Annotated in this window: 98 protein-coding genes, 2 pseudogenes and 1 other annotated feature (1 of these 101 cut by a window edge); of the genes and pseudogenes, 35 read left to right on the forward strand and 65 right to left on the reverse strand. The window is 32.3% G+C overall.

The features are described 5' to 3' along the window. The 3 genes in view from ACW5YJ_RS00730 to ACW5YJ_RS00740 are tightly spaced (at most 11 nt apart) and all read right to left on the reverse strand, a layout consistent with a single transcriptional unit that may run on beyond the window. A protein-coding gene (locus tag ACW5YJ_RS00730) for a gluconate:proton symporter (protein ID WP_107552320.1) crosses the window boundary here: on the reverse strand, positions 1-457 show its 5' portion. The gene continues 818 nt to the left of window position 1, outside the view; the window shows 457 of its 1275 coding nt (coding positions 1-457); it begins with the start codon at positions 455-457; the stop codon falls past the left edge of the window. A gap of 11 nt (positions 458-468) precedes the next feature. Next, a complete protein-coding gene (locus ACW5YJ_RS00735) occupies positions 469-714 on the reverse strand; it encodes a hypothetical protein (RefSeq protein WP_107545135.1) in 246 nt (81 codons plus the stop codon). Further along, the gene (locus ACW5YJ_RS00740; protein WP_135092560.1) at positions 704-1453 is read right to left on the reverse strand and encodes a sugar phosphate isomerase/epimerase family protein; all 750 of its coding nucleotides are present in this window, start codon (positions 1451-1453) and stop codon (positions 704-706) included. The genes ACW5YJ_RS00735 and ACW5YJ_RS00740 overlap by 11 nt, the downstream gene beginning before the upstream one ends. 165 nt (positions 1454-1618) lie before the next feature. Here ACW5YJ_RS00740 and ACW5YJ_RS00745 point away from each other — a divergent pair, with 165 nt between their 5' ends. Then, positions 1619-2614 carry a LacI family DNA-binding transcriptional regulator gene (locus ACW5YJ_RS00745; RefSeq protein ID WP_171915374.1) on the forward strand — a complete coding sequence of 332 codons (996 nt, stop codon included), beginning with the start codon at positions 1619-1621 and terminating at the stop codon, positions 2612-2614. 340 nt (positions 2615-2954) lie between these two features. Continuing rightward, positions 2955-3200 (forward strand): annotated as a pseudogene (locus ACW5YJ_RS00750) (recombinase family protein); the annotation flags it as partial. A gap of 130 nt (positions 3201-3330) precedes the next feature. Here ACW5YJ_RS00750 and ACW5YJ_RS00755 read toward each other — a convergent pair. Then, the gene (locus ACW5YJ_RS00755) at positions 3331-3900 is read right to left on the reverse strand and encodes a LysE family translocator (RefSeq protein ID WP_171915372.1); all 570 of its coding nucleotides are present in this window, start codon (positions 3898-3900) and stop codon (positions 3331-3333) included. Positions 3901-4007: 107 nt separating this feature from the next. Between ACW5YJ_RS00755 and ACW5YJ_RS00760 the strand changes: the two genes are divergently transcribed. Beyond that, positions 4008-4886 (forward strand): LysR family transcriptional regulator, encoded by an 879-nt coding sequence (locus tag ACW5YJ_RS00760; RefSeq protein WP_457338326.1) that lies wholly within the window; start codon positions 4008-4010, stop codon positions 4884-4886. Positions 4887-5157: 271 nt separating this feature from the next. Continuing rightward, positions 5158-5628: an SDR family NAD(P)-dependent oxidoreductase gene (locus tag ACW5YJ_RS00765; protein WP_230454286.1), complete on the forward strand. Its 471-nt coding sequence runs from the start codon at positions 5158-5160 to the stop codon at positions 5626-5628. A 285-nt stretch (positions 5629-5913) separates the two neighbouring features. Here ACW5YJ_RS00765 and ACW5YJ_RS00770 read toward each other — a convergent pair whose 3' ends face one another. The 16 genes from ACW5YJ_RS00770 to ACW5YJ_RS00845 form a co-directional block, all read right to left on the reverse strand. After that, positions 5914-6009 (reverse strand): type I toxin-antitoxin system Fst family toxin, encoded by a 96-nt coding sequence (locus ACW5YJ_RS00770; protein ID WP_171916518.1) that lies wholly within the window; start codon positions 6007-6009, stop codon positions 5914-5916. Between the two features lie 133 nt (positions 6010-6142). Then, the gene (locus ACW5YJ_RS00775) at positions 6143-7318 is read right to left on the reverse strand and encodes an ABC transporter permease (protein ID WP_135092558.1); all 1176 of its coding nucleotides are present in this window, start codon (positions 7316-7318) and stop codon (positions 6143-6145) included. Continuing rightward, a complete protein-coding gene (locus ACW5YJ_RS00780; RefSeq protein WP_017723558.1) occupies positions 7315-7995 on the reverse strand; it encodes an ABC transporter ATP-binding protein in 681 nt (226 codons plus the stop codon). Before ACW5YJ_RS00780 ends, ACW5YJ_RS00775 begins: the two co-directional genes overlap by 4 nt. Further along, on the reverse strand, positions 7992-9107 hold the full coding sequence (locus tag ACW5YJ_RS00785) for an efflux RND transporter periplasmic adaptor subunit (protein ID WP_135092557.1): 1116 nt from the start codon (positions 9105-9107) through the stop codon (positions 7992-7994). Before ACW5YJ_RS00785 ends, ACW5YJ_RS00780 begins: the two co-directional genes overlap by 4 nt. Positions 9108-9202: 95 nt before the next feature. Beyond that, the gene (locus ACW5YJ_RS00790; RefSeq protein ID WP_135092556.1) at positions 9203-9685 is read right to left on the reverse strand and encodes a QueT transporter family protein; all 483 of its coding nucleotides are present in this window, start codon (positions 9683-9685) and stop codon (positions 9203-9205) included. 20 nt (positions 9686-9705) lie between these two features. After that, on the reverse strand, positions 9706-10389 hold the full coding sequence (locus ACW5YJ_RS00795) for a 6-carboxyhexanoate--CoA ligase (protein WP_107552281.1): 684 nt from the start codon (positions 10387-10389) through the stop codon (positions 9706-9708). Beyond that, positions 10382-11515 carry an aminotransferase class I/II-fold pyridoxal phosphate-dependent enzyme gene (locus ACW5YJ_RS00800; protein ID WP_457338327.1) on the reverse strand — a complete coding sequence of 378 codons (1134 nt, stop codon included), beginning with the start codon at positions 11513-11515 and terminating at the stop codon, positions 10382-10384. Before ACW5YJ_RS00800 ends, ACW5YJ_RS00795 begins: the two co-directional genes overlap by 8 nt. Then, on the reverse strand, positions 11512-12501 hold the full coding sequence (bioB, locus tag ACW5YJ_RS00805; protein ID WP_119604195.1) for a biotin synthase BioB: 990 nt from the start codon (positions 12499-12501) through the stop codon (positions 11512-11514). The genes ACW5YJ_RS00800 and bioB overlap by 4 nt, the downstream gene beginning before the upstream one ends. 1 nt (position 12502) lies before the next feature. Next, positions 12503-13861 carry an adenosylmethionine--8-amino-7-oxononanoate transaminase gene (gene bioA / locus ACW5YJ_RS00810; protein ID WP_119604194.1) on the reverse strand — a complete coding sequence of 453 codons (1359 nt, stop codon included), beginning with the start codon at positions 13859-13861 and terminating at the stop codon, positions 12503-12505. Next, a complete protein-coding gene (gene bioD, locus ACW5YJ_RS00815; RefSeq protein WP_017723565.1) occupies positions 13854-14525 on the reverse strand; it encodes a dethiobiotin synthase in 672 nt (223 codons plus the stop codon). The genes bioA and bioD overlap by 8 nt, the downstream gene beginning before the upstream one ends. Before the next feature lie 913 nt (positions 14526-15438). Continuing rightward, on the reverse strand, positions 15439-16899 hold the full coding sequence (locus tag ACW5YJ_RS00820) for an aldehyde dehydrogenase (RefSeq protein WP_457338328.1): 1461 nt from the start codon (positions 16897-16899) through the stop codon (positions 15439-15441). A 19-nt stretch (positions 16900-16918) separates the two neighbouring features. Beyond that, positions 16919-17731: an alpha/beta fold hydrolase gene (locus ACW5YJ_RS00825; protein WP_107552285.1), complete on the reverse strand. Its 813-nt coding sequence runs from the start codon at positions 17729-17731 to the stop codon at positions 16919-16921. Beyond that, a complete protein-coding gene (locus tag ACW5YJ_RS00830) occupies positions 17732-18310 on the reverse strand; it encodes an amino acid synthesis family protein (RefSeq protein ID WP_457338329.1) in 579 nt (192 codons plus the stop codon). Between the two features lie 19 nt (positions 18311-18329). Further along, complete coding sequence (locus ACW5YJ_RS00835; protein ID WP_017723569.1) at positions 18330-19457, reverse strand: LLM class flavin-dependent oxidoreductase; 1128 nt, start codon at positions 19455-19457, stop codon at positions 18330-18332. Positions 19458-19463: 6 nt separating this feature from the next. After that, positions 19464-21080, reverse strand: a complete 1617-nt coding sequence (locus tag ACW5YJ_RS00840) for a BCCT family transporter (RefSeq protein WP_017723570.1) — start codon at positions 21078-21080, stop codon at positions 19464-19466. Then, positions 21077-21628 carry an NADPH-dependent FMN reductase gene (locus tag ACW5YJ_RS00845; protein ID WP_107552287.1) on the reverse strand — a complete coding sequence of 184 codons (552 nt, stop codon included), beginning with the start codon at positions 21626-21628 and terminating at the stop codon, positions 21077-21079. The genes ACW5YJ_RS00840 and ACW5YJ_RS00845 overlap by 4 nt, the downstream gene beginning before the upstream one ends. 555 nt (positions 21629-22183) lie before the next feature. Between ACW5YJ_RS00845 and ACW5YJ_RS00850 the strand changes: the two genes are divergently transcribed. From ACW5YJ_RS00850 to ACW5YJ_RS00860, 3 genes are all read left to right on the forward strand, one after another. After that, a complete protein-coding gene (locus tag ACW5YJ_RS00850; RefSeq protein WP_017723573.1) occupies positions 22184-22741 on the forward strand; it encodes a helix-turn-helix domain-containing protein in 558 nt (185 codons plus the stop codon). Positions 22742-22834: 93 nt separating this feature from the next. Continuing rightward, positions 22835-23101, forward strand: coding sequence for a helix-turn-helix domain-containing protein (locus tag ACW5YJ_RS00855; protein WP_119604193.1), 267 nt, complete (start codon positions 22835-22837; stop codon positions 23099-23101). A 422-nt stretch (positions 23102-23523) separates the two neighbouring features. Beyond that, the gene (locus ACW5YJ_RS00860; RefSeq protein WP_153672295.1) at positions 23524-24954 is read left to right on the forward strand and encodes a YfcC family protein; all 1431 of its coding nucleotides are present in this window, start codon (positions 23524-23526) and stop codon (positions 24952-24954) included. 177 nt (positions 24955-25131) lie between these two features. Here ACW5YJ_RS00860 and ACW5YJ_RS00865 read toward each other — a convergent pair. Then, positions 25132-25287: pseudogene (locus tag ACW5YJ_RS00865) on the reverse strand (biotin synthase BioB); the annotation flags it as partial. Between the two features lie 107 nt (positions 25288-25394). Between ACW5YJ_RS00865 and ACW5YJ_RS00870 the strand changes: the two are divergent. Then, complete coding sequence (locus ACW5YJ_RS00870) at positions 25395-26216, forward strand: MerR family transcriptional regulator (RefSeq protein WP_017723576.1); 822 nt, start codon at positions 25395-25397, stop codon at positions 26214-26216. A gap of 96 nt (positions 26217-26312) precedes the next feature. Continuing rightward, on the forward strand, positions 26313-27800 hold the full coding sequence (locus ACW5YJ_RS00875; RefSeq protein WP_119604061.1) for an MFS transporter: 1488 nt from the start codon (positions 26313-26315) through the stop codon (positions 27798-27800). A gap of 140 nt (positions 27801-27940) precedes the next feature. Here ACW5YJ_RS00875 and ACW5YJ_RS00880 read toward each other — a convergent pair whose 3' ends face one another. After that, the gene (locus ACW5YJ_RS00880; RefSeq protein ID WP_457338330.1) at positions 27941-29434 is read right to left on the reverse strand and encodes a CoA transferase; all 1494 of its coding nucleotides are present in this window, start codon (positions 29432-29434) and stop codon (positions 27941-27943) included. Between the two features lie 115 nt (positions 29435-29549). Between ACW5YJ_RS00880 and ACW5YJ_RS00885 the strand changes: the two genes are divergently transcribed. From ACW5YJ_RS00885 to ACW5YJ_RS00895, 3 genes are all read left to right on the forward strand, one after another. Continuing rightward, positions 29550-30134: a TetR/AcrR family transcriptional regulator gene (locus ACW5YJ_RS00885; protein ID WP_457338331.1), complete on the forward strand. Its 585-nt coding sequence runs from the start codon at positions 29550-29552 to the stop codon at positions 30132-30134. Positions 30135-30299: 165 nt separating this feature from the next. Beyond that, positions 30300-31727 (forward strand): aldehyde dehydrogenase family protein, encoded by a 1428-nt coding sequence (locus ACW5YJ_RS00890; protein ID WP_017723580.1) that lies wholly within the window; start codon positions 30300-30302, stop codon positions 31725-31727. 483 nt (positions 31728-32210) lie between these two features. Then, positions 32211-32822 (forward strand): YIP1 family protein, encoded by a 612-nt coding sequence (locus ACW5YJ_RS00895; protein ID WP_017723581.1) that lies wholly within the window; start codon positions 32211-32213, stop codon positions 32820-32822. 542 nt (positions 32823-33364) lie between these two features. Here the strand turns inward: ACW5YJ_RS00895 and mbcS are convergent. Then, positions 33365-34936 (reverse strand): acyl-CoA synthetase MbcS, encoded by a 1572-nt coding sequence (gene mbcS / locus ACW5YJ_RS00900; RefSeq protein WP_135092548.1) that lies wholly within the window; start codon positions 34934-34936, stop codon positions 33365-33367. Positions 34937-35463: 527 nt separating this feature from the next. Between mbcS and ACW5YJ_RS00905 the strand changes: the two genes are divergently transcribed. Then, positions 35464-36885, forward strand: coding sequence for an MDR family MFS transporter (locus ACW5YJ_RS00905; RefSeq protein ID WP_107551252.1), 1422 nt, complete (start codon positions 35464-35466; stop codon positions 36883-36885). Between the two features lie 156 nt (positions 36886-37041). Here the strand turns inward: ACW5YJ_RS00905 and ACW5YJ_RS00910 are convergent, their stop codons facing one another. Beyond that, positions 37042-38238 (reverse strand): amidohydrolase, encoded by a 1197-nt coding sequence (locus ACW5YJ_RS00910; protein ID WP_457338332.1) that lies wholly within the window; start codon positions 38236-38238, stop codon positions 37042-37044. 177 nt (positions 38239-38415) lie between these two features. Further along, entirely contained in the window at positions 38416-39597 is a 1182-nt protein-coding gene (locus ACW5YJ_RS00915; RefSeq protein WP_017723586.1) for an MFS transporter, read from the reverse strand. Positions 39598-39717: 120 nt separating this feature from the next. Here ACW5YJ_RS00915 and ACW5YJ_RS00920 point away from each other — a divergent pair, with 120 nt between their 5' ends. From ACW5YJ_RS00920 to ACW5YJ_RS00930, 3 genes are all read left to right on the forward strand, one after another. Then, positions 39718-40095, forward strand: a complete 378-nt coding sequence (locus ACW5YJ_RS00920; RefSeq protein ID WP_017723587.1) for a winged helix-turn-helix transcriptional regulator — start codon at positions 39718-39720, stop codon at positions 40093-40095. A gap of 113 nt (positions 40096-40208) precedes the next feature. Then, the gene (locus tag ACW5YJ_RS00925; RefSeq protein WP_017723588.1) at positions 40209-40634 is read left to right on the forward strand and encodes a MaoC family dehydratase; all 426 of its coding nucleotides are present in this window, start codon (positions 40209-40211) and stop codon (positions 40632-40634) included. Between the two features lie 229 nt (positions 40635-40863). Continuing rightward, a complete protein-coding gene (locus ACW5YJ_RS00930) occupies positions 40864-41223 on the forward strand; it encodes a DUF1304 domain-containing protein (RefSeq protein ID WP_017723589.1) in 360 nt (119 codons plus the stop codon). 253 nt (positions 41224-41476) lie between these two features. Here the strand turns inward: ACW5YJ_RS00930 and ACW5YJ_RS00935 are convergent, their stop codons facing one another. From ACW5YJ_RS00935 to glcP, 3 genes are all read right to left on the reverse strand, one after another. Continuing rightward, positions 41477-43066, reverse strand: coding sequence for an ABC transporter permease (locus tag ACW5YJ_RS00935; protein ID WP_457338333.1), 1590 nt, complete (start codon positions 43064-43066; stop codon positions 41477-41479). Positions 43067-43068: 2 nt separating this feature from the next. After that, positions 43069-43965 carry an ABC transporter ATP-binding protein gene (locus ACW5YJ_RS00940; RefSeq protein WP_135092545.1) on the reverse strand — a complete coding sequence of 299 codons (897 nt, stop codon included), beginning with the start codon at positions 43963-43965 and terminating at the stop codon, positions 43069-43071. A gap of 110 nt (positions 43966-44075) precedes the next feature. Further along, positions 44076-45434, reverse strand: a complete 1359-nt coding sequence (glcP, locus tag ACW5YJ_RS00945) for a glucose transporter GlcP (protein ID WP_017723592.1) — start codon at positions 45432-45434, stop codon at positions 44076-44078. A 155-nt stretch (positions 45435-45589) separates the two neighbouring features. Here glcP and ACW5YJ_RS00950 point away from each other — a divergent pair, with 155 nt between their 5' ends. Beyond that, on the forward strand, positions 45590-46375 hold the full coding sequence (locus ACW5YJ_RS00950; protein ID WP_017723593.1) for a VLRF1 family aeRF1-type release factor: 786 nt from the start codon (positions 45590-45592) through the stop codon (positions 46373-46375). Between the two features lie 140 nt (positions 46376-46515). Here the strand turns inward: ACW5YJ_RS00950 and ACW5YJ_RS00955 are convergent, their stop codons facing one another. Next, the gene (locus ACW5YJ_RS00955; RefSeq protein WP_017723594.1) at positions 46516-47097 is read right to left on the reverse strand and encodes a phosphatase PAP2 family protein; all 582 of its coding nucleotides are present in this window, start codon (positions 47095-47097) and stop codon (positions 46516-46518) included. Further along, entirely contained in the window at positions 47094-48278 is a 1185-nt protein-coding gene (locus ACW5YJ_RS00960) for an FtsW/RodA/SpoVE family cell cycle protein (RefSeq protein ID WP_107551245.1), read from the reverse strand. The genes ACW5YJ_RS00955 and ACW5YJ_RS00960 overlap by 4 nt, the downstream gene beginning before the upstream one ends. A gap of 325 nt (positions 48279-48603) precedes the next feature. On the opposite strand from ACW5YJ_RS00960, the gene ACW5YJ_RS00965 reads away from it, so the two are divergent. Further along, a complete protein-coding gene (locus tag ACW5YJ_RS00965) occupies positions 48604-49212 on the forward strand; it encodes a class I SAM-dependent methyltransferase (RefSeq protein WP_017723596.1) in 609 nt (202 codons plus the stop codon). Positions 49213-49363: 151 nt separating this feature from the next. On the opposite strand, the gene add is transcribed toward ACW5YJ_RS00965, so the two are convergent. The 13 genes from add to ACW5YJ_RS01030 form a co-directional block, all read right to left on the reverse strand. Continuing rightward, entirely contained in the window at positions 49364-50344 is a 981-nt protein-coding gene (gene add, locus ACW5YJ_RS00970) for an adenosine deaminase (RefSeq protein ID WP_457338334.1), read from the reverse strand. A gap of 321 nt (positions 50345-50665) precedes the next feature. After that, on the reverse strand, positions 50666-50866 hold the full coding sequence (locus ACW5YJ_RS00975; protein WP_107551244.1) for a hypothetical protein: 201 nt from the start codon (positions 50864-50866) through the stop codon (positions 50666-50668). A gap of 126 nt (positions 50867-50992) precedes the next feature. Then, entirely contained in the window at positions 50993-51592 is a 600-nt protein-coding gene (gene cysC / locus ACW5YJ_RS00980; RefSeq protein ID WP_457338335.1) for an adenylyl-sulfate kinase, read from the reverse strand. Between the two features lie 18 nt (positions 51593-51610). Next, positions 51611-52789, reverse strand: a complete 1179-nt coding sequence (gene sat / locus ACW5YJ_RS00985; protein WP_107551243.1) for a sulfate adenylyltransferase — start codon at positions 52787-52789, stop codon at positions 51611-51613. Positions 52790-52805: 16 nt separating this feature from the next. Continuing rightward, complete coding sequence (locus ACW5YJ_RS00990; RefSeq protein WP_017723601.1) at positions 52806-53717, reverse strand: sulfite exporter TauE/SafE family protein; 912 nt, start codon at positions 53715-53717, stop codon at positions 52806-52808. A gap of 20 nt (positions 53718-53737) precedes the next feature. Then, on the reverse strand, positions 53738-54331 hold the full coding sequence (locus ACW5YJ_RS00995; RefSeq protein WP_457338336.1) for an NAD(P)-binding protein: 594 nt from the start codon (positions 54329-54331) through the stop codon (positions 53738-53740). 44 nt (positions 54332-54375) lie between these two features. Beyond that, positions 54376-55116 carry a sirohydrochlorin chelatase gene (locus ACW5YJ_RS01000; RefSeq protein ID WP_457338337.1) on the reverse strand — a complete coding sequence of 247 codons (741 nt, stop codon included), beginning with the start codon at positions 55114-55116 and terminating at the stop codon, positions 54376-54378. Between the two features lie 44 nt (positions 55117-55160). After that, positions 55161-55934 carry a uroporphyrinogen-III C-methyltransferase gene (gene cobA, locus ACW5YJ_RS01005; protein WP_017723604.1) on the reverse strand — a complete coding sequence of 258 codons (774 nt, stop codon included), beginning with the start codon at positions 55932-55934 and terminating at the stop codon, positions 55161-55163. A 22-nt stretch (positions 55935-55956) separates the two neighbouring features. After that, positions 55957-57666 carry an NADPH-dependent assimilatory sulfite reductase hemoprotein subunit gene (locus ACW5YJ_RS01010; protein WP_017723605.1) on the reverse strand — a complete coding sequence of 570 codons (1710 nt, stop codon included), beginning with the start codon at positions 57664-57666 and terminating at the stop codon, positions 55957-55959. Between the two features lie 15 nt (positions 57667-57681). Beyond that, on the reverse strand, positions 57682-59508 hold the full coding sequence (locus ACW5YJ_RS01015; protein ID WP_017723606.1) for an assimilatory sulfite reductase (NADPH) flavoprotein subunit: 1827 nt from the start codon (positions 59506-59508) through the stop codon (positions 57682-57684). A 187-nt stretch (positions 59509-59695) separates the two neighbouring features. After that, complete coding sequence (locus ACW5YJ_RS01020; protein WP_017723607.1) at positions 59696-60424, reverse strand: phosphoadenylyl-sulfate reductase; 729 nt, start codon at positions 60422-60424, stop codon at positions 59696-59698. A 403-nt stretch (positions 60425-60827) separates the two neighbouring features. Further along, complete coding sequence (locus ACW5YJ_RS01025) at positions 60828-61973, reverse strand: globin domain-containing protein (protein ID WP_457338338.1); 1146 nt, start codon at positions 61971-61973, stop codon at positions 60828-60830. A gap of 421 nt (positions 61974-62394) precedes the next feature. Further along, the gene (locus tag ACW5YJ_RS01030) at positions 62395-63240 is read right to left on the reverse strand and encodes a ParB/RepB/Spo0J family partition protein (protein ID WP_457338339.1); all 846 of its coding nucleotides are present in this window, start codon (positions 63238-63240) and stop codon (positions 62395-62397) included. A gap of 184 nt (positions 63241-63424) precedes the next feature. Beyond that, positions 63425-63802: a binding site (T-box leader), on the forward strand. Between the two features lie 62 nt (positions 63803-63864). Here ACW5YJ_RS01030 and ACW5YJ_RS01035 point away from each other — a divergent pair. From ACW5YJ_RS01035 to ACW5YJ_RS01080, 10 genes are all read left to right on the forward strand, one after another. Continuing rightward, positions 63865-64968 carry a PLP-dependent transferase gene (locus ACW5YJ_RS01035; RefSeq protein ID WP_457338340.1) on the forward strand — a complete coding sequence of 368 codons (1104 nt, stop codon included), beginning with the start codon at positions 63865-63867 and terminating at the stop codon, positions 64966-64968. Beyond that, positions 64965-66140, forward strand: a complete 1176-nt coding sequence (metC, locus tag ACW5YJ_RS01040; RefSeq protein WP_457338341.1) for a cystathionine beta-lyase MetC — start codon at positions 64965-64967, stop codon at positions 66138-66140. The genes ACW5YJ_RS01035 and metC overlap by 4 nt, the downstream gene beginning before the upstream one ends. Then, positions 66094-67935: a bifunctional homocysteine S-methyltransferase/methylenetetrahydrofolate reductase gene (locus ACW5YJ_RS01045; RefSeq protein WP_457338342.1), complete on the forward strand. Its 1842-nt coding sequence runs from the start codon at positions 66094-66096 to the stop codon at positions 67933-67935. Before metC ends, ACW5YJ_RS01045 begins: the two co-directional genes overlap by 47 nt. Next, positions 67929-70175 carry a 5-methyltetrahydropteroyltriglutamate--homocysteine S-methyltransferase gene (metE, locus tag ACW5YJ_RS01050; protein ID WP_119603866.1) on the forward strand — a complete coding sequence of 749 codons (2247 nt, stop codon included), beginning with the start codon at positions 67929-67931 and terminating at the stop codon, positions 70173-70175. The genes ACW5YJ_RS01045 and metE overlap by 7 nt, the downstream gene beginning before the upstream one ends. A gap of 24 nt (positions 70176-70199) precedes the next feature. Further along, the gene (locus ACW5YJ_RS01055; RefSeq protein WP_017723614.1) at positions 70200-70940 is read left to right on the forward strand and encodes a cyclase family protein; all 741 of its coding nucleotides are present in this window, start codon (positions 70200-70202) and stop codon (positions 70938-70940) included. Positions 70941-71369: 429 nt separating this feature from the next. Next, positions 71370-73226, forward strand: coding sequence for an assimilatory sulfite reductase (NADPH) flavoprotein subunit (locus ACW5YJ_RS01060; protein ID WP_457338343.1), 1857 nt, complete (start codon positions 71370-71372; stop codon positions 73224-73226). Between the two features lie 133 nt (positions 73227-73359). Further along, on the forward strand, positions 73360-74427 hold the full coding sequence (locus ACW5YJ_RS01065; protein ID WP_457338344.1) for a WD40/YVTN/BNR-like repeat-containing protein: 1068 nt from the start codon (positions 73360-73362) through the stop codon (positions 74425-74427). 186 nt (positions 74428-74613) lie between these two features. Then, entirely contained in the window at positions 74614-75054 is a 441-nt protein-coding gene (locus tag ACW5YJ_RS01070) for a LytTR family DNA-binding domain-containing protein (protein ID WP_135092537.1), read from the forward strand. After that, a complete protein-coding gene (locus ACW5YJ_RS01075; protein ID WP_107551233.1) occupies positions 75051-75527 on the forward strand; it encodes a DUF3021 domain-containing protein in 477 nt (158 codons plus the stop codon). The genes ACW5YJ_RS01070 and ACW5YJ_RS01075 overlap by 4 nt, the downstream gene beginning before the upstream one ends. Continuing rightward, a complete protein-coding gene (locus tag ACW5YJ_RS01080; protein ID WP_171916412.1) occupies positions 75514-75978 on the forward strand; it encodes a DUF4188 domain-containing protein in 465 nt (154 codons plus the stop codon). The genes ACW5YJ_RS01075 and ACW5YJ_RS01080 overlap by 14 nt, the downstream gene beginning before the upstream one ends. Before the next feature lie 93 nt (positions 75979-76071). On the opposite strand, the gene ACW5YJ_RS01085 is transcribed toward ACW5YJ_RS01080, so the two are convergent. From ACW5YJ_RS01085 to fadX, 5 genes are all read right to left on the reverse strand, one after another. Beyond that, the gene (locus ACW5YJ_RS01085; RefSeq protein WP_017723620.1) at positions 76072-77256 is read right to left on the reverse strand and encodes a thiolase family protein; all 1185 of its coding nucleotides are present in this window, start codon (positions 77254-77256) and stop codon (positions 76072-76074) included. Positions 77257-77288: 32 nt separating this feature from the next. Then, the gene (gene fadB, locus ACW5YJ_RS01090; RefSeq protein WP_457338345.1) at positions 77289-79547 is read right to left on the reverse strand and encodes a 3-hydroxyacyl-CoA dehydrogenase/crotonase FadB; all 2259 of its coding nucleotides are present in this window, start codon (positions 79545-79547) and stop codon (positions 77289-77291) included. 40 nt (positions 79548-79587) lie between these two features. Next, positions 79588-80796 carry an acyl-CoA dehydrogenase FadE gene (gene fadE / locus ACW5YJ_RS01095; protein WP_017723622.1) on the reverse strand — a complete coding sequence of 403 codons (1209 nt, stop codon included), beginning with the start codon at positions 80794-80796 and terminating at the stop codon, positions 79588-79590. 62 nt (positions 80797-80858) lie between these two features. Then, positions 80859-82385 (reverse strand): long-chain-fatty-acid--CoA ligase FadD, encoded by a 1527-nt coding sequence (fadD, locus tag ACW5YJ_RS01100; protein WP_457338346.1) that lies wholly within the window; start codon positions 82383-82385, stop codon positions 80859-80861. Positions 82386-82402: 17 nt separating this feature from the next. Continuing rightward, entirely contained in the window at positions 82403-83977 is a 1575-nt protein-coding gene (fadX, locus tag ACW5YJ_RS01105; RefSeq protein WP_457338347.1) for a fatty acid degradation protein FadX, read from the reverse strand. A gap of 1006 nt (positions 83978-84983) precedes the next feature. Between fadX and mgtE the strand changes: the two genes are divergently transcribed. After that, positions 84984-86369, forward strand: coding sequence for a magnesium transporter (gene mgtE, locus ACW5YJ_RS01110; RefSeq protein WP_457338348.1), 1386 nt, complete (start codon positions 84984-84986; stop codon positions 86367-86369). Positions 86370-86810: 441 nt separating this feature from the next. Here mgtE and ACW5YJ_RS01115 read toward each other — a convergent pair whose 3' ends face one another. The 3 genes from ACW5YJ_RS01115 to ACW5YJ_RS01125 are packed head-to-tail and all read right to left on the reverse strand — an operon-like array spanning position 86811 to position 89358. Beyond that, on the reverse strand, positions 86811-87773 hold the full coding sequence (locus ACW5YJ_RS01115) for a metal ABC transporter substrate-binding protein (RefSeq protein ID WP_457338349.1): 963 nt from the start codon (positions 87771-87773) through the stop codon (positions 86811-86813). Positions 87774-87788: 15 nt separating this feature from the next. Then, on the reverse strand, positions 87789-88628 hold the full coding sequence (locus ACW5YJ_RS01120) for a metal ABC transporter permease (protein WP_135092530.1): 840 nt from the start codon (positions 88626-88628) through the stop codon (positions 87789-87791). Then, positions 88621-89358, reverse strand: coding sequence for a metal ABC transporter ATP-binding protein (locus ACW5YJ_RS01125; RefSeq protein WP_426432870.1), 738 nt, complete (start codon positions 89356-89358; stop codon positions 88621-88623). Before ACW5YJ_RS01125 ends, ACW5YJ_RS01120 begins: the two co-directional genes overlap by 8 nt. 359 nt (positions 89359-89717) lie before the next feature. Here ACW5YJ_RS01125 and ACW5YJ_RS01130 point away from each other — a divergent pair, with 359 nt between their 5' ends. Together ACW5YJ_RS01130 and ACW5YJ_RS01135 are read left to right on the forward strand one after the other, a co-directional pair. Next, positions 89718-90152, forward strand: coding sequence for a MarR family transcriptional regulator (locus tag ACW5YJ_RS01130; RefSeq protein ID WP_457338350.1), 435 nt, complete (start codon positions 89718-89720; stop codon positions 90150-90152). Between the two features lie 4 nt (positions 90153-90156). After that, a complete protein-coding gene (locus ACW5YJ_RS01135; RefSeq protein WP_017723630.1) occupies positions 90157-90555 on the forward strand; it encodes a hypothetical protein in 399 nt (132 codons plus the stop codon). Positions 90556-90883: 328 nt separating this feature from the next. Here the strand turns inward: ACW5YJ_RS01135 and ACW5YJ_RS01140 are convergent, their stop codons facing one another. The 5 genes from ACW5YJ_RS01140 to ACW5YJ_RS01160 form a co-directional block, all read right to left on the reverse strand. Continuing rightward, complete coding sequence (locus ACW5YJ_RS01140; RefSeq protein WP_426432869.1) at positions 90884-92347, reverse strand: carboxylesterase/lipase family protein; 1464 nt, start codon at positions 92345-92347, stop codon at positions 90884-90886. 361 nt (positions 92348-92708) lie between these two features. Next, a complete protein-coding gene (locus ACW5YJ_RS01145; RefSeq protein ID WP_171915339.1) occupies positions 92709-93722 on the reverse strand; it encodes an amidohydrolase family protein in 1014 nt (337 codons plus the stop codon). A 52-nt stretch (positions 93723-93774) separates the two neighbouring features. Further along, positions 93775-94620 carry an NmrA/HSCARG family protein gene (locus ACW5YJ_RS01150; RefSeq protein WP_171915337.1) on the reverse strand — a complete coding sequence of 282 codons (846 nt, stop codon included), beginning with the start codon at positions 94618-94620 and terminating at the stop codon, positions 93775-93777. 36 nt (positions 94621-94656) lie between these two features. After that, a complete protein-coding gene (locus ACW5YJ_RS01155; protein WP_135092525.1) occupies positions 94657-95490 on the reverse strand; it encodes an alpha/beta hydrolase in 834 nt (277 codons plus the stop codon). A gap of 263 nt (positions 95491-95753) precedes the next feature. Continuing rightward, positions 95754-97442, reverse strand: coding sequence for a CocE/NonD family hydrolase (locus tag ACW5YJ_RS01160; RefSeq protein WP_171915335.1), 1689 nt, complete (start codon positions 97440-97442; stop codon positions 95754-95756). Positions 97443-97607: 165 nt separating this feature from the next. On the opposite strand from ACW5YJ_RS01160, the gene ACW5YJ_RS01165 reads away from it, so the two are divergent. Next, positions 97608-98195 (forward strand): TetR/AcrR family transcriptional regulator, encoded by a 588-nt coding sequence (locus tag ACW5YJ_RS01165; RefSeq protein ID WP_171915333.1) that lies wholly within the window; start codon positions 97608-97610, stop codon positions 98193-98195. Positions 98196-98360: 165 nt separating this feature from the next. Here the strand turns inward: ACW5YJ_RS01165 and ACW5YJ_RS01170 are convergent, their stop codons facing one another. The 3 genes from ACW5YJ_RS01170 to ACW5YJ_RS01180 all read right to left on the reverse strand — a co-directional run bounded on the left by ACW5YJ_RS01170 (position 98361) and on the right by ACW5YJ_RS01180 (position 102131). After that, positions 98361-99422: an acyltransferase gene (locus ACW5YJ_RS01170; RefSeq protein ID WP_171915775.1), complete on the reverse strand. Its 1062-nt coding sequence runs from the start codon at positions 99420-99422 to the stop codon at positions 98361-98363. 363 nt (positions 99423-99785) lie between these two features. Further along, positions 99786-101165, reverse strand: coding sequence for an MFS transporter (locus ACW5YJ_RS01175; RefSeq protein WP_017723635.1), 1380 nt, complete (start codon positions 101163-101165; stop codon positions 99786-99788). A 165-nt stretch (positions 101166-101330) separates the two neighbouring features. Next, entirely contained in the window at positions 101331-102131 is an 801-nt protein-coding gene (locus tag ACW5YJ_RS01180; protein WP_457338351.1) for a Cof-type HAD-IIB family hydrolase, read from the reverse strand. A 210-nt stretch (positions 102132-102341) separates the two neighbouring features. Here ACW5YJ_RS01180 and cidR point away from each other — a divergent pair, with 210 nt between their 5' ends. The 3 genes from cidR to ACW5YJ_RS01195 all read left to right on the forward strand — a co-directional run bounded on the left by cidR (position 102342) and on the right by ACW5YJ_RS01195 (position 104249). Beyond that, positions 102342-103229, forward strand: coding sequence for a cidABC operon transcriptional activator CidR (gene cidR / locus ACW5YJ_RS01185; RefSeq protein WP_017723637.1), 888 nt, complete (start codon positions 102342-102344; stop codon positions 103227-103229). Between the two features lie 112 nt (positions 103230-103341). Beyond that, entirely contained in the window at positions 103342-103878 is a 537-nt protein-coding gene (locus tag ACW5YJ_RS01190) for an acyl-CoA thioesterase (RefSeq protein WP_017723638.1), read from the forward strand. Continuing rightward, on the forward strand, positions 103875-104249 hold the full coding sequence (locus ACW5YJ_RS01195) for a hypothetical protein (RefSeq protein WP_017723639.1): 375 nt from the start codon (positions 103875-103877) through the stop codon (positions 104247-104249). The genes ACW5YJ_RS01190 and ACW5YJ_RS01195 overlap by 4 nt, the downstream gene beginning before the upstream one ends. Positions 104250-104776: 527 nt before the next feature. On the opposite strand, the gene ACW5YJ_RS01200 is transcribed toward ACW5YJ_RS01195, so the two are convergent. The 6 genes from ACW5YJ_RS01200 to ACW5YJ_RS01225 all read right to left on the reverse strand — a co-directional run bounded on the left by ACW5YJ_RS01200 (position 104777) and on the right by ACW5YJ_RS01225 (position 115151). Next, the gene (locus ACW5YJ_RS01200; protein ID WP_171914979.1) at positions 104777-105835 is read right to left on the reverse strand and encodes an acyltransferase family protein; all 1059 of its coding nucleotides are present in this window, start codon (positions 105833-105835) and stop codon (positions 104777-104779) included. 348 nt (positions 105836-106183) lie between these two features. Then, positions 106184-111013 (reverse strand): CDP-glycerol glycerophosphotransferase family protein, encoded by a 4830-nt coding sequence (locus ACW5YJ_RS01205; protein WP_426432868.1) that lies wholly within the window; start codon positions 111011-111013, stop codon positions 106184-106186. A 337-nt stretch (positions 111014-111350) separates the two neighbouring features. Then, on the reverse strand, positions 111351-111638 hold the full coding sequence (locus ACW5YJ_RS01210) for a hypothetical protein (RefSeq protein ID WP_171917050.1): 288 nt from the start codon (positions 111636-111638) through the stop codon (positions 111351-111353). 58 nt (positions 111639-111696) lie between these two features. Beyond that, a complete protein-coding gene (gene tarL, locus ACW5YJ_RS01215) occupies positions 111697-113385 on the reverse strand; it encodes a teichoic acid ribitol-phosphate polymerase TarL (RefSeq protein WP_457338352.1) in 1689 nt (562 codons plus the stop codon). A 28-nt stretch (positions 113386-113413) separates the two neighbouring features. Next, entirely contained in the window at positions 113414-114442 is a 1029-nt protein-coding gene (locus tag ACW5YJ_RS01220; protein WP_107551445.1) for an alcohol dehydrogenase catalytic domain-containing protein, read from the reverse strand. Continuing rightward, entirely contained in the window at positions 114435-115151 is a 717-nt protein-coding gene (locus ACW5YJ_RS01225; RefSeq protein ID WP_119603768.1) for a D-ribitol-5-phosphate cytidylyltransferase, read from the reverse strand. Before ACW5YJ_RS01225 ends, ACW5YJ_RS01220 begins: the two co-directional genes overlap by 8 nt. Between the last annotated feature and the right edge of the window lie 192 nt (positions 115152-115343).

Consider the following 115343-nt stretch of genomic DNA (forward strand, 5'->3'; position numbering starts at 1 on the left):
CAATCGATAATGTAAAAACTAAAACAGCTATATGCTTAGGGACACCTATTGAATACATAATTGGGAAAATAATTACACCGATTGCAATAGCTGAACCAACTCCATAAGAGCTTGAGAAAATCAAAGCAAGTACGCATGCTATAAGAATTGTAGCTACCACAGGATATCGATTACCTACTGTTTGCGTTCGTCTACTAATACTACCAGCTATGCCGGTATCAACTAATACACGACCAAACCAAGAACCAAATATAATATTTACAATTGTACTTCCATACTGAAGTACAGGTTCTGTATATATTTCTTTAATCGCTATATCTAACGGCACCAATCCAATAATTGTCCACAGGATAGCCATTATTAGGAACCCTAAAGTTAAATTTCCACCACGCATGACGAAAATTACAAATAAAATGAACGTTAATAATAGTAATATGCCAGTGACTGCTGCACCCATATACTCACCACCTAGTATTTGTTTAACTCACTTAATATTCTTTGATATGTTGAAACGTTTTTTTTCTTCTCTTCATAAAAAAAAGAATTTTCAAGATTGTTGAAATCTAATGCAACATAATAAGCCGTTAAATAAGATGCTAATGCTTCTTTTGCTGATTTTTGTATATCTTCAGAATTGTTAATATCACGCTGTATCGATTCCATAAATTTATAAGCAAATTTTTCTGCATCTACATTTGTTTTTTTAATTTCCATAACCTAACACCTCGATAGATTGTTTATCTGTTAAAATTTCTTCTTTATCATCTGAAGGATACTCTAGTGCAATAGGAACATCTTTTGGTAAATATAAAATTGCTTTGCGCCAATCAATATCTCCCTGTTCAAGAGAAGTAGCTAATAGCGTATCTGCAGATTGTGTCACGTTTTTTAAATGAATATAACTAACGTAATCTCTTAACTTCTCTGCTCCAGTAATTTCATCCTCACCAACATATCTAAAATTTCCTAAATCGTATGTGTAACCAATATTAATTTGCTCATATTTTGCTTCAGTTAAGAATTTTAAAATATTTTGAACTGTTCCTGATTGCTTAGTCTGATCATTTTCAATCGTAAAAATAAATGGTTGGTCGTTGATTAAATTCAAATTCTGTAATTGCGCCTTATTCTGATAATTTCCAATAGTCATTTTCACATGTGTTGCCTTAAGATTGATTGCTTCTCCAAAGTAACGCTTGATTTCCGGATTAACCTCCCCATTTTCTAAGAAAATCACTTCTGGAATGCTGTATAGAATAGTTATATTTTTCTCTAAAGAAAATTGGGAAATTGATTCAATTTCTCTATCAACATCTTTAAAGTATTCTCTTCTTACTTCTATACTGTTAAATCCTAAATCAACTATATAATCGAATATTTCCAGTTGCTTTAACCCTGAATTAACCTTTGCTTGAGCAATTAACGTATTATAAACCAAATCAGTATTTCTCATATCATCAGCCTTTATTTATATTTTTATAAACCGGTTTACTAAACCTGTATTTTATAGTAAACCGGTTTACATTAAATGTCAACGCTTACATTTAGGTTTTTATAAATAACAATGTTAAACTTTGATATGACTAAAAGATATTCCATGGGAAGGATTGAACGCAAAATGGAGAAAAAAACAACAATTTCTGATGTTGCAAAATATGTTGGCGTATCGAAATCAACTGTGTCGCAGTACATTAATGGCAATCACAAAAAAATGTCTGTCGATACACGTAAGAAGATTAAAAATGCTATCGAAGAATTAAACTATAGACCAAGTAGACAAGCTCAATTTTTAACAACACGAAGAAGCAATTTAATTGGCGTTGTTGTAGCTGATATATCAAATATGTATTCTTCATTACTGCTAAAAGGTATTAGTCAATATTTCGAACATACGAATTACCAGCTAATCATTGTTGAAGCAGCTAATTCAGAAATTAAAGAACAAAAAATATTACAGAAACTTGTCGATCAAAATGTCGAAGGTATTATCATTCAACCTTCAAATGATAACTCGTCAAACTATCAATTTATCGCAAACAATCAAATACCTATGATCTTAGTAGACCGAGAAATTGAAGACAGCCCTTGGTTATCAATTACAACAGATAACGAAGCCATTGTAACAAAGGTTATGCACTCAATCGTTGAAAAGCATTACCAAAATATCATAGTCGTTTCTCAACCTATACATCGTGTGAATACAAGAGAAAAACGTTACGACACGATTGTTGATATTGGGAATTCAAACAATTTGAATGTTAAATTAATTGAGATTGATGAGGCTCATTATACAGACATTCAACAAGTTACAGAAATAGCTCAAACAGGGAAAACTGCAATATTTGCACTTAATGGTACTGTCCTTCTAGATATGATTAAATTAATGAATGATAATAAGTTAAATATACCTGAAGATATAGGCATAACAGGATTTGATGACTTTAATGTGACGGAAATTATTACGCCAGGCATTACGAGTATCAATCAACCATCTAAATTAATTGGGGAAACCGTAGCAAAATCTCTTGATCAAATTTTAAAGGGTACACCCGCTAACAAAATTGATATTCCAACTATTATTAAATCTGAAATTCACTGGAGGAACTCTTTATAAAAGTTAAAAGCAGTCCTAAATTAATCTCTAGGAAATCTACTGACATATATCATAATATAAATGATAAAATATTTAAGTTAGGGACTAAAATATAATAATTCATCTCCAATTTTAAAATGCTCGTTTTTGACACAAAACCTCTTAATATAAAATCAAGAGGTTTTTCTTAGATATTTAAGTCTATAAACTTGTACTATAATCTATGCATCATAAATATCAAAACTCATGAGTTTTAAGCGATAAGAGACGCTTTTATTTGCATCGAGAATTAGATTTCGTTCATAAGTTTTTTACCCATAAAACGATAAAAAGAGGTGGTATTCAAACAGCTAAAATTGGTGATGCACGTGTATCAACCAAAGATGCGATGGGCAAGATGTTCTTCACCATGATGAGTGCTTTTTCGGAACTCGAAGCTAACTTGTTAAGTGAACGAACTAAAAAAGATTTGGAAGCTGCAAGAGCAAGAGGTCGAAAAGGTGGAAGACCTTCACTGCCAGATCATAAGAAAAGAGAAATTAAAATTTTATATAATGAACAAAAACTTACAGGTGAAGAACTTGCTAAAAAAACTGGAGGGAGTTGATTCACTGTTTATCGTACTATTAAATAATAAGAGTGTTTAGAATAATTCTAGACACTCTTATTATTTATAGTCATTCAAGAAATTTGAATTTGTAGAGCTACCAATATATTCATCTATAAAATTAATGACATTATATGAATATACTTAAAGCTGAATATAAAAGTAACAACGACATAACTATTTTAAATATATAATTGTATTTATTAAGAAATTCTTTTAGATAATATCCTAAGACACCCCAAATAATTAAACAGGCCCAACCTATAATAACTGTTATAGTCATATATATATATGTCGCTATTTTCATATCCGCAATTGGTATTATAAAAGCTCCTAGCAAAGTTATAAAAAATAGTAAAGATTTCATATTTAATATTTGAAGTATAAAACCAGATTTAAATGATGAATATGTTTCATTGTTCACACTACTTTTAGTGGAAGTGTATGTCTTATATGCTAAATATATTAAGTATAAAAAACCAAAAATCTTTAAAAAACTTTCTATTTTCATAATTAATTCTTCAAACGTAAACAAACAAATTATAGAGATTATGGCTAAAAATAAAAAGCCTGCTAATACTCCAGTTATAAACCTTTTAGCACCAGATAGTCCATATTCCTTAGCAGAATTTAAAATAAACAAGTTACTTGGTCCTGGAGTGATTGATGTTACAAAAACATAAATTAAAAATGCTGACATATTAATCACCTCATTAAAATTTTAAGTCGATAAGACGAATAAGTAAAATTAATGTTATTATTAATGTATTAATAATATTAATAGGTGATGTGATGAACATTAAGCAATTGAAAATTTTGAAAACACTCATAAACACAGGAAGTTACACAAAAACAGCAAGTTTGTTAAACTACACGCAATCTAATATTTCACAGCAAATAAACCAACTAGAAGTAGAGTTACAAAATGAATTATTCATATACTCTAACAAGCAATTGGTTCAAACAGAATTTTTGTCTCAAATTTTACCTTTAGTAAATGATTATATTTCAACACATGATCAAATATTGAATTTTTCTAAAAACGAAAGTAATAATAGAAAGCTAAAAATAGCAGCTCCTGAATCTTTGGTCACAACGGGATTAAGCGATTTGATAAAAAATTTTTTAGAAAAATATCCAGAAACTGATATCGATTTATATAATAATACTTGCAGTTATAATCAAACTTTACTTACCAATGGAGAAGTAGATATAGCCTTTGTTGTTAACAAGGAAATCCAAAATAAATATATTAATAAACACGTATTATGCAGCGAAGAAATAGTGATTGTAGCGCATAGAGAAGCTCCTGACTCATTAGAAGGACTATTAAAAAACAAACGATATAATCATTTCGTTATTAATGAAAAAGATAGCACTTACCGTAGGATGTTCGAAGAATTTGCAAGTGAAAATAAATTAGAAATAGCAAAAAAGACTGAATTATGGAGTATAGACACAATCAAGACTTTTCTTTTAGATAATATGGGGTTCAGTGTCTTACCATTAAGAACTGTTAAAGATGAAATCAGGAGGAATAATTTGAAAATCATTGGAGACTACAGTGATTTACCTTTATTTTATTCATTTGCCTTAACAAAAAAGAAAAATTGGGAAAACGCTTTGATTAATTTGTTTTTGCAAGAAACTAAAGAGTTTATTTTAAAAACAAAGGAACATAATTAAGTAGTTTTTGTTCATAAAAACTATAAAAATACAGCAAAATTATGCCTAGCGTATTTAATATTAACTGAATATATGCTAGCTATTCAACGGGATGTTAGAGTCCTCCAAAATATACAATTAACATCTTACAAAGTTAGTTTAGGAGCTTAAATCCCCCATTAAATATTAATGTCTTCCATTAATATTTAATGCGATTTCCTTAGCTAATTCTCCCTTTTCCCTTATATCATTAGCTAAGAAATTTGGTGATGAAGGGTTTAAAGTAGCAGCTATATCTCAAAATGCTGAAAAACTAAAAACTATCCAAGAAGAACTTAGCAACTTAAATATCGAGTCGAGGACTTTTGTAGCAGATATCACAGAGTTAGAATCATTAAAAGGATCTATTCAAACAATTAAATATGAGTTTGGTTCGATTGATGTAATAGAATTTAGTCCTTATGCAAAAGAAGGTAAATTTGCAAATATATTAGAAACTACGCCACAAAGCGTCTCAGAAATGTTGAAAACTTATCTGTTTCCATTAATTCAGTTAGTTAACGAGGTGTTGCCAGATATGATAAATAAAGGGAGTGGATCAATCTTATTTCCAACAGGGGTATCTACAATATTCTCTTTACCTTTTGCTGGGAACGCTGGAATTATAGGAGCTGGTCTTCGTAATTATACTGAAAACCTCTACAATGAAATGGAGGAAAAAAATATATTTATCAGACATCTTTCAATAGGTGCAGTGATATAATCTGGAACAAACGGTGATCCAAATTATATTGTAGATACTTGGTATAATTTATACAATAAAAAATAGCATTTGAAGAAATGTTCCCACAAGGTCTTAAACAGTCTGATATTTCCTAATTAGTGTCACGCACTTAAATGATAAAGTTGCTATTAATATATTAATTTAAGGATTTTGCATTCCTATCCACTGTGATGTTATAATACATTTAACAAGGAACTAGCATAGATACACCAATCCCCTCACTACTCGCAATAGTGAGGGGATTTTTTCGGTGTGGCTAGTCGCCTATTTATCATCGCGCTTGCGTAGCCAATGCGTAAATAACGCAATAATACAACCACTGATGATTGTGATCGTGATCTGAACAAGGATTTCTAGCATAGATTAACACCTCCTCTCTACGTCAACTTGACGCCTGAGAGATAGGCGACTCTATAATTATACCATCTGTAAACTCCTAAGCGTATGCACTTCCGCCAAGTTGAATTATGTTAATTTGTCATAATCCTAGAATTTATTTAATAATGTCAATTAACTCTTTTTTAGCTGCTGCTCGAGCTGGAATCCAACCGAAGACGATACCAATCAACATAGAAACACCTACCGCAATGACTACAGAACTGACACTAACAACACTCTTAATGTAGTCTGGTGTGACCGCATCAACTAGACTAGCAATTAAAATACCTAGAATCAATCCAATGAGACCACCGAGGACACAGAGAACAACACTTTCAACCAAGAATTGAAGCTCAATGTCACGACTTTTCGCACCAAATGCGCGTCGAATCGCTATTTCTTCAGTACGTTCAGTAACTGAGATGTACATTACATTCATAACGCCAATACCTGCAATAAATAAAGAAATCCCTGCTACTGCTGCCACAAAGTAAGTAATACCATCAAATACTTTGTTAATACCTTTCATCATCTCTTCAGTATCATTATAACTATAGCTACCGTCACCCATGCCCGAACCTTTTTTATTTAATTTATCCGCAACTTTGTTAGCGACTTCTTTTTTGTTCGCATTATCGGCAATTGTTAATTGCAATGACGGAAAATCTTGTTGTAAATTGCCCATATATTGATTAAATGTTTGAGACGGCATGCTAACAGCTTTTGGGTTCATCATATCATTAACGATACCTACAACTTCAAAGCCTTGGCCATCAATATACAACGTCTTACCTATCGCATCTTTATTAAAGACATCTTTAGCAATTTTATCATCAACCGTTACGACCTTTTTGCGTAATTCATTATCTTCTGAATCGAAGCCTTTTCCTTCTTCAGGACTCGTTACTTCGTCTTTTTTCAGAATGCTGATGTCGCCTTTTTTCTGCGGATTTGTCATTTTTGCTGAATAACCTTGATCCTCAGTTTCTTTAATTTTAGCATCTGACACGCCATCAATTTGTTTAACAATACCTATATCTTGCTGACTAAAAGGGTTATTTTTCGCACTTTCTCCACTGTTTGTCATAAAGCTAATAAGTGCGGAGTTTTTACCAGCGCCTGAATCTGAAAATTCATCTGCCGCAGTCTTTTTAAAACCATTACCTAATGACATAATCGTTATAACCGCCGCAATACCAATAATAATTCCAATCATAGTAAAGATATTACGTCGCTTGTTTTTTAAAATAGACTTGAAAGAGATGGCGATAATATTCGATAAATTCTTCATTCTACCACCTCTTCTCGCTGAACACGCCCATCTAAAATATGAATAATACGGTCGGCTTTATCGGCAACTTTACGATCATGTGTGACCATGATCATCGTCGTATTAAACTCTTTATTTAACTTCATAAATAATTCCATAATATCTTTTGAAGTCTTCGAATCTAACGCTCCCGTTGGTTCATCGGCAATAATAAATTTAGGCTGATTAATAATGGCACGTGCAATTGCCACACGTTGTTGTTGCCCACCTGATAATTTATTAGGCACAAGATGCTCTTTATCGTATAATCCAACGTCATGTAACGTACTGACTACCCTTTCTTTACGCGCTTGTGAACCTAAGCCAGCGTATACCAAAGGAATACTTACATTCTCTAAAATAGTATTATTTTGAATTAGTTTAAAGTTTTGGAATACGAAACCTACGGTCTTATTTCTAATATCTGAGAGCTGATTATCTGAAGTTTTTTTATAATTTTCTCCATTAAAAAGGTAATCTCCTTCATATCCGCGGTCAATAAACCCTAATATATTGATTAATGTACTCTTACCAGAACCTGAAGGGCCCATAATCGCAATGAATTCACCTTCGTTAATGTTGATATTAATGTCTTTCAAAATATGGTTCTCTTCATCCCCATTTTTGAAGTGGCGATTGATATCTACAAGTTCTATCATGATGACACCTCAACTTTGTCTCCATCATTTAATGTGTTTTTAGGATTTTTGAGGACTTTGTCACCTTTTTTCAGCCCTTCTTTAACAAAAATTTCTCCATTTATTTTATCAATTTTAATATTACGTTTTTCTACTTTATTATCATTATTAACGACAAAAACATTATTATCTTTAGTTAATACAGATTTAGGTAATTTAATAGAGTCTAGTGGTACTTTTACTTCCATAGAATAACCTGCACGTACTGGAATATCTATATCACTAATAATCACTGTGTACTTAGATGACTCTGAATCATTACCGCCACTTGGTGCTGATTGAACCGGGTTTGATGACTGTGTTGTAGCACTTTCTTCATCACCACTTCCTCCGGCACTCGCACCACCTGCTGCACCAGATTCGCTCAACTGATCTTCATAGCTTTTAGGTAATTCTGCGATTTTTTTAATTGTCCCTTTACCTGTTTTACCGTTACTTGTGATTTTAACGTCTACCTTGTCTCCTTCTTTGATTTTTTCTAAATCAAATTCTGAAACAGTTGTTTTAATTTGTGGTTCGTTTGAAACCAATTGTAATATTGTTTGCCCATCTGATACATTTTCCTTATTTTTGATATCTACTTTACCATCAAATGCTGCATATACACTGTCATTGATTTGTTTATCGTGTTGATTCAACTGTTGTTGTGCTTCGCTTAATGCACTTTGATCTTGTGTCAGTTTCTTCTGTAAATCATTGTTATTTGGCGCTTGATTAATATTTCTATAATCTTCATTAACTGCTTGCTGTGCTTCGTCCACTTTATTTACTAATTGTTGGCGTTTATTGTTGTTAACGTTATAGTTAATGAGTGAGTCACCTTGCTTAACTGATTGACCATCATCAACTTGTGGACTTACAAATGTGCCTAACTGGCTATTGTTGTTATATGTTTTTACTGCTTGAGGTGATGCTTTCCCCTCTAAATTAAGTGGACTTTCTTTCTCCACTTTATATGTATCGTAACCGTCTTTATCTTTTTCATCACTATTCGCTTGTTTTAACACTAAAGCAATGGCTAACAATCCTATAACTGCAACAATTCCTATAAGCCACATCCATTTTTTCTTCAATTAACAAACACTCCTTATATATCCATTTAAATATAGAATGGCAATTATATATAGATTACCTTAAAACCAATATAATTGTCATTCTATTTTTTCATTTAATTTTTATTTATACTACTGTTTTTAATTAAATTATTTTTAATTAAACTCAAATATAACGGAATCAGTACAATTATAGTGAATATTATCCCTGGTGTAGCGTTAATAACTACGACTAAAATAGGTAAATTCAAAATTTGAGATAAAATAATTCTTGATAAAGTACTACCTAATACAGCGGCAATAATCAAAGAAAAAACATTCACTTTAAAAAACCAAATAACTAAAATTGCTACAAACCTAAAGCAGAAAGACACAATCAAATTAATAGGATTAAATATACCTAATATTAATAATATAAAACTAGATAACAATCCTCCAATAAAATATTTCTTAATACCAAAAATAGCTAAAATTAAAAGAGATACAGGTGCTGAAAGTTGGAATTCTAAACCTGGTAAAATTGATGGCATTTTTATTATTGCAAATATACTTAATATTGCTCCAATGCAACTTATCTGCGTTATTTCTTTTGATGACAATTTAAGCACTCCTAATTTTATTAATATATTATTTGTTTAGGTACTTCCTCTAAAAATGCAATATATTTTTTTAGATCTATTTTTTCATCAACAAAAATAATTCTACCTCCTACACGTGTATTCTTATTTTTAATATTAAATATTCTATTATATCCTAATGTGGGAGAAGCATAATAACCTGTAGTATAATTTAAGTCATCAGATACACATAATTCTCCTTTAACATTATTAAATAAATTTATACAGGTTGCTATTGATAGCGCATCTTTTACTCGTTCAGAGATATCATTGATTTTATTTTTGTTTTTAAAAGCAAAATTTGTCACTCTAACACCTCTATTTTTAGTAGAATCTAGTCGCTTTCCTGTTTTTGCCGATAAAATAATAGCCCCAGTATAAGCGATATCATTTTCAATATATTGAAATCCATTTTTTAAAGCTTTATCAGAAATACCGCTATTATTAGCCAAATCTTGCATATTAGTATTTTGATTCTGGATTATTGGTAAAGCTTTTAGATTTTGAATAGGTTTTGTTATTTTTTCAATTTTTAAATTCAAAAAATCTATACTTCCGTTTTCATGATTAAAAGCTTTATTAAAATATTTTTTAATATTTTTTTCTAAATTTTCAAATTCACATATGGTTTCGGCACCACTTATATGAATTTGCTCATTACTAGCTCGCATCTTAATACTATACATTTTTTTCACCTTGATAATATTGATTGATTAGTTCTAAAAGTTTATCGATATCTTTTTCATCATGAAAATAAGATAACGAAATTCTTAATGTCGGTTTTTCGACTGTTGGATATCTTAAATAACTTAAAAAAACACCATTTTCGAAAAGTGTATTATATATCTTTTTAGCCACATCTAATCTATCAAAAGTAATTTTTTTAATTGGAGAGACAGAATTTGTTTGATTTGGAAAAAGAACTTTAAAACTTTTATTAAAATAGTCACTTAAATATGTTAATTTTTCTCGTCGTTTACCAGCATCAAACAAACACTGTAAACTTTTTTTAATAAAATATAAATTATAAATAGGTAAGCTACTCGAGTAAATTAACGTTCGTCCCTGATTAATCATTAATTTTCTTATATCATTAGAACTTAAAATAATCCCCCCATGCGCGCCCCATGCCTTTGATAAACTAGCTGTTAAAACATCTACATCATGATAGTTTTCAAATATACTTAAACCTAAACTATGAGAAGCATCTATCAAAAGAATTGCGTTATATTTATTTTTTAATTCAACTAATTTTTTTATATTTACAATATTTCCATTAGTCGAAAAAACACTATCTGATACGATTAATTTTTGAACATTTTTGTTTGAATGATATGCTAATTTTCCTTCTAAATCTTTATAATCTAAATGATTATAAATTTTTTTATCTAAACCACTAAGTCTAATGCCATCTATGATACTCGCATGGTTTTTTTGATCTGAAAAAACTAATATATCTTCATCTTTAAAAATATTGAATATAGATAAATTAGCATCATACCCACTATTAAAAATTAAGCAATTTTTGAAATTAAGCCAGTTGCTTATAGTAGATTCTAAATCATCATATATTATTGAATTTCCACTAACTAATCTAGAACTAGATAAATTTGGACTATATATCTTCATGAATTCTGAAAAATCTTGAATACTAAATTTTAATTGTCCTAAACCTAGATAATCATTAGAGGTAAAATTTGTATATCTTTTACCGTCTATATATATATATTTATCACAAACGCATTCTATAGATTTAAGTTTTCTATATAAACCTTCTTCATGTAATTTTTTTAAATTACTCTTCGAGTTCATTCCTTATTTCCTTTCAGCTCATTATATCCAGAGTCAATTTCAAAACCTAAGTCTTCTATCATCTTATAATCCAATTTATTAGGCTGTCCTCCAGTAATTAAGTAGTCTCCTACAAATATTGAATTTGCTGCCTTTAAAGCCAAAGGTTGTAGTGAACGCAAATTAACTTCTCTACCACCAGCAATTCTAATTTCTTTTGATGGGTTAATTAGTCTAAATAAAGCTATAAGTCTCAAGCATTTCATAGGAGTCAATTCATTCATTTCTCCAAATTTTGTACCTTTAATGGGATGTAAAAAATTAATAGGAATACTATCGGCATCGATTTCTTTTAAGGCAAAGGCCATGTCAATAATATCTTGATTTGACTCTCCCATTCCACAAATCACACCAGAACAGGGCGATATATTGTTTTCTTTCATAATTTCTAAAGTGTTTGTTCTATCTTTATACGTGTGCGTAGTTACAACTTCTTCATGATAGTTTTCACTAGTATTTATATTATGATTATATCTATCAACGCCAGATAATTTGAGTTTTTTAGCTTGTTCATCATTAGTTAAACCAAGGCACGCACATATTTTCAATTGAGGGTGGTTTGATTTAATTTCTTCTACAGTTCTACTTATGTGATCGATTTCCTTATTACTAGGGCCTCGTCCACTCATAACAATACAATACGTACCTATGTTATTCTCATGAGCTACTTTTGCTCCACTAATAATTTGTTCTTCCGGAACTAAAGCATATCTTTGCTTTTGCTTCATATCTCTAGATTGACCACAATAACCACAATTTTCTGGACATATACCACTTTTAGCATTTAAGATCATATTTAGTTTCACTTTTTTTCCATAGTAATGTTTTCTTAATATATAAGCCTCGCTTAATAAATCTAATGTATCTATATTAGTATCTTCATATATTTTCAATAATATATCTTTAGTTAAAGTTTCTCCTTGTAAAATTCTTTCAGCTAAATTCATGCTACTCATCCCCATCTAATATATTGTGTAGTGATTTTTCAAAAATATTAACCATTTTTTTAATTTCTTTATTGGACATATTTAAAATTGGAACAAAAGTAATAACATTTTCTAAATTTCTTATCATTAATCCATTTTCTTTACAATTTCGCACTATTCTTTCTACACTATTTATATCTAAAGCTACTTTATTATGCTTATCTTTTACTAATTCAACGCCAAACATAAGCCCTCTACCTCTAATATCACCTATATTTTCATGAGATTTAAGAGTGTGTAATCTACTTTTTAATGTCTCAGAAGTTTTTTGTATATGTGCTATAAGATTTGTTTTTTCAAAAAGATTAATATTTTCTAAAGCAACAGAACATACTATTTGGTTACCCGTATAAGTATGACCATGGAAAAATGTATTAATGCTATGATTATCGCTTAAAAATGCTTCATAGACCTTTTGAGAAGTTAAAGTAGCAGCTAAAGGTAAATACCCTCCTGTAATTGCCTTACCTAGACACATAATATCTGGTTGTACATTTTCATGATTACAAGCAAACATTGCACCTGTTCGTCCAAATCCCACAGCTACTTCATCACAAATTAGAAGCACATTATATTTTCTACATAACTTTTCTACAGATTTTAAAAATCCTTCTGGATGAACGAACAAACCGGTAGCTCCTTGAATAAGAGGTTCTAAAATAAAACCTGCTATTTCTTCATTTCTTTCTAATAAAATATTTTCAATACTATTTAAAATTGAATCAATCATATCCTTTTCATTTACGTATCTACTTTTATATATAGATGGGCTTTCTATCTGTATATTTTCAAATATCAAATCTTTAAAAATTTGATGGAAGCTGTCTATACCCCCAACACTTACAGAACCTAATGTATCTCCATGATATCCATTTTTTAAAGTTAAGAATTTATTTTTTTTAGAATATTTATTTCGATCAATGTTTTTCCAATATTGATAAGCCATCTTAATAGCTATCTCCACTGACGCACTACCGGTATCTGAATAAAACACCTTTTTAAGTTTCTCAGGCGTAATATTCACAAGTTTTTTTGCAAGTTCTATAGACGGGATATTAGATGACCCTAAAAGTGTTGAATGCGCAATTTTGTTTAATTGCTTTTTAATCGCTTTATTTAGTTTTTTATTATTATGTCCGTGAACATTAACCCATAACGAAGCATATCCATCTAAATATTTTTTTCCATTTGTATCATATAAGTAACTTCCTTTCCCTTTTTCAATAATAATAGGGTTATCTTTTGTGTAAACGCCCATCTGAGTAAATGGATGCCAAACATATTCTGAATCTTTAATCTTTAACTCTTTTGTATTATTCATTATTTCCTCCGATTAGATATTGAATAAATTCTTCTGAAAAATCACTGTGGATACCATCCTTTTGAAAAGTATAAACAACCTTTTCCGTTTCTTTTTCAATTGTTTTTTTATTATCATTTTCAATAAAATCATTTATGTAATTATTCATAATTAGTAAATTAGGTGGGAGATCTTCCTTATCTATATAACTTTGATGCACAATAGCATCGCTGATAGCACCTAATTTTGAAGGTAAAACGCTAATTATAAGTTCAGATGTTTCTTTGATTAAATCTTTAGTCATATAAAAATGATTATCATATTCATAAATAGGTACTCCAATACCTCCAGCACCTTCTATTAAGACAATATCAAATTTATTTTCTAAAAATTTGACTCTATGCAATAATTTTTGTCTATCTAGTTTTTGGTTCTTTTCAATTTTAAACGCTAAATGTGGCGATACTGGATCACTGAATTTATATAATGATGTCATTTTATAATCTAATAAGCATTCTTTTTTAAACACATCTAAATCAGGGTATCTTCCATTATTTATTTCTTCTGTTTGAAACGGTTTAAAAATGCATACATTATAGCCTTTTTCTTTTAATAGTTTAAAGAGATTTTTAGTTATATAAGTCTTTCCCATATTCGTATTAGTACTTGTAATAAATATATTCATAAAAAATCTTACCCCCTAAATGTTAACCTTTATAAATTAAAAGTTTACATTTAAAAAATAATATTTTCAAGTTATTATAACTAAAATTGTATATTCAATATTTTTTACACCCTACTAACTCTCAATTAATACTATAAATAACAATGGTAATAAAACTATAAATAGGTACGATATTACTTATTAAAAATTCTTGTTTCATTACATCTAAAAGTCGATGAAACGACTAATATATTTCAGTTATATAAATAGCAAAATTTAAATTCTGAGGTGTTAACCGCTATTACAAAACAATTGGAACAAAAAGTCTTGTTCGTCATTTCAAAAACATTAAATTGAATATAAAATGGAATTTGAAGTTACTGAAAAAGGCAAATGTAAAAAAATAATTTTATGAGATAACTTTTGAAATTGTATAGAATTTGAAACATGATGGCCACAAACTTTATATAAATATGCTAGAAGAGCTTTTTTCAATATTAAGTCATTATAAATTTAATTATTTATAATAGTTTCGTAATGGAAACAATTTTGGTAGAACTAAATAATCCCCTCACTATTTGAGTTAGTGAGGGGTTATTTAGTACTACTGTGCATACTTATAAAATATAAGTTTACTTTACTACTTTATTATTTATAAATATTTACCATTTACACTCAATAAAATTTTAATAAAGAGCATTTTTACAAGTATCAATGACTACTTTGATAGCAACATTTCCATTAGAATACACCACGATATTAAAACCTAATTTTTGAAATTTTTTAAATATATCAATTAATTGGTTGTTATTTATCAATGGTCTAAGCGCTTCGTTAACATCTAAATACTTATTACGAAAGAAAAATTACAATTGAAATTCAACTAACCTCAATTGCTATATTTAATGACGATAACTGAACTAAAAATTAAAACTTATCTCATTACAAAAGGATCGGCCATTTGTTCAGATGAGGAATTTATCCATATTGTTTTTGTTTTTAAATATTCATTAATAGATTCTATACCACCTTCCCTGCCATAACCACTCATACCTGAACCGCCAATAGGGGCCATTGGCGAAATACTTCTATAAGTATTCACCCATACTATGCCTGAATCAATGGAATCAATCATTCGTTGTGCTCTTCCAATGTTTTCTGTCCAAATTCCTGCGGCTAAACCATAGCGTGTGTCATTAGCTAATCTAATAATTTCCTCTTCATCATTAAACCTTATAATACTTAGAACAGGGCCGAAAATCTCCTCTTGCACTAAACAATCAGAATGGCTAGTATGTTCAAATATTGTTGGCTCAAAATACCATCCTTCTTTTAAATATTCTGGTCGTTTTCCTCCCACAACTAGATTAGCTCCTTCTTCAATTCCCTTTGATACATATTTTTCAATTTTTTCTAATTGCTCTTTAGTAGCTACTGGACCAACTTCAGTTCTGTCATCTTGAGGGTCACCTACAACGATTGAATTAGTTCTTTTTACTAATTTTTCCATAAATTCATCATAGATATCATCATGTAGGAACACTCTTGATCCAGCCACGCAACTCTGTCCAGTACCTCCAAAAATACCAGCTAGAACGCCCATTAAAGCATTATCTAAATTTGCGTCATCAAAAATGATATTGGGGGATTTTCCTCCAAGTTCTAAAGTTGGTTTGGCAAAATTTTCAGCAGTATTTTTCACAATATGACGTGCTGCTTCTGGACCACCAGTAAATGCTACTTTACTGATATATGGGTGCGTTGTTAATGCATCGCCTACTTCGTTACCAAATCCTGTAATAATATTAATAACACCATCAGGTACACCTGCTTCTTCTGTTAACTTAGCAAATTCTAAAAGAGAAGCTGAAGTATATTCAGATGGTTTAATAACTATAGTATTTCCTGCTGCTAACGCTGGTGCTAACTTAAGAAAAGTTAAATATAAAGGGGAATTCCAAGGTGTTATAGCTGCTACAACACCGACTGGTTCTTTTTTTGTATAAACAAATAAATCTTTTTTATCAATTGGTAATGTATCACCACTAATTTTGTCAGCCAAGCCAGCATAATAATAGAAGAATTGTGGCATATAGCTGAGCTGCCCCTTCATCTCTCTAATTACTTTGCCATTATCTTGAGTTTCAAAAGCAGCTAATTCATCAACCTTTTTAGCTAATATGTCTCCAAGCTTTCTTAACACTTGTCCACGTTCAGTGAAAGTCTTTTCAGACCAAGACGAACTTTTAAATGTATTATATGCAGCTTCAACAGCTTTTTGTACATCTTGTTCATTTCCTCTTGCTATTTGGCTCCATGCTTCCCCTGAAGCAGGATTATAACTATCAAAATACAAGCTATTTGTTGGTTTTTCCCACTTTCCATTAATATACATATTATACTGCTTTAATTTACTAATTATTCTTCACCTCGTTATCAATATTCTGTAAAAATCCATGTACGTTTTGATTGAAAATCTGAAATTTTTCTAAAGGTAACATATGTCTTGCTTCTGGGATGATTATTAATTTTGATTGAGAAATACGCTTTACCATTTCTTCTGCCATTCTGATGTTCGAGCCTTGATCAAATTGACCTGTTATTACAAGTGTAGGAGCGTTAATTTCACATAAATCTTTCCACAATAAGCGATCAGCTTCTCCAAAAACTCGATATGCTTTTAAATAACTGTCTTCGTCGTTGTCTTTAAGACGCTGTTTAATTTGATTTACTAGATTTGAATGACTTTTGATAAATGTATCATTAAACCATCTTTCTATTGCTGGTTCAATTGTGCTATTTTTTCCTAATTTCTCTACAGTTTGTATTCTTTTTTGTACTGAAAGCCTTTCTTTGTCATTTCTATGGGCAACCGCATTAGAGAATATAAGTGATTTAACTTTTTCTTTATAAACACTACCGAATGACTGTGCTACCATCCCCCCCATGGAAAACCCTAAAATATGGGGTTCATGAATATTAAGTTCATTCATAAAATTCAATAATTGTTCTGTGAAATCTTGTAATTCATAGTTTTCTTTATCAGGCTTACTTGATTTTCCATGACCTAACATATCATAAGCAAACACTTGATAATATGCTGAAAAATAGTTTATATGTTCTTTCCACATTGTATGATCAAGCCCCACACCATGAATTAAAATTAAAGGGTCTCCTGTACCAGCAGTCACATAGTAAGTATTATCTGATGTTATGCCGTTTTTCATTTATAGTAATCCCATGTCTTTCATATCTTGATGTCTATCTCCCGTTCTAGGATGTGGACGTCCCCCTGTAGAAACCCCAATAGCAACTACAATTTCATCTTGTTTTGGTGCATCATCAATACTTGTCTCAAATGTAACAAAATGAGATCGTTTTGAATCATCATTTTTATGCACCATAGGTATAGTAATTTTAGATCCTGGGCCTCCGCGCTTGTTTGTAAAGCTAAGTATACTTTTTCCTTCAACAGAATCTCTAAATTTATTGCCAAACTTTAATGTATGAATAAAGGCTGAAGCATGTTCAATTTCTCCATCAACACCTACTGTTGCTGCTTTCCCAAAAGCTTCTACTTCATCTGGTGAATTAATATATTTAAATAGTTCTTCAACTAAAGTCTCTCCTATTATAGGTGCTTGTTCATCTATTTCTGGTTTTAAGTTTTCAACGTATCTTTCTCCATACCAAGGGTTTTTAATTACTGCTGCAGTTATTATCATTTTTACCGGAACTTCTACTTCTTTCTGCCCTTCAATAAAAGTTTTTTCAATTGTTGTAAATATTTTTCTAATTTCTACCATTATATATTCCGCCTTTCCATTATTTAAAATTTGGCATTACTTTTTCGGTGAATAATTTTAAACTTTTCATCTTTTTTTCATGAGATAGGCCGTTATGATCTACCCATAATAAAAGATTTTGTAAATTTAACTCATCTTGTAATTCTTTAATTTTTTCTGTTACATATTCTGGAGTCCCGAATAATAAATTTCTAGGATGTAAAAAATCATAATCTAGTTCTTGATCTTCTGTTAATTCTTCGTCAGGATTCATTAAATTACCTAACCCTCTCCAATGACAAACCCATCTGTAATTGTTCAATACTGCTTCAGCAGCATCTTCTCTTGCTTGCTCCATTGTTTCTGCAACATATAAATCTCTAACTATAGCAATACCTTCTCCTAAAGCGACTTCTTTACCACGGGCTTCGGAAGCCGTATCTTTATATAAATGAAATCTTTTCTTTAGTTCTTTTACTGGTGGCATCCAAAATATTGCGTTAGTTCCTTCGCTAGCTGCTTTCTTGATTGAAGTTGTTGAGTCAATTGTTTGCCAAAACCGAGGATGCGGATTTTGATAAGCAGGTGGCATTATAGCTACTTTATTTATTTCCCCCTTATCTATATCCATAAAATCTTCTGAAGATGGACTCATCGGATGTTCCCATTTAATACCTTTTGGAGGGAAATTATAAAATTCTCCGTGATGAGCAAAAAAGTTTCCTGTTAAAGCTTTTTTTAATACTGTAACAGTTTCTTCAAATATGGCTCTATTTTGTTGCTGATTTGATGGATCCGCAGCTATATTGAGGTTGGCTGCTTCTCTTCCATACAAACCTCTCCCAACTCCAACTTCAACTCGTCCTCTGCTCATTTGATCTAACATTGCTATGTCTTCTGCTAATCTAAGTGGGTGCCAAAAAGTCACAATGTTAGCTGCTTGGCCAATTTTTATATTTTTCGTACGTGCAGCAATATCAGCTCCAATTAGTAATGGATTCGGTATAATTTCATTCCCTTCATGACCAAAATGATGCTCTGTGTACCAAATTGAATCATATCCATTTTGATCACAATATACCGCTTGTTCTCTCATCTCATCTAATACTTTATCAAACTCTTCTTCTCTATTTTGTGCATTCCAATTCGCAAAAATACCAAATTTCATATATAGTCACTCCTTATTTTTAAAATTTTGATTATAATTTAGCGTCATTGTTGATTTACGAGTTATAAATTTTAAATTTTTTTCTTTATTAGTTCCTTCAATTAATTGTTGCTCTATTGCTAATTTATGTGCAATTTTAGGCGCTGTCCAAACAGCAGGTAACATAATAATTGAAATAGGAACTGCTGTTATAATAATAAATGATTGTATCGCATTTATACTTCCTTCACCTATATTTATAAGAATTATAGAAATAACTCCCATAACAACTACCCAAAACACTCTAACAATTTTAGGCGGATCTCCTTCACCTGTTACTGACATAGATATTGAATATGACATTGTATCCGCAGTAGTAATAACAAAAATCAACGTTAAAATAAGTAACACAACGACAAGAATAGCCCCCATAGGTAAATTTGTAGCTATTGAAATCACTGCTGCAGGCAAACCATTTTCTGATAGAGGATTGCTAACTTCGCCCGGATTTTTGGTTTCATAGAAAAGACCACTTCCTCCTAAAATAGTAAACCATAAATGAGAAACTACACCTGCAACAATGGAAACAAGTATAAAAATCTCCCTAATAGTTCTCCCTTTTGAAACGCGAGCCACTAACATAGCCATTAAAGGACCGTAACCTATAAACCACCCAAAAAAGAAAAGCATCCATGAGCCAGCCCATTTATCGTCTCCTCTAAAAGTACTTATATCTATAAATTGAGTGATGTAAATACCATAAGAAGAGATAAATGTGTCTATTATAAATTTTCCTGGCCCAACTAATAAAATAAACAATGCAATTCCTATAGCTAACCAAATATTCAATTTGCTAAGAAATTGAATACCTTTATCAATACCAGTTACTGCAGATATAGTTACTACTATTATTAACCCTACTACAGATAAAATTTGGGTAATTATATTATCAGGGACTCCAAAAATACTATGCATCCAATAACTAAATTGAAAACCAAAAAAACCAATTGTTCCAATTGTTCCAGCTACAGCTCCTAGAATACAAAGTACATCTATCAACGAGCCTGTAGAATTATATTCAATTTTCTTACCAAATATTGGGTATAATAATGTTCTAGGGCGTATTTTCATCCCTTTATTATAGTGCGCGTACATTATAATAATGCCACTTACGGCTCCATATACTGCCCAAGCTGTAAACCCCCATGATGTAAAGCTTTGTGCCATTGACGCTGGTATTGCTTCAGTACTTTTGTTCTCAATATTAGAGCCCATAGTTGGTGGAACGTCAATGAAATAGTACATAGGTTCAGCAGCTGCCCAAAATATAGCTCCCGCACCTAATCCTGCTGTTATGACAATAGCTGCCCATTTAAAAAAACCCATTTCAGGTTTAGAAGTATTACCTAGACGTACACGTCCATATTTTGAAAAAATTAAAAATAGCCCTACTGCAAAAGTAGCGAGTAATAAAATTTGCCAAAATGCACCAAAATAAGTAATTGAAATTTGAAACCCCTTTTCAACAAACTTCGATGTAGCTTTGGTAAATAGTGAGGACATTACAACAAACAACACTAATACTCCTCCACTAAAACTAAATACCGGCCAATCTATTTTACTTTTCCACCCTTCCTTTTTCATTTTGCTACCTCAGTGTGCTCCGTATGCGCTAGTTGTTTTTGCATAAATCCCATTTCTATTGATAGTTCTTTCAATCTATATATTACGTCTGCATCTATAATTTCTTTATCGGAATTAAAATGAGAATCATTTAAGTAAACATTTCCAGGTGCAATATAAGCTCTAAAATATCCTGCTATTGGTTTCAACTGATTCTCAACAACAAGATAATGTTGAAACGTTCCACCAGTAGCTATAAACCCTATAATTTTACGTTTCATTGCCTTCGGTGGTATTAAGTCAAATAGATTTTTTAATACACCAGTAAAAGAACCTTGAAAAATGGGCGTACCGAAAATATATGCATCTGCAACACAAATTTTTCCTATTAATTCTTGTGTGTCATTGTTATATTCTGAAATAGGTCTACCATCACAAAATTCTAAATCATAATCCTTCAAATTTATAAACTCTGTAGTGACATCCTCATTCATATATTCTATAGCCTTCTTTACTGCAACTTCCGTTTTCGAACCTATAATAGTACCTGAAATGCCTAATAATTTCATGAATATTCCCCCTTAATAAATTCATATTCCTGAAGAATTATTGAATTCATTTAATTTGTGCGTTAATCCACCTTTTCCAAAAGACAATGTATTGTTGCTTTGTAAATAATTCAGAAAATCTATAATTTTTTTTCTTCTATGAAGAATATTTTTAACCCCTTGATTATAAAACCACGAATCTATGGTGTTATATATACCACGGTTAACTTTATACATATTCTTGCAATAGCTTGAAAATTCAAGATCTGTATTATGAATTATTTGGTTATACCAAGACAATTTTATCCCCACCTTTTCGCTAATAAAAATAACTTTGACATCTCCAACAAAATAAACTAAATATTCTGAATTTATAAGTTGCCATAAATTACTCTTATTTAATAATCTCCCCCTTATAAGAAAGCGCTTCCATTTAGTGTTAAAAATTTTTAAACAGGCCCGTAAACGATTTGTTATAATTAAAATAAGCAAATCCCAATAATTAAGTGACACTTAATTAAGTACAGGTTAATAGTTTTGCTTTTATTTGTCAATTATAAAAAGGAGAAAATTACAATGGATACTGATATAAAAATAGGTCAAAAACTTAGAAATATTAGAAAAGGAAAAAATATAACTATTAATAAACTTGCGAAAGATACTGGTTTTACACCCAGCTTTATCAGTCAATTTGAAAGAGGTTTTACTTCAGCTTCTATTTCTACATTAAAAAAAATAACAGACGCACTATCAATAAATTTAACAATGCTATTAAACGAGAATGAAGATGTTCAGAATACTCCTTATATTGTAAAAAAAGGAGAAGCTAAAAAACTTTCTTACCCTGATGAGAAATCTACAGATTATATGATAACCAGAGAGAACGCTCCTTATGAAGTAATTTATAGTGAAATAAAGCCTGGCGGAAATAGTGGTGACTTATTATCTCATAATAGTATTGAAGAAACTGTTACCATATTACAAGGAACAATGGAAATTGAAATTAATAATAATATTTATATACTGAACGAAAATGATTCTATATCTTTTTGCAGTCAATCTCCTCATGCTTGGAAAAACAATAGCGATAAAACTTTGAAAGTAATCTGGGTAGTATATCCACCTACCTATTAAATAATTAAATTTAAAGATTATGATTTTAATATTTTACAAAAAAATTTATTCGTTATAATATTAAATAAATTCAATTTAGTAGGAGGTGCTTGTATGAATAAAATAGAAGCTAAAACAATCCAAAAGTACGTTTGTCATGAATTAATGAACTTGAGAAAAAATAAAAATTTTAAAAAACATGATATTGCTCTCGTCTTAGATATTAGTATTAGCGACCTCCTAGAAATTGAAAGAGGAAAAAATTCAAATCTGCCACTACCTATTTACATGCAATTATGTGATTTATATGATGTTGAATTAGAACAAGTTATATATAATGCCAAAAGAAATCTTGCAATAGATAGAGGCTATTCTTTTTAAATATTAAAATTATGATTATTAAACAGTTTCATATACTTAACTTAATCGAAGTTTCTCAGAAGTTATTTTAAAAGACTCTTTATTAATAAAGGGTCTTTTAATTATTTCTAGATCAAATACTTTTCAAATAATAAAAGTTCTATATCACTTTTGCTTGTTCAAATTAATTTTACTATACATATAATTCACTATAATTAACTGTTAAATTAGCAATTATTGAATAAAAAATTCAGGTATTTATATGCTATAAAAAATAAATAATCATTTATTTTTTATTTATCTTTGTAAATTAATATTTCATATGTATATTAAAATGTAAAAATCAACAAAAATATTTCTAAATTTTCAGAATTTAACAAATTATTTTTAATTATTTTATGGTAAATTTAATTTATTTAGCATTTATATAAGGAGGAGGTTATTTGAGTTACTTCAATAAAGAACGCAATCATGCGCTAAAACCTAAGAAAAAATTTAAAATGCCACACATTTATGTCATTTTATTTATTTTTGGTGTAATCGCTACGCTTGCTACTTATATTGTTCCATCAGGTGAATTCAAGAGAATTAAGGGTCCTGAAGGTAGAGAAATGGTGGATGCTGATTCATTTCACTACATTACTTCTGCACCAGTAGGCATAGTCGACTTTATATCGATTATTCCTAGAGGACTTATTGAAGCTGGGGAAATCGTATTCTTTACATTAATTATTGGTGGCATGTTCATGGTACTTAGAAGAACGGGTATCATCGAAATTGCTGTTGATAACTTAACACGTCGTTTTATTTATAAAAGTATATTTATTATTCCGGTGTTAACTACAGTATTTGCTATTGTAGCTACTTTAATTGGTACAGCAGAATTATCGCTTGTTTATATTCCTGTCATCATTCCACTCGTCATCGCTTTAGGATATGATTCTATAACTGCCACAGCGATTGCTCTTTGTGGAACAGTTGTCGGCTTTACAGTAGGTGTTCTTAACCCTATTAATACGGGATTAGCACAAAAGCTTTCTGGAATCCCTGTATTTTCAGGTATTGGTTTAAGGATTATCTTATTTATCGTAGTGTTAGCAGTCACAATTGTTTTCATTATGCGTTATGCTAAAAAAGTTCATAAACAACCTACTTTAAGCCCCGTATATGAGGATGATTCAGAAAAAAGAGAGCTATATCAGCACATTACAGAACATGCTCCAACTAAAGCTACAACAAGACAAAAATGGGGGATCGCTGTTATCTTTGTCTTCTTTATTATCCTGGTATACGGCGTCACTACCCAAGGATGGTTCATGGTAGAAATGGCCGGTTTATTTATATTCATGGGCGTCATCGTTGGATTCGTTTCAGGCCTATCAACACAAACTATTTGCGAAGCATTCAATGATGGCTTTAAGGATGTACTCATGGGTGCAATTATCGTTGGCCTTGCACGTTCCATTGCTGTAGTTCTTGAAGACGGCAAGATTATGGACACCATCGTTCATGGACTTGGTTCAGTTATTGATGGTACTACTCCAACCATTGCAGTCATTGGCATGTATGCAGTACAAGTGCTTATTAACTTCATAATATCTTCTGGTAGTGGGCAAGCATTGGTTACAATGCCAATTATGGCTCCTTTAGCTGATATGTTAGGTGTTACTAGACAAACTGCTGTCTTGGCATTCCAACTTGGCGATGGCTTCACACACATATTTTATCCTACGAGTGGTTACTTTATGGCAGCATTGGCCATAGGTGGCGTTTCTTATACTAAATGGATCCGCTTCTTCTTCCCACTCTTTATAATATGGGCAGTTATTTCTATCATTACATTGATTATTGCACAACTTAGTGGATGGTCTTAAAGATTTTTTTATAAGATAGTAAGATCTTAACAATCTATATGTCTTTTTGTGACAATGTTTAATTTTGAGGGAACAAAAGATAAACTTATTACTAGTTTCTCTTGTTCCCCTTATTATTGTATGAGTTAAATCAAACTGCATTAAAAATTTTTATACTATGTGCTACTTTATTGGTAATCAATGGTTACCAAAATCAATTTTAAAGCCTAAATCTTCTATCATTTTATAATTTAATTTATTCGGCTGACCACCTGTAACAAGATAATCTCCCACGAATATTGAATTTGTAGCTTTTAAAGCTAGTAGTTGTAGCGAGCGTAAATTAACCTCTTTATTTACTAAGGTAATAAACCAATTTTTCCCACTAAATATTTGAATGTTTTTTATTGCTGAATGATAATTATAGTAATTTACATATTATTATCACACAGGAGGTAACCATGAGTTTAGCTGAAACTTTATTTACGACGGGAGAATTCGCTGAATTATGTAGTGTAAAAAAGCAAACACTTTTCCATTATGATGAAATTGGTATTTTAAAGCCTCAGTACAGAAATGACAAAGGCTATCGATTTTACACTTTAAAACAATTAGAAATATTTAGTGTGATTGATATATTGAAGGGTCTTGGTTTATCGCTTACTGAAATAAAGGAATTTTTAGATATCCGATCACTACCTAAAACAATTAATTTATTAACTGACAAAGAAAAAGAAATAGATTTGAAAATCCAACAATTAAAACAACAAAAACTAACCATACAAAATAAAAAGAGTTATTTATATGAGTCTTACAAAGCCGACTTTTCTACTATAGATATTATAACGTTACCAAAACAATATTATTTGTTAAGTGATACTATCGGCGACGTAACACTTAAATCTTCATCGCATAAACTCATGTCTTTTATTAATTTTATAAAGCATAATCATCTAGACTCTGGTTATCCTATTGGTGCAATCATTGATAAAAATAATATTCAAAACGATAAATATACTGAGTTCTCAAATTTTTATATTCAAGTAAAACAAAATATAGAAGAACCACATTTTACTAGGGAGGAAGGACAATACATTATTGCCTACCATGAAGGTCCTGATGAAACGTTATACAAAACACATAAAAAAATTAAAGATTATTTAATAAGCAATCGATTTAAAATGATTGGTGACAGCTTTGAAGAATATGTTGTTGATGAAATCAGTACTAATGGCCCCGATAAATACGTCACAAAAATTTCTATAGCAGTCGAAAAAATTTAACATCTTCTATTTTTTTATAAAAACTTACAAAACCATTCTTGACTATATGGTTACCATATAGTTTATATTTTTATATATGGAAAGTAGGTGACTGTTATGAATATTAAAAAGTGGACAATCTTATGTTTAGTCTCTAGTGCATTATTTTTAATCGTCATTGATATGACAGTTTTATATACTGCTCTACCATTGCTAACACATGATTTAGAAGCGACTGCTACACAAAAATTATGGATTGTTAATGCCTATGCTTTAGTAGTTGCGGGGTTACTGCCTGGTCTTGGTACATTGGGAGATTATGTAGGCTATAAGAAAATGTTTTTACTTGGTTTGGCTATTTTTGGTGGCGCTTCATTACTAGCAGCAAGTGCCACGACACCAACTATATTAATATTGGCTAGAGTGTTATTAGCTATAGGCGCTGCTACAATGATGCCTTCAACACTATCCATTATAAAATTAACGTTCAAAGATTACCAAGAACGTGCATTAGCACTTGGTATTTGGTCGGCAATTACCGCAGCTGGTGCGGGCTTAGGTCCTGTAATAGGCGGCCTATTATTAGAGAAATTTTCATGGCCATCTGTATTTATTATCAATATACCTGTTGTGATTATCGTCATAATTATTTCTTATATTTTAATACCTCAATATCCTACAAATAAAGATGGTACATGGGATTTTATAAGCTCATTCCAAATCATGGTAGGACTGATTACAGTGGTATTTGCAATCAAAGAATTAGCTAAACCAGAAAATAATTTTGTAGTATTATTCGGTGCTTTCGCTATTGGGTTCATCGCTATAATTATGTTCATTAGAAGACAAAACAGATTAAAATTTCCATTAATCAATTTAGCAATCTTTAAAAATCCATACTTTACAGGCGGTACTATCGTTGCTATTACAACTTCATTTATATTGATGGGATTTGAATATATTCTTTCTCAAAGACTACAACTTGTTTTAGGCTTAACACCATTAAATGCTGGGTTAACAATAATGATGATGGCCTTAGCTTCACTGGTAGGGGCAATTTTAATTGGTATCATTTTAACTAAATTTGGTACATTAAAACTACAATGGGTAACATTACTACTGGCCTTTATTGGCATATCAGCATTTTATTGGGTTTTACATGCACATTTAGCCATACAAATTGTTACTTTAATCATAATTGGTCTTGGTTTAGGGGGAGCAATGACGCTAGCATCTAACGCTATTATGTCAAATGCTGATGATAAGAATTCAGGTATGGCCGCTTCCATTGAAGAAGTGTCATTTGAATTTGGTGGATCATTAGGCATCGCTATTTTAGGTGGATTATTCTCTGTTTTTTACAGTTTATTCTTTAATTTTAATAGTAATTCTGTTGATTTATCTAAGGCAAAAGGCAGTTTAGATGAGACATTGATTCAAGCAGAACAACTTCCTTTATCTGTTAGCAAAGAACTTATCGAGGCTGGCAAAGCAGCATATGACAATGCCTTTTCACTCATTATTATTATAAGTATTTTGTCATTAGCATTCACCATCATCTTATTAATATGGATGGATTTAAAACATAAGCGACTGTCTGAATAAATAAGAGTATAAAAAACAGATGAAACGTTCAACCTATGAACACTTCATCTGCTTTATTCTTGTTCTTATATCATTGTTAAACACAATCCTAGTTATCAAACTAACTACAATCCGCATAGAAATTATCTATACTTTAAATCTTACGATAACCACTCTGGTTTACTAGATCCTCTAGGAATTAACGTAGTATTGTAATGACCAGGTGTTTCTGACATTGTAACTTGGTCAGTCACGCCGATATAATGTCCGAGTGGTGTCTCAGATTCAAATTGATCAGGAGCGACAATTGCATGCATATCTGTCGTATTAAAAACATCATTTACATATGCTTTTTCAAAAATACCTAATGACATTAAATAGAGTGAAACGCGACTCAAATTAACCTGAACTCTATAACTGCCGCCTTCTTTTGCTCTTCTTTCTAACGCTTTAATTGCTCCAGTTTCTAACAACCATGATATGACATAATCATTCACAACCACGATTGGTGGTAACTTAGGTTGCTCTACTGTACCCTCTAATGCCATAACACCCGTAGCGCTTCCTGCAGTTTGATCGAATCCATTTCTATCTGACCAAGGCCCTTGATCACCATAACAATTAACAGAACAATGAATAATTCCAGGTCTTTTTTCGGCAAGTTCATGAGGTGTTAAATGTCTCTCTTGCATGAAACCATATCTTTTATTCATGAAAAAGATATCTGCTGATTTTAATAGGTCATTAAATTTTTGTTGATGTTCAGTTGAATGATCGATATCTAAATAGGTTGATCTCATGCCGATATGTGAAGTTAATAATAACGTTTCCTCTTCTAGCTCAGAAGGTCTCCAAACATTTAACACGTCTGCACCATGTAAAGCTAAGCCTCTTCCTAAACCAGCCCCAGCAATTACATGTCCCATGCCTAACGCACGGATGCCATCCAATGGTTGTTGAGGGTTTTCACTGAAACTCTCGGGTTCTGACTCACCAATTTTCTCTATCGTAACAAGTGGTTCTTTAGCGATATATTCAAACTGTTCTTCTTGCATAAATTCAGGCAATGTTCTTATCATAGGCATGACGACACCTTTTTCTGCAGCAGCTTCTTCCAAATCTTTGGCGTCCCACTGTTTAATCGCATGAGCGACAGACTGTTTGTTTGGTAATGCTTTGATGAGTTCAAGCGTATGTCTATGTGAACTTGGATAAGGATTTAATGGCATCACCCATCGATTATCTTTTGTTTGATAAAAACTAAACCGTGTTGGATTATTTGGAAAATATTGCTGTTTAGCAGGAAAGCCATTTAATGTTTCCCATTTTCTTTCATAAAAAGGAGATAAACGTTTCAATGCCTTTCTTATATCTACATAAATATCCTGTCCATTACCTCCCCTGTTTTGCCATAAGGAAGCAAGTGCAACGGATTTGGCGGCTAAGCCTATACCTGCTAATGAAGCAATTCTTAGTGTACTAGGTTGTATTGGATCCTTACCATAGAATGTAACTTCCCCACCAGCATCCGCAGTTGAATAGCCAATATCATTCAACAATTTCTCTAACTCAGAATTAATATCAAAATCATCGTCTTTATTTATACGATGCCGATAATTGTGTAGCAACACTGTTTTTAAATCTTCATTTAGCATTTCTTTTCCTTCTTTCTCAATAGCTTTATTTCATTATAGTTATTTCGTTATACTCATTAAAGTAAGCGAAAGTTCAAAAATATACACTTTATTTATAATTGTTTATTTTTAAGGAGTGTTTTTTATTTATACAAATAAACGAAATAAAACCAAAAAAAGCATTACAGCTTCGGCGTTGTTATTACTAGAAAAACGCGATTTAACTGATATTACAGTATCTGATATATGCCACGACGCTAATATCACACGTGCCACATTCTATAAATACTATAAAAATATTGATATGTTATACAACAACATTAAAACACAAACGCTCAACGAATTATTTGGTAATCCTTATGTCTTCTTTAATAAGCATCAAAATATTTTAGATGCTCAATTGTACTTAGCAAACCAAGTTTTTCATTATATTATTCATCATCGTTATTTATTCAAAACTTTAATACTGAATGACACTAGATTCAATTTAGACATGTATAACTATTTTAAAGAAAACTATATTAACTTTTTAAGCAATACTATTGTTAATAACCACAATTTAGAAATTGATGATCAATTCTTATGTACTTATATCGCTTCAGCTTATACTGGCATCATCTATGAGTGGGTACTTTCTGATTTTGAAATGTCACCTATTGATTTAACACATAGCATGATTTTTATAAATTCAAATGGTCCAATAAGTGTTTTAGAAAAATAAAATTTATTGAAATTTCAAATAATAATAACGGTAAAATATTTTCTAAGTATTTAAGCAAAAATATTGAAACCCGATTAAAACGGTAGTATTATCACCTAATGTCAGTTTGAAATTCACTTCACAAGAACTGGACTATGAATATAAAAGACTAAGAGGAGTGTAAATATGTTCAATCAAACAAAACAATATATCAACGGTGAATGGGTAGAGAGTCACAGCAACGAAACAATGGATGTTATTAATCCAGCAACAGAAGAAGCTTTTGGTAAAATTGCTAAAGGTAATGCTCAAGACGTTGAAGATGCGGTTAACGCTGCAGATAGCGTTTATTTAGAATTCCGTAATACTTCAGTAGAATACCGTCAAAACTTACTTAACGATATCGTTAAAGAATATGAAAATCGTAAAGAAGATCTAATCAAAGCGATGACTTTAGAACTTGGTACACCAGTTACAGCATCTGAAAATGTCCACTATGAAATGGGATTATCACATTTTAAAGCAGCAAGAGATGCTTTAGATAACTTTAATTTTAGAGAGCGTAGAGGCAACAATATCGTTATAAAAGAAGCAATCGGTGTAGCAGGGTTAATTACACCTTGGAACTTCCCTACAAATCAAACTGCCTTGAAATTAGCAGGTGCATTTGCAGCAGGTAGCAGTGTAGTCTTAAAACCATCAGAAGAAACACCATTTGCTGCAATTATCTTAGCAGAAATTTTTGACAAAGTAGGCGTGCCAAAAGGCGTCTTCAACTTAGTAAATGGCGATGGCCTTGGTGTAGGTAATCCAATCTCTGAAAATGAAAAGATTAGAATGGTATCTTTCACTGGTTCTGGTAATACTGGTAGTAAAATCATGGAAAAAGCTAGTAAAGATTTCAAAAAAGTATCACTTGAATTAGGTGGTAAATCACCTTATGTCATCTTAGAAGATGCTGATTTAGACAAAGCTGCAGATGCAGCAGTCCATAAAGTAGTTGGCAATTCAGGACAAGTTTGTATTGCCGGCTCAAGAACACTTGTTCCAGAATCAATCAAAGATGAATTTATTGAAAAAGTAAAAGAAAAAATGAGTGCAATCAAAGTTGGCGACCCACAAGATGCAACAGTACAGATGGGACCAGTCATTAACAGTAAACAATTTAATCAAATCCAAGAATTTATTAAAATTGGTGCACAAGAAGGCGCAACAATTGAATTAGGTGGAGAGGGTAAACCTGAAGGACTAGAAACAGGCTACTTCATTAAACCAACTATTTTCTCAAACGTAGATAATCATATGACTATCGCTCAAGAAGAAATATTTGGACCAGTAATGTCTATTATCACTTACAGTGATGTTGATGAAGCAATCAAAATCGCAAATGATACAAAATATGGTTTAGCTGCATATGTGTATGGTTCAGATATGGACACTTTACAAAAAGTAGCTACTGCATTTGAAGCAGGCGTTATTGAAATTAATGAATACCCAAGAAGCGCTGATATGCCATTTGGTGGTTATAAACAATCTGGTATCGGTAGAGAATGGGGAGACTATGGTATTGAAGAATTCTTAGAAGTTAAATCAATTTCTGGCTTTTTTCAATAAATAATAGTAATAACTGTACGATAACCAACTGATTAATATTAATAATGAAACCCTAATTAAATACACTTCTATTTAAATGTAATAAACCCCAAAAGCTGAGCTTATAATTCAACTTTTGGGGTTCTTATATTATATATACTATTACAATTATTTTCGCACCATACTAAGTCACAATATTTTTAATCACTTTTACTATCCCACCAACTATATTAATCAATATATCTAGTGTTATAGTAATATAACATCAATTTGCACCCCTTCGTATTTTTTAACTCAATATGTTGAAAGACTACCCACAATAATAAATATACGAAATATCATAAATTAGCAATTAAAATCCAATAATAAAATGTTAACAAAAAACTGATTTACATCATAATTAAAATTTTTATTTGTATTTGATTAATTTTTATTAAGTTGTTTTAATATATTGTAGCACGTGTTATGCTTTTTAAAAAGATACACTTAGGAGGCAATATACATATGGAAACATCTAAATTACCGTTAGCTCAACATTTTTCAAATTTAAGAACTAATCCTAAATGGACATTAAAACTACTTATTGCTATTGTCGTTGTGATACTATCTACCATAATTACTAGTAGTTTAATTGACTATGATACATTGTTTAAAGATACTGGTTTAAGTGGACAAGAGCTTGAACAAACGAAAGCTATAGGGCAAATCACCGGAATCATTGGTGGCATTGTTGGTGGCATCATCGGCATCGGTATTACATTTGTTATTTTCCTATTAATTTCAAAAATCATGAAATCTGATGCTAGTGCTAAATCTATTTTTTCAGCTACATTAAGCTATACAGTTATCACTAGTGTAATTGGACTTATCGTGATTTTAATTCAATGGATTGCAGGCTTGTCACCAACGGACTATGTCATAACAAGTCTCAATATTTTTGATAAAGGCAACAGCTTTCTTAGTGCATTCAACTTACAAACACTTATAGGCGCTTATGTATTTGGCGTAATGCTCCTAGCTACAAATCGTTTTTCTAAAAAGTCAGCAATTATATGGTCAATTGTCTATTTAATTATCTTAGTAGGCTTTGCATTAATTGGTGCTTCATTCCAATAATTATTGAATCAATACCTTTTAAAATTAGAAATTTTCAAGTGTTATTTGAGCTGTAACGCATGAATAATTAACACTAGCGTCCTATACGGACTTACTAACTCTATAGTACCTATACAAAAAGGAACCCGAGGCGTAAATAAACGTCTCGAGTTCCTTTTTGGTATTATTTTAATTTTAAAATCATCATAAAATACTTGTAATAAATAAGATGCTAGCAATTATAAATAATACTCCTGCCACTTTAGACTTTCTTATATAAGCTATACCAATAGATACTAAGAATATCGCTTGAAAGATAATCTAGGCATTATTTGTAAAATAAATAACTTCAAAAAGACCTAAACAATTAATGACAATAAAAATAATTGCAATAATGATAAATATAATCTCATAAATTTTGAAATCTTTATTTATACTCAAATAAAAATCTCCTTTTACAAATTTATATTTTCTACATGATGACGCCAGAAAAAGAAACTTGTAATATTATTAACTACAAAACCTTTAATAAAAGTGACAAGCGATTTTGTTTAATGACTGAATTATTTATTCTTTTCTGCTTCTCTTAATTCAATACGTCTAATCTTACCTGAGTTTGTTTTAGGTAAGTCTTCTACAAACTCTATAGCACGTGGATATTTGTATGGTGCAACGTCTTGTTTCACATAATCTTGAAGTGTTTTGACTGTAGCATCCGTTGCTGATATACCCTCTTGCAAGATAACAAAGGCTTTAACGATATTACCTCTAATTTCATGTGGGCTAGCAACTACAGCACATTCTTTTACATATTCATGTTTTGTAAGTGAGTCTTCTACTTCAAATGGTCCAATTGTATACCCAGAACTGATAATAATGTCATCTTTACGTCCTTCAAACCAGAAATAACCATCCTCATCTAATTTGGCTAAATCACCCGTGATATAATAATCTCCTATTCTGGGTTCAGCAGTACGTTCAGGGTCTTTATAATAACCTTTAAATAATGCCGGTAAGTCTAACGGCACTGCTATATTACCTACTTCACCTATTTCTGCTAGTTCACCATCATCATTAATGACAGTAACATGACTACCAGGAATTGCTTTACCCATAGATCCTGGACGGCTTTCTGTATCTTTCAAGAAACCAATTAGCAAAGTGCTCTCCGTTTGTCCATAACCGTCTCTAACTGTTAGATTAAAATTAGTTTGGAATTTTTCTACAACTTCTCTATTTAAAGGTTCGCCTGCAGAGACTGCACTATGCAAGTTTTCTAAGTTATAGTCCGTTAAATTAGGGAGTTTTGCCATTAAACGATATTCAGTAGGCGTACAACAAAGGACATTAATTTTATAATTTTGTAGTAATTCTAAGTATTTCTCAGCGTTAAATTTACCATTATAAACAAATGCCGTTGCTCCTGACCCCATAATTGATAAAAATGGACTCCATACCCATTTTTGCCAACCAGGCGCTGCAGTAGCCCATGCAATATCGTCTTCTTTGATACTCAACCAATGTTTAGGTGCCATTTGCATGTGAGCATAACCCCATCCATGTGAATGTACCACAGCCTTCGGATTACCTGTTGTGCCAGATGTGTATGATAATAAGGCAACATCATCTTTAGATGTGTCGACAATTTGTAATTGATCTGCTTCTTTGGCTGATTCTGAATCGACCGTATACCAATCATCATACTCTCCGCCAACAATAAATTTCGTTAATGTGTTGTATTCTTTGACTTCTTTAAATTCATCAATACTATCAGCTGTTACTACGATAGCTTTGACCTCTCCATGTGAAATTCTATATTGTAAATCTTTTGTACGTAACATTTCAGAGCTTGGAATAACTACAATGCCCAATTTCAAAGCAGCTATATAAATTTCATACGTTTCAATAGAACGTGGCATCATTACAAGTACTTTGTCACCTTTTTGTAAGCCATGTTTTAAAAACATATTGCCGACTTGGTTAGCATTTTTTACCAATTGATTATATGTGATTGACTGTGTTTCGCCCTCAGCATTTTCAAAAATAATAGCTTTTTTATTTTCATCAGCTGTATATTTTTCGATTTCGCTAACGATATTATACGTATCTGGAGCGACTAAATCTTTTTTATTCATTATTAACTCTCCTTTAATTCTAAATCTATAATTATCGTATTTACGTATGTATGCAAACACAAACCATAGATCATACTTTCGTTAATACAAAGTAACCCTATTACTCAATAACACCATAATTCTAATCCTTCTTTATCTAAAAAGATACAATTATGACTTTATTAATATCAATACCTTCCTATTATAATATGCTACTAGATATACTTAAAGCCTAACCAGATTTGCGAAGTACTTGATTCTTAAAATATGGCTATTTCTTAAATAACTTTGACATTTAGGATATATCTCATGTAGTATTTCTAGCATACAGTTGTAAAATGTTATCGAAAAACGAGGTTAGAACACAAATATATGTCGTAACCTCGAAAACGATGCTTATTTCAGCGCATTATATTTATGTTCACTTCCAAATATTCTACTATAATTTTCTATTTTCATAAGTTTTATTGATGAAATTTATTTTTCACAGTTCAACATTTAGCTTTAACTTGTTCTTAGTGATATAATATAAAACTGTGTAATTTTTAATGAAAGAAGTGATACGATTGAGTTCAAATGATACTTTCCATGTTGAAAAAAGAATCCCCTTATTTATTGTGCTACTATCTGGGGCGTTTATTACGATCTTGAACCAAACGTTACTTGGTACAGCATTACCGCCAATTATGAAAGATCTCCAAGTAACTGAAAGCACTGTACAATGGTTACAGTCTATATTTATGCTTATAAATGGGATAATGATTCCAGTAACAGCATTTTTAATCGAAAGATATACATCGAGGCAATTATTCTTAACTGCCATGAGCATTTTTGCTGCAGGTACCTTACTCTGTGCAGTAGGCTCAGACTTTTCAATGTTACTTATCGGACGCGTCTTACAAGCAGCAGGCGCTGGTATTATGATGCCATTGATGCAAACAATTCTATTTTTAACTTTTCCTAAAGAAAAACGTGGTACTGCAATGGGACTCTTTGGTCTCGTAATTGCATTTGCGCCCGCTATAGGTCCTACCTTATCAGGTGTATTAGTAGAACATTTATCATGGAGAAGTGTTTTCTATGTTGTATTCCCTATCGCAGTTATTATTATTATTGCGTCAATTTTCCTATTGAAGAATGTAACCGAAACTTCTCATCCAAAATTAGATACACCATCAGTAATTTTATCTACATTAGGATTTGGTGGACTATTATATAGTTTCAGTTCTGTAGGTGAAGCAGGTTGGAGCAGCGTACAATTCATAGCACCATTAATCGTAGGTATAGTTTCATTGGTTGTATTTATTCGTCGTCAATTGAAACTAAAAGAGCCTATGCTTGAATTTAGAGTGTTTAGTTATAATGTCTATACATTAGGTACAGTATTAAGTATGTTTGTATTCGGTGTATTAATTGCTACAAACATTATATTGCCACTATATATGCAAAATATGTTACAGTTCTCTGCACTAGAATCTGGTCTTGTCTTACTACCAGGTGCAGTAGTCATGGGCCTCATGAACCCACTTACAGGCTATTTATTCGATAAATTCGGTGGAACTTGGTTAGCACGTATCGGGTTACTCGTATTAGTAGCGTCGTCCGTACCATTTACTGTACTAACAGCGCATACTACCTTTACTTATCTAGCAATATCTAACGCCTTACGCATGATTTCTATCGCAATGGTTATGATGCCTATGACAACGTTAGCCATTAATCAATTACCAAATCATCTCATTGCACATGGTACTGCAATGAACAATACTTTCAGACAAATGGCAGGTGCCATTGGTACAGCATTATTTATCACATTAATGTCTGTATCAGCTAATCCAAGTAATGGCGTCGAAGGTATCATCCATGGTGTAAATGTGACATTTATGGTTGCAACTGGTATTTCAGTAGTTGCGTTGATCTTATCAGCTAAACTTTCTGACGATAGTAAACCAGCTCGTAGAACATTATAAAATCTAATAATTTAAAACATGGATAAAAAATAACACTTTCGAAAAGTTCACTGCACATTGAACTTTTTGAAAGTGTTTTATTTTGCAAAATAGTAGATTACAACTCAATACATAATCAACAAAACTAATTAGCATACGCTAGGCATCTTAACTTTATTAAGCTTTAACAGATAATCTATTAATCGCAATTTCACCTAATGATTTTGCAGATACCAAGAGTGCATTTTCATTAACTTCAAACTTAGGATGATGATTCATATAAGGTTCTTCCATATGTTCTGGCTTACAACCTACAATGAAAAACGTCCCTGGTATTTCTTTTAAATAATAAGCAAAGTCTTCTGAACCTGAAACTGCAGGAATTTCAACTAAATGTTTAAAATAGTCTCCCTGACTTGTTGATAAAATGTCAGTTACCGCTTGTGTTTGATTAGGATGGTTGTATAAGACTGGATAACCAAATTGATAATCTAAGTCATACGTAATATCGAATCCTACTGCGACACTTTTTGCGACTTTCTCAATTTCTTCATACATAAATTGTTCTAAATCATCATTAAGATAACGTGCAGTACCTTTAATCGTTACTTTATCTTGAATGACATTAGCGCCACCTGGTGCATCGAAAGAACCAACAGTAATAACACCCATCTCTGAAGGATCAATACGTCTAGACACAATTGTTTGGAGCGTATTTACAAAATTTGTTCCCGCTACTAAGGCATCGTGTGTCTTATGCGGGCTTGCAGCATGTCCACCTAATCCTTTGATTGTTAATGTGAACGTTGAGCTTCCAGCAAAAGCATTTCCCGTATTATAACCAATTACTTCTGGACCAGCGACTGGCACAACATGGATACCATATACTTCATCTAAATCACTTAACGCACCTGATGCCATAATTTGCTGTGCGCCACCTGGAGGCATTTCTTCCGCATGTTGATGAATAATTTTAATTGTGCCTGGCAGTTCATCTTTGATATCAATTAGTGCATCCGCTAAACCTAGTAAATAAGCTGTATGCGCATCATGACCACAAGCATGCATTACACCTTCATTTGTTGATTTAAAAGGCACGTCCGCTTCTTCATGTATAGGTAAAGCATCAAAATCTGCACGCAAACCTATCGTATTACCAGGTTGTTGCCCTTTGATTTCTACAATAATTGCATTACTCTCAGAAACCGGTTGTGTGACTACTACATCTTTATCCTTATAAAAAGCTTTGATATACTCTGCTGTAGCATTTTCTTGGAAGGACAACTCAGGGTGCTGATGCAAATAACGACGATGCTGAATCATGTCAGCTTCCTTCTGTTCTAACTTCTCAAATAATTTTTCTTTCACATTCATGAACATTCACTTCTTTCGATTGAATTTTAAAACATATTACTCATTAATAAGTTTAAATTCCAAAGAGTATTAATTCAAACATAAAATAACATTTTATAAAATTTCTAGTTATTTTCAATCGAATTTAGTGAAATTAATTACCAAAACGAACATATTCTCATTCCACACTTTAATTTCTTAAGAAACTTTAAGTTCTACTGTCGTTTCTTTTTTATGAATGATATACATCATAGCACTAGCAATGATTACCATTCCAAAGCCAAAATATGGTGTCATTGTAATACCAAAATGATTTAGTACAAACCCACCAATAACAGATCCTAATGTGATTCCAATATTAAATGAAGCAATATTTAAACTTGATGCAAAATTCGTCGTCGCTTTGTTTCTACGTTCAGCAAAAAGTACCACAACCAGTTGTAGTCCTGGTACATTCATAAAAGCAAATAGACCCATAAGTAATACAATTAATGTACCTAATACGTGATGCGTAACAGTTATACCTACAAGTAATAAGACTAGTGCTTGGACCAAAAATATACCTATAAGCACTTTAGTGGGTTGATTATTTGTTAATTTGCCTCCTAGTGTATTCCCGATTGCAACCATTACGCCATAGATAACTAATAAAACTACAACGGCGTCATCACTATAATTTAATACATCTGTAAGCATGGTCGTCAAATAAGTATATACGACAAATGTTCCGCCATAACCTAATGCTGTAATTAAATAAATCATCATTAAAGATTTATTTTTAAATACAGTTAATTGTTCTAACATTGAAGCTTGTTCATATTCATTAAGATCTTTAGGAACAGTAAATACGTTAACGATTAAACTGATTAAACCAATTAGCGCAATTGTAATAAATGAAGCTTCCCATCCAAATTGTTGGCCAATCCATGTCCCTAGAGGTACACCGGTAATAGTTGCAACAGTCAACCCCGTAAACATCATTGCAATAGCGCTTGAACGTTTGTCCGGTGTTACTAAATCACTGGCAATAGCAGTCGCTATAGACATAAACACTCCGTGCATTAATGCAGACAGTATACGCATAGCCAACAACATACTCAAAGTTGTAGCAAAGGCAGCGAGTCCATTTGCGATAATAAATATTAACATAATACCTATAAGCAAATGCTTGCGTTTCATTCTATTAGTTAATGGGGTAAGTAATGGTGCACCAATCGTTACACCTACTGCATATAATGAAACAGTTAAACCAGCCAAAGAAATAGTTGTATTAAATGAATCTTTAATTAACGGTAATAAACCAACACTAATAAACTCCGTCATACCAATTGCAAAAGCTGACATAGCTAAAGCTAAAATAGCAAATTTATTTTTCTTCATAGTTCATTTTCTCTCCTTAATTTTATTGATTGTGTTACTATATATCACACATGCAAGAAGAGGAAGTACGCACTTTAAAGTAATATAGGTACCTTTTAGTACCTATAAGGAGGAAATCATATGAGTAAAACATATAATATAGGCGTTGAAGCTACAATTGACGTCATTGGTGGTAAATGGAAACCTGTCATACTATGTCACTTACAAAATAATGGCTTAATGCGAACTTCTGCATTAAAACGGGCGATACCAACTATTACTCAAAAAATGTTAACCCAGCAATTACGTGAATTAGAGAAAGACGGCATTATCAATCGTATCGTTTATGACCAAGTTCCGCCGAAAGTTGAATATGAACTTTCTGAATATGGTCAAACACTTAGTAATATTTTATCTTCCTTATGTTATTGGGGAGAATTTCACGTAGAAAAAATGTATGAACAAGGTGAATCTGTCACATTGAACCAACAAGACTTTATTAATATTCCAAATGCCTAATCAAACGATTTAACTCGAGTTTTAAGAACTATAAACAAATTTCTAAATTATAGTACTTAAGCATTCGGACTAATTAATGATGGATTACTACAGTAGAGGAGTATTTAAAAATTATGAAACTTGATGAATTTGAAATAGATGATGTATTTACTACGCCACCTAATAAGATAAGTGAGAAAGATATTATCAACTTTGCCCAAGAATTCGACCCACAATATATGCATTTGGATAAAGAAAAGGCTACACATGGAAGATTCAATGGCATCATTGCTTCAGGTATACACACATTGTCCATTTCATTCAAATTATGGATCGAAGCAGGTAAGTATGGTGAAGATGTAATCGCAGGCACACATATGAATCATATTAAATTTATCAAGCCCGTATATCCTGAAGATGAACTTTACACAAAAATAAAGGTATTGAAAAAACAAGCTACGAAGCGCGACCAAGGTTTACTCACAGTATTATTATCGACATTTAATCAATACGAAGACAAAGTTTTCGAAGGAGAACTGACAGCATTAATGAAACGTTAATGATGTTGAGTCATTAATATCTTACTAATCGTGTACTTAGCTGTAACATATCCAAATGGCTAAATAATAATGATGCGCCTTCATGTCTATACAGGACCCATTAAAAACTACATATTCATTCATGAGTGTTCATATAAAAATTAATCATAATTTATATTTATTTTTCATTGCTATTTCTATATAATCATAAAGATGTAAAAATTAATTATTTACAAAAGGAGATATTTATATGAGTATCCTATCAATTATTTTAGTTTTATTAGTTGCCGCAGAGTTTTTCTATATCATGGTCTTGCAGACTTTTGCTACAACTTCTGACAAAACGAGCAATTTATTTAAAATGACTAAACAAGCTCTACAACAAGATAATTTAAAAACACTTATGAAAAACCAAGGCGTTTACAATGGCCTTTTAGGCGTATTCTTATTATATGCTTTGTTCTTTTCAAACAATGCTAAAGAGTTAGTTACTTGTATATTAGTGTACATGATTATCGTTGCGATATATGGTGCCGTAACAAGTCAAAAATCTATTTTATTAAAACAAGGTGGCTTACCAATCCTGGCCTTAATTTCATTGTTATTTTAATGTCTAGGATCCATGAACATATCATTACAACATGCCGATGAAAATAATAAAAAATACATTCAGAAATCAACAGCAAGATATGTTAAATTGGTTCACACAATACAAAAACTTGCACCGTAATTCTTGAAACTTCTCAATTCAGCTTGCTTCAAATATACTAGCAGACAAATAAAGGCGAGAATATAACACCAATAATTAATGTTGATGTCATATACTCGCCTTTTAATATTCACTGATTATTTACAACTGAGTACTATAAATCTCGCTGTTTAAAACCACTAATACCTATGACACACATCACTATTGCAATAATAGTTAATATCATCAGTGGTAATAATTTGAAATTATCTACCGGTATATTTGGAATATGATTAAACGGTGTAATGTCTTTCATCCATGCTTTTACGTTTAATAAAACGCCTAAGTAATTTACTACAAAGGTGTAAGCTAAATAAAGATATACTAAATTTGTAAACTTAATACCCCAACCTATAACCAAAGTACCAAGTCCTACAAAAACTAGTATTGCTGGGATAAAGACCATTGCTGATTGCATAATCGTTCCAAAATCAATTGCGTTTTCTAATGAATAAACTTGCCCTACATATAAACCTAGAGCAGCTAAAAAGATCATAACTATAGCGTTAATAATACTTAAAATCAAGAAACTAGATAAAAAATTGGTTCGTGATACTGTGTTTGCTAATACCAACATCGCATAACCCATATCAATACTCTTTTTAATTTTAAACAGTGCCATCAATGATGGTATTGTGCTGATTAAGCTCATAACTAACATCAATTGTGGCAAAAATTGTTCAACATAATTATTACCTTTATCGGAAAGCATTGATTGTAGTAATGGATTGTCTTTGAAAAAACTATCTAAATCGCCGAAGATAGACCCATAGGAAAGTCCGAGTACGAATAATCCGATAGCAAAATAGCAAAATCCCGCTTTTTGTAATTTTATTTGTAATCCTAATGACGATTTCATGTACCACGTGGCACGTTTTCTACTTGGTAATTGTGGTAACATCTTAGCATTTATATCTCTAATATGATTTAGTACTAATGCGATAACATACATTAAAACAGTCACAACAAGCATGGTAATCACTGGCCACCAGTTATTTTCTGAAAAAGCATAGACTCTAGATAACCACCCCATGGGTGAGTACATTGATATTTGTTCATTGGCTATATCACCAAAAGCCCTAACTAAATACATCAATAACAAAACGGCAATACTCATACCTGCCGTTTCTCCACCTGATGATACAAGTTGTGCGATAATCATCGTTAACGCACTAAACATTAAACCGAAGACGCCCATACTAAAACCATAAACTAAGGCACCTGAAAAATCTATAGAACTGGTATTCAAACATGTAAGCCCTACCACAAATAATATAGCTAACAAACCATTGCTAAATATACTCATCAATAAATGACTTATTAATGGTGCATGTTTCCCTATTGGTAATGCTCTTAAAATTTCTGTTCTACCATCCGCTTCATCCCCACGTGTATCTCTAGCTACAATGAGAATATTCATAATAGCCACCATAATACCCGTAAACAAAGTCATTTCATGCGCAAACAATACACCAATATTAACATCGTTAAAATCTCCTGGCCCTAGCATAACTTCCATTGCAGGGTTCTTCGACATTTCTATTATTGGTCCCATCTTCGATTCATTAGGATACATGTTTTCAAAAGCGGGTGGGATAAGTAATGTTAAAATAGTTAAAAGTGTAAGCCATAGAAAAATTTTGAATTTATTACGCTTTAAATAAAAAGAGAAAAGTTTCGGTGTTTGGAATAATAATGCCCCCATAATTATTCCTCCTCTTCACTATGGTTATCATAATGACGCTTGAATAATGCTTCTAAAGTTGGCGGCATAGATTCCAATTTCTTAACATCGTATTTCCCTAAGTATTTAATTACATCTGATACACAATTTGCATCTACTTCAAAGTGATATGTTGGATCCGCTTGCTGAATATTATGAACACCATGCACTTGTGATAAATTTTCTAACTTTTGTTGTGACTCGACAATAAACTGCATGCGTGTTAAATGCCTCATTTCCTCTAATGTTCCCGTCTCCACAACCTCACCATTGCGAATAATACCCACGCGATCACACAATTTTTCTACCTCACTTAAAATATGACTAGAAAGCAATACACTTTTGTTGGCCCTTTTAACATCTCTTACACATTCTTGAAACACGTCTTCCATAAGTGGATCTAGACCTGAAGTAGGCTCATCTAATATATACAAACTTGCATCTATACTAAAAGCAGTAATCAAAGCTACTTTTTGACGATTCCCCGTTGAATAAGCGCTACATTTTTTGGTAATGTCTAACTCGAAACGTTTAATCAAATCCTTTTTCTTTTCATGGTTAGCATTAGGATGTAAATGTAAAAAGAAATCTATAATTTCGCCACCAGTCAAGTTTGGCCATAGATTAACATCTCCTGGTACAAATGCAATATCTTTGTGAACCTCAATGGCTTCAGTCATTGCATCTTTCCCAAACACTTCAATTAAACCTTGTGTTGGTTTCAATAAGCCTAATATAGACTTAATCGTCGTAGATTTCCCCGCCCCATTTGGACCGATAAAACCGTAAATCTCCCCTTCGCTTAATTCCATATTCACACCATTTAATGCATAGAAATCACCAAATTTTTTTGTTAAATTCTTAATTTTTAGAATAACCATCGTATCACCCATTTTTATCAATTTTCTATTCATAAAATTAAATTTATTTGAACGTGATTATTTTATAAAAGTATGTCTTATTACTACGATTAATTGTGTATATGTTCATTCTAACCATTGTATTTTATTGTTTCATTTCCAGATGTTCGTTCTCTTAAATCGTATTCAATTTCTTCTAAACTTCGTCCTCGCGTTTCTGGCAAATATTTTATTACAAAGTACATTGCAAATATACCAATAACCGCAAAAATCAAGAATACCCATTCTGTACTTAATGCATTATTTAACACTGGAAATAGTTGCGCAACAAGTAATGTACCGAAATTTAATACAAGCGTTGCTAAACCAGTAGCTGCACCACGTGCACGCATTGGGAACATTTCTGGCAACATGACCCAAAGTATAGGCCCCCAAGTTAAACCAAAGAATACAATAAATAGTGATAAACACACGATAATAATAGCTGCTGATGATGTGATGCCAATTGTCCATATTAAGATTGCCATAACAAGTAATGAAGCTACCATCCCGATATTTCCTGTTATCAACAATTTCTTACGATCAACTTTATCAGCTATAAACACCGCTATAATCGTTACAAGTACATTTATCGTCCCAATTCCTACCGTTCCTAAAATAGATGTTGCTTCACCTAACCCTGCTTTACTAAAAATAGTAGGTGCATAAAATATAATCGCATTAATCCCTATAATTTGTTGAAATAATGCAAAAATACATCCAATTATTAATGTCGGTCTTAACCAAGGAGATTTTAAAATAGTCCAAGTTGACTCTGAAATTGCTGACAATTCTTTCATCTCTTTAATTTCTGTATTAATCTCATTATCATCATTAAATGTAATTCTCATAACATCTCTTGCAGCTTTTTCATTCCTGTGTTCCAATAACCACCTTGGACTCTCAGGCATAAATGCTATACCAATTAATAAGATGACAGATGGTACTATTGCTAAACCTAGCATCCAACGCCATCCTTCTATATCGGCAAAAGCATAATTAACGAGGTACGCTGCTAAAATTCCAATTGTAATCATTAATTGATTCAATGAACCTAGCGAACCACGATAAGCTGTTGGAGCCATTTCTGATAAATATACAGGCACCGTTGCCATTGATCCACCTACAGCTAGACCAATAACAAGACGTCCAAACACAAGCGTTGGCATATTTTGCGCAACCGCTAATATTAATGATCCCACAATATAAATAATTGCAATAATTAATACTAAACGTCTTCTTCCGATTCTATCTGATAAAGGCCCACTCCCACCAGATCCAATGATTGCACCTATAAGCATGGATGAAACTACAAGACCTTCTGTAAAACTGTTTAATGGAATATCGTCATTTATAAAAAGCAATGCACCTGAAATAACCCCATTATCATAGCCGTATAATAAACCGCCAAGTGCCCCTAAAATAAATATTAAACTCTTATTTGCTTTCAATTTCTATCCCCCCTTTAAAATTATGTCTATTATATTCTTAATATGTAAGCGTTACAAATATTTCTAAATTATTATATATACGATATACCAATAAGTTTAAAACTTATAATTTAGGAAATTAAATAATATATTATGATTTTAAGGGGTGAAGCGTAATGCTTTTAAAAGAAGAAATTAATAACTTAGAAAAATATGATGGTACAACAGAGAACCAAAAAGTATTTTCAATTTATTTAAATACACATCCTGACCAAGGCACAAAATGGAAAATTGAATTAAAAAATGCACTAAAAGATTTAGCTTATAGAACTAAACACAGTGACGACCATGAGGAAAAAAATCAAGCTAAAGAAGTCATTAAAAAAGTTGAAACAGAAATTCAAAGTGTAGAACCTGAGTTAAAAAGAGGCCTTATTCTATTTTTAACTGCAGATGAATCATTATTATTTAAAAAATTAACTCATATCTCTTTAGATACTGAGTTTAATTGGGGAGATCAACCTAAATTAGATCAATTGAAATCATTACAAGGAAACTATCCTTATACTGGTGTATTAGTTTTACAACAAGACAAGGCGCGTTTAATTGAAACAGAAATAGGCACCATCGTTAATGAAAAAGACTTTATTTTAGATTTAGACACAGACGATTGGCGCGAACACCAAGGACCACAAGGTGACGACTTTACACAAGGCGGCTCAAAAAGAGACGAGTTTAAAGAAAGAGTCAAAGCGAACCAAGAACGTTGGCTCAAAAATTTAGCTTCTACTGTAGAAATAAATGCTAAAAAAAATGAATGGAAACAGATTTATTTAGCAGGAGAAAAAGAAGAAATAGAAAAACTACGTACTTTATTTAATAAAGATATTGATAAAGTGATTACCAGTAATATCTTAAATTTAAACGCTACTGAAATTATAAATAAAGTTAATGAAGAATAACAAAAATGGGGGCAATATAGAAATCAAAATGTTTAGATGATTTTTATATTTGCCCCCATTATGTTGCTTATATATTTTTAATTTGATTAATTTCTATAGTTCGCTTGCGTTTTAATTTTTAAAACTTACAATATGATTCCTCAATTATTCGCCTTTACAGCTTTAGGTTCTCTACCGATATATATTGATTGAAGCATTATATATAAAACAAGCAAACTACCCAACGTATCTGTAAAATAGTGTGCTTGTAGATAGATTCTAGAAATCATAATAGAAATAACTAATAATACACAGATTACCGATAATATTTTGCTGTTTTTTAATAATAAGATAAGACTTACTAATAAACAAACACTTAACACATGCATACTTGGAAAACTATAACCGTCTATATCTATACTTGGTCTCGGGCGTTGGATAACGTACTTTAGAAATGTGCCTATCGCAAATACACTAAAACACCAAAAACCATACCACCAAAATTTAACTTTATTAAAGAAAAACAACACAAGTAGTATTAGTAACACCATGATTAAACAGTTTAGAGGAGAAAATATCGCAGAAATAAAAGACAAATAATGAACTAATATATCGGCTGTGATTAATTGATGTAACCAATAATAAACAAAAGCATCTAAGCCATCCGTTAAGCCAGTATGTATACATAAAACTAAGAGCATAAAACATATGCTAACTAAAATCATATTCAAGTAATTCTTCATTTAATAGCCTTCTTTTCTTTATTAATATTTCGAGCTACTGCAAGCAACGCACCGAATGCAATACTTATACTTAACATCGATGAACCGCCATAGCTTAATAACGGTAACGTGACACCTGTTAATGGTATAAGGCCTGAGACACCTGCAAGATTGATGAACACTTGCATAAATAAATAACTAACAACACCTACACAAATTAACTTATAAAATTGATTGGTGGTTTTATTCGCATAAATCAATCCTTTAAACAAAATAACACCATAAACTATTAATGTGAATAATACACCGATTAAACCTAATTCTTCCGCTATTACAGTAAATATAAAATCTGTATGTGGTTCTGGTAAATATCCTAATTTAGCAATACCATTACCTAAGCCTCGGCCTGTAAGACCACCATTTCCTATAGAGGTGAGCGCCCCGGTTAACTGGTAACCATCTCCACTTTCATATTTAAATGGATCTAACATAACCTTGATTCTTTTTAATCTATATAAATTTTTAGAATCAAATATCAATGTATAAATAATATAAAAAACAATGGGAACCATCGTAATCATCATAATTTGAAGTTTAATTTTATTTTTTATATCTGAATAAATAAGTATAGAAGCAATTATAGCTACTGTTAGCAATGTGCCACCTAGGTCTCCTTGCATCAACACAAGTAATAAACCAACACCTAGCACACCTAATGGAGGAATCATATGTTTTAAATGATAATCTCGAGAACTCGAAATACGCCGGTTAATTATGTATGATAGATAAAAAATTGAAGCTAACTTCAAAAATTCCGAAGATTGTAAACTGAATAGCCCTAAGTTAATCCAGTTTCTCGAACCGTTGATTTCTTTTCCAATCAGTACTGTAATGAGTAATAAACATAAAGTACCTATAATTATAAGCTTTTGTATATTGCTCTTTTTTAATACATTTATATTGATAAAAGCGCCTATGAAAATAATGGCTAAAAACCCAATTACTACAAAGAGAAATTGCCTTTTCATAAAATGATTACTTTCAATAGGTACACCGCCTGTAAGAGAACCTTTAGAAGCTGGCACCATACTGGCACTGTAAACCATTATTACGCCTAAAATGCCTAGTAGCAAAAAACTTATAATTAAAATATAATCTAATTCCTTGATATGTTTACGTATGTAAGTTAAAAATCGTTTCATGTCTGCACCTCATTATGACTGTCAGAATATAGTAAAACACAAATTTAATATTAGCTCAATCATACTTTAGGCTTATCTAATTTGAATTCTTAATATTTAATTATTCGAGTTTTATTCAATTATTATATATTTATCTATAATTGGAATATTTACACATATACATACCCTAGCGATATTGCTTTAAAAACCCTCCTTGCCACCAAGTAAAAAGAATTGAAAAATATAAAGTGCTATGCTAAAATCAATCAAAGACTTAAAGTGTCTATAATAACCTTATAAGTAAAAGCATATTTCAAACTTACTTATTAAATAAAGGAGCTTTTATTTGAATAAAGATCGTTTTGACCAAATTGCGCAAAAATACGATGCCCCTGAAAGAATACACCTTGCTCATATTATTACCAAAGCAATAACGCAACAAATTAAAGATACAAACTATCAAACTTTGCTAGATTATGGTGGTGGCACTGGCCTTGTAACATTAAATATCGCAGATTATTTTGAAGCAGTTACGCTCATAGATGCTTCTCCACAGATGGTAGATATTTTTGAACACAAGGTGTCAGATTTAAATCAAACTTCCATTAAAACATTGGTGGGCGACGTACTATTAGACGATACAATACTTAACCACAAAAATTATGATGTTATTGTGTTATCTTTAGTCTTGCTACATAGTGGTAACTATCAATTATTATTACAGAAGCTTTATAATCATCTAAATAGTGGGGGCATGATTATACTTGTTGATTTTGATAAAAACGAAAATATTTATCATCCAAAAGTATATAATGGCTTTGAACAAATGGATATCATCCATATTTTTAACGAATTAGGCCTGATAAACCCACAGATTAATACTTTTTACAGTGGTCAGAAAATATTTATGAAGCAAGATGCAAGCTTATTCATAGCTACAGGCACCAAACTATAGATTTTCATATTTATAAAGAGAGGCTCCGTGACACAAATTGGTGTCACGGTTTTTAATTATCTAGTTAGTAGACGACCAATATCGATGCCCTTGCCTCTGTCATCAGGGGTATCAAATAACTTTACAATTATTGAAGTGTTTGTCCCTTTATTTAAGACTGAAACCTTGCTTTTAATGACATTTTTTCTATATCTGATAAGAAAGTATAGTTAATCGCACGTTGATTAATGTATTCAATTTGCTCTAACGTAATCATTTGGTTATCTACTAACAATTCATACTCTTCATTCAAGGAAGTTTGAGTAACCGTCCGATTGTCAGTATTTATAAGAAATGGAATCTCTTGTTCTAACAAATAAGAAATATTTAATTCTTTCAAATCTGAAATTGCTTTTGTCTGAATATTACTTTTAGGACACATTTCTAATAGTACATCCTGTGCTTTTACAAACTGTAAGGCTGCCTCATCTTGATTGATAGCAACGCCATGACCAATGCGTTTTGCCCCTAATTTGATAGACTCTATCACATTTTGCATACAACCACACTCACCTGCATGCAATGTGAGATTGAAACCTTGATCTAAGGCATATTGAATAGGTGGTGCTATATCATTAGGAGGGAAATCTGCCTCAGGACCCGCGAAATCAATACCGTTGATGACTTTACTATCGTATTTTTGAATAAAATCGAAAAGTGCTTTATTAACTTCAGACTCATGTTGTCGCATTGCACAAACTAATAAGTTAACTTGAATATCTAATGTGTGAATAGCCTCTTGTACGCCTGTTTCAACCGCTTCTATCACTTCAGTTAACGTTAACCCTAGATCCATATGAAATCGCGGTGCGAAGCGAATTTCAATGTATTTCACATTATCGCGTTGTGCCTGTTGTACAACATCAACAACCGCTCTTCTTAAAGCATCATGTGTCTGTAAAACTTTTAATATTTCATCAAAACATTGTAAGTATTCATCTAAACTCTCACAATTACTACTCACAAATAGACGCTCTTCATTTAAATTTATGCCTTGCTCCATCGCTAATTGTCTAATTAATTCAACACTAGTAGAGCCATCTAAATGGCAATGTAATTCAACTTTAGGGATATCTTGTAGCGTTTTATTCATATCTGACTGACCTGCCTTACCTCTCAAATGTCACCATTAATTTTTAATACGGAAACAAAAAGATTTTTTAAAAATTTTATCTATATACTATATCACGACGTTAAACACAATACTATAAACGCATATGATAAAGGAAATTTTATTTTGAATAAAATCACACAATATAACACGATAGCAAATAAATATCATCACGCTATTGAACAGAGCAATTCAATAAAAAAACTGCCAACAAGTCTTCAGACTAAGTCGACAGTATTATGAGTGATCTAAAAGAAATTACATAAAGCCCTTAAGTATATAACATATAAAACGTTAGCGTTACTACTTGCCGCCTAAATAACCTATAGTAACTAATGAAATGCCTAAACCTAAAAAGCATACACAAAGTAAGATTACAATGATTTTCAATTCAGTCATGAAATGTTTTCTACTTTGTCCTTTATTAATAAGCAAGATACCTATAACAATATCTAAAATAAAGACTGAAATTAAAGTGTAAGCAATGATATTTAATATGGTCATCCCATCTTCCCCTTTTAATGTTATACATAAGTCTTATTGTAAAACTATTATTGTGTTACTAAACTACTAAGCACACACGGTCATATTTGGCTTAATTTGTAAGACTTAAACTTTTGTACTTACAAATTAAATATATTGATGTGCTTTTAAATAATCGATGATTTGAGTAACTGCATCTTCGACACTATATTGCTCTGTATCTATTACAATTTCAGGATTTTGTGGTTCTTCATACGGTGCGTTTATACCTGTAAATCCTTGAATCTCACCGTTGCGTGCTTTTTGATATAAACCTTTAGGGTCTCTTGCTTCACATTCATCCAAGCTACATGAAGTGTAAACTTCTATAAATTCATCTTCTGCTAATAGTTCACGAACAACGTCTCTATCTGCTTGATAAGGTGAAATAAATGCGGTCACTGTGACTAATCCAGCGTCGACCATAAGTTTACTCACTTCACCAATACGACGAATATTTTCCGTACGATCGTCTGGGCTAAATCCAAGATTTTTATTAAGCCCATGTCTCACGTTATCTCCATCTAAACGATACGTATGAACTTGTTGATCATATAAAACTTTTTCCAATGCTACAGAAATTGTAGATTTTCCTGAACCTGATAATCCAGTAAACCAAATAACTGCACTTTTATGGTTTTTACGCTGTTGTCTTTCTTCCTTAGTTACTTCTGACGCATGCCAAGTAATATTTTTTGAAGTAGTCATAATCAAGCTCCTTTAAAGTTATTTTTCTTGTAACCCTTTAATAAGTACTGCCGCTACTTCAGGTCTTGAGAACTCTTTAGGTAATGATTCACCGTTTTTCAATTTTTCTCGAACTTTTGTACCACTTAGATGTAAGTGTGAAGAAGCATCATGCGGACAAGTTTTCGCTGTTGCCATGTTTTCACAAGATTCACAGTAGAAAGCATGCTCAAACTTCAAAATTTGTATTCCCAATTCTGCTTCATATTGTGCAATTAATTCTTGAGCTTCATATGTACCATAATAATCACCCACACCTGCATGATCACGACCAACAATAAAGTGAGTACAGCCATAATTCTTACGCACTGTCGCATGCAATATTGCTTCTCTTGGGCCAGCATAACGCATTGCTGCTGGATATATAACTAAGCGTGTTCTATTTTCTGGGTAATAATTTTCAAGAATAACTTCGTAACTTTCCATTCGTACTTCAGCTGGAATATCATCAGATTTCGTTTCTCCTACTAAAGGATTTAATAGAAGTCCATCAACTGACTCCAAAGCCGCTTTTTGAATATATTCATGTGCGCGGTGTACTGGATTACGTGTTTGGAAACCAACAATTGTCTTCCAATTTAAATCGTAGAATAGTTGTCTCGTTTCTGCTGGATCTAAATGATAATCTACAAAGTCGTCATGTTTTGGTCTATCTAATAAATGAATCGGCCCAGCTAAATATACACTACCTTTTTCATAAACTTTTGCTACACCTGGATGTTCTACATCTGTGGTTCCATATACAAATTGTGCTTCTTTCTCTTTGTCGTAAGTATACTTCTCTTCTAGTTCAAGCACACCGTATAAATGATTGTCTTCCCCATATAAAGCAATGCGCGAACCAATTTCAAGTTCGTTAGCTTTATCCTCAGTCACTGGTAAAGTGATTGGGATACTCCATACTAAACCATTACTCAAATGTAAGTTCTCTACTACCTCAGTATAGTCTGCTTCATTCATAAACCCTGTTAATGGACTAAAGCCACCGATACCAATAAGTTCTAAATCTGATAAACTCCATGGGTTTAATGTAATAGCCGGTAACGAATCTACTACTGCTAGTAATTCCTCTTTTAAAGTTGTATCTGCTTCTCTATTAATCAACGTTCCACCATGTGGTCGAATTGTATTTTCTTTAATTTCTTTAGTTAATGGCAATTGAAAAAACTCCTTTTTAATCTACTTCACGCGCATTGACGTTGGCATTATTTTTAGTGAATATAAATGGTAATTTCTTGTTTTGATATAAAGTGAAGAATAATAAACCAATCCAAATAACAATTAGTGCTATTTTCACTGAGATTGAAATTGCTGGGCTTGCTTCAAATACACTTAATAAAGAACTAGTATTTGTGAAAATTATTAATCCACTGACACAAACAGCTAAAATATTCATAGGTAAAATCTTAACTAAATAAGCTGCAAATGGTGCTGCTATTAAACCACCAATACTTAATGCAATTACTAAGCCCCAGTTAATCTGGCTCCATCCTAAAAAGATAATGAAACTAATAGAAGCTGAAACAGTTACAAAAAATTCACTCGCAGAAACTGTTCCTATTGCATATCTTGGTTCTAATTTTTTCTGAGCTAATAACAATGGCGTATTAACTGGTCCCCAGCCACCGCCACCAACAGAATCTAGAAAACCTGCAACTGCACCTTGTGGGATCATTGAATATTTACCAATGCTTGAAGGTTCTTTAATTTCATGTTTATTTCGTTTATATAAAAATTGATATAAAATATAAAAGCCCATCGTTAATAAAAATATCGCGATAAATGGTTTGATAAATTCACTGTGAATGTGGCTCAAAAATGCTGCACCTATAAAAGCCGTGACAGCACCTGGAAGTGCCAATTTAATCATCGTTGGCTTATGTACATTATCAAACTTCCAATGTGATGTACCAGAAGCAGCTGTTGTAGCAATTTCTGAAAAATGTATGGTCGCAGAAACGATAGCTGGCGCTACACCAAACGTTAATAGTATAGATGAGGAAGAGGCGCCAAAGCCCATTCCAAGTGAGCCATCAATTAATTGTGCAAGAAAACCTGCAAGTGCAAATATAAATAATTTATTCATGCGTCGTACTCCTTCCGACTCTATTTCATTGATTCAAGCCTTTTTATCATTTCAAGTTGCTTATTTTTCTCTCTATATGGCTGAGTTAAAACCATTTTCAAAAAGTCTTCTTTTTGGCTCATAGACAATTGCGTTTGTTTAATCTTTTGTCTACATTCATATAAAAAATCAACATAATCTCCATAACTATCATCAAAACGTTCTTTAAATTCTGATAAAATTTGTGCTGTTAGCTTAGGGCTAGCACCATTGGTAGAAATACTCAGTGTCAACTTCCCTCGCCTCAATATACTTGGAAATACAATATCACCTTCCTTAGCAATGGATGTCATATTGATGAATGCATGAGGAGGTTTTGAAGCTAGAATTTGTTGGTTAACTTCGCTATTATTGGTTGCAGCAATGATTAAACTTGCCTGCTTTATATCTTTTGCTTCGAATGATTTTGCATGCCATTGTACGCCGTCTTGCTTAACCATATGACGTAAATGCTCGGAAATTGTAGGGCTAATGATGTGAATATCTGTCGCATAATGTACTAACGTACTAACTCTACGTTCAGCAACTTTGCCACCACCAACGACAACAATTTGCTTTTGAGAAATATCTATCATAAGTGGTAGAAATGGCATAACATCACTTTCCTTTTTAGATTGAATTACTGAGTCACATATTCAAAAGTCTCTTCAACACGATCTTTTAACGCGTCTTGCAAATGTTTATGATTACCTAATCGTTTACAGAGTATAATCTCTTTGGCCTTCCCATATTCAACAACTTTCTTAGAAATTTGTTGATCTAGTATGCCTGTAAACCATATATAAGGTACAATATAGATTTGTGAACATTCTGAATGGACAGCATTATGCAAAGCTTGTTCAAAGGAAGGCTTACAAGCTGCTAAATAACATGTTTCGATATCATTAAATCCAGTTTGCTCTTGCAATTGGCACTTAATTGTCTCTACATCTATTTGAGTTTGTGGGTTATAACTCCCCCTACCGATGATGAGTACTTTGGCATCAGTTTTTGGTGTAACACCTGATGCTTCAATCCTCTGTTTTAAAATGCTAGTCAATCTTGGTTGCACACCTAAAGTCTCACCATAAGTAACATGGACGTTTGGATGTTTTTGTTGATTACGTTCAATTTCTGATGGAATGTCCTTGAAATAGTGACCAGCGCTTAATAACAATACAGGTATCACTGAAATTTCAGTTGCGCCTTTATCAACTAAGCTTTGGAATCCTTGTGATAAGTCTGGGCTTGCTAATTCTAAAAAGCAGGTCTCTTGCAGGGCCACATCAACTTGTACTTTTACTAAATCAATAAATGCTTTAGCTTCATTGACAGCATCGGGCACTCTACTACCGTGACTTACATATAAGACGCCTCGCATACTTACCCCTCCGTTTCTATCGCCCTCAATAACACTGGTTCATGTTATTGATATGTTAGTTTCGCGATTGCTGATTCAACTGGCATCTCATCAAACCAGCTAATGCGCTCTCTTAATTTGACTACTTCACCGACAACAATCATTGCAGGATTTTCAATGTCTTTTGCAACTTCAACAATATTTGATAACGTCCCTACCACAGTTTTTTGAAATTCTGACGTTCCTAAACGTACTAAAGCAACAGGGGTATCAGTAGCTCGGCCATGTTTGATTAACAACTCACTAATTTCAGGTAATTTTTTAACACCCATATAAATACATAGTGTTTCTGGCCCTAGGGCAAGGTGCTTCCAATAACTATCTTTATCTATATTTTTATTAATAACACCGGTAACAAATGCTACTGATGAACTATAGTCACGATGTGTTACCGGAATGCCTGCGTATGCTGGCGCCGCTACTCCAGAAGTTATGCCAGGGACAATTTCAAATGGAATATGGTGCTCAGCTAATATTTCCGCTTCTTCTCCACCTCTACCAAATATAAAAGGATCGCCACCTTTTAACCTAGTTACTACCTGTCCTTTTTTGGCTAAATTCACGAGTAATTTATTCGTGTCTTCTTGCGGCAACGAATGGCGATTAGGATCTTTACCACAATACATAAATTTTGCTGCAGGTGATGCATGATTTAACAATTCTTTATTCACCAATCGGTCATACAAGATTACATCTGCTTGTTCAATTGCTTTTAATCCTTTGACTGTAATCAGATCAGGATCTCCAGGCCCTGCGCCTACTAAAAATACTTTGCCCATCCTGTCACCACTTTCTCAAATTTTAACTATGGAATGTCTGTCCATCTCTTACTTCTTCAACAATTCCTGCACGTACAACGAAATCTCCGAAATGCTCTCCTTCAGTTCTTTCTTTTGCATATTGGATTAATATTGGTTTTAAACTTTCTAATATTTCTGCTTCACCAATATTTTCTTTGTAGATTTTATTTAATCTATCGCCTGTAAACCCGCCACCCAAATACATATTATATTTGCCTGGGCCTTTACCAATAAAAGCAATTTCTGCTAATGCCGGCCTCGCACAACCATTTGGACATCCAGTCATTCTAATCGTAATTTCTTCTTCGTTTAATCCTGCTTCATCAAGTAAGTTTTCAATTTTACTAATGAGTGAAGGTAGGTATCTTTCTGATTCTGCCATGGCTAGACCACATGTTGGGAATGCCACACAAGCCATAGAATTTCGTCTCAGACCTGTATAATTTTCACCGTCCGTAATGCCATACTCAGCGATAATTTTTTCGATTTCGGGTTTTTTATCTGCAGACACATTGGCAATCACTAAATTCTGGTTAGGCGTTAATCTAAAATCACCTGTATGAATTTCTGCTATGTTTCTTAATGCAGTTTTTAATTTATATTCTTTAGTGTCTTTGACGCGCCCATTTTGAACAAATAATGTATAGTGCCATTGGCCACTGCCTTCTGTCCAACCGTAGCGGTCACCATTGTCATCAAAGTGATATGGACGTGACTCTTCTAATTTCCAGCCTAAACGGTTATTGATTTCATTTTTAATCCAATCAACGCCAAGTCTATCTACCGTATATTTAAAGCGGGCATTCGTACGTACTTCACGATTACCATAATCTCTTTGAACAGTTAAGATTTTTTCACAGACATCTACGACTTCTTCTTTCGGGAAATACCCGATAAGACGTCCAACTTGTGGATATGTGGCTGTATCACCATGTTTCATACCCATACCACCGCCTACAGTGATATTGAATCCAACAAGTTCATCGTTTTCTAAAATAGCAATCAATCCAATATCTTGAGAATACACATCTATATCATTTGATGGTGGTACTGCGATACCAATCTTAAATTTACGTGGAAGATATGTTTTACCGTAGATTGGCTCTGGCTCTTCATCACTTGTATCCAATACTTTTTCACCATCTAACCAAATCTCATGGTATGCCTGTGTCTTAGGTGAAAGATGTCGGCTAATATCGCTTGCGATTTGATTAACTTCACTATGCACATCAGATTGGTAGGGATTAGGGTTGCACATCACGTTACGATTCACGTCTCCACATGCTGCGAGTGTATCTAGCAACGATTGATTGATGTCTTTCATCGTTTGTTTTAAGTTATGTTTTAAAATGCCATGAAATTGAAATGCTTGTCTTGTTGTTAACTTTATTGTGTTATTCGCATATGTGTTTGCAATATCGTCCATCGCGATCCATTGATCTGCTGTCGAAGCACCACCTGGCGCACGCACCCTAATCATAAAGCTATAGGCCGGTTCTAACTTTTGTTTTCTACGTTCATCACGAATGTCTCTATCGTCTTGCATGTAACTACCATGGAACTTTAACAGTTTCGTGTCTTCTTCAGCAATTGCACCTGTCACTCTATCTGCTAAACCTTCAACAATCGAGCCACGAAGATAATCACTGTCTGTTTTAATACGTTCCATTTCATCGAGTTTGTCTGAAAAATTCACTTTTGTTTCAGCCATATCATCATCCCTCTCTTAATAAACATCTCTTTGATAACGTTTGTCTTTTTTCATTTGAGTAAGATACGCTTCTGCATCTGTTTCAGACATACCACCCTCTTGTTCTAAAACATAACGTATGGTTTCATGTACATCTTTTGCCATATTTTTTTCGTCACCACAAACATATAAGGTAGCACCATCTATCAACCACTGATAAAACTCTTCGCTTTTCTCTGCAATGCGGTGTTGGACATATACTTTTTCATCAGTATCACGTGAAAATGCCACATCTAATTTGGATAATGTTTCATCTTTTAACCATGCTTGCCATTCCGTTTGGTATAAAAAGTCGGTTGTGAAATATTGTTCACCAAAGAATAGCCATGTATTTCCAGATAATCCTAGCTCTTCACGTTCTTGTAAATATGATCTAAACGGCGCTACGCCTGTACCAGGACCAATCATAATTACAGGTGTTGTTTCATCAAATGGGAATTTGAAATTTGGATTTTTCTTTAAATATATTGGAATTGTATCTCCCGGTTGTACGCGTTCAGCTAATTGTACAGAACACACTCCATTACGAGCTCGTTCATGTGCTTCGTATCTAACTGCGCCAACAGTTATATGAACCTCATCAGGTGTTGCTTCGTAACTACTTGCTATAGAATATTCTCTTGGTGGTAATTTTCTTAAGAATTTATATAAGTTTTCAGGGCTTAAATTTGCTGCTGGGAATGCATTTAATAGGTCGATAACATCACGGCCATCAATGTATTGTTGTATCCACTCAGCATCTTCTACATGTGCAAGTAATTCGGTATTACCAAATAACTCAGCTGCTTTTTGTAATAATGGTTTCGTTAATTTTGTAACTTCAAAGTGTTCTGTTAATGCTTTTTCTAAAGTTAATGTATCACCATCGTCATTAATATTTACTTCTGTCTCTTTATCCCAGTCTAATGTCTCGATTAATGATGACACTATTTCTGGATCGTTTTGAGGTAAGACTACGACACAGTCTCCAGGTTCAAATGATTCTCCATAATTGTCTAACAACAACTCAATGTGTCTAACTTCTTTGTTAGATCCTCTACCGTTGAGATTAATATTTTCTAGCACTTCTGCTTGATATGGATTCGCTTTGGTATAAAGTTTTTCTTTTGCTGATTGTACAGTTTCAGTGGATGTTACTGTTGGTTCGTTACCAGAAGATTGGTTGATTATTTCAATATTCGTGTTCATCCATTTTTCGGCTAATTCATCAAAATCTAAATCACAATCTTGTCTTTCAGCTAATTGTTCAGCGCCTAACTCTAGTAACCTCGCATCAAAATCCTTACCAGTTTGACAGAAATATTCATACGATTCGTCACCTAAAGCTAATACTGAGTACCTTACATTTTCTAATTTCGGTGCCTTACGACTATGTATAAATTCATGGAATGTAAGTGCATTATCTGGAGGATCACCTTCGCCATGTGTTGCAGTAATGACAAATAGATCCTCTACTTTTTTCAATTCTTTTGGTTTAAATTCGTCCATTGCTGTTAATTTCACTGTATGATTTTGTTCAACAAGTCGGTCGGCAAATATTTCAGCTAAACTCTGTGCATTCCCTGTTTCAGAACCATAAACGACAGTGATGTGACGGTTACTTATTTCCGTTTCTGATTCAGAATTCAATACATATGCTGCTACTTGTTGTGGCACTTCAGAAGCTGATTCTTGTGTTACTTGTTGTGCCGTAAGATAACCACTTAGCCAAATTTGTTGTTCTGCTGTTAATGTTTGAAAAATTTGATTTAATTGCGCTGCCTGTTCGGCGTCAAAAGGGCTATTCGATACTGATAAATTCACAATGCGTTCACCTCAATTTTATTTTTAAAACTCATGAATTTTTAAATCCTTCCCTTTATTTTTAATTAATATATAAATGTTAATTAATTGGGAAATATTTTAAAATGGTACTATATTCAATCATTCAATTCTATATATACCCGATACGAATACTAAGGTATTAGAGTAAAATTTTTTCTAACTTACTTTATGGTTTATTAGTGGTATGAAGACCACATTCTGTTTTAGTAGAGTTACTCCATCTACCTGCTCTTGAATCTCCCGAACCTGAAACAGCTGCTGTACATGGAATACAACCAATACTCGGATAATTAAAATCATGTAATTCGTTATAATGTAAATCATATTTTTTGATATATGCCCATACATCGTCCCATGTCCAATGGATAAGTGGACACACTTTAACAGATTTAAATCGCTCATCCTTATTAATAAAATTAGTAGACTGACGACTTGGTGATTGCTCTCTTCTTAATCCTGAAACCCAAGCTGTTGCACCAGACAACACTTCTTCTAGTGGTTTAATTTTACGAATATAACAACAATGATTGGGATCATTCTTCCAAAGTGCTGGGTTAAATTGATCGGCTTGTTCTTCTAAAGTAAGATCTGGCTGCTTAAGTTTTATATTCAATTCTGGATAACGTACTTTAACACGATCTATTAAATCATATGTTTCTTGGAAATGAAGGTTTGTATCTAAAAACACAATTTCAGCATCTTTTTTCACACTGTAAATTAAATCAATTAAAATCATACCTTCAGCACCAAAACTACATGAATATATAATAGAGTCGCCATATGTTTCGTATGCCCATGAGATAACTTCACGAGCACCTTTTGTTTCATCTGTGATATCTAATGTATCAAAAGCGTTTGACTCAAAGTTCTCATACGTAATTTTTGCTTCTGACATGAATGGGTCATCCCCTTTTCTTTTAATGTGCTTTGATTAAAAGTTCACGTTATATTTATTTTTTAGAATTATTCGAAAATAATTATGTTAAACACTTTACTCACTGATTTTTTTTATGTCAAGTTCACCTTTTAATAATTAAAAATGTTAAATTTCTGCTAATTTCATCAAGTGAAAGCGCTATAAACGCTTATTTAAAACGTTTTTTAATAATAATTTTAAAAAAACAATTATAATAATCTAATGATTGCAATATCGCTCAAACGTGCGTTTTTATAGCATTTCTATATTTTTTGAAAAATTTTTAAATTTTTATAATGATTCTAATTTAAAAGCAAAAAATACCAACAAGCATTTAAATGTTTGTTGGTATTTAGTAAATTTTTTATTATATATATATTTATTAGACTGAAAAGCTCAATCTCGGTATGAATGTTTCAAAATGGACATGATCCATTGAAATATTCAGTGACTGTAATTCAGCGATCATCGCTTTTAGGAATGAATTACCTCCACATACGTATACCTCAGTGTGTTCGTCCACATACCGACTCAATTGTTCTGTTTCAATAAAGCCATCACTATCACGAAAATGCTTAATAAAAGAAGCATTTTCTGATTGCTCAGTTATTTGATTTAATTTTTCTTCAAAAGCGACATTTTCTGCATTTGATGTTGATTGTAAAAATATTGCAGGTGTTTCAACTTTTACTGCTTCATCATACATGGATACAAGTGGTGTGACTCCTACGCCAGAACCTAAAAACAGTTGCTTATTTGATTTATTTTCCAATTTAAAACCGCCAACGGGTGCAGATAACATTAATGTATCGCCAACAGCCACTTCGTCGTGTAAAATCGTTGATACTTCACCTTCATGTGTTTCAGTCATATCTCTTCTGACACCAAAAGTTAAGAAATCAATACCCCCATCGACAATAGAATAATGTCTTTTAGCTTGATACGGTAATTTATCGCTAGAAATATCTACAGTGATGTATTGTCCAGGTATAAATTGACTCAAATCTATTTCATCAGATTTAACAGTAAATGATTTAATTAATTCTGTTTCCTTAGTAATTTGTGTAACTTCAAATGGTTTAAAACCTTCCCATATCATTTGGCTATATACTTCATTTTCTAAACCAATAAATGCGTCAGCAATTTCACCATATGCTTTTACCCATGCTTGAATAATTGGATCTTCATCTTTCAACCCAGTTACTTCTTCAATAGCCCAAATTAAATTTTCACCGACAATTGGATAATGTTCCGGTTTGACTTGTAGTGCACAATGTTTATACACAACTGGCATAATTGCTGGAACAATTGGCGTTAAATCTTCAATATTTTCTGCTGCAGCAACTACAGCCATTGCTAAAGCTGAAGATTGTAGCCCTTTTTTTTGATTCGTTTGATTAAATACATTTTTCAATTCTGGGTGCTCTTCAAATAACCTTTTATAAAAAATTGCAGTAATGTCTTGCCCTTTTTCTTTAAGTAATGGTACTGTTTCTCTAATTGTTTGAATCTCTGTTTCGCTTAACATTTGACCCCTCCTACTTAGTTCCTTATTCCCATTATTATCTAACATTAAATTACCTTGCAATATTATATAATTAAATTCACATAATCATCACACGCCATATTCATAAATCTGTAACTTTTTTATTTTTAATTAATTTATCGAAACAAAACGATTATAATAACCTATTAATATTTTATTAACTCAATATTAAACATAAATAATATCAAATCTAATTAAGTTTATAATTTTTAAAGCGGCGTAGTTGATCAAATTAATGAAAACTAACTGGCAACTCATGAGCGTCATATTATCTATAAATGTCATATTTTAAATTGTGTTACTGGAAATAAAAATGACAGAAATAATATTCTTCTAAAATAGTTTCTGTCTCACATTCTAAATGTAAACTCAATATTTACAATATACACAATTAGCGTGATTATTAGTCATTGTTATATTTGTCGTTCAATTGATGTATTAAACGTTTAAATTCTGCTTCTGATTTAAATTCAAAAGTAATTTGACCTTTAGTCTTGTTAGTAGATATCGCTACATTTGACCCATACTGCTCTTTTAATTGTCGCTCTTGTTGGCGAATAAATTTTGGTTTAGTAGCCTTTGGACTTTCAGTTGCTTGTTCTTTTTTATCACTGAAATGTGTAGTTACATATTGTTCTAACTCTCTTACGCTCCAAGACTCCTGATAAGCTTTATTAGCGATTCGTTGCATTTTTTGAGTATCTTTAACAATCAATAAAGTACGTCCATGTGCACCAGATAGCGAACCATTTTTCACCATATTAGAGACTGATTTAGGCAAATGCAACAAGCGTAGCATATTTGCTATATAAGGTCTTGATTTACTTAGACGCTGTGCAACTGCTTGTTGTGTTAGGTTTAAATCGTCCATCAGTTTACGATAACTTTCCGCTTCTTCAATTGCATTTAAATCTTCACGTTGTAAATTTTCTATAATAGCTAGTTCCATCATATCTTCGTCTGTTAGTGATTTTATGATCGCAGGAACTTCTCTTAAACCAGCAATACCAGCAGCTCTGAAACGTCTTTCACCTACAACGATATTATAACCAGCGATTGTTTTTCTTAACACGATTGGTTGAAGGATACCGTGTAATTTAATAGATTCAGCAAGATCTTTTAAACGTTCCTCATCAAATGTTTTACGCGGTTGATATGGGTTAGCTTTAATATCTTGAATTTTTATATTTTGAACTTGTGCATCTGCTTCTAATGTTAACCTTTGATCTTGTTCATTTTCGATTTTCAAACACCTACTTCCTTTATCATCATCAAAAAATGATTCATGTGCTCATACACTTATTATATCATCACTAGAACACCATAAAATATAGATAGTAGTATTTAGTTTAATCTAAATTTTCAGAAAAGTTGTTGACAAATGTAATTTTAATGTGTAATCTTGGGTATATCAAATTTGTAAATGACATATTTCACACACAGTAACAAGGAAAGTAAAACTTACACTACTGACACAGAGAGTCTTTGATACGCTGAAAGAAGACACGGAAAGAAAGTTTGAAAATGGCCTTTGAGTGTTGATACCAATATGAGGTATCAACGGGATCGCCCGTTATAGCGATACAGTATTAACATTTTGTTAAATGGCGTACTGGATTTTCCACACGTCGTATATTTCGTTAATACTCATTTTATTCCAACATAAGATGGGTTTTTATTTTTTATTGAAAGTACGATGTCATGATTCAGACAACGCTAATCATTCAACAATTTTGCGTACTGGATAAGGTTACTTTAGTGATAAAGTAGCAAACAAAGGTGGTACCGCGAGCTAAGCTTTCGTCCTTTACATCCGAATTATTCGGGTTTAAAGGACGGAAGCTTTTTTATTTTAACAAGGAGGTTAACAATTATGAAAAATACTGAATTCGCACAGGTTGCACTTTCTCAAGACCATACAGGTGCAATCGCTAATCCAATATACTTATCTACAGCCTACCAACACCCTAAACTCGGTGCGTCAACAGGATATGACTATACAAGAACTAAAAATCCTACACGTTCGGCGTTTGAAGAAGCATTTGCAAAACTTGAAAGAGGTACTGTTTCATTTGCAACATCCAGTGGTATGTCTGCCATACAATTAATTTGTAACTTATTCAAATCTGGCGATGAAATTTTAGTTTCTTTCGACTTATATGGTGGCACTTTTAGACTTTTTGATTTTTATGAGCAGCAATACGGTATACATTTCAAATATGTTGACTTCTTAAATTATGAAGAAGTAGAGCAAAGTGTTACAAAAAACACAAAAGCACTTTTTATCGAACCAATTTCTAATCCGCAAATGATAGAAGTTGATATTGTTCCATATTACATTTTAAGTAAAAAATTCAACCTTCTATCTATCATAGATAACACATTTTTAACACCATATCTTTCAACACCCCTTGAAGAAGGTGCAGATATTGTTTTACATTCGGCAACAAAATATATCGGAGGCCATAATGATGTACTCGCAGGAGTAGTAACTGTAAAAGATGAACAACTTGCTGAACAACTAGGACAATTACACAACATGATAGGCGCAACGCTATCACCTTTCGATAGTTATCTATTACAACGTGGGTTAAAAACTCTGCATTTAAGAATGGATCGCTCTGAACATAATGCTAAATTACTTGCTGAACGATGTAATCAGTTAGAAGCTATTGATCAAGTACTCTACAGTGGACGTACTGGTATGTTGAGTTTGAGACTGAACAAAAATTATAAAGCCGATAAATTTTTAGAACACTTAAAGGTTTGTATTTTCGCTGAAAGCTTAGGTGGCACTGAAACATTTATTACTTTCCCATATACACAAACACATGTTGATATGCCAGATGAAGAAAAAGATAAGCGCGGTATAGACGAATATCTATTAAGATTATCCATTGGCATTGAGAACTATGAAGATATCGAACAAGATATCATTCAAGCATTAGAACAATCTAAACAAGGAGTGATTTTATGAGTTTATCAAAAGAAACAGAAGTAATATTCGATGCACATAGAGGGATTGACTATGATTCAGCAAATCCTCCTTTATACGATTCTTCAACGTTTCACCAACAAGTTCTAGGTGGCGATGCTCAATATGACTATGCTCGAAGTGGTAATCCAAACCGTGCCCTTTTAGAAGAAAAGCTAGCTAAACTGGAAGGTGGCAGTCACGCCTTTGCATACGCGTCTGGCATTGCAGCAATTTCATCAGTGTTACTCACATTAAACGCTGGTGATCATGTCATTCTACCGGATGATGTATATGGTGGTACATTTAGGTTGACTGAGCAAATATTAACACGCTTTAACATTGAATTTTCAACCGTAGATACAACTCACTTAAAAGATATCGAAAATGCGATTCAAAACAATACGCAGTTAATATATATTGAAACACCATCGAATCCTTTATTTAAAATTACAGATATTCGAGGCGCAGCAGATATCGCCAGAAACAACAATCTCTTACTCGCTGTAGACAATACCTTTATGACTCCGCTAGGTCAATCACCATTAGCGCTCGGCGCAGATGTTGTGGTACATAGTGCTACTAAATTCTTAGGCGGCCACAGTGATATTATTGCTGGCGTAGCTGTTACCAACAATCAATCAATCGCTGACGCACTTTATCTATTGCAAAATGGCACTGGTAATGCATTATCTGCACAAGATAGTTGGACATTGGCTAAACATTTAAAAACTTTACCTGTACGCTTTCAACAATCTGTTGAAAATACTAAACAAATCTATGACTTCTTAGCACAATGTGAGGAAATCTCAGAAGTCTATTACCCAGGAAATAGCGATCTACACTTGTCTCAATCCCATCATGGCGGCGCTGTATTAGGTTTTAGATTGAAAGATGAGACAAAAGCACAAGCATTTGTTGATGCGTTATCATTACCTTTAGTTTCAGTAAGTTTAGGCGGCGTTGAAACAATCCTCTCTCATCCAGCTACGATGTCACATGCAGCTGTACCTAAAGCAGTACGTGAAGAACGTAATATCACATTTGGGTTATTTAGATTGAGTGTCGGATTAGAATCAGCCGACGAATTGATTTCAGATTTAAATTACGCATTTAAGGAGGCTTTCAATGAGTCAACTACTCAACAAACTAAAATCCAACATATTAGTAGCTGATGGGGCCATCGGTACGATCCTTTACTCTGAAGGTCTTGATACTTGCCCTGAAGCATATAACTTAAATCATCCCGATAAAGTTGAACGTATTCACCGCACTTATATTGAAGCTGGTGCAGATATTATCCAGACCAATACGTATGGCGCAAATTTTGAAAAATTAAAAATTTTTGGTTTAGAACATAGAGTGAAAGACATTCACCAAGCAGCAGTAAAAATTGCCAAAAAAGCAGCAAATGATGATACTTTTATCTTGGGTACAGTCGGCGGTTTTAGAGGCATTAAACAAGAAGACTTAGAACTGTCCTCTATTCAATATCACACGGAAATTCAAGTAGAAACTTTAGTTAATGCAGGAGTAGATGGAATTCTTTTTGAAACCTATTATGATTTGCAAGAACTTACCAATATTATTGAGGCTACCAAACGTAAATACGATATTCCAATTATTGCTCAACTAACTGCTTTAAATACAAATTATTTAAGAGATGGTACTGAAATTAACCATGCACTACAACAAGTGACTTCAAGTGGTGCAGACATTGTAGGATTAAATTGTCACCATGGTCCGCATCATATGCAACAATCCTTTTCGCACATCGAATTACCTGAGGGGGCATATTTATCTTGTTATCCAAATGCAAGTTTGCTAGATATTGAAAATAGTCAATTTAAATATAGTGATAATGCATCTTATTTCGGTAAAGTAGCTAAACAATTGATTAACGAAGGCGTAAGACTGATTGGTGGTTGCTGTGGCACAACACCAGAACATATCCAATACATCAAATCGTCTGTAGCTGGTTTAAACCCTGTTACGCAAAAAGATGTTATACCGATTACAAAATATATCAATAACACAGAAAAAGAACCTCAAAAACAAAACCTTAAATCAAAAGTTGAAAATCGTCCTACCATCATTGTGGAGTTAGATACGCCGAAGCACCTTGACACAGAAACATTTTTCAGAAATATCAAAAAACTTGATGATGCAAAGATTGATGCCGTCACTTTAGCTGATAATTCGTTAGCAACGGTACGCATTAGCAATGTGGCTGCTGCAAGCATTATTAAACAACGTTATGATATCGAACCATTGGTCCATATAACTTGTCGTGACCGTAATCTCATCGGATTACAATCACACCTATTAGGGTTGTCATTACTAGATATCAATGAAATTTTAACAATTACTGGTGATCCTTCAAAGATTGGCCATTTACCAGGGGCAACTAACGTTTATGATGTGAATTCTAAAGGGCTAACCGAAATTGCCTTACGTTTTAATCAAGGTATTAACACTGATGGTGATGCGCTGAAGACAAAGACAAGCTTCAACATCGCAGGTGCTTTTGATCCAAATGTAAGAAAGTTAGATGGTGCAGTTAGACGCTTAGAGAAAAAGTTAGAGAGTGGCATGCACTACTTTATAACACAGCCAGTCTATAGCAAAGAAAAAATCAAAGAAGTTTATGAAGCGACGAAGCACTTAGACGTCCCCTTCTTTATAGGTATAATGCCCGTTACAAGTTATAATAACGCATTATTCTTACACAACGAAGTACCTGGCATTAAATTATCAGAAGAAATATTAGAACAATTTGAAGCAGTCAAAGATGATAAAGGCAAAACAAAGGATTTAAGTCTTAAACTTTCAAAGGAATTGATTGACACGGTACATGAGTATTTCAATGGTTTGTATTTAATCACACCATTCCAAAAAGTCGATTACACATTAGAACTTGCAAACTATTCAAAAACAATTACTTCAACTAAACAGGAGGCAATATTATGACAATTAAAACATCAAATTTAGGTTTTCCAAGGTTAGGTAGAAAAAGAGAATGGAAGAAAGCAATCGAAGGTTACTGGTCAAACAAATATGATTTAGAAAAGCTTCACCAACAATTAACAGATTTACACAAAGAGAATTTATTGCTCCAAAAAAATTACAATTTATCTAGTATTCCCGTTGGAGATTTCTCATTATATGACCATATTCTTGATACATCGTTACTCTTTAATATCATCCCTGAACGCTTTCAAGGTAAAGACGTAGATGATGATTTATTATTCGATATTGCCAGAGGTAATAAAGAACATGTTGCGAGTGCGTTAATCAAATGGTTCAACACAAACTATCACTATATCGTTCCAGAATGGGATCATGCTGAACCTAAATTAAATAAAAACGTGTTACTTGAACGTTTTAACTATGCACAATCACTTAATGTCAATGCCCACCCAGTTATTGTAGGGCCAATTACATTTGTTAAATTATCTAAAGGTGGCACACAGTCATTTGAAGAAAAAGTAAATACACTTTTACCTTTATATAAAGAAGTTCTACAATCATTAGTTGACGCTGGTGCTGAATATATTCAAATCGATGAGCCAGCATTAGTTACCGACGATAGCTCGGAATATGAAACTATCACACAAGCCGCATATGATTATTTCGCTGAGGCTGGTTTAGGAGAACAATTAGTAATACAAACTTATTTCGAACGTGTTAACTTAAAATTCTTAAACAGTCTTCCTGTTAAAGGGTTAGGTTTAGATTTCGTACATGACAATGGATTTAATCTACAACAAATTAAAGCAGGAGATTTAGACAACTCCAAAACACTTTACGCAGGAATTATCGATGGCCGTAATGTTTGGGCTGCTGATATCGAAGCTAAAAAAGAACTAATTGAAACGTTACAAACATATTCAAACGACCTTGTCATCCAACCTTCATCCTCACTATTACACGTTCCTGTGTCACTGGATGATGAAACACTAGATACTTCAATCGCTGAAGGTTTGAGCTTCGCTACCGAAAAATTAGATGAATTAGATGCACTCAGACGCTTATTCAATGATAGCGATGATTCAAAATATAATGAGTTGAAGGCACGTTATGAACGTTTCCAAAATCAATCATTTAAAAATCTTGAATACGATTTCGATAGTGTACGTACTTCAAGACAATCAGCTTTTAAAGAACGTAAAAAAGCACAAGACGCACGACTAAATTTACCAGATTTACCAACAACGACTATTGGTTCTTTCCCACAATCTCAAGAGGTTCGTAAGTATCGTGCAGATTGGAAAAATAGTCGCATCACAGATGTAGCATATAAAGACTTCTTAAAAAATGAAATTGCTCGTTGGATTAAAATTCAAGAAGACATCGGTCTAGATGTACTTGTACATGGTGAATTTGAACGTAACGATATGGTAGAATTCTTTGGTGAAAAACTACAAGGGTTCTTAGTAACGAAATACGGTTGGGTACAATCATACGGTTCACGTGCGGTTAAGCCACCAGTTATTTATGGAGATGTAAAATGGACAGAACCACTTACCGTCAAAGAAACACTATATGCCCAAAGTTTAACTGACAAACCAGTTAAAGGTATGTTAACTGGCCCCGTCACTATTTTAAACTGGTCATTTGAACGTGTTGATTTGCCACGTGAAGAGGTTCAAGATCAAATCGCATTAGCAATCAATGAAGAAGTATTAGCGCTTGAGAATGAAGGTATTCAAATCATCCAAGTCGATGAACCTGCTTTAAGAGAAGGCTTGCCGCTTCGTTCAGAATATCATGCAGACTATTTAGATAAAGCAGTTCGTTCATTCAAACTGTCAACATCTTCAGTCGCTGATGAAACACAAATCCATACACATATGTGTTATTCTCAGTTCGGTCAAATCATACATGCAATTTACGACTTAGATGCAGACGTTATTTCTATTGAAACATCACGTAGCCATGGTGATTTAATTCAAGACTTTGAAGACATCACATACGATTTAGGTATCGGTTTAGGCGTATATGATATTCATAGTCCACGTATTCCAACTGAAGCAGAAATTACAGAAGCAATTAACCGTGCTTTACAAGAAATTGATCGTTCACTATTCTGGGTAAACCCTGACTGTGGTTTGAAAACACGTAAAGAAGATGAAGTTAAAGAAGCACTTAGCGTGTTAGTAAATTCCGTAGATAAATTACGTAAATCAACAAATACTGCAACTGTTTAATTATCAATCTTGTAGGTGATGCCAATGAGTTATCCTTTATGGAAGCAATTAGAACAATTAAAATCATCAACGTGGGTCGACCTGACCCACACCTTTGATGAGACTATTCCTTGTTTCAGTGAATTTGAACGTGCCAAAGTTTCAACACTTTTCAATGTTCCAGATGATGGCTTTTATGTTCAAAACTGGGATATTGTAAGTCAGTATGGGACACATATCGACGCTCCTATTCACTTTGTAGAAAATACACGTTATTTGCATGAATTAAATTTAAAAGAATTGGCCCTACCACTTGTAGTTTTAGATTTTTCACAAGATGTAGCGGAAAATGCAGATTTTATTTTAACACGTTGGCACATTGAACAATGGGAAGCTGAGCACGGCACAATTGAATCTGAAACATTTGTTGCCTTTCGCAGTGATTGGTCAAAACGTTGGCCAAATATCGAAGCGTTTGAAAATAAAGACTCCGAGGGCAACCAACATTTACCAGGTTGGGGACTAGATGCTTTGAAGTATTTACTTGAAGAACGTAAAGTTAAAGCGATTGGTCATGAAACTTTCGATACAGATGCCTCAGTAGATATTGCAAAAAATGGTGACATCATAGGTGAACGTTACGTGTTAGGTCAAGACACCTACCAAGTTGAGCTACTAACCAATTTAGATCAGTTACCTAATCGAGGGGCAATCATTTATGCTATTAGTCCCAAACCAAAAGATGCACCAGGGTTTCCTGTCCGTGCATTCGCGATAAAACCTTAAACTTAAAACATAAGATTAGTACCACTCATATACAGGGTCCGGGGCATTTATATATATGTCTTGGGCCTTTATTAATATATCAACACGCAATTAATTGTTTATCAACTCAAAAGATTATCCTTATTGGTTTTCATACTAATTATGTATCATTTCAGCTTAGTAAATATTTTAAATCAAGTATTTGTGTTCCTAGTTATATTCACCTGATTGTGGGTCAGAAATCCTTTTGGCACAATAAGGTTTCTGGCTCTTCTTTATTTATATCATAGTACAAAATATATAGGTCATTAGTTTGATTTTACATAAATGATAATCCATATCATTTAAAATCATTAAATCAATGTTATAATTCAAGAAAATTCAATATAGTTTATTTTGGGTGCTTTTCACCTATTTTCTATATAAATACCATAAATAGAGGTGACTTTTTTGCAACTTAATCAGACCAACACCCCTTTTAACAAGGAGCAATTGGCTCTCATAAATCAACTACTACCAATGCTTTCGACAGAACAGCAACATTGGTTAAGTGGTTATCTTATCAATCCAAATGCGTCAGAGCCTGAAGACGACATTTCAGCAGCACAAGAACCGAACACCACAGACAATACAGGGGATGAAACAAATGATACAACATCTGTAGTAAATTCAGCGGAACCTATACACGTTAATATATTATATGGTACAGAAACAGGTAACGCTGAAGAAATTGCCGAAACATTTGAAGGTAAGTTGAAAGAACATAATTTTAATGCACATTTATGGGATATGGATGATTTCCCTAAAGAAACCTTAACCGAAGTTGAACATCTCTTTATCATTTGTTCAACACAAGGTGTGGGTGAACCCCCTATTAATGCTTTAGATTTATATGACTACCTTCATAGCGATGAGGCACCACAACTAGATACTGTCAACTTTGCAGTCTTAGCACTTGGTGATCAAGACTTTCCAGATTTTTGTCAGGCCGGCAAAGACTTCGATCATATTCTAGATGAACTTGGTGCAAATAGAATAGCTGACCGCGTAGATTGTGATTTTGACTTTGAAGAAACTGCCGAGCAATGGATTTCAAATATGCTTGAATTGCTTTCTCAAACGTCATCGAATATGGCTACTATTGATGAAGATGATGAAACTGTTACTATAGATGAACCTGAAGTACCATTTTCTCGATCAAATCCTTTTCAAGCAGAAGTTTTAACAAATAAAGTACTCACACAACCAGAAGCTTCTCGTGAAGTACGTCACTTAGAATTATCACTTGAAGGTTACTCTGAAACATACGAACCTGGAGACAGCTTGGTCGTTATGCCACACAATGACTTAACATTGGTTTCAAATTTAATCTCAGCATTAGATTGGGACGCCGATACTAATATTCAACTTAGCGACAACAATACCTCACGCTCACTTAAAGATGTGTTGCTATATGATTTTGAAATTTCTAAATTAACTCCCAGTCTCTTGCAAAACGCGGCAGAATTATTTGGTAACCCAATGTTAAATGCAAATATCCAAAAATCAGAATGGATTCAGAATTATATATATGGTAGAGATGTGATTGATTTAATTCAAGACTTCACACCGGTATCTTTAGAACCTCAAATGCTGCCACAACTATTAAGAAAATTACCACCAAGGGAGTATTCTATAGCGAGTAGCAATCAGGTCAACCCTTCCAGTGTCGATATTACAGTTCGTGTTGTTAAGTACGAAGCACATCGTCGTGAGCGTTTTGGTGTTTGTTCTGTACAACTAGCAGAACGGACGCCTATAGGAGAGAAATTACCTGTATACCTTAAAAAGAATCCAAATTTCAAGTTTCCTTATGAAGCCGATACACCAGTGATTATGATCGGAGCTGGAACTGGAATAGCGCCATACCGAGCTTACCTTCAAGAAAGAGCTCACTTAGGTCTAAAAGGAGCACAATGGCTCATCTTCGGTAATCAAAATTATCAACACGACTTCCTCTATCAAAGTGATTTAGAGAGCTGGCTTAATGAAGGCGTATTAAGTAAATTAGATTTAGCTTTTTCAAGAGAGACAGAAAATAAAATTTATGTTCAACATCGCATTGAGGAAAATAGTGCTGAATTTTACCAATGGATTACTCAAGGCGCCATCATTTATCTTTGTGGTAATAAAGACGAGATGGCAAGTGGCGTCCATCAATCATTGATTAACATTCTTAAGAGAGAAGGTAATTACAACCAAGCAGATGCTGAGGACTATTTGACAGAAATGATAAAACATCAACGTTACCAACGTGACGTATATTAATCTGTTAAACCAGTAACTTAACTTTAATAATTGTTTTAATTATCATTAACTATAAAAGTGCTATGCATACACTGACAAACGTAACCTGAATTCACGATTAAATGAGACTCCAATTTCAAAAGGTGGTTATTATATGACACAATTCGCAATCACTTATGACAATGCATTAATACTGATAAATAAGGAATATGATGGTATTCAGCTTGAAAGAAAATTAGAAGGTATGAATATCATTTCAATAGCTCAAGACCCTAACGATAAAAACACGCTTTATTGCGGCACGTTTGATCGTGGTTTATGGAAAAGTGTGGACAAAGGTCAAAATTGGGTCCCTATTGGGACACGTTTCACATACAATAGTCCTTTCAAACATGATGATATTCACATGACTGCTATCACTGCAGTTACAGTTATAGATACAGGCAATCATCATAGTTCTGTGCTCGTAGGTACTGAACCTAGTGCTTTATTCATATCAGATGATCAGGGAGAATCATTCGAATTACTTACTGATTTTAGTCATATTGCTGGTAAAGAACATTGGTTCTTCCCACCTAGACCACATACGCATCATGTGAAATGGTTCGATACAAATACCAAATCACCAAATGTCATTAACCTTACAATTGAAGCTGGTGGTTTTATCCAATCTACAGATTCAGGTCAACATTGGACAGCACCACAAACCCAAGATACACCTATTGATATTCACGTCTTAAAGAGCCACCCAGACTATCCGAATAAATTGTACGGAGTATTAGGTGATGCATTCTTAAATGGTGGACGTGATACATTTATTGAAAGTGATGATTATGGTAAGACATGGACAACATTTATTGAAGGAATTGAGCACAGATATGGCTATGGTTTAGCGATAAATTCTCAAAACCCCGATAATATTGTCATCGCTACTTCAAACTCTCCATATAACGCACATAACTATGGAGACAACACCTTTTCAACCATTTACACTATTAATAAAGCACAAGACAATGAGTGGACTGAAGTAACTACAGGGCTGCCTTCTCCAAATGGCACATTGATTTCATCTATCACTGAACAAGATGGTACGTTTTATATTGCCAATAATAATGGTGTCTATTATTCAGATGATGGTGGTATCAATTGGACAGCATTTGATATCGCATGGCCAGATTCACTCACGTCTCAACACGCACATCAATTTATTACTTTAAATTAGAAATTGTTAAATGCATAACCTTAGAGTTTGGTTGTTGGCCAAAATCTAAGGTTATTTTTATGCGCAAACATAGCAACATTCAGGGGAATACATACCACTTAAACGTAAATACATGCCACTTATATAATTTATGTAGTATTCGTAGTTAAAATTTGGTTTACTTATGGCAATAGGAGGTGTGCCTTTATGGATTTAGAAATAATTCACGATAATGATTTACCCAAAGGCAAGGTTATTATTCAAAGTCACAAACATACTGAACAATTACCAGAAATTATCGCTTTTATGAAGCAATTATCTCAAAACAAATTATTTCCCGGAAAATATAATAAAGATATTTACTATATCAAACATCAAGATATTATTAGTTTTCGTATAGAGAATAAAGTTTTAACGATTATAACGTCAGACCATCAATACACCAGTACTCAACGTTTATATGAAGTGAAATCACAAATTAGCATGCAATTTCTACAGATTTCGAAATCTGAAATAATTAATATTAACTATATCGATCATTTAAAACTTAATAAAAATGGTACTATCGAGGTTCGTTTTACAAATAATGATTTCACATACTCTTCAAGAAGATATTTGCCATTTATCAAGGAGGCTTTAAAACTATGAAACGTTTATTTCGCGGTGCAACCATTGGTATTGCCATTGGTATAATAATTGCTTTAATCTTTTCAGCTATTTTTGCTCGAACAGCTTTTCATCCTGTCTCACCCGTATCAACCATGGGGCGCTTTTATTTTCAACATTTAAATGAATTACAAATTATGTTTATTTCAGTTATTATCTGGGCCTTAATTGGTGTTAGTTTTAGTTTTGGCGAACTCATATTTTCAAGTTCTAGAAAATCAATCTTATTTAAAACATCACTTCATTTTAGCCTTATGTTTATCATTATGTTGCCTTTAGCTATACTAGCAGGATGGTTTCCACTTAAATTATCAGCAGTTTTGTTTTTCATTATTATCTATACAATTATCTATTTTATTATTTGGACAATAGAAACGAAGCGTAATCAGAATGATATCAATGAGATTAACGCTATACTATCTAACAGAAGGAATGATAAAAATGAACAAAGGTAGATATACTGTATTACCAAATGAATCTATTACTCTATTCTTAATTGGTCTTCGTGTGAACAAATGGTATAAAATTCATAAATGGTTACCCGTTCTTTTAGCTATGCCACCTATGCTGAATGAATTATTAAAAAATAAGTCTCTTGGCTGCCTATCTTATGAAATGTTTTTTAAATATCGTGGCGTGATGATAGTACAATATTGGAAATCGAATGAACAACTTTTATTTTATTCAAAAATGCCAAAACACTTAAAAGCATGGCATAGATTTGCAAAAGTATTAAAGCAGAATGACGCTGTCGGTTTCTATCATGAGACTTATAATTCAGGATCAAAACAATATGAAAATATTTATATCAACATGCCAGACTTTGGGCTAGGTAAGGCGCGTGATAATCAAGTAGTAAACAAAGAAACACAATCTGCAAAACAAAGACTATGCTCTCAAGGATGACTTTATACCAGTGTTTTAACAGTAAATTAATGCAAATAGTAATGGCCGAGACACGATAATTGATGTCCCGGCCATTATTATATTGCTTCTATATTACCTTATATATTCGAAGATACCTGCAGCGCCCATGCCGACGCCTATACACATCGTTACCATACCGTACTTTGTATCAGGTCTTTTCTTCATTTCTGATAACAATCTCCCTACTAGCATGGCACCAGTCGCACCTAGTGGATGTCCTAATGCAATTGCACCACCATTAACATTCGTCTTGTCAGTCTCTAATCCAACTTCTCTCATAGATGCTAAGGTTTGAGATGCAAAAGCTTCATTTAATTCTACTAAATCTATATCGCTAACATCCAAGTCAGCTTGTTTTAACACTTCAGGAATGGCATATGCTGGTCCAATCCCCATTAATTTAGGGTCTACACCAACAGCTTTAAATCCTACAAAACGCGCAATTGGTTTAACACCTAATTCTTTAACTTTTTCTCCAGACATGACAACTACAAATCCAGAACCATCTGTTAATGGTGCGGATTGCCCTGCAGTCACTGTGCCGTCAGCCTTAAATACCGTGCGTAGCTTAGCAAGCGCTTCTTTATTTGTGTCAGGTCTAATCAATTCGTCATCTTTAAACACTTCTTTGCTAATAACTGGACCATTTTGATCATAAGTCACCTTATTAACTTCTATAGGAATAATTTCATCTTCAAATTTTCCTGATTGCTGTGCTGCTGCTGCTCGTTGATGACTTTGCACAGCATATGCATCTTGGTCCTCTCTCGAAACATTATATGTTTCAGCTACCATTTCTGCAGTCAATCCCATAGGATAAGAAACACCAGAATCTTCATCTTGAAGTATTGGATTATTCGTCGGTTCATTACCACCCATTGGCACTGCACTCATCAGCTCAATACCACCAGCAACAAGGACATCTGCTTGGTCAGCAATAATTTGGTTTGCCGCATGTGCAATCGTTTGAAGTCCTGAAGAACAATAGCGATTCACCGTTTGTCCTGGAACTTCATTTGGCATACCTGCAAGTAATGCAATTGTTCTTGCAATATTCTGACCTTGTAAACCTTCTGGGAATGAATTACCAACAATCACATCTTCTACCATGCTTGGCTCAAATGAACCTCCAACCCTTTCTAATACACCTTTTAATACTTTAGCGGCAACCTCATCTGGTCTTTCATGAGCCATTGCACCATTTTTTGCTTTACCAGCTGCTGAACGTCCATAAGCAACAATATATGCATCTCGCATTTAAGTTCACCCTTTCTTATCCTGATTAATGATTAGTTACGTAGTGGTTTACCTTTTTCTAACATGTGTGAAATTCTGTCATACGTTTTTTTATTTTGTAAAAGTTCTAAAAATCTCTCTTTTTCAAGTTTTTGCAAATATCTTTGATTAACGTAAGTGTTACGTGGAATATCTCCACCTGACAACACTTCTGCCACTTTCAACGTAATTTCATAATCATAGTCACTGATAAAATGACCCATACGTTGTGCGTCTAACTGACCTTCAGCTAATGCTTTAAAGTCTTTTCCTAACGCTATATATTGTGTTTTTGGCGTTGGCACATAATTTGTTTCTGCTTCATAACGAGCTCTGTTTAAGGCTACCTCTACACGTCTTTCAGTATTTAAAATTACTGTATCTGTGTCTCTTAAATAGCCAAATCTGATAGCTTCATAGGCATTAGTTGAAACTTTTGCAAAACCAATTTGCATCAATATATCCGTAATTGATTTTTGTTTATCATCGTTTTTATGATTCGTACGCAGCACTCTATCTGTTAATTCAGCGAGTCCACCTCCAGCAGGTAACAATCCAACCCCTGTTTCAACAAGACCTATATAAGATTCACTTGCAGCAACTACTATTGGTGAATGTAAAACTAATTCACAACCACCACCTAAAGCTCTACCGTGAACTGCTGTCACTACTGGTTTCAATGAATATTTCAATCTAGAGAAGACATGGTGTAGTTGTTCAACTGCTGCGCCGACTTCTTCTACTACGCGACCTTCTTCATGTGCTTTTTTCATTTGGAATAAGTTCGCGCCAACACTAAAGTTGTTTCCACCACCATAAATGACCATGCTCGTATAGTCTTCACTTTCTAATTTATTAATTGCATCTAATAAATCATCAAGGAAACCATTAGAAATAACATTATTTTTACTTTGTAGTTTTAATAAAAGTTGGTCTTTATTAGCTACTGATAAATTTGAATCCTCTTTATTCCAAATTTCTTCATCAATATATTCTGCTACCGGTGTAATTCGTTCAATAGATTCACCATCACTATAGAATGGTGCCGTACGTTGCTCAATCCATTCTGGCAGCTGACCTAACTCTTCTTTCATACGTGATTTCACACGTTCGAATCCCATTAAATCCCACAGTTGAAATGCTCCTAATTTCCAATTGAACCCCCATACTAATGCGCGATCAATATCTTTAAAGGATTCTGCAGCTTTCGGCACATTAATTGCTGAATAATAGAAATTATTTCTTAATGTTTCCCACAAGAATACGCCTGCATCATCTTGTGCATTAAAGATAACATCTAAATTATTAGCTAAGTCTTTACTAAATTTACCTAAAATTTCTAATTGTGGTTGTTCGGGCGCCACGTATTCATTCTGTTCTGGATCAAAAACATGACGTTTTTTATCTACTTTTTTATAAAATCCTTGTTTAGTTTTATTACCTAGCGCACCATTTTCCACTAATTTTTCAGACAGTTTAACATCGTGGAAGAAAGGTTGTTCTTCAGGTATACTTTGTAATCCTTTGATAACCGCTAAAGCAATATCTAGTCCTACTAAATCAGACAAACCATATGTCCCCATCTTAGGACGGCCAATACTTTGACCAGTTAATGCATCTACTTCTGTAATAGAAAATCCTTGTTGTTCAGCTCTATACATAATGTCATTCATCGTTTGTGTACCGACCCGGTTAGCAACAAATCCTGGCACATCATTTGCAACAATGACGCCTTTACCAAGTACGTCTTCAGCAAATGCTTGCACACGTGCAACAACTTTTTCAGAAGTGTTGCTATTTGGAATGACTTCCACTAATTTCATAATACGTGGTGGGTTGAAGAAATGCATTCCAAAGAATCTTTCTTTATCTAGGGTATCAAATACATTTGCGATTGATTCAATTGGGATTCCTGACGTATTAGTCGCAAATATTGCTTCTTTTTTGGCAACGTCTTTCACTTTATTCCAAACTTGATGTTTAATATCTACTTCTTCTTTAACGGCTTCTATATATATATCTGCATCATCTTGTTCTACTAAATCTTCATTGAAATTACCATAAGATAAATTGGATGCAAACGCTAAATCAAATAATTGTGGACGTTTAGGATTTGTTATAATCTCATATGCTTTTCTTGAAATTTTATTAGGATCATTTTCATCAATCACAATATCCAGCAGTTTTACTTTTAGTCCTGCGTTAACAAGCAGTGCTGCTATTTGACTGCCCATTGTACCTGCGCCTAATACTGTTGCTTTTCTTATCGTCATACTAAACCCTCCAAATTTTTTCTTGAACTACAGATATACGTTAAATAAACGCTGAGTCACCTGTGATTGCTCTTCCAATTACCAAGGCATTAACTTCATGTGTGCCTTCATAAGTGTAAATAGCTTCCGCATCTGCAAAGAATCTAGCGATATCATATTCTCCAGCTAAAATGCCATTACCTCCATGTATGCCACGCCCCATAGCTACAGACTCTCTCAATCTTAATGAGTTCATCATTTTCGCAGTTGAAGTCGCTACTTCATCATACTCTCCATTGGCCTGCATTCGAGCAAGCTGTGCACATGTCGCCATTGCTTGAGCTAAATTACCTTGCATCATGGCTAATTTTTCTTGAATTAACTGGAACTTACTAATTTCTTTACCAAACTGTTTACGTTTTGTTACATAGTCCGTCGTTGCTCTCAAAGCACCAGCCATAGCACCTGTAGCCATATAAGCCACACCAGCACGTGTAGAGTACAAGACTTTCGCAATATCTTTAAAAGAATTGATATTTTGCAAGCGTTTTTCCTCTTTGACGACTACATTTTTTAAACGAATCTTTGCATTAGGAACAATTCTCAGTGCAATTTTATGTTCTAATAGTTCTATTTCTACACCTTCTTGACTCGGTTCAATGATGAAACCTTTTGGCTTACCTGTATCGACATCAACTGCATATACGGGCATAACATCAGCTACATTTGCACCGCCAATCCATTTTTTCTCACCATTGATAATCCATTTATCGCCTTCTCGTTTAGCCGTCGTTTCTAATCCACCTGCAACATCAGATCCGTGCTCTGGTTCAGTTAGTGCGAAACATGTACGTAATTCATGAGATTGTAATTTTGGTAAGTAGTAAGCTTGTTGCTCTTTACTCCCCCCAAACCAAAATGAATTATGTCCTAATCCTTGATGCACACCTAACAATGTAGCTAAAGAGACATCAAATCTTGCTATTGTATAAGACATGAAGAATTGGAACATTTGGCTTGGTGTTTGTGCACCTTCACGCCCTTCAAAAAGTAATGGATTTCTGAAATAATTTAATTTACCCAACTCTTCGAAATAATCTTCTGGTTCAGTAGCATTTAACCAATGTTCATTGACTGAATCTCTGTATTTTTCTTCTAACATGTCATTCAACTGTTTTAGCAGTTTAACTTCGCCCTCCGTTAAATCTTTCGCAATGCTTAAGATGTCCTCTGGGTATAGTGCTTTGATTGTTTCTTCTTTTGTTGGCATAATTAAAACCTCCATTGTAATGTTTACGCTTACATTTTCATTGAAAATTTTTTGTTTAATAATTATTTTAATTCATCTTTATCTTGAGCTAACTTCTGAGCTTTATCATTCATGTATTTCTGAAGTTCCAATTTATCTGCTTTTGACGTAGAGTTCAACGGCATATGTGTCAGTTTTAGATATAGTCTCGGTATTTTATAACCTGCAATGTTCTCTCGCATATGTTCATCTAATTTCTGTTCAAAGTCTGGATCATCTTCGGTAAGTACAACAGCTGCTGAAACTGATTCACCATATTTAGGGCTATCATATCCAACAACAACGCCCTGAGCTACAAGTGGATGTTCTGATAATACTGCTTCAACTTCAGAAGGTAATACATTCTCGCCACCAGTAATAATCATTTCCTTGCGGCGATCAACGATATAGACATCACCATCTTCATCTACTTTGGCTAAATCACCAGTTAAGAAGTATTCACCATGAAATGTTTTTGCAGTTTCTTCTGGTTTATTCCAATAACCAGGTGTCACGTTATTCCCACGAACTCCAAGTTCACCAATTTCTCCAACTTCTACTTCTTCAAAATTATTATCAAATATGCATATATCCATGAACATTACCGGTTGTCCAATACTACCAGGCTTCTGCGCCCCATTTTCTGGTGTATTAACCATAACAAGTGGTGCTTCAGTTAAACCATAACCGTTAATAATAGAATAGCCCATACTATTAAATTTCTTTTGTACCATTGGTAATGGAGCTGAGCCACCTTGAATTAAGAAATCAATACTTTCAAAATTTTTCAGATCAAAATTTTCAGCTACTAACATGGCATAATACATCGTTGGGATCTGAATTAAATAATTCGGCTGGTACTGAGCCATTAAATCATTTAGAGATTCGCCATTAAAGTAACGTTGCAATATAAGCGTTCCGCCAGCCATTAATAAAGGAAGCGTCAAATCGTTAAATCCTAATACATGGAACATAGGCGTTGAAATAATAGTTGTATACGTTGAATTAATTTTATAAGTTAGAGCTAGATTAATTGGGTTATTTACAAAAGAGTCGTATGAAAACATAACCCCTTTGGGCAATCCCGTCGTACCACTTGTATACATTAACGAAGCTAAATCGTTTCCTTCAACACTTACCGTATTGAAAGGGCGATGTTGCGTTGGATCTACTATGTCATCATATACTTTTGAATCTATATCCATGTGTATTAATTCGTCTGCAATACCTTCTAAACTTGAAACGTGCTTCTCAGCGTAGAAAATGAGTTTCACATTTGAATCATTAATAACACTCTCAATCTCCTGTGTTTTTAGACGCCAATTAATCGGCAAGTATACTGCACCTAATTTAAACGAAGCAAACATTAAATCCAATATCGCTACATCATTGGGTGTAAATATACCGACGACATCACCGCGTTTAATACCTTGATCTTGTAAATAATTGGCTAAGTTTTCTGCACGAATATTCAAATCTTTATAGGACCATTCAGTACCTTTAAATGGATCAATCACTGCGGCTTTATTATCGTCAAACGTTGCTCTTGTTTTAATCCAGTCGTAGTTCATATTTTTCTCCCCCTTATTTAAATACGATGTTCCGACTTAATTGCTTGGGACAATCCTCCCCATTCATCTTGATAAATATCGCTATTAGTCACTTTGATATTATCTGCAATGATAGGTTTAAATTCCATAAGTGCTAAAATGTCTTTTTCTAAATCCAAGCCAGGTGCAATTTCAAGAAGTTTCAACCCCTTAGACGTTAATTCAAAAACTGCGCGTTCTGTTACAAAATAAACTTCTTGCTTTAATTCCACTGCGTTATGGGCGTTAAAATCCGTATTACCAATATTATTTACAAATTTTGAAGTATGACCCTCTTGTTTCACAGATACTTTGTTATTTTCATACGATAGTTGACCCCCGACAACCATCGAGCCTGAAAAAACAATGGTATGCACTGTTTGGCTGATGTCTATAAAGCCACCACAACCATTCATTTTATCTCCAAATTTTGAAACATTTACATTTCCGTATTGATCAACTTCGGCAAAACTGAGATAGGCTACATCTAACCCATCGTTATAAATGAAATCCCATGTCATCTCATGCCTCATACGGGCGCTCAAATTATAGTTCATACCAAACCGTGATCCACTACTGATTAAACCACCGAAAACACCTGTATCGATATTTGGTTGTACTAGATGATTCACTTCTTCTTCTATTAACACATTGGATAATTCATTATTTATGCCAAAACCAATACTGATTACGTCTCCCTCTAGTAGAAATTGAGCTGCGCGCCTCAATATTACTTTACGGGTACCTAAAACTATATATGGTTCTCGCATCTTAACGATTTGATAATGACCAGAGAGCGCAGGATCATATTGTGTTTGTATGACCTGTCTATGAAGCTTTGGATTAGTATTAATCACTACATAATCCACTAGTTTTCCTGGAATAAATACATCGCTTGGGTTAAAGCTGCCTTTTTCTACAACATCTTTAACTTGAACAATCACTTTTCCTTTATTCCTATGCGTTGCAGCCGCCAAACTATAACCTTCGCCTAAATGAGCCTCATGAGTCATATAAATATTTCCATCTGTGTCGGCATATGTACCTCTTAATAGTGCTATATCAATGTCAGGAAAATGATACTGTAAATACTTTTGATTATTAATTTCTATCAACGATACTAAATCCTCTGTTGTACATGTATTGACTTTACCTCCTGAATAGCGAGGATCTACGTTGGTATTTAGGCCAATTTTAGATATTATGCCTGGTGAAGCATGTGTTTTATTTCTATAGTGTGTCGTAATCACACCTTGTGGTAAATAATATGCTTCAATGTCATTATTACGCATTGCATTGATAGTTTCTGGTGAACCAGTAATGATGCTTGTAATTAATCGCTTAATCATACCCCTCGTTGTAAAAGAATCTAAATCATAACTATCTCCACGATAATCACTAATGTCATTCGCTAGCATAAAAGTAAAATTCTTAAAAGATTGATCTTCATCATTATGTTCGACTAACGTTTTCAATATCTCAGCTGGTAAATTAGCCGTTGATAAGGCTGCCAGAGCTATAACATCACCTTCTTTAATGATGCTTGTTAAATCTGAAAATGGAATAATTTTCATATAGGTGTCTCCTATCTTTATTTAATCCAAACTGTTATACATAATTTCCCCTTTTAAAACCTCTCCTTTTTTATAAATGTAAGCCCTTACATGTAATATACCATTATTTTTGAAAATTATGCAAAAATTTCAAATTTTACAAACAAACACCTTTCTTAAATCTAATTATAAAGATATCTAGCAGCAAAAATGCATTTTCACACTAATATTCTTCATCTAATTTACTTAATATCATTTAGTAATAGTCCAGATGCAATTATACCTGGGAATACTTGTGATGACTGGTTAATAGTGCTCTATTATTCAAATTATATAACTTAAAACATTTTGTTTTGTGACAAAAGTTAACGCTTTAGGTTATGTTTTTTTACACAAATTTTGAATACAAAAACTTTTATAATAATATGTAAATGTAATATAAATTCAAAGCAAGGGGGCTTGATTATGTTATCAGGATTATTAGGACCAATCGTTGATTTAATTGCTGCTTTAGGACTTTAATTTCTTTGGCCCAAGATTCATGGCCAATACTTCATATTCTGATTTTATAGAAATTTTGATGATATCAAGCTAAACAAGGGGGGCGTTTGATTATGTTATCTGGACTATTAGGACCAATCGTTGATTTAATTGCTGCTTTAGGACTTTAATTTCTTAATATAATTAAAAACAGAGTATATTTATTATAAAAATCAAGGAAAACACTTTCGTCGAATTTATTAAGCGAAAGTGTTTTTACTTCGAGATATCTACAATCATTTGCTTTTTAAAATAAATAAAAATGAAACTTAACAATTATGTATATGTCACCTGCCATATAATTATAAATACAAAATTCATATGTTAGGCTAACCTAAATATATTGTTAAGAAATGTAAAATATGTCATAATTGCACACATACTTTTTAAGTGAACAAGTAAATAATTATGAAATACGTTGCTTATATTAATGTGACGTCTATCGGCTTCACTTAACTAAGATACCTCAATGATTGGAGATGATAAAATGAAAGGAAACAATAATATTCTGGAAAGAAATAACGCGTTATTCAATAAATATGAAGCGTTATTGAAAATGATTCAGCAAGGAGAAAATAGTCAATTTATATATAGTTTTTCTTGTTTACATCCATATGAAAAAAGTGAATTTTTCTTTTTAGTGGATGAAGAAGAAAGGTTATATATGTATCGCTTTCTAAACTCGGAAGAGATGGCACAAGTTTTAAGTAACGCCGAAAGCCTAAAACATGATATGTCAATTGTCTTTAAAGAAATGCCTAGTGATTTTGCTAGAGAAGCAATCTTAAAAATGTCAGATGACGATGCAACTTATGTATTAAATTTATTAAATAATGACCAAAAATCAGAAATTTTCAATTCTCTACCAGAACAGAAAAAAAATGAGCTTAAAAATTTAATGAGTTATCACCACGAAACTGCTGGTAGTATCATGACAACCGAATATATATCAATTTCTCCAACAATGACAGCTGGAGATGCATTGAAGCATATTAAGTCTTGTTCCGGAAAAGTACAAACGATTTATGTAGTCTATGTAGTAAATAATGATAATGAACTTATTGGTGTGCTTTCTCTCAGAAATATTATTAATTCAGATCCTGCCCAACGTATTAGCGATGTGATGAATTCAAATGTTATTAAAATTGAGAGTTTTATAGATCAAGAAGAAATTGCACATGTGATGCGTAAATATGATTTCTTAGCCATCCCAGTAGTTGACAATTATAATCACCTAATAGGGATGATTACTGTAGACGATATCATTGATGTAATCGATAAGGAAGCAAATGAAGATTATCTAAAAATGGCTGCTCTTGACCATGTGAGCGACGCAGAGGGCACAGTTATCAATAGGGCCACTAAACGTTTACCTTGGTTAATATTACTTACCTTTTTAGGGATGATTACTGCCACTATCTTAAGTTCTTTTGAAGATACTTTAGCCAAAGTATCACTACTCGCTGCATTTATTCCTATTATTAGTGGTATGTCCGGTAATACAGGTACACAATCATTAGCTGTATCAGTAAGAGGGATATCTACAGGAGAAATGAAAAAGAAAAACAAATTTAAACATGCTCTAAAAGAGTCAACGAGCGGCTTAATGACTGGAAGTATATGTGGATTTATTCTTTTTTTAGTTATAGTAATTATTTATAACCAACCTTTATTAGGTTTGATTGTAGCCATCAGTTTAACAATAGCTATGACAGTAGGTACTACAATTGGTTCATTAATACCCTTCTTTATGACTAAGATAGGTATTGACCCAGCTGTCGCTAGCGGCCCCTTCATCACAACAATTAACGACATTGTAAGCATGCTAGTATACTTTAGCCTTGCTACAACATTTATAAGTTCTCTTACTTAAAACATGTACTATTTAAAGCGTCACTACTCAATTATTTGAGCAAGTGGTGCTTTTTGTTAACTTCTGTTTAATTTACTCGATATACTTATAAATACTCGGTTGGGATAGAGCCTTAGTCATGCACTGAACATTTAAAATAATACTAGGAGTATGAGAGTAATTTAATTATTTAAAAATATTTCATTACACTACCCCAATTCAAAATGACTAGAATCGATAGGGCTAAAAGATTTATCTGATCTGAACCTCTTATGTAAACACTAATAATATTCAAAAATAGAAAACCTGAGTAAAAGTTCATGCATAAGTCTATCCTCATAAACAAAAAAACGGTAAGGCTAGACAAGAATCTAATTTTACTAATTAGATATCGTTGTCTTGACCTCACCGTTTTTTATTATTGAAGTTTTTACGTAAAGTGTAAATGTCCCTCTAGTGCTATTAATTTTTTTTATTTTTCATTCCATCCATAAGCACATCTAAATTATATTCCAGATATTTCAAATAAGTGTCTGCTTGCTCGCCTTTTTTTCCTATTTCATCTGAATAGATTGGTTTTTTATAAATAGGCACACCAGTTTCGTTGGATACTGTTTTCATTGGACGTGTATCAACGTTAGATTCTACAAATAAATTAGCAGGTTTATTACTTTTTATAAATTTAGTTAAATCTTTGATTTGGTTGGGAGTGCCATTTTCATCCGTATCAATTGGCCAAATATAACCTTCTTTTAAATCATAACGGTCAGTTAGATACTGAAAAGCTTGTTCACTAGCTACAAACACACGATTTTCTTTAGGAATACTGCCAAGTTGTTGGTTATAGTTATCCTCAATGTTATTTAATTTCTTTAAATATTCTTTTTCATTAGCTTCATAATAACTTTTATGTTGAGGGTTTCTTTCTGATAATGATCTTGTAATATTTTTAATCATTTTTTCCCCAACATTTGGGTCGATGAAAGCATGAGGATTTACTTCTTTGTTACCATCTTCGTCTTTAATGTATTTAGGTGAAACCCCTTCTGATGCTTTAATAGCATTCTTTTTAGAAAAATCAGTAGAACTTAAAGCTTTAGAGAGCCAACCTTGATTTCCACCTTCTAAATTCAACCCATTATAAACAACTAAATCAGCTTGAGATAAATGTTTAATGTCGCTAGGTTGCGGCTCGTAATCATGTGGATCTGTGCCAGTAGGAACTAGATTGGTTACTTCAACATGTTCCCCACCTATTTCTTTAGTCATATCTTCAATCATTGAAAAACTTGTAACGACTTTAACTTTATCTTTATCAACAGCTTCCAACTCATCGTCAGAATCGGCATCTTTTTGATTATTGCCACATGCTGATAATATTATAGTTAATAAAACTGTAGCTAAAATTAATATTATCTTTTTCATTTTGAGACCTCCTGTCTATGATTTAATCATTTTCCATAGCAAGCCATTTTTCGGTGCTAAGAAGAATGTAATGATGAATATTATTGTAATTACTAACACGATGACTACACCTGATGGTAAATTGAATGTCACGCTAAAGAATAGTCCAATCACAGATGACATCATACCTATCAATGCAGAAGTTAAGATCATCGTTGATAACCTTTTAGTCAATAAATATGCCGTAGATGCTGGCGTAATTAATAATGAAACAACTAAAATTACACCTACTGTTTGTAGTGAAGCTACTGTTACTAATGTTAATAAAATCATAAGCGTATAATGAATAAACTTCACTGGTAAGCCAGACGCAGCCGCCATTGTCGGATCAAAACTGGATAGTAAAAATTCTTTATAAAACACAATAATGACTACCAATACAATCGCTACTACAATAAATGTGATGGTTCTATCTTCTGGTTTCACGGTTAACACGTTACCAAATAAAATTTCAGTCAAATCGATGGATGACTGTGCTTTAGTAATAAGTAATACACCCAGCGCTAAAAATGAAGAAAATACAATACCTATTGAAGAATCGCTCTTAATCTTACTGTTTTGATTAACAAAACCAATCCCTAGTGCCGCTAATACACCAAATACAACGGCCCCATAAAAGAAATTAATCCCTATCATATAAGAAATCGCCACGCCAGGTAGGACAGCATGTGAAATTGCGTCTCCCATTAAAGCAAGACTTCTAAGTACAATAAAGCACCCTATAACACCACAAATCATACCTATTACAATTGAAGTAATTAGCGCTCGTTGTAGAAAACTAAATTCAAATACATCGTGTATAAACTGACTAACCATGATGCGCCCCACTTTCTGAAGCGATTAAAATATCTGTACCGTAGGCAGCTTTTAAATTACTACTATTAAACACTGTCGCTACTGAACCAAAATCAATTAATCGTTTATTTAAAATGATTAAACTATCAAAATATTTCTCAACTTTAGACAAGTCATGGTGAACAATTAAAATTGTTTTACCTTTTTGAGATAACTCTTTCAACAATTCAACGATAATTTCTTCACTTGTAATATCGATACCTACGAAAGGTTCATCTAATAAAATAATATCTGTTTGTTGAACGAGTGTTCTCGCAATAAGTACACGTTGAAATTGTCCACCTGATAACTCTCCAATTTGATTATCCTTATACTCAAACATATTTACTTTTTTAAGTGCCGCTTCAGCCTCATGCTTTTGTTGTTTACGCGGTAATTGCCACGGTTTTAATATCGGATAAAACCCTAATATCACGCAATCTAACACTTTCATTGGAAATGTTGAATCAATATTACTTTTTTGCTCGACATATGAAATATTTTTAGGTTGCTTAGCTATTGGCAAATCGTTAAAGCGAGCTATACCTTTATGAGGCATTAAATTAACTATGGACTTAATTAACGTTGTTTTGCCTGCTCCATTAGGCCCGACAATGCCTACAATTTGCCCTTTTATAAGTTGGAAAGAAACATCTTGTAACGCTTCTGTTTTATTTTCGTACGTTACAGATAAATTTTTTATATCTAGCATGAAATCAATCCTTTCCTTCTTTTCTGATATAAAAACAATAATATTAGGCTAACCTAAATTTAATATTTAGTCAATAAAATCATTTTATTCAAAAGTATTATTATACTATATCGTATATATTTAACTTTATATTTTTTCCAAATTCAAAATAATTAATAAATAGAATGTATTGGCATAGCATATAGCTTATTAGAATTAAAACGTAATGTAGGTGCAAGGTTTAATTGATAGCGGTTGGGGAGTTGGTGCTTGCTAAGAGGGTACTACTGAATAAAACAAACCACGCGCGCTTTTTAGTTTGTCTTTCGATGAATATGCGTTATATTGTTGTTAACCAGTTAACAATAAAGAGGTGTACTATGAATAAAGAAAATATCATTCAATCGATTACTCAATTGATTCAAATTAAAGAGAATCAACAACGTCATTTTTCGTTAGATAATAACCAAGATAATTTATCAATCACACAGTTTCATATACTAGCTATTATTTTAAAAGAGCAAAATGTTAATAATAGAATGTTAAAAGAGCAACTTAAAATTTCTGCACCTGCTATTACAAAGGCTACAAAAAAGTTGATTCAGCTGGAATATATTGCAGAAGATAAAAAACGGGATAATAAAAAAGTATATTATAAGCTGTTAAACAAAGGTAATGCATACGCAAATCTACATGAACGTATGCATAATCAAATTATAAATAAATATTTATCCATTTTAGAGAAGTATAATGACGAAGAACTAGCAACTATTGATAGTTTTATTAAAGATTTAACAAATGAATTAGAGGGGTGACAACATGGACAAAATCACATTAAAAGAACAAATTGAAAACTTATACAATGATATTTTAATTAATTTAGATATAGAACAAATCCCTAAATACTTTGCAGATGATTATATTCAAATTACTGATCATAAAATATCTAATATCGACGAATTCAAAAATCATTTAACTAAGCTAAAAGAAGTCGTTAAACAACTTTCAATCACTCACTTTAAAACTATGATAACTGATGAAAAGCAAAATATTGTTTATTTGAGATACGATGTATTAGTAGAAAAGAAAAATGGTTATTTGGGAAAAATTGAAGTTTTTGCAGAATTTACCTTTAATAAGTACGGTAAAGTTAAACATTGTAATGAATTAACTCAAGCCTATGAAACAGAATTATCTGGTATTGGTAGTATTTCCTAATAAGAACTCCTCTGTTTAGTGTCTATATATATCTAATATTGAATCAAAACAATTCGTATTGGAAAATTAAAAATAGACATATGCTTCAAGGAATTGTTTATAAAATTACATCATTAGTTATTAGTATAAAATTAAGCAAACAGCCTAATAAAAAGCTTTCAAGGTGGCAATAAAATAATATGTTTTTCAATTTCGTTAACGCTCTAATAATTACCCAAATTTTATTATCACCTTGATTAGCTCCAAAATATTTCTGTAATTTTAATAAACTGTACTATTCGTCAATTAGAGAGTACAGTTTATATCAAGTTAAGTTAAGCAAACAAATTCAAACTAATTGTCTCAACGAATGGATTGTGCTAGTAAGTGATGTAAGCTCTATTGGACAGCTCAAAATTTCATTTTTTATCAAAGTCATATAAGGTGATTTGCTATCATAACGCGGCCATAACGAGCTATCTTTATTGCTAGGAATGCCATTTCGCGCAAATGATACCCATGCATGTTGTAAAGCTTTTGAAATAGTTATATCTTTTTCATCGTAGTTTTCTCTGGGATTTAAGTTACCAAAAATATATCTAATTTCTGATGTATGTTTAGCTAATTCTTTTGTTCTATGAGCCACTGGAGAAACTCTTGAGAAATGATAATAATAAATATTGTAGCCTAACTTTTCAAAATGTTTGACCGTTGCATAGCATGGTTCAAACCATACTGCAGTAGTGAATAATTTATCTAAAGCGTCATATGTAGTTAAGTTATCTGCCTTTAATATATGATGTACACGGTCGCTTACTGGTTTCGTCAATGCCGTTATCATATTACTAAGCGTTTCAACATTATATTCCCTATCAGGTTTTATAAAATAGCGGGCTTCATTTTCAACGCAACCGATTAAAATAGGTATATCTGTGTTCCAATTTTCCAAACCTTGTTTAGATACAATATCCCCATCAGGTACTGGGTTCCAAATTAGATTCGCTGGTGTATGTACTTCGCCAGGAGGCGGAAATACTCCCGAAAATTCTGTCGAAGCCTCTAACACTGTATCGGTTGAAAGTTGCTGTAATGATTCCAAATCACTTGAGCCTAATTTATTTAACATATCTACAGTAACTTTTTCCACCTTTTTATAAGTTGGTTCTGGTGCAAACACATAAGGTTCAAAACCAGCGCTTTGGATAATAGCTCGATGAAATAATCCTTTAGCACGTTTAACTGACAATAAATTCCTCACAGCTTGGGCACCAGCTGATTCACCAAATATCGTCACGTTATTGGGATTTCCTCCAAAATATTCTATATTATTAGTAACCCATTTTAATGCAGCAACTTGATCAAGTACAGCAAAATTGCACCCTATTTCTGGATGTGCTAAGAAACCAAAAGCACCAAGACGATAATTGAAGGTAACTACGGTTACACCTTGTTTTGCCAATTCAGCTCCATCAAAAGCGTCTTCTGAACCAGCACCGCCTAAATTACCGCCTCCATGAATCCAAACCATAACGGGTTGCTGTGCAGTTTTATCGATAACAGACGTCCATACATTTATATATAGACAATCTTCGCTTTGCTTTAAAGTTCTTAAGTTAAAAGACGCACCACCTTTTTGTGGACATACCGGACCAAACTCTATGGCTTTATACACGCCTTTCCATTTTTGGGGCAGCAAAGGTTCTCGCCACCTTAATTCTTTGATAGGAGGCTCTGCGTAAGGTATCCCTAAAAATTTATAAGTAGAATTGTTAAATATTCCCTCTAATTTTCCTTGTTCTATTTGAATTTGCATCATTAACCCTCTTTTCTCAAAAATTTCAGGCTATAATTATAAAATTGAGTATATTTTGCATTAAAATTTTTAGCTTAAGGCCATGACATAAGCACGCCCTAATATATATGTCATCAAACCAAATAAAAGCTATACAATGGCTTAATTATTTGCGTAAAAAGTATGAATTTTATATATAAACCAGTAATTCTCTACAAAATTAGATATACACGCATTCTCAATTATAAAAATTACTAACCACACCATAATAGACAAATTAAAACCTGAGACATTTATCCCAGGCTCTACTTTATTAAATTTAATTACAATTTACACTTAATTCAACCACTTCAATTGCTAATGTAATTAATATGCGATAAATTTACATATTCTTATTTAGTTGAAGCAATTTTTGTGCATTTTTATAGTTAATTTTGGCTTGGTCTTCTTCCGATAACCCTAATTCCCCTAAAAATGTTCCAAGCTTTTCAGGTTTAATATATGGATAATCAGCAGCGTAAAGTATTCTATCAATGCCAAAAGCATTTTTAACCATTTCAAATTGTGGTGGCGTCAACATACCGCTCGGTGTAACATAAAAATTATTTTTAAAGTATTCACTTATAGGATAACTAAGATGATCTGATAATATTGTATCGTCCATTCTCTCTAGGAAAAATGGAATAAATTCTCCCCAATGACCAATAATCATTTGTAAATTTGGATATTTGTCAAATACACCACCTAAAACAAGGTGGATGGCGTGGATACCGACATCAACGTGCCACCCATAGCCAAAGGAGGCAAATGAAGCGGCCGTAGCATCTGAATATGCATCGCTCTTGTAATACTCTTGATAAACATCCGCATTAACTGGAGCAGGATGTAAATATATAGGCACACCCAATGCTTCAGCCTTAGCAAAAATGATATCGTACTTTTCTTGATCTAAAAAGCCATCTTGAGGTCGCCCAGGTATTAACACACCTTTAAAACCTAGCTGCGTAATTGCCCTCTCTAATTCTTTAGCCGCTACTTGAGGTTCATTAATTGGTATACAGGCAAACCCAAGAAAACGTTCTGGATACATTTCAATATAATCATACAATTTATCGTTAGCATACCGGCAGAGCTCAATTGCTTTTTCTCCTGTAAGATTAGATGGTGCACCATTACCATATGATAATATTTGGACTTGGACATTATGTTCATCCATAAAATCAACACGATTTTTATGATTTTGTAGTTCATCATCATCCGTGAATCCTGTTTTACTTTCTAAAGCTTCTAACATAGTCTGTAAAGGTACACCTTCTGGGTCAGGTTGTACAAGTTTTGCCATTTCGTCTTTAACTTCTGGTAATACAAAGTGTTCTTCAAATGTAATACTTTTCATATAAACACAACTTTCTTTTCATATATTTTTCAAGTAAAAATACTATTTTGAATTAAGCGAAATCTTTCCATTCTAATTCTTGGAGCCAGTCATCAAAATTGAGCAGTTGAGGATTTATCTTACATAATTCAGCTATATTAGCCTCATAGCCTTCATATTCAAACCATTCGAACATTTTCATCATTTGTTGAAACTTTTTACGTTCATCTACTATTTCACAAGATACTTCAAATCTCTCGCTTAACTTTTTAGCTATTTCATTTAAAGTAATTTCTTCCCCCGCTAATTCCATAGCTTTTCCTATATATTGTTTTGGTTGGCTAAAAGTAATAGCGGCAAAAGCACCGATGTCTTGCACAGCAAGCATCTGTAATGGTATTTCAGAATCCATAAAACCTTGAATCACTATTTTGTCATCTTGCGCTTTCGCAAAACCAGTGAAATTATCTATGAAAAACGTATGGCGTAAGATTGTATATGGTAAATCTAATGCACGAATATGTTCTTCAATTTGCCATTTACTTGCAAAATTATCAGCTCCACTATACCTTTCAGCGCCAGCAGCTGACCCGTATACAAAATGAGTAGTACCTACTTGCTTAGCTACATCTGCTATCATTTTTCCTTGTTGTACTTCTTTTTCAGGGTCTTTAGGATCAAATGATTGTACGCTGTAAACACCATAAACATTTTCCATTGCTTCGACAAGAGACTGCTTATCATTCATATCTGCTTGTACAATAACAGCTCCATCTTGTTCTAATTCTTTTATTGCAGATTGGTTAGGATTACGAGTCATAGCATGCACAATCCAACCATCGGATAGTAAACTTTTAGCAACTGCATTGCCTTGGTTTCCGGAAGCACCCATTACTAAAATGTTTTTATTGTTTTCCATCATAATCACCTTTCATCTCATTGTTTAATCAAAATATTACGTCCATATCGATAATATTGTTTCTGAAAAACCTTCCGGCTTCTGAATATACCCTAAATGTCCGCCAGGTATGTCGACGATTTTGATACCCGATTGTTCAGCGATATAAAAATTGACATCTTGAGGAAACGATCCTTTAGAGTCAGTCCCATTTAATAATGTTATGAGTTCTTTGTATTGTGATAAATCTTCTAATTTAATATCAGAATGTGTGTACTGTCTAATTTCATATTCAGCCCAAAACATCATACGTTCATATTGTTCTTTCTGCGCTTCATCATCCTCGGAAACAGGTTGAGCCATACTTTTTTCATCTATTGCTGAAATATTCAGTGTTTCTCCAAAAGTTTTCATACCTACTTGCAAACCTTCAGTTAAGACTTGTTCTACAATTTCATCATTTTTATCTTTCCAATATTTACTATCTGGTAAAAACGTATTAATGGGTGGCTCATGAAAAGCAATTTGTTGAATTACTTCTGGATAATCTTTTAAAACATGCATGGTAACGATAGCGCCAGAACTAGACCCAAGTAAATATACTGGTTCATCGCTTAAGTGTTTCGCCAGTTCTGCAATATCCTTTGCATCACGTTTAACACGATAATCGTCATCAGGTTTTTGTGCTCGTTCAGGCAAAGGTGCGGTTAACTCACTGTAACCATAGTCACGACGGTCTACAGCTACGACGGTAAAGTTATCTTTCAAGTGCTCTGCTAAAGGTAAAAATATATCACCTGTACCATTGGCTCCTGGCACTAATATAAGTATAGGACCTTGGCCTACTTTATAATAATTTAATGTCGCGCCTTCTAATTCTAATTTATTCATTTCGCTTCCTCCATTTATAAAAATTCGAGTTGCACTACTTAATAAATTACCTATATGATATTTCCCTTTCATATACTTAATACTCTTTACCCACTGTCTAAAATTTCATTTAGCTTTCATACTAATATAACCAATGTACGGTATATTATTAGCAACACTGTGAATTAATCCACATTCGAGGCAATAAATAGTACTTAACAACACGGTTAAGTTTTTGTAGTATTTTAACTTTATTTATCAGTATCAAATATAGTTATAAAATATTAATTATTATCTATCACTGGCACGAGTATGTGTGAATCGTATTCACCACCAGTATAAATATTGTGTATCCCTTTATTTACTGTTTCGTCATGTTCATAACGTGTTTTGAGTCCAGGCGTACTATTTCCTTTAACAACTTCGCTTGCTTTGACAACGACTTGAATACTTTCACCTTGCTTGAATAACGTACCAGAAGGTAAAATTTCGATTTCTACAGATACGATTTCATCTTTATTGAGTTTATCTTCTCTTTCATGTGTATGCCATGGTTGTAGCGTTGTGGATTTATCTTGATCTAATTCACGGTGAGAGACACGTAACCAACCTGTCGCAACTTGCCCATCTTCAATATGGTTAAAGTCTGGGAAGTTCACTTCTTCGTCTTCGCGATTTAATTTTTTAATACCTACAAATAAATCCATGTCGTCTGCTTCATCTGCTGAAACCCATAATTTTAATTTCATATTGCCTGTAAGTTCTGTGTCTTGGTCAAATACTGTGCTAAATCTTACTTCGTCTTTGTCTTCGACTTCACTATCGTATGAAACTTTAGTTGTATCTTGAGGTTTTTCAGTATTGAGTGACATTGTTTGACCATCTAAATATAAAGCAGTTGCAGTTGTATTTGGTAATGGGAAATCAGTCGCATATTTTGTATAACCTTGATAAAATTTATCTCTGACTTCGTAGCTCACTTTAGGTGTATCTTGCCAATCGTTGTCGATACCTTTGAGGTAATAATCAAAGAAATCTTTTTGTTGTTCAAGAGATTCACGTTCATAGTAAGTTTCCCATTCTTTACGTCCGTGTATTTTAAGCCATTTATCTTTGGAAGAAGCTTGTTTAAAGCCTTCAAATGTTCCACGATTATGCAATCCTTGTGTAGACCAACTTGCACAAACAAACATTGGCACTTTAATGGCAGAAAGATCTGCTTGTTTGCCTTTCCAATAATTATCAAAAAGAGGATGATTTTTTTGAGCATCTTTTAAATTTTCTATATCTGCGTCTGGCCATCTTGCTACGATACCTTCATACCAAAATCTATAAAATCCAGTATCTGGTATACCACCATGAAAAGCAATTTCGCGATACATATCATTTAAGCCTTCCCAAGGAATCATTGCTTTAAGATGAGTCGGATTTAACGAAGCTACCCACCATTGTGTAACTGCTAAATAAGAAACACCATTGGTACCAACATTGCCGTTACTCCACTCTTGTTGACCAGCCCATTCAATTACCTCTGCATAGTCTTTTGCTTCTGAAAGACCCCAAGGGTATAAAGATCCTTTTGATTTAGCGCTACCGCGTAGCGCAACTTTAACAACTACATAATCATTAGGAACCCAAAAACCAGGATCTGGTGATTCTTCAGGCGTGATGCTTGAAGTTGGTATCGCTCCTAACGTTGGCCATATTGCGCCCATATTGGTGATTTTTGGTTTATTATCTTTACCGTATGTGTCCGCAGAAATCACAACTGGAAATTTTCCTTCTTTATTTGGACGAATGACATTAACATATAATTTTGCACCATCTGACATTGGTACAGCAATGTCTTTATCCATAATCATTTCTTGATTGCCATATTGAATACTATCAACAACGATATGATTTGTACCTCCTTTAATATCTTCTATTGGAGTCGCAGTTAAACTAGGGTTACCTAGCATTTGTTTAGTCATTTAAATCATTCCTTCCATATAAAATAATTACTTGTTTTTCAATACACTTTTACCTTATATTCATAACAAGTAATAAACAACAAGCAAGTGTATGATAACTGTTTGAAAAACAACAGTCTGTATAATATTGTTGTCTAAAAGAGCATATTAGAGGAGGAAAACCTTATGGTTCAAGACCGTAGAATACGTAAATCTCAACAAACAATTAAAATAAATTTTTTAGAACTATTAAAAACAGTTTCCTTTGAAAATATCACTGTACAGCAGCTTGCTGATTTGGCAGATATAAATCGTGGTACTTTTTATGCTTATTATGTAGATAAATATGATTTATTAGACACTATGGAAAATGAAAAAATTGATGAGCTTCAAAGATTTATAAATCAACAACATAAAGCTATTGGAGAGAATAATCCAGCTTATATGGTTAAAAGTATTATGACTTATTTGATTGAACACATTGATGCAAATATAGGATTCTACAAAACAATGTTTAGTATTGGAAAAGTTTCAATGTTGCAAGAGAAGTTACATATGCTTATTCAAAACCATCTAAGCACATATAAAAGTAAAGACAATAAAATAGGAGATATGCCTTTCGACTATTTTATGAGTTATGTTTCTGGAGCAGGAATTGCACTATTGAAACATTGGGTTCAAGATGAGAAAAGAATTAAAAAGGAGGATTTTATTCATTATTTTTATAATATTGTGACAGAGGGGACAATAGGCGTTGTTAAAAAATCAGTTTAAAAGTATTTTATGTTTAAATTTCTATTATTTTTAATGAGTCACTATTCCTTTACCAATTGAGTAACATTAAAAATGGCCCATTACATAGCATAACTATGAATGCGACCATTAAGCTGTTTTAATCATTTAGTTGTCTAATTGACTGTATGAAACTTAATATTTCTTTCAGTCTTTTTTATTTATGATTGCTTTTTTAGATGGAATAGGCACAATGAAACTAGAAAAAGGTAATTTACTTATTAAATAAATCGATAACACTGAAACACATAATACAATGATATATGAAGCAACAAATGTTGATGGATTATTTACTATATCAACATATGGAGTTTGTCTGTAAACCATAATTATAAAAACGTGGATTAAATAAATCCCCATAGAATAATTACCTATAACCGTTAAAGTTTGAGTTAGCAATGAATAATTTTTTATATGATTATAAAATATGATTAATAAAGCAAGAAAAATTGGTATATATATGATATTAGCAACATTCGTCGAACCATATAAATTTGTAATATCAATTTTAATAATTAAATCGATAAATAGAAGTATCCCAATAATCTTGAAATATATTTGGTATTTTAAAACGATATCATTAATTTCCTTATAATACTTCGCATAACCGATACCGAGGAAAAAGAAAGATATCCAATTTAAGATAAATGCTTTACTATTAACAAACGTATTCAACATTTCACTATGCAAAGTAACTGTTCCACTACCATAGCTTAACCAAAGCACATTAATAAGCGTTCCTATTATATATGCAATAATAAGTGGTGCTCCTTTTTTCAGTTTATGCACAAAAGGAAATAATACATAAAATTGAATCACTACTAAAATAAAGTACAAATGAATTTCTGCAGTCCCTAAAAGATAATATTTAATTATTGGTGTTCCTGCTGGATAATATGTATTCGATAAAAGCATTCTCAATATGATATATAAAGTAGTCCAAAGTAGATAGGGTATTAAAATTTTTGTGAATCTAGATTTAATAAAATAAGGTAGTTCAAACTCACGCTTTAGTGTCGAGCTTGTAAGTAAAAAGGCACTAATTACTGCAAAAATAGGTGTCCCTAACCTCGCTATTTGATTAAAATAAGATAAAACTGGGTCTGTAATAACCCCATTAGAATTATATAATTGCGCTGTTAAATGTATACAAAGCACTAACATCGTTGCTATAGCTCTTATGACAGGGATTTCTCCATAATATTTCATAAACTGCACCTCTAAATTTGTTATAAGCATTTTGTAAATTTAATAAAATTACAACTAATTGATGATAACATTTATTATAAAACTAAAATACAACTAATGTTTAATTATAATTCGAAATATATATAATTAACCTACAAATAATTAAGATATGTTTATATTCGTCCCCTCGGCCAACTATAATAAGTAGCTCTTTTATGATTTTCAAAATATAAGATGCACTTCATTTTCTTACTGTTAATATAATTGAAAAATTTTAATAAAAAAGAGGACAGGATGGAAACTAAAATTTTCATATTAGTTTCTTAACCCTGTCCTCATAGTATTGACTAGATTGCTATCATATGTTTATTTGTTCGTGATAAATTATGCTTTTATATTTTTAGGAATAATAATTTGCGCTACAATGATGCCAATAATCATTAGAGCTACACCTGTAATCATTGACCAAGCAGCTGCTACGCTAGCACTATTTGAAATTTGCAATGCCGCGAAAATAGTCGTGTACATTGCTATACCAAAGGCACCGCCTAAAGTGGCACTCATTTTATAAAGACCTGATGCAAGCCCGACCTTTTCATCAGGAATAGTTAATATCGCAACAGTTAAACCAGGCGTTGCACATAAACCATTACCAACGGCACAAATGACAAAACCAAACGTGACTGCTGCAATATACCATTCAGACGGTAAAGTCGTTAAACTAATGAATATAATGCCAATTGCAGGAAAAGCTGGCCCTAATAGTAACATTGGTTTTCCACCATGCTTCATCGAAATCTTCTCGCCTAAACGAATCATTAAAATTGCCATAATTACGTAAGGTACCGTTACTAATCCTGATTGGAATGAACTTAACCCTAGTTCAGTTTGGGCATACATATTAAATACAGTTGTAATACCTACAGCTGAGTTTAAAACAAAATTAACCACAGATGATCCCATTAAACCGCGATTTCGGAATAACTCAAAATCTATAAACGGTAAATGTTTACGACGCTCAAAGAAATAAAATATAATTGTTGAAATAACAAAAATACTTAAGCAAATCATTGAAAAAAGACTTGTCCACCCTTGTTCAAAGCCTTGTGTTGCAAATAAAGTAATACTGCCTATAAGCACCGCAAATATTAACATACCTATATAATCGAAAGGCCGTTTGTCTATAACTTCCTTAGCTTCTTCTTTCGTACCAAGTAATAACACAAAGGCAATAGTTGCAATAATGATAGACAATATAAAGTTAGATTGCCAATTAATATATGTAGCGATCAATCCTCCAACCATGGAAGCCAAACCTATACCACCTACACTACCAATCATTAAATAACTGAACGCCCTACGTAATGCTTTACCATTAAATTGATCATTGAACACACCGACCGTTGAAGGTAATAATATAGCTGCAGAGATCCCTTGTAAAATTCTACCAATAAGTAGTAATGCTGTAATATCAGAAATAATAATTAATAGTGACCCTATGATGCTTAAAATAATACCAATATAAGTCATTTTTAAGCGGCCAATTTTATCTGATATATCGCCCGCACCGACCATAAAAATACCCGTTGCAAAAGAAGTGATACTCACAGATAAATTCAAAATTCCTGGAGTAGTATGATAAGTCTGTTGAACTGGTGTTGATATATTTATAAACGATTGGGCAAACAGCCAATACGTTAATATACTTAAGACAATTGCTAAAATCAATTTATTGCCAGAGCGTGAATGTTCGCTTGTGCTCATGATGTAAAACGCCTCCTAATATCAATAATAAAGCTAGAACAACGAAAGTTTCTTAAAAACCTCTCCTCATTCTGCTCCTAACTGATAATATCACATAAGCAATAAATTATCGTGAGCATTATAAAGTTTTCAATTAATTTTTAGCAGTATTTTTATATTTTTAACTTATTTAAAGCCTAATAATAAATTAAGTGTTTGCACCACACCATCTTCATTATTATTTTTTGCTATTAAGTTAGCTTCTTCCTTCAATTCTGGATATGAATTGTCCATCGCCACTTTATATTTAGCCGCTTTAAACAAATCAATGTCATTTAAACCATCTCCAAATGCTATTGTTTCTGTAGGACTAATTTGGAGTAACCGTTGTATTCGACGAATTGTTGTACCTTTGTTAACGCCTAAATCTGCAATATCAATCCACTCATCATCAGAAGCTATAATATATACTTCTGATTCATAATGTTTTATTTGGCTAGCAGTAGTCTTACAATTTCCCGTAGCATCATGAACTGAAATTTTTAAGAAATCATCTTCAACTTCAGAGAAATCATTGATATATGTCACGTTTTGAAATGATCCATGCACAATTTTCCTTTCAATTTCTGGAATATGATTTAATACATAAGCTCCCTTTTCAGTACAACCTAATATGGTTTGTGTTTGGTCAATATCTTGAATTGTCTGTATAATTTCTTTCCCTTTTTTATTTTCAATTTTAGCATTATAGATAAACTCTTCATTATATTTAATCCTCGTTGCACTATCTCCAACAATAAATGTATCTTTGGACAACTCCCCAATAATACTTTCAACACGCTCACATTGTTTTCCAGTACAAAAAACAAAACGGATTTGATGTGCTTCACAATTTTCTTTTAATAATTGAAAAGATTCACTATTAAATTGACTGTCACTATTTAAAAAAGTACCATCCATATCTGCAACAATAAGCTTAATATTCACTTCAATGCACCCCTACGATTCATATTTATGCTAATTATATCTATTTGTTAGTAAAAAGCATAATATTCATATTCTATAAAACAAGCATTATATTATTAAGTAAAAAATAGATAACTTTTACCATATTAATAGTTGATATATAATAAATATATAAATTTATTATGTAGAAATCATACAAACAACACTTTTATTTAAAGGGAGCAAAATATAATGGAGCTCAGACATATGAAGTACTTCGTGGAAGTGGTTAATTTAAAAAGCATGACCAAGGCAGCGTCAAAACTGTTTATCACGCAACCTACTATTAGCAATACAATCAAATTATTAGAAGATGAATTAGATGTTACTTTATTTCACAGATTTAAAAATCAAATTTATTTAACAGACGCCGGCGAAGCGTTTTTCTTCCAATGCAAAGAGATGCTAAAAATGTATGACAACATTCCTAACGATTTAAGCAATTTACTAGAAATGAAGTCCGGCCATTTAAAAATAGGCATACCCACTATCATTAATATACGAAAGTTAATCAATTTAATTTCTCAGTTTCATGAATCTTATCCAAATGTAACTTTTCAACTTTTTGAAAACGGAAGTAAAAAAATTGAAAATGATGTTTATTATGGAGATTTAGACATGGGTATCACCGTTTTACCCACTGACACTAAAATTTTTAGTACCTTTTCATTTTTAGAGGAGTCTTTAAAACTTGTCGTACATAAAAACCATAAACTGGCAGATAAACATATGATAGATATAGAAGATTTAGTAAATGAAGAATTTATTTTATTTAATTCTGACTTTTACTTAAACGATAAAATCATTAATATTTGTAGAAATCATGGATTTAATCCAAATGTTATTTTTGAAACAACACAGTGGAGTTTTATTGGAGAAATGCTTTTAAATAATATGGGCGTTTGTGTGCTACCAGAAGGGATTTTAGAATTATTAGACTCTGATTTAACAGCAATAGATATCAATGAAGCATCGATGAAATGGGAGTTAGCACTTATTTGGAGAAAAGATACAATAGTTGATTCACTTACTAAAAACTGGATTAAATTTATACAAGAGAACGTTTTATTGAATGATTAAAGAATAAGGTATTTGTAAATTTTATACCTTTATAAATTATAGATATTTTATAGTTATAACTGCTCCTCCTATAATTTAATGTGTAATAAATAATAGAAATGGGAGCTAAGTTATGGAAAATTGTAAGTATCCGAACGACAGTAAAATCATTAGTACTGATCAAGTATTAATTAATGATTTAAACAATTATAATACCTTATTTGGTGGCGTATTAATGAAAAAAATTGATAATAACGCTACTTTATCAGCACGAAGACATGCTCGGGTTAAAGAATGTGTGACTGCATCCACTGATTCTATAGAATTTTTACATCCAATTACCCAATTAGACTCTGTTTGCATTGAATCTTATGTAGCTTACACAGGTGAAAAATCAATGGAAATATTTTGTAAAGTAATTGCAGAAGATATGATAACTGCTGAACGAAAAATAGCTGCAATTGCCTTTTTAACATTTGTTGCTCTAGACGAACACAAAAAACCGATCAAAGTAGCAAATATCACACCTCAAACACATGAAGAAAAATTATTGTATACGCATGGAGAAGATAGAGCAAACATGCGAAAGAACAGACGTCGACAAAGTAAACACCTTATTCAGTCACTTAATACAGTTAAGCCGTGGGCATTGGAGGTTGTAAATAAATGATAAGTGAAATGGAAAAACTACAACAAATTAAAACGAATCTATCTCAATTACAAGTTCATTCACCCGAACTCTACTTAAAATTAGAATATATTGCCAGTTTAACTAGACAACTAAGTATACATTATAAATATTTAGGGCTACTTATGTTTTCAGAAGACTCATATGTTATTCAGGAAAACAGACCCACTTTAATTAGGGATTCTGTTTTAAGTTTATATGAACAAGAAGTTGAAAAAGTAAAAAGTAATGAAGCATTTAGTGATTTCTATACCATGATACAAAAATTTCAAGATATAGCTTATTCCCAAGTGTTCCTCATTATTTTAGGGGCTGAACCTAGCTTCGTATTCCACAATACAATTATTAAATAATTAGAACAACCTTTTAAAAAATGAGGTGTACTTAATGAGCATATCCGAGTGTAGATATGTATGCGTCAAAAATAATCAATCCTTTACAGTAGGTAAGCTATATTGGTTATTTCCAACAGATGTTACAACTTTAGATGAAAATTATTCTTACGTTTCCAATGATGGCCAACTATTAACAGAATCATATAAAACAAATTATTTTATAAAAGCTAATAATTTAGTAAGTCATAGTTGTTAGTATAAAACATCCGTAATATCTTTATACCGATAATACAACATCACTCCCTGTTCCCTAAACCGCCAATAGTAATTAAAATTAAACACCAAAACGCCGTTTCCCTTATCCTAGCGTTTTGATTCTGAAACTATATATGATAAATCATTGGATATTCGTAGAAAATAGGAGAGTTACAAGTTAACTATTCCAATAAAAATGATAGGAAGATTAAAGAATATATTATGAAACAAGAAAAAGTATACTTATCTAAAAATTAGTAAATTAGATAAATATACTTTTTCTATAAAAGTTAATAATTTTTTTTAAGCATATCGCTAAATGAGTTTCTACCTATAATATATTTTGAGAAAGGGATGTGTGATAATAATAAAGCAATCCCTAAACTAAAACCTAAAGTAAACAAAACCAACAATAATACAAATAAAACTGGTATTTGTACAAATGAAGCTAGCCCTCTAGATAAGTACGAATTAATCAGAGGATGCGATAAATATATAAAAAATGATACTTCACTAACCACTAATAATGAAGTTAATTTATACTTACCTAGAACTTTCATAACATATAAAATCATTAAGAACGTAAATACAGTGTACAAAATAAGATCAAATCTATTGGATTGGGCATATGTTACATCCATAAATTTATAAGTTATAATGATGGGTACAATCGATAAAATCCATAATCCAAATAGAAACCATATGTATTTTTTAACTAACGACATTATGTAGCCATAATTTTTTCCTAGGTAATAACCGAATGTAAAATAAAACAACCAATACGGTATAGCAGTTCTTGAATAAAAAGGATGGAAATCTATCCACCATTGCAAATATGAATCATTTGTATAAGCAAGAAATGAATGAATGAAACTAATCATAAAAGTCACAAAGATTATTAATATTGGATTAGTTTTATTTAAAAATTTATATAGTAATAAATGTAAAATATAGAATTGAAAAATGACTATTACAAACCAACCATACCAACTGCCATATAATACATAAGTTGTAAATATATCAAAATAACCCCTGGTTTCATTTGTATTGAGATAAATATTTAATGAATAAAAAGCCCCTATCAATAAATAAGGTATTAATATAAATTTAATCCTTTTTTTAAAAAAACCTTTAGGTAAGCCGTCAGAATAACGCATTGATAGTAATATTTCTGATAAAACTATGAAAGCAGGTGTAGCAAATAGGAATAATATTCTTAAAAATGAGCTTATTGATTTACTAAAATCTGTGGTGTGTGGATCGTTGATTAACCCAGGAAACGAGTGTAGAGCTACTATAGATATACAAAAGAAAGCTCTAGCATATGTAATTTCTATTTTTTTATCCATTCTGTTCCCATCCTTTGAATTACTTTACATTATAAAATAAGGGTTATAGAGTGAATTATTTTTGTGAGAAAATGAAGTAACTATTATAATCGAAACATGAATTTAGCTTAGAAACTAATATTACTTTTCTAGTTTTAGCTAAAATTGAACAATACATACAATAAATTACCTTATTAACGTTCAAGAGTACAAAATTCATCCTATATAATAATTTAAAAAGTGTTAAAGATTTAGGGAAGTCTTCTTCTTTTTTAAAGATCAGACAATAACTCAAATTAAATCTTTAACACTTTAGTTATAACGTATTGCCTTAATTTATTCTAAGTAAATTTTAGTTGAAAATTATATTCATTTATTTTCCATCACTTCATAGAGACTTGTCCAATATGGTGTGTTCTTTTCATAATTATGAATATTATTAAATTGAATATCACCGAACAATCTCCTTTTCTCTCTTTGGTAAGCTCTCTCATATAACATCTTAGTTTTACTATTTCTTATTTTATGACCCTTTTCAACATCTTGAATAGCTATAATTTCTTCAAATGTTTTTGGCATAGGTCCTGCATGGGGCAATAGATTTACATTTTTACTAAAAGTTAATATCTGACGCGCTTTAAACGAATCATTCACTATACTTTTTTTCAATGAAATTGAAGCAATGTTCCCTTCTTCTGTTGTAGCCTTTATATTAGCGATAAGGTTACTTATGTTATTAGTATCGGATAGCTGACCAATTAAATATAATACTTTATTATTATATTTGTCAGTTGGAACAATATTCACGCCACTTATATCATCTTCAAAAAACCACTGAACCACATGCTTACTTGATTGCCCATAGTCATAAGGACAGAATTTTTCTTTAGCTTTTAAATACTCATAACTCGGTTCTGGATGACTTAAAGAATACTCCACTAAGGAGATTAAATTTGTAGTATTTTCAGCAATATAACCTGGTAATTCATCTGTTGTTAAGTTTAAACCTCTAACATTAGTATATTCTTCAATGTCGTACAAATAATGTATGATTGGCTTTTCTGTTGGAATAAAGTCAAAGAACACACTGGAATAATCTGAAATTAGTACATCTACTATGCCCATCAAATGGTTCGTTGAAATGTCTCCAGGAGGAATAATAATATTTTTGGGAAAAGTTACATCCTTAAGTAACGATTTCGTAATGCTATGCCCCCTAAATAAAATATTAACATCCATTTTAGATAATTCTTTTAAATCATAAATCAATTTACCAATATCAAAACCATTACTTTCTTTCGTCTCTCCACGCCAAGTCGGAGCGTATAATACAATACTTTTATCATTATCTATATTCATACGTTTTTTTAGTTCAGTCTTTTGGGCTTCAGTAGTATTCAAAGTCGTATCGATTCTAGGATAACCGACTTTTGCAACTTCACCAACATGAATCCCACCAATAGAATAAGCTGATTTTTGTTTGTCTACCATAAATTGATTAGGCGCTATAATATGAGTTGCTTGCAATAAATTCCTTGTACTACCCGCTACTCCTACTTTACTACCATTACTGTCGCGACCAACAGTTTTGTAAAAAATACCATGTGTAGTCTGTAAGTATTTTTGTTTAGGTTTTCGTACGAAGTAATCAGAGAATGTCGAATTACATATTAAATATTTTGATTTAGCAATATATTTTAAATAAGCATCTGAATTTTTCTTAACAAAAATAATGTTACTTTTACTTCTCATATATACGGGGATATTATCAAACGAATTAATTACCCAAACATGTATAAAAGCGTCATAATTTTTATTATTATCAAGATAATCAAATATAGCGCGAGGGTTCCCTACAACGCCCGCTCCGCCCATACTTTCATAAAAAATCATATTGTCTTCTATTTCATAATAATTATAGCTTTGAGCATATCTTACTGAGATTGAGTCTAGATGCTTTTCGTAAGCATTTTTTGACATATAACTTGGTTTTCTAAATAGCTCTGCTTCATTATATGCTTCTAATGCTGCTGCTTTGTCACCTATTTTTTCTAACATATATGCTAATCTTCTAAAATTATTTGGTCGGTGTGTTTGTTGTCTTATGATTGCGTTTTTATATGCTATTGCTGCTTTTTCATAATTTTCTATTTCTTCATAGCATAAAGCTAGTTGATAATACCAAGGAGACCTAGCCTTATTCAATTCTAATGCTTTTTCAAAATAGTAAATTGCTTTCTCTACATTACCTATTTTTTTTATAAGCGTAGCGATTTTAAAATGTAACTCTGGATTATCATTTTCCTCTTCTAATCGTTCTTGATAAGCATTTATTGCTTGCGTATAAGATTGTGCTTTTTCATGTACATAACCAATTCCCCATTTCTTTAATAATGGATCTTCAGTGTATTGTATTGTCTTATTATAACTATTTTTCGCATCTTCAATCCGATTTAAATCATACTCATGTTGTCCTTTTCTATAAAAATATGCGCTTAGTGACTCATTTGTTAAACTTACGTCGCTATCTATCAATTTAGAAAAGTAATGGATTGCTTTAGCTTTCTCATTCATCTCTTCAAAATAATTAATTAATTGAATTATTTTATCTGTATCACTAGAATTTAAATTTACATACTTCTCCAAATATTTTACTACATTTTTATTATTATTAATTTTACGATATGCGCTTACCAATTCTAATAAATATTCACTATTATTCGGTTCTTTTTCTAAGTCGTTTTCCAATAACTCTATAAGTTTTTGATACTCTTCTGTATTTTTCAGACATTTTTTTAACTTCGTTTTGATTACGACATTGTTTGGTTGGTAAGATAAAATAACATTAAGATGATATTTAGCTTTTTTATAATCTTTTTCTTCAATCTCTAAATTTGCTAATTCATTAAGCGCTTTTGTATCTTTTTTATTGACTTCTATATATTTTTCTAGAAATTCAACACTTTTATGGTTATTACCTAGTTTTTTATATAACATCGCTTTTTTATAATATATGTTTGCTCCATTTTCCAAACCATGTTTAATTGCTTTATTCATATAATGAATTGCTTCTTCCCACTTTTGTAACTCTATAGCTAAGTCCGTTAAATTAGAATAATATTCTTTTGATCCTTTTAAAATTGGATGTAATTCCTTCAGGTTTTGATACTCAGCTTTTTTATTCTTACTTTTTTTGTTCAACCTATATTTTACTATTGCTTTGGGAACATTATAGATTCCATTTAATTTACTCACATTATTTTTTACACGATATTTTACAAATTTATTTATTCTTCTTTTTTTAGGTGAAGTGTTTAAATCAAAGCTAATATTATCATAAGTTTTAGTAAAATATGGGCGTACATATTTAAGTTTCATATTATTCAGTTTTATGTTATTCCTATTATTGCCTATACGAATAATATGGTGTTGTGCATCTTCTTGAATTTCTAAACTCACATCATATATTTCATTATAGTCAAATAATTCAGGGTTAAATTCTGCAATAATGTCAAAAACATTATCTCTGATTTTAGTTACTTGTACAGATTGTTTAGTACAAATTTTGTTCTCTCTATCGTTTAGTGAAGATCGCTTATAAAATAGAAACTTAAAGTTTGGATGATGGATTTTACTTGCTTTCAACTCTACTCTTGTTGTTAATTGATAAATTCCATTTTCTAAATCGACATTTGTTAATTTAACTGATGGTGCAAATACTTCTTGTTGTGTTTTAATCTCATTAAACAAGTTTTGCCAGTTCTTAACAAAGTTATCATAAGAAAACTCCTGGGCTTTTTCTAATGATTTTTCAGAAAATTGTTTTTTCTCTTGTTCATGCTTAGAAAGATATATATTTATAAATTTAGCCAATTGGTCAACATTTCCTTCTTCTACTAGATAACCATTTATTCCATCTTGGATCATATCGCTAGGGCCATACTTAATGTCATATGAAATAACAGGTGTGCCATTCGCAATGCTTTCTTGAATAACTAATGCAAACCCTTCGTATAATGAGGTAAGTAATGTACACTCTGCCTCTTGTAATACTTGGTCGATATTGCGTGTATAACCTTCAAGTTTTACATTATCTGTTAATCCTAGTTTGTTAATTAGAATTTGCAAATTTTGACGCTCTTTACCTTCTCCATATATATGAAGTCTTGCCTCAGAATTCTCTTCTACTACCTGTTTAAATGCTTGAATAGCCTGATTTATCCTTTTTTCTTTATGCAACCTTGATACCATAACTATTTTGTTTTTTATTTTTTCTTTTTTAATATATTTAGTTTCAATTGCATGGGGGATTACAAAGTAATTTTTTCTATACCCAAAGCGATTCGTTATATCTTGCTTTTGGGATTCTGTTAGTAACACTAAGCCATCTATTTCATTCAAATTATTTAATACTGCTCGGTTACCTTCTCTCACAATATCTGTGCCCGGTCTAATATGAATACTATGCGTCATAAAGATTTTTCTTACGTATTGATTTTTAATGCTCAATATTGCGTCATCCATGCCCCTTGCCTCACTAATTAAATACGTATAGGGCTCTTTTATAAATAAAGATATAAAATATGTTTTGAATTCATTAAAAGATGTAAATTCAATTATTTCTTTATCAAATAAAGTGATTTTTGCTATTTCATTTCTTCCATTTTTATTTTCATAAATTCGACTTTCAAATATAGATTGATCCTTTCTATACAAGTCTTGTTTTTTTAAATATTCATCTTTATAGTAATTAATCGAGAATAAACATTCATCGCTATCTAATGTTATTTTTTGAATCATTACGTCGTTTGAATATTTCTTAATTTCTCTAAGTTTATTCTTATAGTACTGAACACTATAGATTTTTTCTTTTTGATCATAATATTCAACTTTATTCTCATTTATAGATATTTTTTCTAAATTACTATCTGGTTTAAATGTATATTTCACTAATTGTTGACTAGTAATTTTACTTTTAAAATATTCATTTATATTTATAAATCTAGCTTTATTATCCAAATTATATCTATGGACAATTTCGTCTTTTATAATGTTATATTTCCAATCCAAATGAAATGTTAATATTAATGGTTTTATATTTAGTTTATCATTTATAATACCAACTTTATTTAACATAGATGCTGTTAATCCACCATGATTTTTATCCAACCTACTTGTTATAAATATATATTCATTCAATAAAATCCCTCACTTCATTTAAAAAAATGCCTGTTTATCAAATATTAAAAGTATTTTGTTAATAATTTGTTTAATCTACTATTTAGGTAGTTAATATGATTCCTTGAAATGTATTTTTCATTCTAAAGATATGTATACGAGAGAAGATATTAACTTATAACAACTACGTATAATTAGATATATATACAGAAATCGTTATGAATTTATGATTAAAAAAAATAGCAAATTCCCTATTCATGTTCACCTATTAAAAAAGAAAAATTATATAAATTCATTATAAAAGTTTTTTTGAATAAACGTAACTGTCGCACATTTTTAAAACTTGAAAAAAGCTGTTTTAAATCCGCTCTTTTTTAATATACGCATATATATTATTATTATTTATTTCTATAAAGCTCAGTTTTTGAGTTGTCTTTATTTCATTATTTATTCTTGCCATAAAATATCCATTAATAAATAAAAAGGGTGACGAATCACAAATTATTACTTCTCCCTCTAACTTTTCATAATCTTTATAAACAGATTCAATTAGTTTTTCGTTCTTAATTAAATCTTCATTATTTAACATTAACAACTCATTATTATTGTAATTATAATAGTCTTTTTCCATAAATCGTTGCTTCATCTTACTTCAAACTCCTATATTTGTAGTTTTTAAAACTTTTGAAAATAGACTAATAATACTAACTGCCAAAAATATTACGTACAACTCTTTCACTCGAACGACCATCATGATGTTTAAAGTGCTTATCTAAGAATGGCTCTACTTTCTCTACTTCAAAGTCTTCGTTATCTAGTGCTGCTATTAAATCACTAAATGACTCTACAATTTTCCCTGGCACAAACGTTTCATATGGCTCATAAAAATCACGTGATGTAATATAATCCTCAAGGTCAAATGCATAAAAAATCATTGGTCGTTTAAATACCGCAAATTCATAAACAAGTGATGAATAATCACTAATTAAAATATCCGTAACAAATAAAATATCATTAACTTCTCTAAAATCAGAAACATCCACAAAGTATTGCTCGTATTCTCTAGGAATATTTAGTCTATTCTTCACAAATGGATGCATTTTAAATAAAACTACTGCATTATTTTCACGACAATATCTTGCAAATCTAGCAAAATCAATTTTAAAGAATGGATAATGCGCCGTATGATGTCCATTACCTCTAAATGTAGGCGCAAATAAAATCACTTTTTTATCTTTAATGATTGGCAGTGCCTCCTTCATTTCGGCTGTAACTTGTTGCTCATACGCCTCATCAAATAAGATATCTGTTCTAGGCACACCAGTCGGAATTATATTTTGTTCTTTAATACCAAAGGCTTCACCATAAAATGGTATATCTGTTTCTGATGAAACAAAGGCCTTAGTATAGTTTCTATGATTTACAGAATTAAAGAATGGACCACCTTTTTTTCCAGCTCGACTATAACCAACAGTTTTGAAAGCACCAACTGCATGCCATACTTGAATAATTTCCTGACTTTTTCTGAATTTTACTGTGTAGAGTAATGGGTGAAAATCATCCACAAATATATAATCTGCTTTACCTAATAAATACGGAAATTTAAATTTGTCGATAAAGTTACGACGTGCCGAAATGTTAGATTTAAACAAGGCATGTATCTTATATTTGTCGTCTAAATTTTGGCGTAACATCTCATTATAAACATATTCAAAGTTACCTGACATTTCAACTCTTGAATCAGATGTGAATAGTACAGTATTCCCCTTTTTCAAATGGAAAAATTTTGTGATGTTAAAAATAGATTTAAATAAAAAATCACGCAATTTATAAGACTTTTCATTATAGTTCTTTTTATACTCATTAAATTTCACAAATAATTTATTTTTTTTAGGAATAAGCATATTAAATTTAATGTCTAATACAAATTCATTAACTTCTTTAGAAATTTTTGGATAAACATTATAATTTATTTTTTTTGAATTTCCTCCCTTTTTAAATTGATATTCAAATTCTTTAAGCAAAAAATTATTTTTATCATTAGTAGTTTCAAGCGAATGATAATGTTCATATTGTTCGTCGTCTAAGTCATAGTTTAAAGGATTTAACAATACTTCATTAATATGAGCAATATGTTCAAATTCTTTTTTCAAAATTAATAAGTATTGTCCTGAAGGTAAGTAGTTTCCATTATCTAAAATTGCCACATTAAAACGTGCTTTAAATCTATTACCTTCAACTTTAACTTCATTTGCTTCTACTTCTTTTGTTTCTGTTAAATTTCGTAATACTAATTTTTTTCTTTCTATCCTATTACAATCAGTATAACCTTCGATAAAAAGCTGAATTCTTTCCCAATATATATTATCAATTGTCAATTTATAATTATCCAACCTTCTATTACACTCCTTTTTTAACCCTTTACATCGTCCATTTAATGACAGTCTTGCCCCACGAAGTGGATAAATCTGTTTCAAATGCATTGACTGCATCATTAATGGTTTTAACATCAAATTCGTTACCTTTGAGTAGCGCTAATTTTTCCACAACATCTGGATGATCTTTATAGAATTTCGCAATATCTTTAAAGTCTTGCGCACCACTTCTACTGCTTCCAAACATTGTTAAACCTTTCTCTAACACTAATCTTGTGTTAACTTCAACAGGATATTCGCTTACACCTAACAAACTAACTGTGCCTTCAGGTGAAATCAAATCAATGATTTGGTTTACTGCAGACTGGCTACCTTTTCCGCCTACACACTCAAATGCATGATCAAAAGTAACCCCTTCAGGTACTTCATGTATATGGTATATTTCATCTGCGAAAGAAAAATGACTTAATTTATAATCTGTTTTTCCAAAGATATAAATTGCTGCATTGGGGTATAGTTTATTTAATAAAATTGCAGTAATATATCCTAAATTGCCATCGCCCCAAATACCAAAACTATTTTTATTTGCATTTGATTTACGCTCAAACCTTTGAATCGCATGCCAACTCACGCTTACTAATTCAGAGTATGCAATTGTACTTAAATCTTCGATACTATCGTCGATTTCTACGACACGGTCATGATCCATAAAAACATAATCTTGCATAAAACCATCATAACCACTAGATCTAAATTTACTACTAGGTAAATAGTTTTCTGCTATGACTTCATCTGTTTCTACGGGTGTATTCGGTACCATAATAACTCTTGTACCAGTCTTAAATATGCCTTTGTTATCATAAACAACTTCACCAACACCTTCATGAACTAGAGACATCGGTAATTTTTTCTTTAATACTTGTTCATTTCTGCTACCAGTATAATATCTTTGATCTGCCGCACAAATTGATAAGTATAATGGTCTTACAACAACTTTATCACTTTTAATATTTTCATTATTATATGTTACTTCGAATTGTCTTGGCGCAACCAATTGATAAACTTGATTAATCACTCAACATCCCACCTTTGATGATAGAGTTCGCTACTTTAAGATCATAAGGTGTGGTGATTTTAATATTATATAATTCTCCCATCACTAATTTCACTTTTTTATTAGCTACTACAAGAATTTTACAGGCATCTGTCATTATTTCTTTCTCTTCTACAGATAACGCATTATAGCTATTCCTCAATAAATTCACATTAAATGATTGTGGTGTTTGACCTTGATACATTTCACTTCTGACTGGGATAGACTGTATTTGTTCTCCATCGCTTGAAGTGATAATAGTGTCAGTTGCAGGTATTACAGTATCGACTGCACCATGTGCTAATACACTTTCAATATTTTCTTTGATGATTCGGTGCGTTAAAAATGGTCTAACCGCATCATGTGTAACGATTACATCTTCATCAGTTATAGAGTGTGCTTTTTCAGCTTCATTTATAATATTCATAATCGTTTCATTACGGTCTGAACCACCTTGTACCACTTCGATTCTATCGTCATTAATTTGATGCTTACGCAACGTATCCTTCGTATGCGAAATCCACTTTTGTGGTGTCGCAATAAATATTTTGTCAAATTCATTTGTGAGCAAGAACTTTTCAACCGTATGAACTAATATAGGTTTACCATCTAAATCTAAAAATTGTTTTGGCAGTGGCACGTTTCCCATTCTAGAACCGATGCCTCCCGCTAATATACCAGCATATATCATGTATTCATCTTCTTTCTATATAAAAATTCACTTCAATAAACGTTCTATAATTTTTGAAAATATATTTCTACATATAATAATTTCTAAATTAGAAATTACTCTTTCTTTATTAAATTAATGAAAACAAATTACAAAACATTCTATTCAGAATCTACGGAATAATATTCATACATATTAATTATATCTCTATTC

This window comes from Staphylococcus sp. mip270_02 (assembly GCF_054031535.1).

Coding starts and splice junctions, on each gene's coding strand:
- ACW5YJ_RS00915 (WP_017723586.1), bottom strand. CDS start 39,597: ATGAAGAAAAATAAATTTGCTATTTTAGCTTTAGCTATGTCAGCTTTT.
- ACW5YJ_RS00935 (WP_457338333.1), bottom strand. CDS start 43,066: ATGGGGGCATTATTATTCCAAACACCGAAACTTTTCTCTTTTTATTTA.
- ACW5YJ_RS00740 (WP_135092560.1), bottom strand. CDS start 1,453: ATGAGAAATACTGATTTGGTTTATAATACGTTAATTGCTCAAGCAAAG.
- ACW5YJ_RS01145 (WP_171915339.1), bottom strand. CDS start 93,722: ATGAAAAGTATTACATTTGAAGAACACTTTGTATTACCAGAAGTTAAA.
- ACW5YJ_RS01070 (WP_135092537.1), top strand. CDS start 74,614: ATGGATTTAGAAATAATTCACGATAATGATTTACCCAAAGGCAAGGTT.
- ACW5YJ_RS01115 (WP_457338349.1), bottom strand. CDS start 87,773: ATGAAAAAGATAATATTAATTTTAGCTACAGTTTTATTAACTATAATA.
- ACW5YJ_RS00800 (WP_457338327.1), bottom strand. CDS start 11,515: ATGAACTCGAAGAGTAATTTAAAAAAATTACATGAAGAAGGTTTATAT.
- ACW5YJ_RS01165 (WP_171915333.1), top strand. CDS start 97,608: ATGGTTCAAGACCGTAGAATACGTAAATCTCAACAAACAATTAAAATA.
- ACW5YJ_RS00955 (WP_017723594.1), bottom strand. CDS start 47,097: ATGAAGAATTACTTGAATATGATTTTAGTTAGCATATGTTTTATGCTC.
- ACW5YJ_RS01045 (WP_457338342.1), top strand. CDS start 66,094: ATGAGTCAACTACTCAACAAACTAAAATCCAACATATTAGTAGCTGAT.
- ACW5YJ_RS01140 (WP_426432869.1), bottom strand. CDS start 92,347: ATGCAAATTCAAATAGAACAAGGAAAATTAGAGGGAATATTTAACAAT.
- ACW5YJ_RS01025 (WP_457338338.1), bottom strand. CDS start 61,973: ATGTTAAGCGAAACAGAGATTCAAACAATTAGAGAAACAGTACCATTA.
- fadD (WP_457338346.1), bottom strand. CDS start 82,385: ATGAACTACGACTGGATTAAAACAAGAGCAACGTTTGACGATAATAAA.
- ACW5YJ_RS00775 (WP_135092558.1), bottom strand. CDS start 7,318: ATGAAGAATTTATCGAATATTATCGCCATCTCTTTCAAGTCTATTTTA.
- ACW5YJ_RS01075 (WP_107551233.1), top strand. CDS start 75,051: ATGAAACGTTTATTTCGCGGTGCAACCATTGGTATTGCCATTGGTATA.
- bioB (WP_119604195.1), bottom strand. CDS start 12,501: ATGAATTTAGCTGAAAGAATTTTACAAGGAGAAACTTTAACTAAAGAT.
- ACW5YJ_RS01160 (WP_171915335.1), bottom strand. CDS start 97,442: ATGACTAAACAAATGCTAGGTAACCCTAGTTTAACTGCGACTCCAATA.
- ACW5YJ_RS00995 (WP_457338336.1), bottom strand. CDS start 54,331: ATGATAGATATTTCTCAAAAGCAAATTGTTGTCGTTGGTGGTGGCAAA.
- ACW5YJ_RS00975 (WP_107551244.1), bottom strand. CDS start 50,866: ATGACCATATTAAATATCATTGCTTACACTTTAATTTCAGTCTTTATT.
- ACW5YJ_RS00950 (WP_017723593.1), top strand. CDS start 45,590: ATGCTTTTAAAAGAAGAAATTAATAACTTAGAAAAATATGATGGTACA.
- ACW5YJ_RS00870 (WP_017723576.1), top strand. CDS start 25,395: ATGAGTTTAGCTGAAACTTTATTTACGACGGGAGAATTCGCTGAATTA.
- ACW5YJ_RS01130 (WP_457338350.1), top strand. CDS start 89,718: ATGAATAAAGAAAATATCATTCAATCGATTACTCAATTGATTCAAATT.
- ACW5YJ_RS00920 (WP_017723587.1), top strand. CDS start 39,718: ATGAGTAAAACATATAATATAGGCGTTGAAGCTACAATTGACGTCATT.
- ACW5YJ_RS00990 (WP_017723601.1), bottom strand. CDS start 53,717: ATGAATAAATTATTTATATTTGCACTTGCAGGTTTTCTTGCACAATTA.
- ACW5YJ_RS00855 (WP_119604193.1), top strand. CDS start 22,835: ATGAATAAAATAGAAGCTAAAACAATCCAAAAGTACGTTTGTCATGAA.
- metC (WP_457338341.1), top strand. CDS start 64,965: ATGAGTTTATCAAAAGAAACAGAAGTAATATTCGATGCACATAGAGGG.
- ACW5YJ_RS01000 (WP_457338337.1), bottom strand. CDS start 55,116: ATGCGAGGCGTCTTATATGTAAGTCACGGTAGTAGAGTGCCCGATGCT.
- ACW5YJ_RS01150 (WP_171915337.1), bottom strand. CDS start 94,620: ATGGAAAACAATAAAAACATTTTAGTAATGGGTGCTTCCGGAAACCAA.
- ACW5YJ_RS00925 (WP_017723588.1), top strand. CDS start 40,209: ATGAAACTTGATGAATTTGAAATAGATGATGTATTTACTACGCCACCT.
- ACW5YJ_RS00910 (WP_457338332.1), bottom strand. CDS start 38,238: ATGAATGTGAAAGAAAAATTATTTGAGAAGTTAGAACAGAAGGAAGCT.
- ACW5YJ_RS01035 (WP_457338340.1), top strand. CDS start 63,865: ATGAAAAATACTGAATTCGCACAGGTTGCACTTTCTCAAGACCATACA.
- ACW5YJ_RS01135 (WP_017723630.1), top strand. CDS start 90,157: ATGGACAAAATCACATTAAAAGAACAAATTGAAAACTTATACAATGAT.
- ACW5YJ_RS00890 (WP_017723580.1), top strand. CDS start 30,300: ATGTTCAATCAAACAAAACAATATATCAACGGTGAATGGGTAGAGAGT.
- ACW5YJ_RS01190 (WP_017723638.1), top strand. CDS start 103,342: ATGGAAAATTGTAAGTATCCGAACGACAGTAAAATCATTAGTACTGAT.
- fadX (WP_457338347.1), bottom strand. CDS start 83,977: ATGAAAATTATTCCATTTTCAGATTTAACAAGCATCATTAAAGAAGGT.
- ACW5YJ_RS00755 (WP_171915372.1), bottom strand. CDS start 3,900: ATGTCAGCATTTTTAATTTATGTTTTTGTAACATCAATCACTCCAGGA.
- ACW5YJ_RS01195 (WP_017723639.1), top strand. CDS start 103,875: ATGATAAGTGAAATGGAAAAACTACAACAAATTAAAACGAATCTATCT.
- cobA (WP_017723604.1), bottom strand. CDS start 55,934: ATGGGCAAAGTATTTTTAGTAGGCGCAGGGCCTGGAGATCCTGATCTG.
- ACW5YJ_RS01010 (WP_017723605.1), bottom strand. CDS start 57,666: ATGGCTGAAACAAAAGTGAATTTTTCAGACAAACTCGATGAAATGGAA.
- ACW5YJ_RS01085 (WP_017723620.1), bottom strand. CDS start 77,256: ATGCGAGATGCATATATTGTTGCTTATGGACGTTCAGCAGCTGGTAAA.
- ACW5YJ_RS00840 (WP_017723570.1), bottom strand. CDS start 21,080: ATGAAAAAGGAAGGGTGGAAAAGTAAAATAGATTGGCCGGTATTTAGT.
- fadE (WP_017723622.1), bottom strand. CDS start 80,796: ATGCCAACAAAAGAAGAAACAATCAAAGCACTATACCCAGAGGACATC.
- add (WP_457338334.1), bottom strand. CDS start 50,344: ATGAATAAAACGCTACAAGATATCCCTAAAGTTGAATTACATTGCCAT.
- ACW5YJ_RS00745 (WP_171915374.1), top strand. CDS start 1,619: ATGGAGAAAAAAACAACAATTTCTGATGTTGCAAAATATGTTGGCGTA.
- cidR (WP_017723637.1), top strand. CDS start 102,342: ATGGAGCTCAGACATATGAAGTACTTCGTGGAAGTGGTTAATTTAAAA.
- ACW5YJ_RS01155 (WP_135092525.1), bottom strand. CDS start 95,490: ATGAATAAATTAGAATTAGAAGGCGCGACATTAAATTATTATAAAGTA.
- cysC (WP_457338335.1), bottom strand. CDS start 51,592: ATGACTACTTCAAAAAATATTACTTGGCATGCGTCAGAAGTAACTAAG.
- ACW5YJ_RS00825 (WP_107552285.1), bottom strand. CDS start 17,731: ATGAAAAACGGCATAACATCAGATAATACTTACTATGTGACTGCTGGT.
- fadB (WP_457338345.1), bottom strand. CDS start 79,547: ATGACGATAAGAAAAGCAACAGTATTAGGCGCAGGTACAATGGGCAGT.
- ACW5YJ_RS00735 (WP_107545135.1), bottom strand. CDS start 714: ATGGAAATTAAAAAAACAAATGTAGATGCAGAAAAATTTGCTTATAAA.
- ACW5YJ_RS00780 (WP_017723558.1), bottom strand. CDS start 7,995: ATGATAGAACTTGTAGATATCAATCGCCACTTCAAAAATGGGGATGAA.
- ACW5YJ_RS01200 (WP_171914979.1), bottom strand. CDS start 105,835: ATGGATAAAAAAATAGAAATTACATATGCTAGAGCTTTCTTTTGTATA.
- ACW5YJ_RS00845 (WP_107552287.1), bottom strand. CDS start 21,628: ATGAAATTATTAGGCATTTCAGGTACTATTATAGGTTCGAAAACGGAA.
- ACW5YJ_RS00875 (WP_119604061.1), top strand. CDS start 26,313: ATGAATATTAAAAAGTGGACAATCTTATGTTTAGTCTCTAGTGCATTA.
- ACW5YJ_RS00850 (WP_017723573.1), top strand. CDS start 22,184: ATGGATACTGATATAAAAATAGGTCAAAAACTTAGAAATATTAGAAAA.
- bioD (WP_017723565.1), bottom strand. CDS start 14,525: ATGAATATATTTATTACAAGTACTAATACGAATATGGGAAAGACTTAT.
- mgtE (WP_457338348.1), top strand. CDS start 84,984: ATGAAAGGAAACAATAATATTCTGGAAAGAAATAACGCGTTATTCAAT.
- ACW5YJ_RS00830 (WP_457338329.1), bottom strand. CDS start 18,310: ATGGTAGAAATTAGAAAAATATTTACAACAATTGAAAAAACTTTTATT.
- mbcS (WP_135092548.1), bottom strand. CDS start 34,936: ATGAATAAAAAAGATTTAGTCGCTCCAGATACGTATAATATCGTTAGC.
- ACW5YJ_RS01170 (WP_171915775.1), bottom strand. CDS start 99,422: ATGAAATATTATGGAGAAATCCCTGTCATAAGAGCTATAGCAACGATG.
- ACW5YJ_RS00960 (WP_107551245.1), bottom strand. CDS start 48,278: ATGAAACGATTTTTAACTTACATACGTAAACATATCAAGGAATTAGAT.
- bioA (WP_119604194.1), bottom strand. CDS start 13,861: ATGAATAATACAAAAGAGTTAAAGATTAAAGATTCAGAATATGTTTGG.
- ACW5YJ_RS00820 (WP_457338328.1), bottom strand. CDS start 16,899: ATGTATATTAATGGAAAGTGGGAAAAACCAACAAATAGCTTGTATTTT.
- ACW5YJ_RS00930 (WP_017723589.1), top strand. CDS start 40,864: ATGAGTATCCTATCAATTATTTTAGTTTTATTAGTTGCCGCAGAGTTT.
- ACW5YJ_RS01065 (WP_457338344.1), top strand. CDS start 73,360: ATGACACAATTCGCAATCACTTATGACAATGCATTAATACTGATAAAT.
- ACW5YJ_RS01120 (WP_135092530.1), bottom strand. CDS start 88,628: ATGGTTAGTCAGTTTATACACGATGTATTTGAATTTAGTTTTCTACAA.
- ACW5YJ_RS00795 (WP_107552281.1), bottom strand. CDS start 10,389: ATGTATAGTATTAAGATGCGAGCTAGTAATGAGCAAATTCATATAAGT.
- ACW5YJ_RS01175 (WP_017723635.1), bottom strand. CDS start 101,165: ATGAGCACAAGCGAACATTCACGCTCTGGCAATAAATTGATTTTAGCA.
- ACW5YJ_RS00895 (WP_017723581.1), top strand. CDS start 32,211: ATGGAAACATCTAAATTACCGTTAGCTCAACATTTTTCAAATTTAAGA.
- ACW5YJ_RS01225 (WP_119603768.1), bottom strand. CDS start 115,151: ATGATATATGCTGGTATATTAGCGGGAGGCATCGGTTCTAGAATGGGA.
- ACW5YJ_RS01080 (WP_171916412.1), top strand. CDS start 75,514: ATGAACAAAGGTAGATATACTGTATTACCAAATGAATCTATTACTCTA.
- ACW5YJ_RS00880 (WP_457338330.1), bottom strand. CDS start 29,434: ATGCTAAATGAAGATTTAAAAACAGTGTTGCTACACAATTATCGGCAT.
- ACW5YJ_RS01020 (WP_017723607.1), bottom strand. CDS start 60,424: ATGTCAGAAGCAAAAATTACGTATGAGAACTTTGAGTCAAACGCTTTT.
- ACW5YJ_RS00940 (WP_135092545.1), bottom strand. CDS start 43,965: ATGGTTATTCTAAAAATTAAGAATTTAACAAAAAAATTTGGTGATTTC.
- ACW5YJ_RS01210 (WP_171917050.1), bottom strand. CDS start 111,638: ATGAAGCAACGATTTATGGAAAAAGACTATTATAATTACAATAATAAT.
- ACW5YJ_RS00770 (WP_171916518.1), bottom strand. CDS start 6,009: ATGCTAGAAATCCTTGTTCAGATCACGATCACAATCATCAGTGGTTGT.
- ACW5YJ_RS00905 (WP_107551252.1), top strand. CDS start 35,464: ATGAAAGAAGTGATACGATTGAGTTCAAATGATACTTTCCATGTTGAA.
- ACW5YJ_RS00835 (WP_017723569.1), bottom strand. CDS start 19,457: ATGAAATTTGGTATTTTTGCGAATTGGAATGCACAAAATAGAGAAGAA.
- ACW5YJ_RS01125 (WP_426432870.1), bottom strand. CDS start 89,358: ATGCTAGATATAAAAAATTTATCTGTAACGTACGAAAATAAAACAGAA.
- ACW5YJ_RS01055 (WP_017723614.1), top strand. CDS start 70,200: ATGAGTTATCCTTTATGGAAGCAATTAGAACAATTAAAATCATCAACG.